The 91,156-nt window shown below is 63.5% G+C and carries 82 protein-coding genes and 2 pseudogenes; 45 read left to right on the top strand and 39 right to left on the bottom strand.

What is annotated here, in order from left to right:
* Positions 1-311 (bottom strand): annotated as a pseudogene (locus UP10_RS34115) (IS110 family transposase); the annotation flags it as partial.
* Positions 312-618: 307 nt separating this feature from the next.
* Between UP10_RS34115 and UP10_RS42320 the strand changes: the two are divergent.
* Positions 619-1,527, top strand: a complete 909-nt coding sequence (locus tag UP10_RS42320; RefSeq protein WP_050043930.1) for an AraC family transcriptional regulator — start codon at positions 619-621, stop codon at positions 1,525-1,527.
* A gap of 94 nt (positions 1,528-1,621) precedes the next feature.
* On the top strand, positions 1,622-2,407 hold the full coding sequence (locus tag UP10_RS34105; RefSeq protein WP_044591577.1) for an alpha/beta fold hydrolase: 786 nt from the start codon (positions 1,622-1,624) through the stop codon (positions 2,405-2,407).
* Between the two features lie 133 nt (positions 2,408-2,540).
* Here UP10_RS34105 and UP10_RS34100 read toward each other — a convergent pair whose 3' ends face one another.
* The 5 genes from UP10_RS34100 to UP10_RS34080 all read right to left on the bottom strand — a co-directional run bounded on the left by UP10_RS34100 (position 2,541) and on the right by UP10_RS34080 (position 9,608).
* A complete protein-coding gene (locus UP10_RS34100; RefSeq protein ID WP_156180522.1) occupies positions 2,541-4,082 on the bottom strand; it encodes a sugar ABC transporter ATP-binding protein in 1,542 nt (513 codons plus the stop codon).
* Entirely contained in the window at positions 4,079-5,200 is a 1,122-nt protein-coding gene (locus UP10_RS34095; RefSeq protein WP_050043929.1) for an SMP-30/gluconolactonase/LRE family protein, read from the bottom strand. The genes UP10_RS34100 and UP10_RS34095 overlap by 4 nt, the downstream gene beginning before the upstream one ends.
* The gene (locus UP10_RS34090) at positions 5,200-7,338 is read right to left on the bottom strand and encodes an ABC transporter permease (protein WP_044591576.1); all 2,139 of its coding nucleotides are present in this window, start codon (positions 7,336-7,338) and stop codon (positions 5,200-5,202) included. Before UP10_RS34090 ends, UP10_RS34095 begins: the two co-directional genes overlap by 1 nt.
* Before the next feature lie 167 nt (positions 7,339-7,505).
* Positions 7,506-8,525, bottom strand: coding sequence for a sugar ABC transporter substrate-binding protein (locus UP10_RS34085; RefSeq protein WP_044591575.1), 1,020 nt, complete (start codon positions 8,523-8,525; stop codon positions 7,506-7,508).
* Positions 8,526-8,582: 57 nt separating this feature from the next.
* A complete protein-coding gene (locus tag UP10_RS34080) occupies positions 8,583-9,608 on the bottom strand; it encodes an ABC transporter permease (protein ID WP_245322070.1) in 1,026 nt (341 codons plus the stop codon).
* Positions 9,609-9,727: 119 nt separating this feature from the next.
* On the opposite strand from UP10_RS34080, the gene UP10_RS34075 reads away from it, so the two are divergent.
* On the top strand, positions 9,728-10,711 hold the full coding sequence (locus UP10_RS34075) for a LysR family transcriptional regulator (protein WP_044591574.1): 984 nt from the start codon (positions 9,728-9,730) through the stop codon (positions 10,709-10,711).
* Positions 10,712-10,718: 7 nt separating this feature from the next.
* Here the strand turns inward: UP10_RS34075 and UP10_RS34070 are convergent, their stop codons facing one another.
* From UP10_RS34070 to UP10_RS34060, 3 genes are read right to left on the bottom strand one after another with little or no spacing between them, the layout of a single operon-like run.
* Positions 10,719-11,570, bottom strand: a complete 852-nt coding sequence (locus tag UP10_RS34070; RefSeq protein WP_044591573.1) for an SDR family NAD(P)-dependent oxidoreductase — start codon at positions 11,568-11,570, stop codon at positions 10,719-10,721.
* 1 nt (position 11,571) lies between these two features.
* Positions 11,572-12,132, bottom strand: a complete 561-nt coding sequence (locus tag UP10_RS34065) for a carboxymuconolactone decarboxylase family protein (RefSeq protein ID WP_044591572.1) — start codon at positions 12,130-12,132, stop codon at positions 11,572-11,574.
* Positions 12,110-12,814 carry a TetR/AcrR family transcriptional regulator gene (locus UP10_RS34060; protein ID WP_044591571.1) on the bottom strand — a complete coding sequence of 235 codons (705 nt, stop codon included), beginning with the start codon at positions 12,812-12,814 and terminating at the stop codon, positions 12,110-12,112. Before UP10_RS34060 ends, UP10_RS34065 begins: the two co-directional genes overlap by 23 nt.
* 118 nt (positions 12,815-12,932) lie before the next feature.
* Between UP10_RS34060 and UP10_RS34055 the strand changes: the two genes are divergently transcribed.
* The 3 genes from UP10_RS34055 to ilvD all read left to right on the top strand — a co-directional run bounded on the left by UP10_RS34055 (position 12,933) and on the right by ilvD (position 17,064).
* Positions 12,933-14,144, top strand: coding sequence for an ABC transporter substrate-binding protein (locus UP10_RS34055; RefSeq protein WP_044591570.1), 1,212 nt, complete (start codon positions 12,933-12,935; stop codon positions 14,142-14,144).
* A gap of 7 nt (positions 14,145-14,151) precedes the next feature.
* Positions 14,152-15,045 (top strand): MBL fold metallo-hydrolase, encoded by an 894-nt coding sequence (locus UP10_RS34050; RefSeq protein ID WP_044591569.1) that lies wholly within the window; start codon positions 14,152-14,154, stop codon positions 15,043-15,045.
* 174 nt (positions 15,046-15,219) lie between these two features.
* Positions 15,220-17,064 carry a dihydroxy-acid dehydratase gene (gene ilvD, locus UP10_RS34045; RefSeq protein WP_044591568.1) on the top strand — a complete coding sequence of 615 codons (1,845 nt, stop codon included), beginning with the start codon at positions 15,220-15,222 and terminating at the stop codon, positions 17,062-17,064.
* Positions 17,065-17,088: 24 nt separating this feature from the next.
* Here ilvD and UP10_RS34040 read toward each other — a convergent pair whose 3' ends face one another.
* The 3 genes from UP10_RS34040 to UP10_RS34030 form a co-directional block, all read right to left on the bottom strand.
* Positions 17,089-17,301 (bottom strand): hypothetical protein, encoded by a 213-nt coding sequence (locus tag UP10_RS34040; RefSeq protein WP_044591567.1) that lies wholly within the window; start codon positions 17,299-17,301, stop codon positions 17,089-17,091.
* Between the two features lie 656 nt (positions 17,302-17,957).
* Positions 17,958-19,007: a hydroxyacid dehydrogenase gene (locus UP10_RS34035; RefSeq protein WP_044591566.1), complete on the bottom strand. Its 1,050-nt coding sequence runs from the start codon at positions 19,005-19,007 to the stop codon at positions 17,958-17,960.
* 52 nt (positions 19,008-19,059) lie between these two features.
* Positions 19,060-20,025, bottom strand: coding sequence for a Bug family tripartite tricarboxylate transporter substrate binding protein (locus tag UP10_RS34030; protein ID WP_044591565.1), 966 nt, complete (start codon positions 20,023-20,025; stop codon positions 19,060-19,062).
* Positions 20,026-20,195: 170 nt separating this feature from the next.
* On the opposite strand from UP10_RS34030, the gene UP10_RS34025 reads away from it, so the two are divergent.
* The gene (locus UP10_RS34025; protein WP_044591564.1) at positions 20,196-20,744 is read left to right on the top strand and encodes a thiamine pyrophosphate-binding protein; all 549 of its coding nucleotides are present in this window, start codon (positions 20,196-20,198) and stop codon (positions 20,742-20,744) included.
* Between the two features lie 8 nt (positions 20,745-20,752).
* Complete coding sequence (locus tag UP10_RS34020; RefSeq protein ID WP_044591563.1) at positions 20,753-21,352, top strand: thiamine pyrophosphate-dependent enzyme; 600 nt, start codon at positions 20,753-20,755, stop codon at positions 21,350-21,352.
* Between the two features lie 14 nt (positions 21,353-21,366).
* Here UP10_RS34020 and UP10_RS34015 read toward each other — a convergent pair whose 3' ends face one another.
* The 3 genes and pseudogenes from UP10_RS34015 to gcl all read right to left on the bottom strand — a co-directional run bounded on the left by UP10_RS34015 (position 21,367) and on the right by gcl (position 24,871).
* Entirely contained in the window at positions 21,367-22,254 is an 888-nt protein-coding gene (locus UP10_RS34015; RefSeq protein WP_044591562.1) for a 2-hydroxy-3-oxopropionate reductase, read from the bottom strand.
* Between the two features lie 20 nt (positions 22,255-22,274).
* Positions 22,275-23,059, bottom strand: a pseudogene (gene otnI, locus UP10_RS34010) (2-oxo-tetronate isomerase).
* 18 nt (positions 23,060-23,077) lie between these two features.
* Positions 23,078-24,871, bottom strand: a complete 1,794-nt coding sequence (gene gcl / locus UP10_RS34005) for a glyoxylate carboligase (RefSeq protein WP_044591561.1) — start codon at positions 24,869-24,871, stop codon at positions 23,078-23,080.
* Between the two features lie 337 nt (positions 24,872-25,208).
* Here gcl and UP10_RS34000 point away from each other — a divergent pair, with 337 nt between their 5' ends.
* Positions 25,209-26,438 (top strand): metalloprotease, encoded by a 1,230-nt coding sequence (locus tag UP10_RS34000; RefSeq protein WP_044591560.1) that lies wholly within the window; start codon positions 25,209-25,211, stop codon positions 26,436-26,438.
* 12 nt (positions 26,439-26,450) lie between these two features.
* Here UP10_RS34000 and UP10_RS33995 read toward each other — a convergent pair whose 3' ends face one another.
* The 5 genes from UP10_RS33995 to UP10_RS33975 form a co-directional block, all read right to left on the bottom strand.
* Positions 26,451-27,512: a ketopantoate reductase family protein gene (locus UP10_RS33995; RefSeq protein WP_044591559.1), complete on the bottom strand. Its 1,062-nt coding sequence runs from the start codon at positions 27,510-27,512 to the stop codon at positions 26,451-26,453.
* Between the two features lie 131 nt (positions 27,513-27,643).
* Positions 27,644-28,426, bottom strand: coding sequence for an NYN domain-containing protein (locus UP10_RS33990; protein WP_044539879.1), 783 nt, complete (start codon positions 28,424-28,426; stop codon positions 27,644-27,646).
* A 131-nt stretch (positions 28,427-28,557) separates the two neighbouring features.
* Entirely contained in the window at positions 28,558-28,965 is a 408-nt protein-coding gene (locus tag UP10_RS33985; protein WP_044591558.1) for a hypothetical protein, read from the bottom strand.
* A gap of 104 nt (positions 28,966-29,069) precedes the next feature.
* A complete protein-coding gene (locus tag UP10_RS33980; protein ID WP_044591584.1) occupies positions 29,070-29,918 on the bottom strand; it encodes an IclR family transcriptional regulator in 849 nt (282 codons plus the stop codon).
* 114 nt (positions 29,919-30,032) lie between these two features.
* A complete protein-coding gene (locus UP10_RS33975; RefSeq protein WP_044591557.1) occupies positions 30,033-32,162 on the bottom strand; it encodes an acetate--CoA ligase family protein in 2,130 nt (709 codons plus the stop codon).
* A gap of 214 nt (positions 32,163-32,376) precedes the next feature.
* Between UP10_RS33975 and UP10_RS33970 the strand changes: the two genes are divergently transcribed.
* The 8 genes from UP10_RS33970 (at position 32,377) to UP10_RS33935 (ending at position 41,264) form a co-directional block, all read left to right on the top strand.
* Positions 32,377-33,069, top strand: coding sequence for a GntR family transcriptional regulator (locus UP10_RS33970; protein WP_044539882.1), 693 nt, complete (start codon positions 32,377-32,379; stop codon positions 33,067-33,069).
* Positions 33,070-33,132: 63 nt separating this feature from the next.
* Positions 33,133-34,866: an oxalyl-CoA decarboxylase gene (oxc, locus tag UP10_RS33965; protein ID WP_044591556.1), complete on the top strand. Its 1,734-nt coding sequence runs from the start codon at positions 33,133-33,135 to the stop codon at positions 34,864-34,866.
* Between the two features lie 64 nt (positions 34,867-34,930).
* The gene (frc, locus tag UP10_RS33960) at positions 34,931-36,208 is read left to right on the top strand and encodes a formyl-CoA transferase (RefSeq protein WP_044591555.1); all 1,278 of its coding nucleotides are present in this window, start codon (positions 34,931-34,933) and stop codon (positions 36,206-36,208) included.
* 443 nt (positions 36,209-36,651) lie between these two features.
* Positions 36,652-38,889 (top strand): tannase/feruloyl esterase family alpha/beta hydrolase, encoded by a 2,238-nt coding sequence (locus UP10_RS33955; protein WP_210167987.1) that lies wholly within the window; start codon positions 36,652-36,654, stop codon positions 38,887-38,889.
* 153 nt (positions 38,890-39,042) lie between these two features.
* On the top strand, positions 39,043-39,975 hold the full coding sequence (locus tag UP10_RS42315) for a helix-turn-helix domain-containing protein (protein ID WP_050043928.1): 933 nt from the start codon (positions 39,043-39,045) through the stop codon (positions 39,973-39,975).
* A gap of 435 nt (positions 39,976-40,410) precedes the next feature.
* A complete protein-coding gene (locus UP10_RS33945) occupies positions 40,411-40,749 on the top strand; it encodes a hypothetical protein (RefSeq protein ID WP_044591553.1) in 339 nt (112 codons plus the stop codon).
* 30 nt (positions 40,750-40,779) lie between these two features.
* Positions 40,780-40,971: a hypothetical protein gene (locus UP10_RS33940; protein ID WP_044591552.1), complete on the top strand. Its 192-nt coding sequence runs from the start codon at positions 40,780-40,782 to the stop codon at positions 40,969-40,971.
* 38 nt (positions 40,972-41,009) lie between these two features.
* Positions 41,010-41,264 carry a hypothetical protein gene (locus UP10_RS33935; RefSeq protein ID WP_156180518.1) on the top strand — a complete coding sequence of 85 codons (255 nt, stop codon included), beginning with the start codon at positions 41,010-41,012 and terminating at the stop codon, positions 41,262-41,264.
* Positions 41,265-41,323: 59 nt separating this feature from the next.
* On the opposite strand, the gene UP10_RS33930 is transcribed toward UP10_RS33935, so the two are convergent.
* From UP10_RS33930 to UP10_RS33910, 5 genes are all read right to left on the bottom strand, one after another.
* Positions 41,324-42,745: a lyase family protein gene (locus UP10_RS33930; RefSeq protein WP_044591550.1), complete on the bottom strand. Its 1,422-nt coding sequence runs from the start codon at positions 42,743-42,745 to the stop codon at positions 41,324-41,326.
* A 272-nt stretch (positions 42,746-43,017) separates the two neighbouring features.
* Positions 43,018-43,611 carry a TetR/AcrR family transcriptional regulator gene (locus tag UP10_RS33925; protein WP_044591549.1) on the bottom strand — a complete coding sequence of 198 codons (594 nt, stop codon included), beginning with the start codon at positions 43,609-43,611 and terminating at the stop codon, positions 43,018-43,020.
* 3 nt (positions 43,612-43,614) lie between these two features.
* Positions 43,615-44,736 carry an aminotransferase class V-fold PLP-dependent enzyme gene (locus tag UP10_RS33920; protein WP_156180516.1) on the bottom strand — a complete coding sequence of 374 codons (1,122 nt, stop codon included), beginning with the start codon at positions 44,734-44,736 and terminating at the stop codon, positions 43,615-43,617.
* Positions 44,737-44,895: 159 nt separating this feature from the next.
* Positions 44,896-46,041, bottom strand: coding sequence for a DSD1 family PLP-dependent enzyme (locus UP10_RS33915; RefSeq protein ID WP_044591548.1), 1,146 nt, complete (start codon positions 46,039-46,041; stop codon positions 44,896-44,898).
* Positions 46,038-46,751: a VC0807 family protein gene (locus UP10_RS33910; protein WP_044591547.1), complete on the bottom strand. Its 714-nt coding sequence runs from the start codon at positions 46,749-46,751 to the stop codon at positions 46,038-46,040. Before UP10_RS33910 ends, UP10_RS33915 begins: the two co-directional genes overlap by 4 nt.
* 289 nt (positions 46,752-47,040) lie before the next feature.
* Between UP10_RS33910 and UP10_RS45515 the strand changes: the two genes are divergently transcribed.
* The 9 genes from UP10_RS45515 (at position 47,041) to UP10_RS33870 (ending at position 56,360) form a co-directional block, all read left to right on the top strand.
* The gene (locus tag UP10_RS45515; RefSeq protein ID WP_197086965.1) at positions 47,041-47,178 is read left to right on the top strand and encodes a hypothetical protein; all 138 of its coding nucleotides are present in this window, start codon (positions 47,041-47,043) and stop codon (positions 47,176-47,178) included.
* Between the two features lie 339 nt (positions 47,179-47,517).
* On the top strand, positions 47,518-48,807 hold the full coding sequence (gene oxlT, locus UP10_RS33905) for an oxalate/formate MFS antiporter (protein WP_044591546.1): 1,290 nt from the start codon (positions 47,518-47,520) through the stop codon (positions 48,805-48,807).
* Positions 48,808-49,037: 230 nt separating this feature from the next.
* A complete protein-coding gene (gene oxlT, locus UP10_RS33900; RefSeq protein WP_044591545.1) occupies positions 49,038-50,354 on the top strand; it encodes an oxalate/formate MFS antiporter in 1,317 nt (438 codons plus the stop codon).
* A 255-nt stretch (positions 50,355-50,609) separates the two neighbouring features.
* Positions 50,610-51,041, top strand: a complete 432-nt coding sequence (locus UP10_RS33895; RefSeq protein ID WP_044591544.1) for a CBS domain-containing protein — start codon at positions 50,610-50,612, stop codon at positions 51,039-51,041.
* Positions 51,042-51,196: 155 nt separating this feature from the next.
* Positions 51,197-52,285, top strand: coding sequence for a ketopantoate reductase family protein (locus tag UP10_RS33890; protein ID WP_044591543.1), 1,089 nt, complete (start codon positions 51,197-51,199; stop codon positions 52,283-52,285).
* 151 nt (positions 52,286-52,436) lie between these two features.
* Positions 52,437-53,147, top strand: a complete 711-nt coding sequence (locus UP10_RS33885) for a hypothetical protein (RefSeq protein WP_044591542.1) — start codon at positions 52,437-52,439, stop codon at positions 53,145-53,147.
* Positions 53,148-53,286: 139 nt separating this feature from the next.
* Positions 53,287-54,282, top strand: a complete 996-nt coding sequence (locus UP10_RS33880) for an NAD(P)H-dependent flavin oxidoreductase (protein ID WP_044591541.1) — start codon at positions 53,287-53,289, stop codon at positions 54,280-54,282.
* 65 nt (positions 54,283-54,347) lie between these two features.
* The gene (locus tag UP10_RS33875; protein ID WP_044591540.1) at positions 54,348-55,346 is read left to right on the top strand and encodes an alpha/beta hydrolase family protein; all 999 of its coding nucleotides are present in this window, start codon (positions 54,348-54,350) and stop codon (positions 55,344-55,346) included.
* A gap of 45 nt (positions 55,347-55,391) precedes the next feature.
* Positions 55,392-56,360 (top strand): zinc-binding dehydrogenase, encoded by a 969-nt coding sequence (locus UP10_RS33870; RefSeq protein ID WP_044591539.1) that lies wholly within the window; start codon positions 55,392-55,394, stop codon positions 56,358-56,360.
* Positions 56,361-56,409: 49 nt separating this feature from the next.
* Here the strand turns inward: UP10_RS33870 and UP10_RS33865 are convergent, their stop codons facing one another.
* A complete protein-coding gene (locus tag UP10_RS33865) occupies positions 56,410-57,408 on the bottom strand; it encodes an aldo/keto reductase (protein WP_082077397.1) in 999 nt (332 codons plus the stop codon).
* A 190-nt stretch (positions 57,409-57,598) separates the two neighbouring features.
* Between UP10_RS33865 and UP10_RS33860 the strand changes: the two genes are divergently transcribed.
* The 7 genes from UP10_RS33860 to UP10_RS33830 all read left to right on the top strand — a co-directional run bounded on the left by UP10_RS33860 (position 57,599) and on the right by UP10_RS33830 (position 64,101).
* On the top strand, positions 57,599-57,955 hold the full coding sequence (locus UP10_RS33860; protein WP_044591537.1) for a hypothetical protein: 357 nt from the start codon (positions 57,599-57,601) through the stop codon (positions 57,953-57,955).
* Positions 57,956-58,003: 48 nt separating this feature from the next.
* Positions 58,004-59,380 (top strand): metallophosphoesterase family protein, encoded by a 1,377-nt coding sequence (locus UP10_RS33855; protein ID WP_082077396.1) that lies wholly within the window; start codon positions 58,004-58,006, stop codon positions 59,378-59,380.
* 59 nt (positions 59,381-59,439) lie between these two features.
* On the top strand, positions 59,440-59,712 hold the full coding sequence (locus tag UP10_RS46800) for a DUF6719 family protein (RefSeq protein ID WP_502692335.1): 273 nt from the start codon (positions 59,440-59,442) through the stop codon (positions 59,710-59,712).
* 225 nt (positions 59,713-59,937) lie between these two features.
* Positions 59,938-60,756, top strand: coding sequence for an N-acyl homoserine lactonase family protein (locus UP10_RS33845; RefSeq protein WP_050043926.1), 819 nt, complete (start codon positions 59,938-59,940; stop codon positions 60,754-60,756).
* Between the two features lie 300 nt (positions 60,757-61,056).
* The gene (locus tag UP10_RS33840) at positions 61,057-62,631 is read left to right on the top strand and encodes a L,D-transpeptidase (RefSeq protein WP_044591534.1); all 1,575 of its coding nucleotides are present in this window, start codon (positions 61,057-61,059) and stop codon (positions 62,629-62,631) included.
* A gap of 80 nt (positions 62,632-62,711) precedes the next feature.
* Complete coding sequence (locus UP10_RS45510; protein WP_197086964.1) at positions 62,712-63,266, top strand: glycine-rich domain-containing protein; 555 nt, start codon at positions 62,712-62,714, stop codon at positions 63,264-63,266.
* Between the two features lie 4 nt (positions 63,267-63,270).
* On the top strand, positions 63,271-64,101 hold the full coding sequence (locus UP10_RS33830; protein ID WP_044591581.1) for a TIGR04222 domain-containing membrane protein: 831 nt from the start codon (positions 63,271-63,273) through the stop codon (positions 64,099-64,101).
* A gap of 12 nt (positions 64,102-64,113) precedes the next feature.
* Here UP10_RS33830 and UP10_RS33825 read toward each other — a convergent pair whose 3' ends face one another.
* Positions 64,114-64,296 carry a hypothetical protein gene (locus UP10_RS33825; RefSeq protein ID WP_044591532.1) on the bottom strand — a complete coding sequence of 61 codons (183 nt, stop codon included), beginning with the start codon at positions 64,294-64,296 and terminating at the stop codon, positions 64,114-64,116.
* A gap of 120 nt (positions 64,297-64,416) precedes the next feature.
* Entirely contained in the window at positions 64,417-64,605 is a 189-nt protein-coding gene (locus UP10_RS33820; protein ID WP_044591531.1) for a hypothetical protein, read from the bottom strand.
* A gap of 512 nt (positions 64,606-65,117) precedes the next feature.
* On the opposite strand from UP10_RS33820, the gene UP10_RS43495 reads away from it, so the two are divergent.
* Complete coding sequence (locus tag UP10_RS43495; protein ID WP_082077399.1) at positions 65,118-65,312, top strand: hypothetical protein; 195 nt, start codon at positions 65,118-65,120, stop codon at positions 65,310-65,312.
* Positions 65,313-65,519: 207 nt separating this feature from the next.
* Here the strand turns inward: UP10_RS43495 and UP10_RS33815 are convergent, their stop codons facing one another.
* The gene (locus UP10_RS33815) at positions 65,520-65,816 is read right to left on the bottom strand and encodes an HU family DNA-binding protein (protein WP_044539907.1); all 297 of its coding nucleotides are present in this window, start codon (positions 65,814-65,816) and stop codon (positions 65,520-65,522) included.
* 181 nt (positions 65,817-65,997) lie between these two features.
* Here UP10_RS33815 and UP10_RS33810 point away from each other — a divergent pair, with 181 nt between their 5' ends.
* The 3 genes from UP10_RS33810 to UP10_RS33800 all read left to right on the top strand — a co-directional run bounded on the left by UP10_RS33810 (position 65,998) and on the right by UP10_RS33800 (position 67,635).
* Positions 65,998-66,210 carry a hypothetical protein gene (locus tag UP10_RS33810; RefSeq protein ID WP_156180512.1) on the top strand — a complete coding sequence of 71 codons (213 nt, stop codon included), beginning with the start codon at positions 65,998-66,000 and terminating at the stop codon, positions 66,208-66,210.
* A 49-nt stretch (positions 66,211-66,259) separates the two neighbouring features.
* Positions 66,260-66,943 (top strand): hypothetical protein, encoded by a 684-nt coding sequence (locus UP10_RS33805; RefSeq protein WP_156180510.1) that lies wholly within the window; start codon positions 66,260-66,262, stop codon positions 66,941-66,943.
* Between the two features lie 206 nt (positions 66,944-67,149).
* Entirely contained in the window at positions 67,150-67,635 is a 486-nt protein-coding gene (locus tag UP10_RS33800; protein ID WP_044591528.1) for a hypothetical protein, read from the top strand.
* A 234-nt stretch (positions 67,636-67,869) separates the two neighbouring features.
* On the opposite strand, the gene UP10_RS33795 is transcribed toward UP10_RS33800, so the two are convergent.
* The 3 genes from UP10_RS33795 to UP10_RS33785 form a co-directional block, all read right to left on the bottom strand.
* Entirely contained in the window at positions 67,870-69,027 is a 1,158-nt protein-coding gene (locus tag UP10_RS33795) for a diphosphate--fructose-6-phosphate 1-phosphotransferase (protein ID WP_044591527.1), read from the bottom strand.
* Positions 69,028-69,141: 114 nt separating this feature from the next.
* Complete coding sequence (locus tag UP10_RS33790; protein WP_044591526.1) at positions 69,142-70,149, bottom strand: glycosyltransferase family 4 protein; 1,008 nt, start codon at positions 70,147-70,149, stop codon at positions 69,142-69,144.
* A gap of 24 nt (positions 70,150-70,173) precedes the next feature.
* Positions 70,174-71,775 carry an alpha-amylase family glycosyl hydrolase gene (locus tag UP10_RS33785; protein WP_044591525.1) on the bottom strand — a complete coding sequence of 534 codons (1,602 nt, stop codon included), beginning with the start codon at positions 71,773-71,775 and terminating at the stop codon, positions 70,174-70,176.
* A 128-nt stretch (positions 71,776-71,903) separates the two neighbouring features.
* Here UP10_RS33785 and UP10_RS33780 point away from each other — a divergent pair, with 128 nt between their 5' ends.
* The 3 genes from UP10_RS33780 to UP10_RS33770 all read left to right on the top strand — a co-directional run bounded on the left by UP10_RS33780 (position 71,904) and on the right by UP10_RS33770 (position 77,288).
* The gene (locus UP10_RS33780; protein WP_245322069.1) at positions 71,904-72,452 is read left to right on the top strand and encodes a hypothetical protein; all 549 of its coding nucleotides are present in this window, start codon (positions 71,904-71,906) and stop codon (positions 72,450-72,452) included.
* A 933-nt stretch (positions 72,453-73,385) separates the two neighbouring features.
* The gene (locus UP10_RS33775) at positions 73,386-74,774 is read left to right on the top strand and encodes a cation-efflux pump (protein WP_502692332.1); all 1,389 of its coding nucleotides are present in this window, start codon (positions 73,386-73,388) and stop codon (positions 74,772-74,774) included.
* Between the two features lie 192 nt (positions 74,775-74,966).
* The gene (locus UP10_RS33770) at positions 74,967-77,288 is read left to right on the top strand and encodes a sensor histidine kinase (RefSeq protein ID WP_044591523.1); all 2,322 of its coding nucleotides are present in this window, start codon (positions 74,967-74,969) and stop codon (positions 77,286-77,288) included.
* Between the two features lie 13 nt (positions 77,289-77,301).
* On the opposite strand, the gene UP10_RS33765 is transcribed toward UP10_RS33770, so the two are convergent.
* From UP10_RS33765 to UP10_RS33740, 6 genes are all read right to left on the bottom strand, one after another.
* On the bottom strand, positions 77,302-78,084 hold the full coding sequence (locus UP10_RS33765; RefSeq protein ID WP_044591522.1) for an ABC transporter permease: 783 nt from the start codon (positions 78,082-78,084) through the stop codon (positions 77,302-77,304).
* On the bottom strand, positions 78,081-78,893 hold the full coding sequence (locus tag UP10_RS33760; protein ID WP_044591521.1) for an ABC transporter permease: 813 nt from the start codon (positions 78,891-78,893) through the stop codon (positions 78,081-78,083). Before UP10_RS33760 ends, UP10_RS33765 begins: the two co-directional genes overlap by 4 nt.
* 79 nt (positions 78,894-78,972) lie before the next feature.
* Positions 78,973-80,031, bottom strand: a complete 1,059-nt coding sequence (locus tag UP10_RS33755; RefSeq protein WP_044591579.1) for an ABC transporter substrate-binding protein — start codon at positions 80,029-80,031, stop codon at positions 78,973-78,975.
* A gap of 38 nt (positions 80,032-80,069) precedes the next feature.
* Positions 80,070-81,377: an NAD(P)/FAD-dependent oxidoreductase gene (locus UP10_RS33750; protein WP_044591520.1), complete on the bottom strand. Its 1,308-nt coding sequence runs from the start codon at positions 81,375-81,377 to the stop codon at positions 80,070-80,072.
* Between the two features lie 16 nt (positions 81,378-81,393).
* On the bottom strand, positions 81,394-82,092 hold the full coding sequence (locus UP10_RS33745) for an HAD-IA family hydrolase (RefSeq protein ID WP_044591578.1): 699 nt from the start codon (positions 82,090-82,092) through the stop codon (positions 81,394-81,396).
* Between the two features lie 32 nt (positions 82,093-82,124).
* A complete protein-coding gene (locus tag UP10_RS33740; RefSeq protein WP_044591519.1) occupies positions 82,125-83,207 on the bottom strand; it encodes an ABC transporter ATP-binding protein in 1,083 nt (360 codons plus the stop codon).
* A gap of 255 nt (positions 83,208-83,462) precedes the next feature.
* On the opposite strand from UP10_RS33740, the gene UP10_RS33735 reads away from it, so the two are divergent.
* A complete protein-coding gene (locus UP10_RS33735; RefSeq protein WP_044591518.1) occupies positions 83,463-84,410 on the top strand; it encodes a LysR family transcriptional regulator in 948 nt (315 codons plus the stop codon).
* On the opposite strand, the gene UP10_RS33730 is transcribed toward UP10_RS33735, so the two are convergent.
* The gene (locus UP10_RS33730; RefSeq protein ID WP_044591517.1) at positions 84,404-85,300 is read right to left on the bottom strand and encodes a LysR family transcriptional regulator; all 897 of its coding nucleotides are present in this window, start codon (positions 85,298-85,300) and stop codon (positions 84,404-84,406) included. The two genes, UP10_RS33735 and UP10_RS33730, sit on opposite strands and share 7 nt — an antisense overlap.
* A gap of 247 nt (positions 85,301-85,547) precedes the next feature.
* Between UP10_RS33730 and UP10_RS33725 the strand changes: the two genes are divergently transcribed.
* The 4 genes from UP10_RS33725 to fdhD all read left to right on the top strand — a co-directional run.
* A complete protein-coding gene (locus UP10_RS33725; protein ID WP_044591516.1) occupies positions 85,548-86,024 on the top strand; it encodes a formate dehydrogenase subunit gamma in 477 nt (158 codons plus the stop codon).
* The gene (locus tag UP10_RS33720) at positions 86,021-87,589 is read left to right on the top strand and encodes a formate dehydrogenase beta subunit (RefSeq protein ID WP_044591515.1); all 1,569 of its coding nucleotides are present in this window, start codon (positions 86,021-86,023) and stop codon (positions 87,587-87,589) included. The genes UP10_RS33725 and UP10_RS33720 overlap by 4 nt, the downstream gene beginning before the upstream one ends.
* A gap of 11 nt (positions 87,590-87,600) precedes the next feature.
* Complete coding sequence (gene fdhF / locus UP10_RS33715; RefSeq protein WP_044591514.1) at positions 87,601-90,492, top strand: formate dehydrogenase subunit alpha; 2,892 nt, start codon at positions 87,601-87,603, stop codon at positions 90,490-90,492.
* 2 nt (positions 90,493-90,494) lie between these two features.
* The coding region (gene fdhD, locus UP10_RS33710) for a formate dehydrogenase accessory sulfurtransferase FdhD (RefSeq protein WP_044591414.1) at positions 90,495-91,156 on the top strand (662 nt) is incomplete at its 3' end.

The raw sequence follows: 91,156 nt of genomic DNA, 5'->3' as shown, positions 1-91,156 counted from the left end.
GGCCGGCCCATCGCTTCACACAGCCCTTCCGCATCCCGCCCGTCGTTCTTGTTCCGCATCACGTAGGGCTTCACCAGCTGTGGGGCCATCAGCTTCACCTCATGGCCGAGCTTGCGGAGCTCCCGCGCCCAATATTGCGAAGCCCCGCAAGCCTCCATCCCGATCACGGTCGCCGGCAGTTTGCCGAAGAACTCCAACACCCGGTTGCGCGAAAGCTTCTTGCGCAGCACCGGCCGCTCCGACGCATCAACCCCATGCAGCACAAAAATATGCTTCGACGTATCCATTCCAATTCGGATAATCTCTCCCACGGACGGCTCCTTTGTCTGAGATTTGCAACAACCTCATTCTGGCACACTGATGCCGTAGGGGGCCGTCCACACCATCAACCACAGGATTGCGTTGTTGAAGTGAGCTGTGGCTCCAACGTCGCGCAACAATCGGCATTTGGGGTTATGGGTCCCGGGTCAAGCCCGGGACGACAATGAGTTTGTGGCGCGGTTTGCGAGTCAGACACCAGCGTTCTTAACGCCCGATGGTGCGGATGCGGCCCCTTGCCTCCGTCGCCGCCGCAAGCGAGAGTGCTGCCGCCGGGACGACCTTTGCGCAGAGACAACCATGACGGGACTGAGCTCGGGCGGAAGCCACCTGCTGAATCCGGAGCAGCGCATGGCGATGGTGCCGGTGACGTGCGCGGCGCATTCCGGCGGCTTCGGCTGGCGCGGCCTGCGTGTCGAGGACTATCCGGACCTGCCGCCGAGCGACATCAACTGCGCCGGCATGAACGCGCATCTTTTGGTCTATCACACCAGGGCGCTCGACGGTGAGTTTCATCACGAATGTGCTGACCGCACGACGCGGACGCGGTTGCGCACCGGCGAGCTCAGCTTCATTCCGGCACGTGCCGACAATCGCTGGCTGTTCGGCGAAGGCCGCCCCTGCGCGATCCATTTGATGATCGACGAGGACCTGTTCGCGCACAATGCCGGGCAGGACGGCGCGAATGCGCTGACAGCTCTGCGCGACGACTTTCAGTTCACCTCGCCCGAACTGCAGGCGCTGGTGCGCCTGTTCGCCCTCGAACTCGCCAATGGTGGCCTCAATGGCCCGCTCTATGTCGAGGCGCTGGGGACCGCGCTGTCACACTGGATCATGCGGGAATTCGGCGCGGCGCTGCCGCTGCCGGCCGCGACGAACCATCGTGGCCCCGCGCTCGACCGCGCGATCGACCTGATCCACCAGGAATATTACCGGACGATCGGGCTCGACGAACTGGCCGGCCTCACCGGCCTCAGCCGCGCGCAGTTCATCCGGCGTTTCCGTGCCGCGTTCGGCAAGGCGCCGCATGCCTATTTGATCGACTATCGCATCGCGATCGCCAAACAGCGGCTGAAGCTGCCAAGGCCCGTGAGCTTTGCCGACCTCGCGCTGGAACTCGGTTTCGCCGACCAGAGCCACTTCCACCGGCACTTTCGCGCGCTGACCGGGGCATCGCCGGCGGCCTTCCGGCGCAGCGTGTTGACGTGATCCGAACGTTCAATTCGCCTGCGCCGAAGCTGCAATACCAGATATCACCGACGATGGTAGTGACCTCTCGTTCATCCTTCGGGGAGAGGTCACCATGCTCGAGATTGCCGGCAACACGATCTTCCTGACCGACAGCGGCGGCGACCGTCCGGCGTTGCTGTTGGTTCATGGCATCATGATGAGCCACGAGGTCTGGCAGCATCAGGTCGCAGCCTTCGCGGGCGACTATCGCGTGGTGTGCGTGGACCTGCGCGGCTTTGGCCAATCCAGCGCACACACGCCGGACATCAGCTTTGAGGATCACGCCGCCGATCTCGCCCAACTCATCGCGCAACTCGGCCTGAAGAATGTCACGCTGGTCGGCTGGTCGATGGGCGGCGCCATCGCACAACTGTTCGCCGCGACATATCCGCAGACGCTCGCACGCCTGGTGCTGGTCGACACCACGCCGCAATTGCTGGCAAGCGAGAGTTTCCCGCACGCTTTGCCGGTCGAAGCGGCGATGCAACTCGGCCAGCTCCTGAGCGATTTCGCGCAAGGCTGCGCCGCCTTCTCAGGCATGATTGCCCCTGAAGATGCCGCGGCAACGCGCCTTATCACCGGGATCGCGGCGGCCACCTCGCCGGCGGTCGCGCTCGCCGCCTTTGCCAGTTCGGGACCGCGCAGCCTGATCGACCTGCTGCCCAAGATCACAACGCCGACGGCAGTGATCGCTGGCGCCGACGACGGCATATGCCTCCCGGCCGCCAGCACGTACCTCGCCGCGCACATCCCGGGCTGCACCCGCCCGGTGGCATGGATCGAGGGCGCGGGCCACGCGCCGTTCCTGACGCGCCCGGCGCAGTTCAACGCCGCGCTGCGGGCGGCGCTGGCGGATTGATCACCGGCGAGAAGTGCCTCAAGGCGACGGGCGCAGCGACAATCAGCGGCACAGGGCTATCCCCTCGTCATTCCGGGGCGCGCCACTTGGCGCGAGCCCGGAATGACGACAGGAGAGGCCGCGTCGTGCGACCTCAGTGCACCGCCGCGTACAGGATCTTATCCTGCGTCGCATCAGCGGCGTCGAATTCGGCGACGATGCGGCCGGTGCGGGCGACCAGGATGCGGTCGGACACCGCGAGGATTTCCGGCAAATAGGACGAGATCACCACCACGGCCTTGCCCTCGTCGGCGAGACGGCGGATCTCGCTGTGGATATGCGGGATGGTGCCGACATCGACGCCGCGCGTCGGCTCGTCGAAGATGATGATCGAGGGGTCCTGCACCAGCGTCTTCGCCAGCACCACCTTCTGCTGGTTGCCGCCGGACAATTCGACGATCCGCGCCTTGCGCTGCAGGGCGCTGATCTTGAGGCGCTCGACCCAGTAACTGGCGAGCTTGCTGCGCCGGGTGCGCGACAGCAAGAAACTCCAGCCCTTGCGGGTGGCGAGGCTGCCGATATAGACGTTGTCGTCGACCACCATGGTCTCGAAGAAGCCGTTGGCCTTGCGGTCCTCGGTGATGTAGGCGATGCCGTCATTGATCGCCTGCCGCGGCACGCGGTAGCGGATCGGTTTTCCCCGCAGCCGGATGGTGCCGCCATTGACCAGGTTACGCTTCAGCGCGCCGTAGATCACCTTGGCAATCTCGGTGCGGCCGGAGCCGATCAGGCCGGCGATGCCGACCACCTCGCCGGCATAGACCGAGAACGACATGTTCTTGACCGCCATGCCCATGGTGACGTTCTCGACCGTCAGCACCTTCTCGCGGCGCTGATGCGTCTTCTCTCTTCGCCCATAAACCGCTTGCGCCACCTCGCGGCCGACCATGTGCTGCACCAGCGCATCGCGCGTGAGCTGCTTGGCCGGCGCCGTGATCACCAGTCTGCCGTCGCGCAGCACGGTGATGCGGTCGGCGATCTGCAGCGATTCCTCCAGCGCATGCGAGATGTAGATGATCGAGACGCCGCGGGCGCGCAAATCGCGCACCAGATGGAAGAAGTGGACGATCTCCTCCGGCGTCAGGCTCGCGGTCGGCTCATCGAAGATAATGATGCGCGCCTTGTTGTAGATCGCGCGCGCGATCTCCACCATCTGCTTCTTGGCGGTTCCGAGCAGACCGACGGGAGTAGCCGGATCGACGTGGAAGTTGAGCGACTGCAGCAGCTGCTGGGCCTGGATGTTGAGGGTGCGGAAGCGCGTCAGCAGCTTTTCATTGCCGAGCTCGATGTTCTGCGCCGCCGTCATGGTCGGCACCAGGCTGGTCTCCTGATAGACCATGCAGATGCCGGCGTTGAGCGCGTCGCGCGGCTGCTCGAATTTGGCAGGTCTGCCGTCGAGCATGTAATCGCCGGAGGTGAGATTGATCGCGCCCGCGATCGCCTTGCACAGCGTCGACTTGCCGGCGCCATTCTCGCCGACCAGCGCATGGACCTCGCCGGGATAGAGATCGAAATTGACGCCCTCGATGGCGTGGACGCCGCCATAGATTTTCGAGCCGTTGGTGATCTGCAGCACCGGCTCGCGGGCCACCGCGGGCTGGACGCTTGAGGTCGCCTGCATCACGCCATCATTCATCGCAGGTCTCCCGAATAGAGCAGCAGGCGTCCGGCGCCGCGAGCCGCGATGACGACGCCACGGTCGGTGGCGCAGGCGGCGGTGATGCCATGGAAGCGGCCGCCGGCACGGCTGTGCAGACTGTCGGTCGCCTCGCCGTCGGCGTCGAGATGCACCAGCAGACCGTAGGAGCGCGGCGGCGCCCACGGCTTCTGGATGCCGAGCGCCTTGACCGCCCCGATCTGCATCGGCTCCAGGCAATCACTGCCGCCGATGAGCGCGGGTGCGACCCAGTGATCGGGCGGGATCGTCACCATCATCTCCTCGCGGAAATCGTCTTCCTTGAGCACGAACTCGATCAGATGGGTGCGGCGGGCGAATACGCCGAGCAACAGCCCGCCGTGGCCGTCCGGATGCAGCCGCGCCGGATAACACGGCATGTTGCCGGCGACGATCTCGCGCGCACCGAGGCCGCTGCCATCAAGCGCGAAGCGGCTCAGCCGATGCGCCCAGCTTTCCGACAGCCACAGGCCCTTGCCACCAGCGGCGACGGTCACGCCATAGGGATATGGCAGGTCACGCAGCAGCACCTGCGGATTGCCGAGATCAGCACCGCAGGCGATCAGGCGGCCGCTCGACCGCTTCTCCATCAGATCGTGGCGCCATTCGGCCGGGCGGCGGCCGGCGCTGCCTTCGACCGCATAGATGCGGCCATCAGGCGCCGCGGTCACCGATAGAAGTCCCGCGAGTGCGCTGCCGTCGGCAGCCTCGAGCCACTGAGGATTGGGCTTGGCCGGATCGATGGCAGCAAGGCCCCTGCCCGCGACGCAAACCAGCAGCCGGCCGTCCGGATGAAGCGCAAGCCCACCGGCGTCATCCTCAAGCTCGGCGACGATCGCGCGCGTCGAGAAATTGTCGCCGCTGAGTTTCAGCACGCGCCGTTCCGCCGAGACGTAAACCGCGCCGTCGCCGGCCGAGATCACGTCGTCCACACCGGGTAGCGGCTCGCCGATCGCAGTAGCCGTGTCGAGCCGGTCGTTCGGGCTCAGCGCGCCGTCGAGCGGCGGGATCGCGCTGTCGACGCCATCGCGATCGACGACGCTTCTGATGTCGCGCAACAGATGATCGAACAGTCCCATTACGTCGTCACCCTGCTTTTGGCGCCCCAATAGGCCTCGTATCCGCTCCAGCTGTCATCGACGCCGTCGAGCTTGATGCGGCCGATCCGGTTGTTCTCGAGACCGCCGAGATAGAGATAGCCCTCATGCTCGCGCATCGAGGTCAGCACTGAATGCGAGGTCCCGGTCGGGTCCCACCAGGATTCCAACGCCTCGCCCTTCTCGTTGAACTTCAGCACGCAGCCATGATTGAGCCCCGGCGCCAGCCACTCGTCGGCCGGCACCTGCTTCACCATGCGCAGCCGGAAGCCGGGCTTGCGCGCCGAGAGATCGAAGGTCGGCGTGCGGATGCCGACCAGCGCGAGCCAATAGGTGCCGTCGGAGGCCCGGTTGATGTTGTCGGGGTTACCCGGCAGCTCGTCGATCAGCACTTCAGTGCGGCCCTTGTTCGGCCCCGCGATCCAGTAGCGGAAGATCTTGCAGAGCGAGGTCGAGGCGATCAGCACCGACTGGCCGTCATGCGAGACGCAGACGCCGTTCGGGAAATAGAAATGGTTGATCACGGTGCGGGTCGTTTTCGTCTTGGGATCGTAGCAGACCAGGCGGCCGTTCGGCCGCGCCTCGAGAATGTCGAGGGTGTTGGTCGTCATCTCATAGCGCGTGGTGCAGTCGCTGAAATAGATCTTGCCGTCGGGCGCGATGTCGAGATCGTCGGCCATGCGCAGGCGGGAATCGTCGTTCAGCTTGTACCAGGTGCGGTTGGTCTCATCGGTGACCTTGAACACCTTGCCGTCGGGCGCGATGCCGTAGACACCCATGCCGGCGACGGCGACGATCAAATTCTCGTCGCGGTCGAACTGCATGCCGAGCGGCCGGCCACCGATATGGGCGAACACCTCGCGGGTCTCGAAGTTCGCGCCGGAGAAGCGGATCACATTGCCGTCGCGGGTCGAGCCGTAGACCCGGCCCTGGCGGTCGACGATGACGTCCTCGGGACCTTCGACCTGATCGATGCCGATCGCCTGCGCATTGATCAGCCGATCGTTCTGCGCATAGGCCGATCCGGAGCCGCGCTGCACTGATGGCGCCGCCGCCAGCGCCACATAGGCCGGGTTGACGTAGATCTTCTGGATCGCCTTGCCGCGGTTCTTCGACCATTTGACGTCGATGCCGACGGCCGCGAGCAGGATCATGCCCGTCACCGCCGAGGTGACATAGCCGGGGATGCCCATGCGGACGAGGCCGTTGATCAGCAGGAAGACGATCAGCGCGCCGATCATCGCCCGCCACACCGTGCCCTTGCCGCCGGCGAGCGAGACGCCGCCGAGCACCACCGCGGTGAGCGCCTGGAATTCCCAGCCGACGCCGGTGGTGGAATCCGTCGACGCCTGACGTGCAGCGTAGAAAATACCGCTCGCCGCGCACAGCGTGCCTGACAGCACATAGGTCATGAACAGCATCAGGCGGACGCGGATGCCGGCATGGCGCGCCGCCTTGCGGCTGGCGCCGATCGCGGTGAGATGCCAGCCATAGCGCGAGCGCGACAGGAAGATGTGACAGATCAGCAGCACGACAAAGAGAGTCGCCGCATTGATGGGGATGCCGAGCACGCTGCCGCCGCCGATGAAATCCCAGGCGTCGCTGTCGACCGAGTTGGTGGCGAACACCTGCGCATAGCTGGTGTTGAGCAGATTGACCGAGGCGCGCAGGATGATCAGCGTCACCAGCGTGGTCAGGAACGGCCGCGTCTTGAGGAATCCGATCAGGAAGCCGTTGATGCAGCCGAGCACGGCGCCGACCAGCAGCGTCGCCGGCACCACGAGGCCGACGGGCCATTCGCGGACCAGCAGGAAATACAGCGCGGCGAAATTGCACAGCGCAAAGATCGCACCGACGGAAAGATCGATGCCGCCGGTGACGAGACAGAACCCCATGGCGAGTGCGACGAAGCCGAATTCGGCGAACAGCCGCAGCAGCGACACCGTGTTCTGCACCGAGGCGTAGTCGGGAATGGTGAGCGCGAAATACGTCCACAGCCCGATCATCACCGTGAAGGGAACGACCGGCTCGAACCATTGCTTGAGCAGCAACTCCGACAGCAACAGCCGGGGTGAAAACCGCCGCACCGACGCGGCAAAGGAATCGACAGCCATCGACATCGCCAAGCACTCCCTCGATCATGAGGCGATTGCAGGCAATCGCATCACGATCTCGTCTTTTTATTTGAGCATAATCTTTTCGGAAAACCGGTTCCCACTTTTCCGGATCATGCTTTTGATCAGCCGGCGCGGGACGCTCGCGCCCCGCACCGGCTGCCGCGCCCTTGTTAGTTCTTCTTCAGCGCGAAGCAGTTGCCGCCCGAGGCGTTGGTCTTATCGAGCCAGATCGGCCGCGTGTAATAGGCGAGATTGCGGGTGCCGGGCTTGTCGGCGGAGGTCAGCAGGGTTTCGGCTGCGAACATCAGATCGTGGCCCTGCTCGGTCGCCTTGTAGCTCAGGAACTTGGCGAAGTTACCCGAATTGACCTGGTCGCAATCGAGCTGCGAGCCCTCGCCCGAGGCATACACTTTGACATCGTCGATCTTGCCGGCATTGCGAATGGCTTGCGCTGCGCCCGATTCCATGATGCCCCAGAAGCCGATCGAGGCGCAGAGGTCCGGATGCTGCTGGATCACGGTCGCGGTGACGTTGAGCGCGGTGTTGGCGTCCCAATTGGCGGCCTGGTTGGACACCACCTTGATGTTGGAGTCCTTGTTGAGGACCTCCATGATGCCGCCGACCTGGTCGACGCTGGCGGCCGCGGTCAATTCGCCCTGCACGATCTGGACCTTGCCAGACTTGCCGGAGGAGGTGCCGCAGGCCTTCACGACTTCGGTTGCGAGCATCTTGCCGATCTCGCGCCAGTCGGCACCGACGAAGGCGCCGGACTTGTAGTTCGAGGACATGTTGATCTGGATGACATGCGTACCCTGGCTCTCGGCGCGCTTGAGATCCTTCATCAACAGCGTGACGCTCGGATTCTGCACGATCAGCACGTCGGGCTTCTGGTCGACCAGCGCGGTCAACGCCTGCTGCATCGCCGACGGATTGTTGTTGGGATCGCGCACGATGTACTTCATGCCGCGCCACTCGGCCTCCTCCTGCACCACGCGGCCCCATTCGTCCGACAGCGGCACGCCGAGCGCGATCGGCAGATAGGCGATGGTCTTGCCCGCCAGCGCCTTGTCGTAGGAGGCGCGCAGCTCGCGCGCGGTCTTGGTGCCTTCCTCCTGCGCCGATGCCGCAATTGGCAACGCCGCCAGCGTTACGCCGGCCAGCAGGACAGTCCAGAGCTTCGTCGTCTTCATCGTTTCCTCCACAGATATTCTTGTTTGATTGATTCGTTTTGATTGTATCGATCTCGTTCAGTCGCCCTGGCGCGCGGTCTCCTCGTCACGGGGGTGCAGCCAGTTGTCGAGCACGATCGCGGCCAGCAGCACCACGCCCTTGACGATGTTCTGCACCTCGGTGTTGACGTCCATAATGGTGAAGGCGTTCAGCAGGGTGCCGATCAGAACGCAGCCGACCACGACGCTGAACACGCTGCCGCGGCCACCGATCAGGCTAATGCCGCCGATCACGACGACGAGCACGACGTCGAAGATCATGGTCCCTTGCGTGATCGCCATCTGCATGCTGCCAGTGGTGCCGACCCAGACGAAGCCGGCGACCCAGGCCAGCAGCGCCACGAGCACATGCTCGAGCACGATCAGCGGCCGCAGCGCGACACCGGACAACCGCGCGGCCTCCGGATTGTCGCCCTGCGCGTAGATGAAGCGGCCGATCGAGGTACGCGACAGAAACAGATGCATCGCGATGGCGCAGACCACGAACACCAGGATTGGAACCGGGATGCCGAACAGCCGCCCGGCACCGAGATACATCAGTCCCGGCGCGTCCTTGGGCGCATAGACGACCCAGGCCGGTGCGATCCAGAACGCCAGGCCATAGATGACGAAGCCGGCGGCCAACGTCACGAACAGCGCCGGCGCCTCAACGAAGGCGACCATCACGCCGTTGACGGTTCCGATCAGGATCGCAATCGCAAGCGCGAGCAGCACGGCCGAGAATGTCGACATGCCGTGCTGCATCTCGATCAGCGCAATCGACCACGCGCCCGCCATGATCGCGACCTCGGAGAGGTCGATACCGCGGCTGATCACGATCAGCCCCATGCCGAGGCCGAGCACGCCGAGGATGGAAATGCTGCGCAGCAAATTCAGCAGGTTGGAGACGGTGGCAAAGCCGTTCAGCGTCAGGCCGAACACGATCAGCAGCGCGATCGTGATCAGGAGCACGATCTGCTCCTGGCTCGGCTTGGCGAACATCGAGCTCGCGCGCGATGAAGCGGCCGGGACGGCAACGCCACGCGATGGCGACTGCACGCTCATCATTTCCTCCGGGTCTTCTTTTTTTGATGTCTTCTTTTGGGTCTTATTTTGCTTGAGACTTTAAGAGCCGCGCTTAGTATTCGTCAAATGCATTCGGCAGATACGGATTGATTAAGTTCATGCATGTACGTGACATCGATCTGAACCTGTTCGTCGTGTTCGACGCGATCTACTCCGAGGGCGGCGTCAGCCGTGCCTGTTTCCGCCTTAATCTGACCCAGCCTGCAGTGAGCCACGCGCTCGGGCGGCTGCGCGCCATGTTCAACGATCCCTTGTTCGTGCGGCGCCACCATGTGATGACGCCGACGCCGCTGGCACGCCAGATCATCACCACGGTTCGCCAGGCGATCAACGGCCTGGAGACGACGCTCACCCACACCGACCGGTTCGATCCCGCCAAAACGCCGAAACGTTTCGTGATCGGGCTGCGCAACAACCTCGAGGCGCCGATCCTGAGCGCGCTGGTCAACCGGATCAGCGCGGTTGCACCATTGGTCGAGATCGCAACCGTGCGCTGCGAGCGCAACAACCTGGAGCGTGAGCTGGCCGCCGGCACGCTGGATGTGGCGATCGATACGCTGTTGCCGCTCTCGGCAGAGGTGCGGCGCGCGCAGATCCTGACCGAGCGCATCGCGGTATTTGCCCGCCGCGACCATCCCGACCTCGGCGCGCGGCTCGACAAGAAGACCTATTTGCAGATGGAACATGTCTGCGTGACGTCGCGGCGCAGCGGATTGTCGTTTGAGGATTTCCAGTTCCAGCGCCTTGGCATCCAGCGCACTGTCCGCCTGTTATGCCAGAACTTCGCGACCGCCTGTCATGTCGTGAGCCGGAATAACATGCTGCTGACGGCGTCCGAAAGCGCGGCGTCCGTGCTGGAGCAGCCGGGACTATTGCGACAGTTCCCCTGCCCTTTCCCGATCAGCCCGCACATCAATTATCTGTACTGGCATGCAACCGCCGAGGGTGACACCACGAACCAGTGGCTGCGTGAACAGCTTTTGGCCGCCGCCGCGACGCTCGGACCAAGCGATGTCGGACGCAAGAGCGGTCGAGCCCAGAAGCGCCGGCCGCCGATCCCGGTCGGTCTCGCCGCGGAATGAGTTTTGATCACAGCCCGCTGAGGCCACTGTCGACCGCGAGCGTCTGCGCGGTGACATAGACACTCTCGTCCGACATGAAGAACAGCACGGCATAGGCGATCTCCCATGCCGTCGCCTGGCGGCCGAACGGAACCTGGCTCTTGCCGCGCGACGGACGGCCGGCGCCGGCTTCGCGGCCGTTCGGCGTGTCGACGAGGCCGGGATAGACCAGATTGGCGCGGATACCGCGCCGCGCGCCCGTGTGAGCGATGTTGCGCATGAGACCACCGAGCGCGGCCTTGGAGGAATCATAGACCGCCATCTGCGATCCCGCCTTCAGCGCGGCGATCGAGGAGATGAAGACGATCGAGCCGCCATTGTCGAACTTCGGCAAGGCGGCGCGGCAGCACAGCATCGGACCGCGGACATTGACGTCGTAAATCCTGTTCCACTCCTCCGTGCTGACATTGTCGAGCCCGGTCTTGCCGAAGGTGCCGATGTTCAAGACCATGCCGTCGAGCCCGCCCATGGTCTGGTGCGCCTCGCCGATCATCCTGACGACATCAGCCTCGGCGGTCACGTCGGCGGCGATCGCAAAGCCGCGGCCACCATCGGCCGTAATGCGCGCAACCGTGTCTTCGGCGGAGGCGCGGTTGAGATCGGCGACGGCGACCTGCGCGCCCTCGCGTGCGAACAGCAGGCTCATGGCGCGGCCATTGCCAATCGGATCGGTTGCGGCGTCGAACACGCGCTGGCCCCCGCCAACAACGAGGATGCGACGTCCCTCGAGGCGGCCCCGTCCCGGCGCGGTGCCTGACGATTCCGCGCTGAGGGGACGCACGTAACGTTCCGCCTTGGCGTCGAGCGAAGCTTCCGACATCTCAGTCGCTCCGCTTCTTGCCGCCGTCGAACACGGCCATGCCGGCCGCGGGATCGAGATCGGTCTCGGTCGCCTCGGTCAGGCGCGCCATCATCATGTAGAAGCCGAGCGCGACGATCGCCTCCACGATCTCCTGGTCGCTGAAATGCTGGCGCACGCCCGCAAAGGCGACATCGCCGACGCGAACGTTTTCGACGACCTCGCGGCCGAACACCAGCAGCGCGCGCTCCGCGCCATTCAATGCCGCGCCGCTGTAGTCGGCGCGCTCCACCGCATCGATCTGTGCTTGTGTCACGCCGACGCCGAGCGCGATCGGAACGTGTTGACGCCATTCGTAGGCACCGCCTTCGAGCTGCGCCGCCTGCAGGATCAGCAGCTCGCGATTGACCGCCGAGAGCTTCTGCTTGTGCAGGATCGAGTTGCCGAGCCGCATCGCCGGGATCATGTTGGCCTCGGCATGGGCCATCATGCGGAAAATGTTGAGCTTGACCGGCATGCGGTCGAACGAGGCGCGGATGTCTCCGCCCGTCGTCTCCGGATCAATCAGGGGCAACCTTGCCACGCGTCTCTCCCTTGGTTTTTCGTTGTTTCTTGTCTGAGGTGTCAGAATCCTTGGCCGCAATCAGCGACAGGAAGAAGGCGAGATAGCGCTCGATCGCCTCGATCACCAGCGGCCGCGGCGAAGCCTGCGCGCCCATCACATAGTGCTCAAGGCGGATATAGATCAGGCCGGCCGCGAACAGCCGCGCCGCCTCGCGCGGATCCGACGTGGAGATCAGACCGGCCAGCGCAAAACCGCGAAAATAGTCAGTCATCAAATTCTGCTCGCGCGCGTAGAAATGGTCGGCGAATTTGGCGCGGATGCCGGGCACGCGATTCCGCTCGGCAGTGATCACCTTCTGGAACTGATGCTCGCGCGGATCGGACCATTGCTCGACCAGATCGAGTGCGAACTGGCGGCAGAACGCCGCCGGCTGCCGCGCGAGTTGCCGATAGCGCGGCGCCTCGAGCCGGTCGGCCGAACTCGCCGGGCCGTGCTCGCTGACGATCGCCTCCAGGATCGCAGCCTTGCCGGGAAAATGGTTGTAGAGGCTGCTCTCGCGGATGCCGACGCGGCGCGCCAGTTCGCGCATCGAGGCGCCCCCATAGCCGCTTTGCGCAAACAGATGCAGCGCCTCGGTGAGGATGCGTTCGCGGGTGGATGATACGACCGCCCCGGCCGTGCTGGATGTGGAGACAGCCATGTAGCCTTGACTAACGAACGATCGTTCGCTAGTCAACCGTACGAACGATCGTTCGTCTGAGTTCTCGCGTTTCAACTCCGTCCCGAAGAGGCGGAGAGCAATTTGGGGAGATCATGTCATGGCGCGCTTCGTCCGCACTCATGTGCGCGCGGCCTGCATCCTGCTGCCGCTGCTCACTTCTGTCGCCGCACAGGCCGAGAGCGCCAAATACGATAGCGGCGCCGACGACAAGACGATCAAGATCGGCACAACAGCGCCGCTTTCCGGCCCGGTCTCGGCCTTCGCGCAAATCGCCAAATCGGCCGAAGCCTATTTCCGCAAGGTCAATGACGACGGCGGCGTCAATGGCCGGCGCATCCAGATGATCATCGCCGACGACGCCTACAGCCCGCCGAAGACGGTGGAACAGACGCGGCGTCTGGTCGAGAGCGATGAGGTGCTGCTGATCTTCGGCGGCGTCGGCACGCCGACCAACAGCGCCGTGCACAAATATCTCAACGACAAGAAGGTGCCGCAGCTCTACCTGGGCTCCGGTGCGGCGAAATGGGACGACCCGAAGAATTTCCCGTGGACGGTCGGCTGGCAGCCGACCTATCGCGACGAGGCGATCGCTTATGCCAAATATATCAAAGCGAGCCATCCCAACGCCAAGGTGGGGGTGCTCTATCAGAACGACGATCTCGGCAAGGACTATCTGAAGGCGATCGAGGAAGGTCTTGGCGGTGGCGAAGCGATCGTGGCGCAAGCGCCTTACGAGACATCAGCGCCCACCATTGATACGCAGATCCTGCTGTTGAAGAGCAGTGGCGCCGATGTGGTGCTGGTCGCGGCAACGCCGAAATTCGCGGCACAGGCGATCCGCAAGATCGGCGAGATCGGCTGGAAGCCTGTCACCATCATCTCCAACGTCTCGGCCTCGATCAGCGGCGTGCTCGAACCCGCTGGCAAGGACAATTCCACCGGCGTGATCTCAAGCCAGTATTTGAAGGACTCGACTGATCCATCGCTGAAGGACGATGCCGGCTATAAGGAATGGGTCGCCTTCATGGACAAGTACTTGCCCGACGGCAACAAGAGCGACTGGCTGAATGTCTACGGCTACACCATCGCGCAGACGCTGGTCGCGACACTGAAGGCGGCCGGCAACGACCTCACCCGCGCCAATGTGATGAAGCAGGCGACCAGCCTGAAGGATTTGCATCTGCCGATGCTGATCAACGGCACCGCCGTGAATAATTCGCCGGACCACTTTACGCCGATGACGAGCCTTCAGCTGATCCGTTTCGACGGCACGCGCTGGGTGCCGTTCGGCAACCTCATCAAGAACTGATCGTCGGATGCGGCAGATCACGATCGGCAACATGCGGATCGACCGTCTGGTCGAAATCCCCTCGCTTGCCTTCGACAAAAAATGGCTGTTCGCCAACGTCACCGACGAGGTGATTGCGGCCAATCGCTCCTGGCTCGATCACCGTTATATCGAGCCGGAAACCGGCCGCTTCATTCTCAGCCACCACTCCTACCTGGTGCGCACACCGCGCTGGACCGCTGTTGTCGACACCTGCTGCGGCAATCACAAGCCGCGGCCGCGCGTGCCGGCGTGGCACCAGCTCAACCAACCCTATCTGGAGAACATGGCCGCGCTCGGCGTGCGGCCCGAGGACGTCGACTTCGTGATGTGCACGCATCTCCATGTCGATCATGTCGGCTGGAACACACGACTGATCGAGGGACGTTGGGTACCGACCTTTCCGCGCGCGCGCTACCTGATGGGACGCGCCGAGTACCAGCACTGGGACGCCGCGCACAGGGCGACCCCAAAAACGCCGGTCAATCACGGCTCGTTCGAGGATTCCGTGCTGCCCGTCGTCGCGGCGGGACAGGCCGAGTTCGTCGAGACCGATCACCTCCTGTTCGACGACCGCGACGCGCGCTTGCGCTTCGCGCCTGCGCCGGGCCACACCGTCGGCAACATGCAGATACATCTCAACGGAGGCAATGATCACGCCGTGATGTCGGGCGACGTCATCCATCACCCGATCCAGTGCGCCGCGCCGTGGCTGTCGAACGCAGCGGACGCCGATCCCGCCGCGGCCGTGTCGACGCGCCTCGCGCTACTCGAGGAACTGGCGGACACGCCGAGCTACCTGCTGACCGGCCACTTCCCTGCCCCGACCGCCGGCCGCGTGGTCACCCATGGCGACGCGTTCCGCTTTCGGTTCGAGGATTAGTGCGCAGATCGTCGTTACGAAGGGATGCGCTCCCTCCAGGGATGCCGGGACCGAGGCCAAATAGCGCGGTCCAGCCATGCGGTTCCGCGCTTGAAACGGCGGGCCCGGGCGGGCATAAGGACGGCGTCTTCCCTAAAAAATGCCCATAGCCCAAGGATTTGAGAAGGATTTACGATGCCCGCCTATCGCTCCCGCACAACCACCCACGGCCGCAACATGGCGGGTGCACGCGGCCTCTGGCGCGCCACCGGCATGAAGAACGAGGATTTTGGCAAACCGATCATCGCGGTGGTCAATTCCTTCACGCAGTTCGTGCCGGGCCATGTGCATCTGCAAAACCTCGGGCAACTTGTCGCGCGCGAGATCGAGAAGGCCGGCGGCGTCGCAAAGGAGTTCAACACCATCGCCGTCGACGACGGCATCGCGATGGGCCATGACGGCATGCTCTACAGCCTGCCCTCGCGCGAGCTGATCGCCGACAGCGTCGAATACATGGTCAACGCGCATTGCGCCGACGCGATGGTCTGCATCTCCAACTGCGACAAGATCACGCCCGGCATGCTGATGGCGACGCTGCGGCTCAACATCCCGACCGTGTTCGTCTCGGGCGGCCCGATGGAGTCGGGCAAGATCGTGCTCAAGGGCAAGAAGCGCGCGGTCGACCTGATCGACGCCATGGTGGCAGCGGCCGATTCCAACGTCACGGACGAAGAAGTCGACATGATTGAGCGTTCGGCCTGTCCGACCTGCGGCTCCTGCTCGGGCATGTTCACGGCAAATTCGATGAACTGCCTGACCGAGGCGCTGGGCCTGGCGCTGCCCGGCAACGGTTCGGTGCTGGCAACCCATGCCGACCGCAAGAGCCTGTTCGTCGAGGCCGGTCATCTGATCGTCGACCTCGCCCGCCGCTATTACGAGCAGGACGACGCCAAGGTGCTGCCGCGTAACATCGCGAACTTCAAGTCGTTCGAGAACGCGATGACGCTCGACATCGCGATGGGCGGCTCGACCAACACCGTGCTGCATCTGCTCGCCGCCGCGCGCGAAGGCGAAGTGCCGTTCACGATGACCGACATCGATCGCCTGTCGCGCAAGGTCCCCGTGCTGTGCAAGGTCGCACCCTCGGTGCCTGATGTCCACATGGAAGACGTGCATCACGCCGGCGGCGTCATGGCGATCCTCGGCGAACTCGATCGCGCCAGGCTGCTCACGACCGATGGGCCGACGGTGCACACCGCGACCCTGGACGATGCGCTCAACCGCTGGGACATCGTGCGGACCACGAGCGAGAAGGTGCGCAATTTCTACATGGCAGCGCCAGGCGGCGTGCCGACCCAGGTAGCGTTCAGCCAGGATCAGCGCTTCGACGACGTCGATCTCGACCGCGCTACCGGCTGCATCCGCAACGCCGAGCACGCTCATTCCAGGGACGGCGGTCTCGCCGTGTTGTTCGGCAACCTCGCCGAGGACGGTTGCATCGTGAAGACCGCGGGTGTCGACCAGAGCATTTTGAAATTCTCAGGTCCGGCCCGCATCTTTGAGAGCCAGGACGCGTCAGTCGACGCCATCCTGGGCAACAAAGTGAAGGCCGGCGACGTCGTGCTGATCCGCTATGAGGGGCCGCGCGGCGGCCCGGGCATGCAGGAGATGCTCTATCCGACCAGCTATCTGAAATCGAAGGGGCTCGGCAAAGCCTGCGCACTGATCACCGATGGCCGCTTCTCCGGCGGATCGTCGGGTCTGTCGATCGGTCACGTCTCGCCGGAAGCCGCCGAAGGCGGTTTGATTGGCCTGGTCGAAGAAGGCGATGTGATCGAATTCGACATCCCCAACCGCAAGGTCAACCTCAAGGTCGCGGATGCCGAACTCAAGCGCCGCCGCGAGGCAATGGTCGCCAAGGGCAATGCCGCGTGGAAGCCGGCCGCACCGCGCAAGCGCGCCGTCTCGACCGCGCTGAAGGCCTATGCGGCGTTCGCCAGCAGCGCGGCAAAGGGCGCGGTGCGCATCCTGCCGGAGTGATCGGCGTTACTCTGTAACGACAGATCAGGCGTGAATGTCGGCCGCATCGATCCGGATGCGGTCGGCATGCAACGACCAGTCGCACAGCGCCTGCTGCTCGCAGAATTTGAGTTTTGCGATTTCCGTCGCCTGACCTTCGGACGGGGCGTCGATTTCAAGCGCCCCCTGGCAGACCTCGCGCTCGCGGCCGTTGCCGCCGAGCACGTCCTTCATGAACTGGACGACAAAGCGCGACATGGAATCCTCCCCGCTACGCCGTAGCATCGGACGACTCACATTAGCACTTGCGCCGGGATGGTTGGATTAAATCAGTGCGTCTGATGCGCGAGCGGCTCGGACAGCACGCCTGACTTTACGCGCCGGCCTGAGGCAGGCTGGCGGCGGCGATCGCGACGATCTGCGCAATGCGGCGGCGGATCCTGGCCGGAGCTGCGCGGAGAAATGTCTGGACCTGTCGCATGATCAAGTTCCTTCCGTACCCGGAAGCTGTCGGGCACAGAGCGAACATGGCGATATCAGGCTAAGTCGTCGATATCTCAGGGAAAATAACAACGGACGCGTTGTCGGGCGGGTGTTTGGCAGTGGGTTTGTTGCTGCAATTGGGCTCGTGACGAAGAAGATCTTCTCCAGGGTTTCTGAGCCACATGACGCAGTCGCGCGCGTTTGTGCTCGCGAGTCAGGGACGCGCCGATGGTAGGGTTCCCTCCCCCCTTGCGAGGGGCGGCTTCGCCTACGCTATTTCGGAATAATGGAAGAATGCCGCTGAGTTGCCCGTCGTGTCAAGCTGCCGTGACGAACGGGCAGCCGGTGGCTACTTTGCATGGGGTTGTTTTCGACATTTTGGCAGCGCGCCCCTGCGCCCGGGCTTGTCCCGGCTGATGAGCGCCTCCGCCCTACCCAGGCGCAAACCCAAACGCCTTCTCGAACCTCTTCGCGTACACCGGCCAGACCTCCGGATTGATAATGCGCGGCGGGCGCTTGCCGTCGAGGGCGTCCAAAATCTGTTCGGCGGCGATCTTGCCCATGTTTATCCGGGCCTCACGGGTGACGCCAGCGGTGTGCGGGCTCGCCAGCACATTGTCGAACTGCAGCAGCGGATGATCCGGCGGCGGCGGTTCCTTGTCCCAGACGTCGAGGCCGGCGCCGGCGATGCGTTTTGCGCGCAGTGCCTCTTCCAAAGCTTCCTCATCGTGGATGAAGCCGCGCGCGGTCGTGACGAAGTAAGCGTGCGGCTGCATCAGCGCGAACTCGCGGTTGCTGATCATGCCGCGGCTCTTGTTGTCCAGCGGGCAGGAGATCGAGACGAAATCGGCGCGACGCAGGAGATCGTCGAGCTCGACCTTCTCCCCGCCCCGCTTCGCCATCTCCTCAGTCGTCAGATACGGATCGTAGGCGATCACCTTCATTTGCAGCAGCCCCTTGCAGAGCTCGGCAATACGACGTCCGACATTGCCGAGACCGACGATGCCGACGGTCTTCTCCTTCAGCTCGTTGCCGATCAGGTCGTTGCGGTTGACGTTGGCCTCGCGCCGCAGACGACGGTCCGACTGGATGATCCGCTTCGACAGCGTCAGCATCATGCCGAGCGCGTGCTCGGCGACCGAATTGGCGTTGCCGCCGGACTGGTTGACGACAAGCACGCCCGCCGCGGTGCAGGCATCGACATCGACGGGATCGAAGCCCGCGCCGTTCGACGACACGATCAGCAAATTCGGCGCGCGCTTCAACAACTCGGCATGGGCATGGAAGTGCGGCGCTAGTTCGTCGCGCGCAGCACCAATCTGGTAAGCGTGCGCATCGGCGAGAACCGGCGCAAAGGCCGCCTCCGGCGTATCATTCTCGAGACGGTCGAGCCGGACGTCCGGCCTTTTCTTGAGGATGTCGACATAGATCTCGTGGGCGAGATATTTGACGTAGAACACGCGCTTGTTGTTGACGGTCATGTCTTCGGGCAACCTTCAGTGTGTGAAGCGATAGAGTTTTGCGGGATTCGGCTCATTCCGCCTTCATGCCGGCGGCCTTGATGATCGGCCCCCATTTGTCGTAGTCGGCGTGAATCTTGGCATCGAATTTGTCCGGCGTGCTGCCGATCGGGATCGCGCCAAGCTTGCCGAGCCGTTCCTTGACAGACTCGGTATTCAACGCTGCGACGAAATCGCGCGAAATTTTGGTGACGAGATCAGCGGGCATACCGCCAGGCCCGAGCAGGCCCCACCACACCTCGGTGTCGTAACCCGGCACGGTCTCGGACATGCTGGCAACATCGGGCAAGAAGGGCGCGCGCGAGGCCGTCGTCACCGCAAGTGCACGGACCGTGCCGGCCTGCAACTGCCCGATCGACTCCGGACCATTGTTGAACGACATCGGAATCTGTCCCCCGAGCAGATCGTTTATCGCGGGCATGCCGCCCTTGTAGGGGATCGCGCTCAGATCGATCTTCGCCAAATTGTTCAGAAGTTCGCCGGCGAGATGCGTCGATGTGCCGTTGCCGGCATGCGCATAGGTCAGGCTGCCCGGCTTCGCCTTGACCGCGGCGATGACGTCGCCGACCGACTTGAAGGGTGAATCGGCGCGCACCAGCAGCACGTTCGGCGACGATGCCAGCAGCGAGATCGGTGAAAAATCCTTGAACGTGTCGTAGGGCAGCTTTGGATACAGGAACGGATTGGTGGCGTGGCCGCTAGCCACCATGATCAGCGTGTAGCCATCGCCCGCCGAGGTCGCAATCGTCTGCGAGGCGATCACCCCGCCGGCGCCCGGCCGGTTCTCGACCACGATCGATTGCCCCCATGCCTTGGAAACCACGTCGGCGAGTGTGCGGGTGAGCACGTCGACGCCGCCGCCCGGCGGATAGGGGACGAGAATGTGAACGGATTTGGTGGGGAACGGCTGGGCGGATGCAACGCCGGCCGCGATCATCGCCGCCGCTGCAATGGCCGTCCGCCAGACCCACCCGGCCATGCACGCCTCCCACGCTTATTGTTACCGTCTGTATCGCACGCCGGATCGGCGGGTCGTATCGCCGAAATCCGCAGGTCGCGTTGCGGCCGGGGCATGTTGACAATCCCGCCCACGACGTCAAGTTTTGCCCCGCAAGCGGCCGTCTGCGTCGCGCGATCAGGGAGAACAGGATGGCGGCCGCCTCGCCCAAGGACACGACTCCCTCGCCGACCTGGCACGGCATCGTGCTTGAGACGCTGAAGCGCAACGAGATCCGGCTGGTGCCTTACGTGCCCGACCGGGTGCTGACCACGCTGATCAAGAACCTGCACGCCGATCCCTACTTTACCACCTTCCCGACCGCGCGCGAGGAAGAGGCTGCCGGCATCGTCTCCGGCGCCTGGATGGCCGGGATGCGCAGCGCGGTGCTGATGCAGACCTCAGGCTTCGCCACGCTCGCCAATGTGCTGGCGTCGCTGGCGGTGCCCTACCAGATCCCGCTGATCATGTTCGTCTCCGAGCGCGGCACGCTCGGCGAGTTCAACTACGGCCAGGCGTTGGTCTGCCGCACCATGCGGCCGGTGCTGGATTCGCTGGCGATGGAGCACCACACCATCACCCGGCTCGACGAGCTCGAATTCATCGCCGACCGTTCGATCAAGCAGGCTATCACCACCCAGGCGCCGGTGGCGCTGATCCTCTCGCCGCTGTTGACCGGCGGCAAAGTGTTCGACAAGTGAGATCAGCCATGACACACGCGCGCAACACCAAGGTGATGAACCGCTTCGATCTCACCCAGCGTCTCGTCGCAATGCTGAAGCATGAAGAGGCCGTGATCGGCGGCATCGGCAACACCAATTTCGATCTCTGGGCCGCCGGCCATCGCCCGCAGAACTTCTACATGCTGGGCAGCATGGGCCTCGCATTTCCGATCGCGCTCGGCGTCGCGCTGGCGCAGCCGAACCGGCGGGTGTTCGCGCTAGAGGGCGACGGTTCGCTGTTGATGCAGCTCGGCTGCCTCTCCACCATCGCGACGCTGGCCCCGAAGAATTTGACCATGGTGGTGATGGACAACGGCATCTACCAGATTACGGGCGCGCAGCCGACACCGGCAGCAGGCCATACCGACATCGTGGCAATCGCCGCCGCAAGCGGCCTTGCCAACAGCTCCTGGGCTGCCGACGAAGACGATTTCGAGCGGCTGATCGAGCAATCACTTTCGGCCTCGGGCCCGAGCCTGATCGGCGTGCGCATCGACGACAAGCCCGGCACCGGTGCCACCCGTCGCGACCCCGTGCAGATCCGTGAACGTTTCATGGCCGGCCTCGGCGTGCGCGAACTGCTGTAGGCCCCGTCACGCGTTCAGCCCGCCGCGATCGCGTGATCGGCCATCATCTCGAGCGCGCGTACCAGCGCCGAATGATCCCAGGCCTCGCCGCCATGCGCGGTGCAGGACGAGAACAATTGCTGCGCCAGCGCCGTGCCCGGCAGCGAAATACCGAGCGCACGCGCGCCCTCAAGCGCGAGGTTGAGATCTTTCTGATGCAGGGCGATGCGAAAACCAGGATTGAAATTGCGCGTCACCATGCGCTCGCCATGCACTTCGAGAATGCGCGACGCGGCAAAGCCGCCCATTAGCGCCTGGCGCACCAGCGCCGGGTCGGCACCTGCTTTCGATGCGAACAGCAGGGCTTCGCCGACCGCCTCGATGGTCAGCGCGACGATGATCTGGTTGGCGACCTTGGTGGTCTGGCCGTCGCCATTGCCGCCGACATGGGTGACGTTCTTGCCCATCCGCTCGAACACCGGCTTCATGGTGTTGAAGGCGCGCGCGGGACCACCGACCATGATGGTCAGGCTCGCCGCTTTGGCGCCGACCTCGCCGCCCGACACCGGCGCATCGAGATAATCGGCGCCGAGCGCTTCGATCTTCTTCGCGAAGACCTTGGTCGCCAGCGGCGAGATCGAGCTCATGTCGACGACGATCTTGCCTTTCGACAGCCCTTCCGCGACGCCATCCTTGCCGAACAGCACGGCTTCGACATGCGGCGTATCCGGCACCATGATGATGACGGCGTCTGCTTCCTGCGCGACCTCGCGGCCCGATTTGCAGGCCACGCCGCCACCGGCGAGCAATTCGGGGGCGACCGGCGCAACGTCATGCAGGAACAGGCGATGGCCGGCGGCCTGGAGATGCGCCGCCATGGGACGGCCCATGGTGCCGAGGCCGATGAAACCGATGTCGATCATTGATGATTGTCCCTGGTTGATCACGTCTCGAACGTCTGGGCGGCGTGCCAGCCAAGGCCTTCGACCGTCGAGGTGCGCGGCTTGTATTCGCAACCGATCCAGCCGCGATAACCGATGGCGTCGAGATGGCGGAACAGGAACGGATAATTGATCTCGCCGGTGCCGGGCTCGTTGCGGCCGGGATTGTCGGCGAGCTGCACATGCGCGATCTGCGGCAGGTGCCGCTGCAGGCGGCGCGCGATGTCGCCCTCCATCACCTGCATGTGGTAGATGTCGTACTGCACGAACAGGTTGCTCGAGCGCACGTCGGCGATGATCTGCACCGCCTGCTCGGTCCGGTTGAGGAAGAAGCCTGGGATGCGATGGTGTTGATCGGCTCGATCAGCAACCTGATCCGCTCGCGCGCCAGGGCATCGGCGGCGAAACGGAGATTGTCGAGCAACACCTCGTTCAGCTCAAAGATGTCGGCGTCGCGAGGGGCAACACCGACGAGGCAGTTGAGCTGCCGGCAATCCAGTGCCTTGGCGTAGTCGATCGCGCGCGCGACACCGTCACGGAATTCGTCGACGCGGTCGGGCAGGATCGCGATGCCGCGCTCGCCGGCCGCCCAATTGCCGGCCGGCAGATTGTGCAACACCTGCGTCAGGCCGTGCTCGTCGAGCTGCTCGCGCAGCTCGGCCTTTTCGAAATCGTAGGGGAACAGATATTCGACGCCGCCGAAGCCAGCGGCCTTGGCCGCGGCGAAGCGATCGACGAACGGCATCTCGCCAAATAGCATGGTGAGATTGGCGGCGAATTTCGGCATGGCGTGTCCCTCCCTGCGTCAAGCCGGCTGCAACACGCTGCCCTGGCGCGTTGTGACCGGCGTGTCGGCGAGCGGCAGGTCGAGCACCTCCTCGAATTCGACGATGTTGTCGATCTCGGTGCCCATCGCGATGTTGGTGACGCGCTCGAGGATGAACTCGACCACCACGGGCACCTGAAATTCCGCCATCAGCTCGCGCGCGGTCTGGAACGCCGCCGCGGCGTGATTGGGATCGGTGACGCGGATCGCCTTGCAGCCGAGGCCTTCGGCGACCGCGACGTGGTCGACGCCGTAGACGCCGAGCTCGGGCGCGTTGATGTTCTCGAAGGAGAGCTGGACATGATAGTCCATGTCGAAGCCGCGCTGCGCCTGGCGGATCAGCCCGAGATAGGAATTGTTCACGACGACGTGGATGTAGGGCAGCTTGAACTGCGCGCCGACCGCGAGCTCCTCGATCAGGAACTGAAAATCGTAATCGCCCGACAGCGCCACGATCTCGCGTGCGGGATCCGCCACGCGCACCCCGAGCGCCGCCGGCAAGGTCCAGCCGAGCGGCCCCGCCTGTCCGGCATTGATCCAATTGCGCGGCCCGTAGACGCCGAGGAATTGCGCGCCGGCGATCTGCGATAGGCCGATCACGCTGACGTAAGTCGTGTCGCGGCCGAAGGCGCGGTTCATCTCCTGATAGACCCGTTGCGGCTTGATCGGCATGTCGTCGAAATTGCTCTTGCGCAGCATGGTCCGCTTGCGGTCCTGGCACGCGGCAGGCCACGCTTGGCGCTCCCTGAGCTTGCCGTCCCGGCGCCATTCCTTTGCGACCGTGACGAACAGCTCGAGCGCGGCCTTGGCGTCGGAGACGATGCCGAGATCGGGATTGAACACGCGGCCGATCTGCGTTGGCTCGATGTCGACATGAATGAATTTGCGTCCCTTGGTGTAGGTCTCGATCGAGCCGGTGTGACGGTTGGCCCAGCGGTTGCCGATGCCGAGCACGACATCGGATTGCAGCATATTGGCGTTGCCGTAGCGGTGGCTGGTCTGCAGCCCCACCATGCCGGCCATCAGCACGTGATCGTCGGGGATCGCGCCCCACCCCATCAGCGTCGGCACGACGGGAATGTTGACGGCCTCGGCGAAGGCCACCAGCAGCTCGGAGGCATCGGCGTTGATGACGCCACCGCCGGCGACAATCAGCGGCCGCTCGGCCGCATTGAGCATCTCCAGCGCCTGCTCGATCTGGGCGCGGGTGGCCGACGGCTTGTAGACCGAGAGCGGCGCATACGTCGTGTCGTCGAACTCGATCTCGGCGAGTTGCACATCGAGCGGCAGGTCGATCAGCACCGGCCCGGGACGTCCCGAGCGCATGACGTGGAATGCCTGGCTGAACACCCGCGGCACCAGGCCAGGCTCGCGCACGGTCACCGCCCACTTTGTGACCGGCTTGGCGATCGACTCGATATCGATGGCCTGAAAGTCCTCCTTGTAGAGACGTGCGCGCGGCGCCTGACCGGTGATGCAGAGGATCGGAATCGAATCCGCGATCGCCGAATAGAGCCCGGTGATCATGTCGGTGCCGGCCGGGCCCGAGGTGCCGATGCAGACGCCGATATTGCCTGCCTTTGCGCGGGTGTAGCCTTCGGCCATGTGCGAGGCGCCCTCGACATGGCGCGCCAGGATGTGCCGGATCGATCCGCGCAGCTTCAGCGCCGAATACAGCGGATTGATTGCAGCCCCCGGCACGCCGAAGGCGCAAGTGATCCCTTCCTTTTCCAGGATCCGCACCGCCGCATCAATCGCTCGCATCTTCGCCATATCGCGCCTCGCTCAACTAGGTTGGCTCTGGCGCCATCATCACGGCCGCGAGGCGCGATCTCAACGAATCGGATTTTGTTTCCCGCTGGGTGGGAGGTGACTCGGAAACGCGCGCGAAATCAGCAGGTTGGTTCTGCTTTGCGGTGGAAAGTCTGACGATCGTATCCATCGTCGCGACCAGCGGTGAAAGCCGCATCGGAATTGTTAAGGACAACCGATACAGGTCGTTTGCTGGACAGCAACACATGCTAGCGTTGCAGCGGTGCAATCCAAAGATTTTGCGAATGCTTTTATTTGAACGTTCCCGGGCATTTCGAGCCTCACCTGAAAGCCGGTCATGCTCGGACTGCTGACGTTACCCATCGAATTGTTGCGCATCGCGTTCTATGCTCTGCAAGGGCTCGTCGACGCCGTGAGAGGACGCAAGCGGTTGCGCTTCGAGTTCACGGTCCTGATCAACGCGGCGCGCGAGGCCGTGTGGCGCTTCAGCACGGCCGATTACGTGGTGTTCGATGGACCGCCGGTCATGGAAGTATCGCGCGCACCGGTGCCCGATAGCAAAGGCCTCTGGCTGACACGTCTAAGTGTGAACGGCCAGTCCCGGGCGCAGAGCGTGACACTTGAACTCGAACACGACGAGAACAAGGGGATCATTCGCGCCCGCACGGTGGCGCACGCCCTGTCCGTGCCCCCGGAGGACGGCCGCGATATCGAATCGACGCTCATGGTCGCGGCGACACCCACGGGAACGGTGCTCACCATGTCCCACGAGTTGACCGTGCGCTCCTTGCGCGACCGCATCATTTATCCGATCGGCGTGCGCCGGATGGCCAACCTGATCAAGCAGCAGTGTGAAAAGGAAGCAGGAACCTACAATCGCCTTGCCGCCATAGGCAACACTGGGCTGCTGCTATCAGCCGTGGCCTTCCCGAGCTTCTGCTATCTGCTGGGCTGGAAGCTGGGACTGCTTCTGGCAGTGGTCATCGTCCTGCATGAGGCCGGACACGCCGCGGCGATGCTCATGATCGGCGTCGGTGTGCGCGGCATCTACCTCATTCCCTTCTTCGGTGGCGTGGCTGTTCCCAAGACCGCCTATCGGACCGAAGGCCGGCTCGGCTTCATTGCGCTGATGGGTCCCTGCCTGAGCCTCATTCCGACGCTCGGCCTGGTCGCGATCTACCAAGCAACCGGCCAAATCCATGCAGCACAGGCCGCGGAAATGTTCGCCGTCATCAATGCCGTCAATCTGCTACCGATCTATCCCCTCGATGGCGGGTTGATTCTCAACGCTCTGATCGGCTCCGTGAGCCGGAGGTCCGCGCTCGTCGCCGGCTGGATCGGCATCCTGGCCGGCCTGGGCCTTGCCATCTATGCGCAGTCGTTTCTGATCGGGGCTCCCTTCTTGCTATTTGCGTTGCAGCGCTACCTCACCGGCGGCCGAACCATGGAGCTCGAACGGTTATCGTTGACCAGCGGGATCGCCCTGGCACTCGCCTCGATCGCGACCTTCCTCCTCTACGTTTTCGTCCTCAGCACGACTTGGACGATTCCACCCGTCCGCATCTGACGTCGCAGTCGCTCAATTCATCCGCAGTTCCGTGATGTGCCGGGGATCCGGCGCGAGTTCGCCGCGCTCGACGCGCTTGACGATATCGGTCAGCGCAGCATTGGCGTTGCACGCCATGCCGAGCTTCTCGCCTTCGCGCACCACAAAGCCGTTGAGGAATTCGATCTCGGTGCGCCGGCCCTTCTGCATGTCCTGGCCCATCGAGGGGCGCTGCGCCGACGAGGTGCGCTTGGCATCCTTGAAGCGCTGCTCATCACAGGCCCGCGTCGCCGCCTCGTCGCCCTCCCCGGCCCGCGCGATGGTCTCGGGCGGCAGATGCAGGATCTCCTCGAGCTGATAGCCATGGGCCTGTCCGACACGGATGGCCTCGCTGCCGAGCCGGGTCGAAAAACGGCGCAGCGGTTCGCTCTGCAGGATCTCGCCGCCCGGCAAACCCGTACAGGCCGACAGCCCGTTGCCCATCACGTTGGCGACCAGTTTCGACCACCGTTCGCCCCAGAGATTGCCGGTTACCTTGGCGCTGTCGGAATAGCCAACCAGACGGCAAACCTCTTCGGCGCGCGGCGTGATCCGGCCGTGCACCTCGCCGGCGCGAAACACGGTATGATCAGCCCCGCCCTTGCCGGCGCCGCGGTGGATGTGACCGGGCTCAGGCAGGTTGACGGTGATGCTGCTGGCAATGCAGCCCAGCGTCTTGCCCCAGCCGACAATGCCGGCAATCGTCTCCTCGTTCATGCAGTTCTGCAGCGACACCACGTAACCATCCGGCGCCAGATATTGCTGGATCAGCATGGTGGCCCAGGCGGTGTCGTAGGACTTCATGCAGACAAAGGCGATATCGACAGGCATCTCCTTGGCGAGCTGCTGCGCATCCGTGACGTGGAGCGCGCGCACGGATACCGAGAATTCCGCGGCGTCCATCGCGTGGGTGACGCGCAAGCCGTGCGTTCGCATGTGCTCGACATGCTCGGGCCATGGATCGATGAAGGTGACGTCCTCGCCTGCCTGCACCATATGCGCGCCGGCATATCCGCCGACGGCGCCGGCTCCAAAGATCGCGATCTTCCGGCCCATGCTTTTGCTCCCGAGCGTTTCTTGGGAGGGCGCGCAAACCGCGTCCGTCCGTTGGCGGTTACTCTAGCTGATCGACGTTTAGCGCCAAGCGGTCTCCCCGTGCCAAAAGCGGGGCCGTGCCATGTCGGCACTTATGGACTGGTGGTGGGCGGCGCGGGTTTTCGGGAACGTCGCCGTCTGGGAGGCGCTTCGGTCGCTGGCTTGATGCGAATTCGCAGGGAGCCGCCTTTGGGCTCATCGATCTCGAAAGCATTCGTTTTGCGTACAAGATCGCTCAAGTTGCGGAATCCGTAGGTCCTTTGATCGAAATCTGAGGCAAGGTTGGCAAGCTGCCGTCCGACCTCGCCAAGCGTCACCCAGCCATCCTCGTTTGCCATCTGGCTGATGACCTTCTTGATGATGGGGGTAGCAGCCTCGAGAGGCTGAAGCGACTTCGGGCGCGCAGCTGCGTCCGGACTGGTGGTCACGCCACCACGCAGGTTCTCGGTATAGACGAACCGGCGGCAGGCCTGGCGAAAGCTCTCCGGCGTCTTCTGTTCGCCGAACCCGAACACGTCGACGCCATGCTCCCGGATGCGGGCGGCAAGACGGGTAAAATCGCTGTCCGACGACACCAGGCAGAAGCCGTCGAACCGGCCGCTATGCAGCAGGTCCATCGCATCGATGACGAGCGTGATGTCGGAGGCGTTCTTTCCGGTCGTATAGGCGAATTGCTGCTGCGGGATGATGGCGTGCTTCGACAGAATGTCGGCCCAGCCCTTGGAACGCGGATTGGAGAAGTCACCATAGATGCGGCGCACGCTGGCCTCGCCGATCTTGGCGATCTCCTCGAACAGCCCATCGGCGATCTTCGCGGACGCATTGTCGGCGTCGATCAGGACAGCAAGACGGGGCGAGCGGAGTTCGGACGGCATGGCGTTCCCCATCGTTGAATCGGGGGCAGATCGCCCTCGACGCCATCAGCTTGGACGGCGATGGATGGGTATACCGAGGTCGGGGCGCCCGCCGCCAGAGCTAATTTCCCGCGACGGACCGCAGGCGCGGATCAAATCACCTCGCCGGCGTCGATCGCCCGCTTGGCGAACTCGACAGCCTTCTCGGCCGTGATCGCATCGGTGACGGTCGTTACCTCGTCGCGCACCGCCGGCGGAGAGACAATCCGGATCTTCTTGCCGTTCGAGCGGCGGATCGTTGCGCGCCATCGGTCCGTATCGCGCCGGTAGGCGTCGATCACATAGTCCTTGTAGGCGACGCCGCTCATCGACGGTTGCTTCGACGACATGCCTGACGCGAGCGGTCCGCCTGCGACATCACGAACCAGCTCGGTGATCGCCTGGACGATCTCGTCCCGCGCGCTGCCGGTCGCGTCCTTGAGCAGATATCTCACCGCCGCGCCGATCTCCGCCCGGGCGCGATCGTCGTTTGCGAAACTTGAATCGACCTGAACCAACATGATGGGTAAACGCCTCCCCCGGACACAGCTGTGCCGCCGACGACACATAATCGGGTTCCCATTAAGGGCGGATTATCGGAGATGCCTCGATTTCATCGATGCCGTTAACCGGCCCTCAGTTCCGGCATCACGCCGCCCAGCGCGGCTGTCAGTTCCGCCGCGATCTCGCGCACGGTCTGTCCCAACGTCGGCAACCGGTCGTCGGTCAGTCGGCTGGTCATGCCGGAGACGGAAATCGCCGCCAGCGGCTCGGCGCAGTCGTTGTAAACGACGGCGGCGATGCAGCGCAGGCCCATGCAGGCCTCCTCGTCGTCGACTGCGTAGCCCTGGCGGCGGATTTTTTCGAGCTCCTTGAACAGGTCGCCCGGGCGCACGATCGACTTCTCGGTCATGCGCGGCATGCCGTGATGCTGGATGATGGCGCCGACGGCCTCATCAGAATAGGTCGCCAGCACGGCCTTGCCCACACCTGATGCGACCATCGCGGCACGGCCGCCGACCTTGGTCAGCGAGCGCATGATCTCGCGGCTTTCCATCCGGGTCAGCACGATGATGAATTCGTCGTCAACCACGGCGAGATTCGCGGTCTCCCGCGTCAAGTCGCGCAGCTTGCGCAAATATGGCACCGTCTGCGCCGAGAAATTGCGGCGGCGGGCGAAGGTCGCGCCGACGGTGAAGGCGCGCGAGCCGACATGCCATTTCAAATCGGCGCGATTGAACTGCACGAAGCGGCGGCTTTCCAGCGTCGCCAGCAGACGATGCACGGTCGAGGTCGACAATCCGGTGCGGACCGCAAGGTCGCTGAGGCGATAGCCCTGATCGTCCTCGGCCAGCGTCTCGATGATGGAGAGCGCGCGATCGACGGATTGCACGCCGCCGTCGCGCGGCTCGGCGTCATGGTCGGCGTTGGATTTCGGTTCGACGGCCCTGCGGCGGATCACGTTCTTCCTCATCGCGACCTGCATATCATCCTCAGTCAGACAATCGGCGCCTCAACCCCAAACTTTCCCGCATCGTGAGAAATGCCGCTCCGGACGATGCCCGAAGCGGCATTCGCTGTTGATCAATCAGAGCAGGCCCGCGCCGCGCGCCCATTTGTACTTGGCGCCGAGCACCTCGACCGGCAGTTCGGTCGAGTAGGCATAGGCCGGGATGCCGTTCTGGTAGAGATATTCGGCGGCCTCCTCGACCTCGACGTCGCCGGCGAGCGAGGCGACGATCGGCTTCACGAAGCCCTTGGCCTCCATCTCCTTCTTCACCTCGACCATATTGCGGGCAAACACCATCGGCGGGGTGACGATCGTGTGCCAATAGCCCAGGATCAGCGCGTGGATGCGCTCATCCGACAGGCCCAGCTTCACGGTGTTGACATAGGTGATCGGCGGCTCGCCGCCGGTGATGTCGACGGGATTGCCGGCCGCGCCGAACGGCGGAATGAACTTGCGGAAGGCCGCGTCGAGATCCGGCGGCATCGCCATCAGCGACATGCCGTTGTCGACGACGGAGTCCGACAGCAGCACGCCGGAGCCGCCGGCGCCGGTGATGATCAGGATGTTCTCGCCCTTCGGCGTCGGCAGCACCGGCACGCCACGGGCGAATTCGAGCAGTTGGCGCAGGGACCGGGCGCGGATCACGCCGGACTGCTTGAGGACGTCCTCGTAGATCTTGTCGTTGCCGGCGAGCGCGCCGGTGTGCGACGAGGCAGCTTTCGCGCCGGCCGAGGTGCGGCCGGCCTTAAGCACGATTACTGGCTTCTTCTTGGAGACGCGCTTGGCGGCTTCGGCGAAGGCGCGGCCGTCCTTCAGATCTTCGCAGTGCTGCGCGATCAGATTGGTGTTGGGGTCCTGCTCGAAGAAGGCAAGCAGATCGTCCTCATCAATATCGGACTTGTTGCCAAGGCCGACGATCGCCGACACGCCCATTTTCGCCGAGCGCGAGAAGCCGATGATCGCCATGCCGATGCCGCCCGACTGCGACGACAGCGCCGCATGGCCCTTGACGTCATAGGCGGTGCAGAAGGTCGCGCAGAGATTGGCCGGCGTATAATAGAAGCCGTAGATATTCGGCCCCATCAGGCGGACATTGTACTTCTTGCCGATTTCGACGATCTCGGCCTGCAGCTCAGGCGCGCCGGCTTCGGCGAAGCCGGACGGGATCAGCACTGCACCCGGGATTTTCTTCTCGCCGCATTCGACCAGTGCGCCGGCGACGAACTTCGCGGGAATCGCGAACACCGCCGTGTCGATCACGCCCGGCACATCCTTGACGCTCTTGTAGGCCTTGTAACCGAGGATCTCGGCTGCCTTCGGGTGGATCGGATAGATCTCGCCCTTGTAGCCGCCGTTGATCAGGTTCTTCATCACGGAGTTGCCGATCTTGCCGTCCTCGGCCGAGGCGCCGATCACCGCAACGCCCTGCGGCTGCATGATGCGGCTCATCGCGGCGACGATTTCCTCGGTCGGACGCGGCGCCGGGCGCGGCTTGTAATCGAAGTCGACGACGATGCGCACATCGGCCGCGATCGCGTCGGCCTTGGTCGCAAACACCGGGTTGAGGTCGAGTTCGATGATTTCGGGGAAATCGCTGACCAGCTGCGAAACCTTGACGATGATCTCGGCCAGCGCCTCGCGATTGACGGGATCGCCGCCGCGCACGCCTTTCAGCATCTCATGCGCCTGGATGCCGTCGAGCATCGAGAGCGCGTCCTGTTTGGTCGCAGGCGCGAGGCGGAAGGTGATGTCCTTGAGGATCTCGACCAGCACGCCGCCGAGGCCGAAGGCGACCAGCTTGCCGAACGAACCGTCGGTGATCGACCCGATGATGACCTCGGTGCCGCCGCCCAGCATCTGCTGCACCTGGATGCCCTCGATCTTGGCATCCGCCTTGTATTTCTTCGCGTTAGCCAGGATCGTCTCGTAGCTCTTTTCAGCCTCGGCCGCGCTCTTGACGCCGACCACGACGCCGCCGGCCTCGGTCTTGTGGAGGATATCCGGGGAGACGATCTTCATCACGACGGGGAAACCCATATCGGATGCGATGCGGATAGCCTCGGCCGCCGACTTGGCAACGCCCTCCTTCGGCACCGGAATGCCGTAGGCGTCGCAGACCAGCTTGCCTTCGGGCGCGGTCAGGCTCGTGCGCTTGTCGGCCTTGACCGCATCGAGAACCTTGCGAACCGCATCTTTTGAATTTGACATTGGCTTCCTCCCGGGACAGATTGATGGCATTTGGTATGCCAGAGAAGAAATTGTCAAGATGGCTGAACGTCCAAAAACGCCGAAAACTAGGGCATCTTGACATTCTGGTATTTGGCATGCCAAAAACTAAGGTAGTTTCTTCTGCTAAGAAGACGTCTCCAAGAGGAGGAGACGAGTCGTGCCCGAACCAAAACAGATCAAGGCGGCGCCTAACATGGCCGAGACAAATATCGCCATCGTCCGGATCGCGCCGGAGACGAGCTTCAAGAACAAGGCCTACGAGGCCTTGAAGGAAGCGATTCTCAAGATGGACATCTACGCGACGCCCGAGCAGGTGATGCTTGACGAGCGCGCATTGTCCGAGCGGCTGGGCGTCAGCCGCACGCCGATCCGCGAAGCCATCGCGATGCTGGAGCAGGACGGCTTCGTCAAAACCGTGCCACGCCGCGGCATCATCGTGGTCCGCCGTACCAAGACCGAGATCGTCGACATGATCCGCGCCTGGGCCGCGCTCGAGAGCATGGCCGCGCGCCTGATCACGGCCACGGCGCGCAAGAAGGACATCACGGCGCTGCGCGACTTCTTCAAGGACTTCAGCAACGACCGCCTGCCGCAGGATCACGTCGAGGAATACTCCAAGGCCAACATCGCCTTCCACCAGGCGCTGATCTCGCTCTCGGAATCACCTGTTCTGGTCGATCTGACCAACGACCTCCTGCTGCATGTGCGCGGCTATCGCCAGCTCACGATCGGACGCAAGGACCGCACCGCAACCTCGCTGCCCGAGCATCTCGGGATCATCGAGGCGCTCGAAGCGCGCGACACCGAGCTCGCCGAAAAGCGCGCACGCGATCACACACTCGGCCTTGCCGCCTATGTCGAGGCGCACGGTCAGGAACTGTTCTAAGCCCACTCACTTCAAACGACGATCAGATCGTCCGAACCAAGAACGATCAGGGAGACGAAGCCGATGCTGAATACCGCTGCGAAGTCCGAGGCACCGGACACCGAGCAAGAACTGACCGACGGCTTCCACCTCGTCATCGATGCGCTCAAGCTCAATGGCATCAACACCGTCTATGGTGTGCCGGGTATCCCGATCACGGATCTGGGTCGCATGGCCCAGGCGGCGGGCATTCGCGTGCTGTCGTTCCGCCACGAGCAGAACGCCGGCTATGCCGCCTCGATCGCGGGCTTCCTGACCAAGCGGCCCGGCGTCTGCCTCACGGTGTCGGCGCCCGGCTTCCTCAACGGCCTCACTGCGCTTGCCCACGCCACCACCAACTGCTTCCCGATGATCCTGATCTCGGGCTCCTCCGAGCGCGAGATCGTCGACCTGCAGCAGGGCGACTATGAGGAGATGGACCAGCTCGCCGTTGCAAAACCGCTGTGCAAGGCGGCGTTCCGCGTGCTGCACGCCCAGGACATCGGCATCGGTCTGGCGCGCGCGATCCGCGCCGCGGTGTCGGGCCGCCCGGGCGGCGTCTATCTCGATCTGCCGGCAAAGCTGTTCGGCCAGGTGATGAACGCCGATGCCGGCCAGAAGTCGCTGGTCAAGGTGATCGACGCAGCCCCGGCGCAGATCCCTGCCCCATCGGCGGTCAAGCGCGCGCTCGATGTGCTCAGAAGCGCAAAGCGCCCGCTGATCATCCTCGGCAAGGGCGCCGCCTACGCGCAGGCTGACGACGCTATCAAGACCCTGGTCGAAAAGAGTGGCGTGCCATTCCTTCCCATGAGCATGGCCAAAGGCCTGTTGTCCGACCTGCATCCGCAATGCGCAGGTGCTGCGCGTTCGACCGTGCTGAAGGACGCCGACGTCGTGATGCTGATCGGCGCCCGCCTCAACTGGCTGCTGTCGCACGGCAAGGGCAAGAGCTGGGGCGAAGCCCCGAAGAAATTCATCCAGGTCGACATCGAGCCGAAGGAAATGGATTCCAACGTAGAGATCGTGGCTCCCGTGGTTGGCGATATCGGCTCCTGCGTCGCCGCCTTCCTCGACGCAATGGGCGCGAACTGGCCTGCGGCGCCGGCCGAGTGGCTCGCCACCGTCGCCAAGAAGCGCGACGACAACGTCGCCAAGATGGCGCCGAAGCTGATGAGCAACGCCTCGCCGATGGATTACCACGGCGCGCTCGGCGCGCTGCGCACCATCATCACCGAGCGTCCGGACACCATCTTCGTCAACGAGGGCGCCAACACGCTCGACCTCGCCCGCGGCGTGGTCGACATGCACAAGCCGCGCAAGCGGCTCGACGTCGGCACCTGGGGCGTGATGGGCATCGGCATGGGCTACTCGATCGCGGCTGCGATCGAAACCGGCCACCCCGTGCTCGCGGTCGAAGGCGACAGCGCCTTTGGTTTTTCAGGCATGGAGGTCGAGACCATCTGCCGCTACAGACTGCCGATCTGCATCGTGATCTTCAACAATGACGGCATCTATCGCGGCACCGACGTCAACACCTCGAACGCCGATCCCGCGACCACCGTGTTCGTCAAGGGCTCGCGTTACGACAAGATGATGGAGGCCTTCGGCGGCGTCGGCGTCAACGCCACCTCGCCCGACGAGCTGAAGCGCGCGGTCAACGCGGCCATGGACTCCGGCAAGCCGACGCTCATTAACGCGGTGATCGACCCCGCCGCCGGCTCGGAGAGCGGCCGCATCGGCAACCTCAATCCGCAAAGCGTCCTGCAGAAGAAGAAGTAAGTCACCCCTTTCAACCCATCACTCCCTGCGGGTGCAGGGGAAGACAGAGTACGGAGCAGACGATATGACCAAGGCGCTCAAGGGCGTTCGCATTCTCGATTTCACCCACGTCCAGTCGGGTCCGACCTGCACGCAATTGCTGGCCTGGTTCGGCGCCGACGTGATCAAGGTCGAGCGTCCCGGCGTCGGCGACATCACGCGCGGCCAGCTGCAGGACATCCCGAACGTGGACAGCCTGTATTTCACCATGCTGAACCACAACAAGCGCTCGATCACGCTCGACACCAAGAACCCGAAGGGCAAGGACGTCCTGACCGCGCTGATCAAGAGCTGCGACGTGCTGGTGGAGAATTTCGGCCCCGGCGTGCTCGACCGCATGGGCTTTCCCTGGGAGAAGATCCACGCTCTCAACCCGAAGATGATCGTGGCCTCGATCAAGGGCTTTGGCCCCGGCCCCTATGAGGACTGCAAGGTCTACGAGAACGTCGCGCAGTGCACCGGCGGCGCTGCCTCGACCACCGGCTTCCGCGACGGCCTGCCGCTGGTCACCGGCGCGCAGATCGGCGACAGCGGCACCGGCCTGCATCTGGCGCTCGGCATCGTCACCGCGCTCTATCAGCGCACCATGACCGGCCAGGGCCAGAAGGTCACCGCCGCGATGCAGGACGGCGTGCTCAACCTCGCCCGCGTCAAACTGCGTGACCAGCAGCGTCTCGCGCATGGTCCGCTGAAGGAATACAGCCAGTTCGGCGAAGGCATCCCGTTTGGCGACGCCGTGCCGCGCGCCGGCAACGATTCCGGCGGCGGCCAGCCCGGCCGCATCCTGAAGTGCAAGGGCTGGGAGACCGATCCGAACGCCTACATCTACTTCATCACCCAGGCCCCGGTGTGGGAGAAGATATGCGACGTGATCGGCGAGCCGACCTGGAAGACCGACCCGAACTACGCCAAGCCACCGGCCCGCCTGCCGCGCCTCAACGAGATCTTCGCCCGCATCGAACAGTGGACGATGACCAAGACAAAATTCGAGGCGATGGAGATCCTCAACAAGGACGACATCCCCTGCGGCCCGATCCTGTCGATGAAGGAACTGGCCGTGGACCAGTCGCTGCGCGCGACCGGCACCGTGGTCGAGGTCGATCATCCGACCCGCGGCAAGTACATCTCGGTCGGCAACCCGATCAAGCTGTCGGACTCCCCGAGCGAGGTGACCCGCTCGCCGCTGCTCGGCGAGCACACCGACGAGATCCTGCGCCAGGTGCTCGGCTTCAGCGATCACCAGGTCGCCGAAATCCACGATTCCGGCGCGCTCGATCCGCCGCGCAAGCAGGCGGCCGAGTAAGGGCTCCGCTCTGAGTGAGACGAAAGGGCCGCCCGGCGAGGCGGCCCTTTCTGTATGAGAATGCCATGCTGTCGCAGGCTTTCACCCAAAAAATGAAAAACAACCCCATGCAAAGTAGCTAGGCTCTTGGCTCAAAAGGGGGGGCTGATGTTGCGAACTCCGCTGACGAACCCGCTTACTCAATTCCATTGATTTCTAAAATCGCCGTTACGTTTTACAAAATCGCACAAATCTTCGAGCGAGTCTGCCCCAAGAGTTGATTTCCGTTGCATGGGTCGGATGATCTCCTGCAAGCGTCCTGTTGTCGCTCGTACGTTTGTTTCACATGCCGGTACGGTGATAGCCGTGCACATCGTTAAGCCGACAATCCGAAGCGAAATTTTGTAGGGACGTTCTCGCACGCGCGCGCGGCAAGCCGATACATGTTCGTGCGCAAGCGCTGATTGCTCGACCAGATTCTACCAAACCAAGAAGAGAGGGAGGAGACCATGCAAAGACCAGCAGTGCTGCATTTCGCCGCGCTAATTGTTGCTTTGGCAACTATTATGCCCGCAAGCGCCAATCCGCCGGCACCCCCGCCATTGCCGACTTGCCTTGGCAATCTCGGTACCAAAGTGGCAGCGATCGTTCCGCACACGCTTCCGGGCGCAATCGTTCAGGGCGTCGTCACTCCAGGGACCAGCACCGTCACGGTTCCGTATGCCAGCATTGTACCCGCGGCACCGGAGCAACCGGCCGGTGGCTCCGGCTTCAACTTTCGGCCGACGCCGATAGGGCCGACGCCGGCCTTTTGTCAGGTTGCGTTGGTCTATTATCCCGGCGGCGAGGGTCCGAATAACGCCGGCCCCGGCTTGGATTCGCCGGGCGTCCCAAGGGGGCAGCCGGCCTACGATGCCGGTCAGAAACAGGCCATCGAGATCGTGATCTCGCTGCCGCTTAATTCAGCCGACCAGGGCCCCACCAACCTTGGCGCCGTCAATGGCGCCTGGACTGGTGGCATCATGACGATGGGTGCCCCCGGGCAGTCCGGAACGCTCAACCCCTCCGGTTTCGGCGAGGGTCTCGATGGTGCCAACAGCACCTACGCGATCCGTCAAGGCTTCGTCGCTTCGATCACCGACGCCGGTGAGCAATACGCCGGCTATTTCACGCAGGGTACCCCCGGCAACGCCAATTTCGCGATCGTCTCAACTCCTAACAGCCCGTACCGCAACAAGATTGCTTACGGGACGGTCGCTGACTGGATCTATCGCGGCACCTGGTATGGCAGGCAGTGGGCCGACGCCATCGCGAAGGCCTATTACGGCAAGGAGCCGAAGCTGCACTACTACAATGGCGGTTCCGGTGGCGGCAACATGGGCATGGGCCAGCTGCAGCACCATGGCGACGACTACGACGGCTTCCTGATCGGCGCGCCGGCCTATCGCTGGCAGCAGTTCCGGCTCGCGGACAGTTGGCCGGCCCTCGTCCTGCGCAAGCTGGTCCAGCTCGATGGGGCCGCGGCACTACCGACAAATGACCAACAGACCGCCCTCTACAATGCCATCGTCAAGGCATGCGACGTCGAAGGCACCGACACTGTCGCCGACGGCATCATCGCCGATCCGCGGGTCTGCACCATGCACTTCACTGCCGCGGCCAACATCTGCGGCGTAACGGGCGCGCCGCCACGGCCGCTTTGCCTCACTGCCAGGCAGGCCGCGGCATTCGATCGGATCTTTGACGGGCCGCGCAACAGCCACGGCGCGCGGATCTGGTATCCCTACGATATCAGCATCACCTTCCCGACAAACGCGTTGGGGACATTCCAGAGCACCTCGTACAATTCCACCACCTTGACGGCGAGCACGGTGGAGGTGGTGCAGTACGATCACGCCAACGCCGCATGGCCGGCGAATAACTGCCTGTTCGTCGATCAGGAGTCGCTCGAGTTGGGGGCCACCAATGCCACCGGGTGGGCGGCGTGTGCATCCCCCGGCGTTCCCACCACCTACGAGCGGGAAGCTGCGGTCGGTTCGCGGATCGGATCCGACCTTGGGGCGCCTCCGATCGATCTCTACACGGACAACCAGGATCCGGACCTAAAGGAGGCAATGAAACACGGCACCAAGGTGATTCAGCTCCACGGGAGTGCTGATCCGGCGATCCGCTGGCGGCATGACGTCGACTACTACGCCCGGGTGGCGACCGAATTGTACGGCGGCACCAAAGCAGCGGATTATGAGAAGTTGCAGTCCTGGTATCGTCTGTTTGTCGCCCCGATGACCGGACACATTGGTGGTGGATTCGGCCCGTACTGGTACGATCCGTTCGTCGTGCTCAGGAACTGGGTTGAGCACGACGTCGTACCGAAAACCATTCTCGGTGTGTCTGATTCACACGGCCTCGTTCCAGGCCGTACCCGGCCGATATGTCCGTTCCCGCAGACCGCGATCTATAGCGGCTTCGGCAGCAACAACGACGCCAACAGCTTTACATGCGGCGGCAACCTGCAAGCCGGCGTCATCAGAGACGGTTCGGGACGATCCATCCAGGGTCTTCCGGTTGCCTGCAACGATGTGAAAACGGTGTTCGGGCAAGAAGACACCGCCAACCTCGATTTCAAAAGCGTTGGCCTGACTGCAAGTGAATGCTCGGAGCATCTGCCGCCTCGACAAGGCGATTCTCTGACTAGACGTTAGAACTCTGCCTGCAGTAGGCTGACGTCGAACAAGGGGCGCGTGGGCCAATTCCACGCGCTCGAACGTTTGTGTGATTGCTGCTTGTGCGACTGTCGTGAGCAGGCTGCAGCGCAGACGCGGCAACACCGCTCGAGCGCCGTGGAGAACGAGCATATGGGCGATCACGGCTCCGAACCGAAATCAGCCTTTGATGCCTATCTCGGCAGCAACGCCGGTACGGGCCCGGACTATGCCGTTTCCGATGCGGATGGGTGCATGATCGCCGCCAAATGGCGGCGGCCCGCGACCCGTACGGGACTGAGAAAGCTCGGCCAGAACGTCCTGATGTACCACATCGGCGGTTCGACCTCGGTATCGATGTTCATCAAAGGAATCTGCCAGGGTACGGGGTCGCAACACGGCTCAGTCACGTTCCGTCCTCATGACCTGGAACTGGAGAGCGTGCGAAACGGCATATTCGAGATGCTTCACCTTTATCTGGATCAGGATCTGATCAACCTCTATGCCCAGCAGAACCTCGCCGGGACGACCACGGTCGATATCGATCCGCTGTTCGCCATGCGAGACCCGTGGCTACAGGGTTACTTTGCGATGCTCGTCGCCGAATTCGAGCTCTATGGGGGCATTGATAATCAAGCGCACTCGCTGCTGCTCGCTCAATCGCAACAGTTGCTGATTCGCCACCTGGTCCATTGGTATTCGAACGCGATGCTTCGCAGCCGCCAGGCAACGGAGAATCTCGGGTCGGCGCATCCACTGAGTCCACGTCGGCTACGCGTCGTCCTCGACTATGTCGAGGCCAATCTCACCTCGGAAATCAGTCTTGCCGACCTTGCGGCCTTGACCGGATTGTCGACCAATCACTTCATCCGCGCCTTTCGGGCTGCGACGCAACGGACGCCCTATGGCTATCTGGTCGAGCGCCGGCTGTTGCGGGCCAGAGAAGCCTTGCGGCGGGGTGACCTCTCGATTGCCGAAGTTGCGCTCGCCACCGGTTTCCGCAACCTCTCGACCTTGACCAACACGTTCAAACGTCATCATGGCGTGACGCCCAGCGCGTATCGCGCTCGACTGCGAGAGCGCTAGAATCAGAGGTGGGGGGCGAAGGTAGTCTGTCCTGGACAGCACACGACAGCCCGCACGAGTTGCGGTGACAGTGCTGGATCCACGATTCCGGCGCGCTCGACCCGCCGCGCAAGCAGGCCGCCGAGCAAGCGCGCGACATCCGAACTGCACGAAAGGCCGCCGGTTTCTGGCGGCCTTTTGTTCAAGGGATACGAAGCGAAATTGAATCCAAGGCGGATGCTCGCTGCCCCTCCACTCATCAGGGGACGCCAGACAGCGCGCGAACCGGCGTGTTCTGAAAGAACAAGATCGCCCATCGCTCGCCGAGATCCCCGCAAATGTAGCTCTGCGTGGCCTATGCCGCCGAGCTTGGCGGGACGTCTTTTTGGATACGCAAATGTTGCAGTACTCTCCCATTTTAGGGATGTTCCGATTCTCCGCCGACTGGAGAGCAAGATGAGCAAGCACATTCGGTTCGTGATTCCCGTCGCGGTCTTGTTGACCTTGTCGGCGTGCGGACAGCCGGTGCCGAGCGACAAGGCGGCCTATGTCGGTGAGTGGCGATCGCAAACGATGAGCCTGCTGCTCGCCCAGGACGGGTCCGTCCGCTACAAGCGCGTCAAGGGCAGCATCACGACGTCGATCAACGCCCCGCTGCGGAGGTTCGAGGGCGACAATTTTGTTGTCGGCATTCCATACTTCTCATCGACATTCGAGGTGTCGAAACCACCCTACCAAGCGGCAGGGACGTGGAAGATGGTGGTCGATGGCGTGGAACTGAGCCGGGTTCCGTAGCGATCGTTTCCTCCGCAAGCCGGCGAAGGGTTGCAGCGACCGCTGCGCAATTGGCAGCAGCCTCACCTCACCGGCACTGCCGTCGGCGTGGCAACGAGCAACGCCGACGATCTCAGCCCTCGCGCTTCGCCGTTTCAGGTCGCATCCATCACGATCCCGTCACGCGCCCGCGATGTAAAGTTTACCGAATTGGGGCTGAACTTTTTGCGCAAGGTGGCGTAGTCGTGCCGATGTTCAAAAACAAAAAACGGAGGACTACCATGCGACTTCTCATCCTCGCTTCCGCGGCCTCTCTCGTCGTCACCGGTGCTGCCATGGCAACCGAGTCGGTCCGCACCCCTCACCACGTCACGCACCACTACCACCACCACCTCGACACCAACGCGCCCGCTGCCGAGGGTGCTTTCCCCGCCGATGTCCTCAGTGCTCACGATTCGCACCTCGAGAACCTGCGCGAGTCCGGATACAATCCGTCCAAGGACTACGATGCCACTGGCAACATGAAGGCAAACTGATCCGACGCACCAAAGGAAAGCCGGGGTCGTAGCCCCGGTTTTCCTCGTTCGCGCGAGGCCTACCCCCCCTTGAGATAGGCCTCGGCACTCGCCGCGATCTCACGCGCCTTTGCTGCAGCGGCTCCAGTATACGTCTCCGGCTTGCCGAGCATGCTGATCGTCTCTGCCGGGATCTTGCTCCACACCTGATCCGCCGACTGCTGCGCAAGCGCCCATTGCGTCGCTTCAAGAAGCGAGACTCCTCCCTGTCCAGAACGTGGCATGGCGACGTGATTCACCAGCTCGTGAGCATCGCGTTCATAGCCGGCCATCTGGAGCGCGATGTAGATCGGCTCGGCCAGAATGGCATCGCCTTGGGCTGCGAAGTTTCGCTTGAGCGAGGCTTCGTCGACCGAGATCCGCGAGATGAACGGCTTGCCGCCGACTTCGCGCAGCAGGGTGTTGAGCTGATTGACCAGATTGACCACGATCGTCGGGAAATCCCGCGCGATCGGGCTGCCGACCAGGTCACGCTGGTGCTCACTGATCATCGTCGCCAGAACCTTGCCGAATTCGACTTGGTTCTTGATCCAGGTGCCCTCGAGGTTCTCGAAATTGATCGGGTTCCGCTTGTGAGCCATGGTTGACGATCCGACCTGTCCTTTCTCGAAGGGTTCGCCGAGTTCGGCAATCTCGGTCCGCATCAAATGCCGGCCGTCTCGACCAAACTGGCCGAAGGCGGCGGACAGCTTGACGCAGGCGAACAGGTAATCGGCCAGTGGCTCCGGCGAAAGGATCTGGGTGCTGATCGGCGCGGGTTTGAGACCGAGCTTTTCGAGCACACGCGCCTCAAAGGTCTTGTCGCCGCAGCGCGCCGCGATGCCCAGCCCCACTTGCGCGTTGTAGACGCCGACCGCGCCGGAGATTTTTCCCACCAGCTTGTCCGCGGCACTGTTGGCACTTTGGATGTTGGCGAGAATCCGGCTGAGGATCGTTGCAAGCCAGAAGCCGACCGTGATCGGCAACGCGTGCTGTCCGTGGGTTCGGCCGATCTGGGCGTGCTGCGCGAACAAATCGACCTGCTCGACGAAGTGACCGATCACCTTGTCGGTCAGCCGCTTGACCACCTCGTGTCCGCGCACGAACTGCAGAGCCCGGGCGGTGTCGAGCGCATCGTAGCTGGTGAGCGGAACATGTATCCAGCGCCGAAGTCCCGGGTCGACCTTGCTCTGGGCGATCCGGATCCAAGCGCGAATGTCGTGCTTGGTCACCGTGCGTTCCACATCATCCACTTCGCTTGTCGAAATGGCGAGCAGCTCCTGCTCAACAGCAGGCGTCAGTGATCCGATGTTGGCCTCGGGAATGATCCCGATGTCGGCCAACGTTTTCAACGTTGCGATTTCGACCTCGGCAATCGCCCGAAACAGATTGTCGTAGCCGAACACCGATTGCAGGTCCTTTGGCTGATACCGCGGGTTCCCGGGAAGTGAGAGATTTGCCATGACTTGCTCCTGGTCTGCATAAGGCAACGTCGCGCTGCGCGCCGCGATCGATCGCGCGTCGGATCAGCCCCCTCGCCGCTATCGGCGTTGCCATCTTCGCCTGCGACGTATTCCAGAATATCGCCCGCTGGGCAAACGCCGGATACCCGAAGGCGCGTGCCGGGAGCGCGTGCCCCAATGAGAAGGCGGCCATGAGCGACGAAAAGACGCCAGGTCACGCGAACTGCGCGACCAGCAGCCGCCCAGCCGCTCCTCCTCCCGTTGCGACTTCGCTAATCGGCTCGGGCTCGTTCATCATCAGCAATCAGGCTGAGAAAATGGCGCAACGCCTCGGTCGTTCGCTCGTGATCGCCGGTCGTCAGGAAATCCTGCAGCAGCCCCGCGATTGTTGCCCAGATCAGCGTCGTCCGCCCTGGCGGGTCGATCGAGGACCGGCCGGATAAAGCCTCCACGTTCCTGATCAGATTCAACCAGACCGACGTGCTCTCATTCCTCGCCTGAGTGGAAAAGCGCAGCTGGTCGTGCATCGCGAGGCCGTCGATCTCAAACAGAAGGCGGAAATATTTCTGATTGGGTTCGGCAGTCGCCCAACCCCAGAAGCGCGTCAGCGCAGCGTCAATGGAACGAGACGAGTCGGTTTGCGCCAACACTCTCAGTTCCCCGGCGATGCGGGCGCGCACCTGTGCCAGAGCTGCGGCCAGGAGATCTTCCTTGCTGCCGAAGTGGTAGATCAGGAGGCGAGCACTGGTGCCGACACGTTCCGCCAGCGGCCGCAGCGACAGGTCGGCGATCCCGTCCGCCAGAAGCACATCGACGATGGCCTCCAGGAGTTCCGTGCGCCGATCACCGGTTGGTTCGATGCTCATGTCTCAGCGCGGATCGCCCGCCCCTCGCTGTTGCCGCCCCATGGACGCGCAAAAATCGATGAGGCGATCGACCTCGGCTTCCAGGTTGAAATAGTGTGGCGACGCCCGCAGGAGATCGGGAAGCCCTCGGGCATCCGAATCGAGACGCGTGCTTGCGGGTGCTGAAGCGCCAATGACGATCTTCGCCTTCGCAGCCCCGTCCAGCACCTCGTGCACCGATCGACCTTCGATTGTGAAGCTGACGATGGCAGACTTGTCGGCGCCAAGATCATGCAGGGCGATCCCTTTCAGGCCGGATAGACCGACCCGCAGACGTTCGGCAAGCGTCCGGCAACGCATGGCGATCTCGTCGAGGCCGATCGCGAGCGCGTAGCGACAGGCCGCGCCCAACCCGATGCGGTCGACGTAATTGGCTTCCCAGGTCTCGAACCGACGCGCGTCCGGCCGCAGCGTATAGTCGCTCGTCGCAGTCCAGGGCGCGGCGAAGTGATCGATCATCGCGGGCTCGAGGCCGAGCGCCAGTTCGCGCCTGATATAGAGGAAGCCCGTCCCACGCGGTCCGCGCAGGAATTTTCGCCCGCTGGCGACCAGGATGTCGCACTGAATGGCCTTGACGTCGACCGGCATCTGCCCAACCGCCTGGCAGGCGTCCAGCAAATAAAGCACCCCTGCCTGACGCGCGATCCTTCCAATCGCCGCGGCGGGGTTGGTCAAGCCTCCATTGGTCGGGACCCAGGTGATCGCGATCAGCTTGACCCGCTCGTCGATCATGGCACGCAGCGCCTCGGGGTCGGTGGCCCCGAAAGCGTCGCTCGGAATGACCTCGACGACGACGCCACGACGCCTGCTCATCTGGAGGAACGCGACATAGTTGGCGGCATACTCGGCGCGGCCTGTCAGGATGCGGTCGCCGGGCTGCCAATCGAGCGCATAGAACGCTCGCTGCCAGCCGACGGTGGCGCTCTCCACAAGCGCGATCTCGTCCCGGTCGGCATTCACCAGCTCGGCAACGGTGGCGTAGACGCTGTCGATCCGCGCGTGTTCGCGATCAGCGGCCCCATACCCGCCGATCGCCTGCTCGAGGCGCAAATGTTCGACCATCGCATCCACGACGGGATCCGGCATCAATGATGCACCCGCGCTGAGCAAGAACGTTTGCCGCTCCAGCGCGGGCGTCTCCGCCTGATCCTATTGATGTCCATCACCCGGCTCGCTCGTTGACGTCGACGCTGTGCAGCTTGCGGATCCTACCATCGAGAACGGTGGGCCGCGAGCTAGAGCTAGCTAGCGAGACCGGCCCCGCGCGGCGACCGGCCACATCGCACACAAGGTGTCGGCTTCGACCACGTGATAGGTGTCGTAAAGGTTGACGGTGGGGTCGCAGTGCGGAACGCCGAAGGTGACCAGGCTTGAGAGCGGCAGGTTGACGCCTGAAGGGAGCAACAGGGCGCCGTGCTCGTCTCCCATGAAACGGTAGGTGGATCCCTTGGGTGCGCCGGCCAGGACAGACGGCGCGCCCGCGTCGGTCGAGAAGGCCTTGAAGCCGGCATCCACCGTGACCAATCCGGGGCTGTTGGCGCTGACCACGCGCGCGTCCACCATCAGCGACGTCTCGAACGGCGACGGTCCGCCGTCGCCTGCGAGGTCACAGTCCAGATATTCGCGATCCATGAACACGTAGGAACCAACCTGCAACTCGGTGAACAAGCCGAGCTCGGCATCGATGCGATGGGTCCCGGTGCCGCCGCCGGTGATCACGGACGGGCGGGCGTCGGCTGTGGCGAGCGTCTCGACGATCTCGGCGATGAATGCGTTGCGTTCGACGATGGCCTGACGGCGCGCTGCGAAGCTCTCGATGTGTTGCTGAGCGCCGCAGTAGCACTGCACGCCGGCGAAGCGCAGGAAAGGTTCGCGCCGGATCGCCTCCAGCAGCCGAAGCGCCGCCGCCGGGCTGCCGACGCCAGTGCGGCGAATGCCGGGATCGATATCGATCATCACGCCGAGCGGACGCCCGGACGCCCTTGCCGCCTCGCCGAGCGCCTCGACATTGGCTGGATGGTCGACGACACAGCTTAAATCCTCTGTGCGCAGGTTCAGGGCGACCAGCCGTTGCAGCGCCGGCAGCGGCACTACGGGCGAAGTGAGATGCAGACCACTGGTCAGGCCATGCTCCGCCATGACTTCGGCTTCGCCGATCTTGGCACAGCACAGTCCGATGGCACCTGCCTCGATCTGTAACCGCGCGATGTGTGGGCTCTTGTGCGTCTTGACGTGAGGACGCAGCGCCAGTCCGGAGGTGGCGGCGAATTCGGCCATACGTGCGATGTTTGTCTTCAGCGCGGCAAGGTCGAGGATCAGGGCCGGCGTATTCAGCACCTGGCGAGAGCCGGGCCGACCCATCAGCAGGCGATGCAACTCTTCGTCGGTCATGGCGCTACTCCGCTGTGGCTGATGAGTTCGACATCTTCGGCAGGCCGCTGCCGCAGTCGCGACCGCCCATAGAGCATGCTCCAGGTCACCAGCACACTGTCACTGGCGAGGTCCCAGAGTGGCGAGAGCAGCAGATAATCCTTGGTGGCGAAATTGGCGGCCAAGAGATAGGCCCCCGCCGCCTTGATCAGGAGTGCGAAGGTCCACCCCAGCGTGAGCGTCTGGTAGGTCTTCAGCGCAGCCGGACGGGTCGCAGCGGCATCGAAAGCATCGCGCTTGGCCGGATCGTTGCCAGTCTGCAATTGACGCGACATCTGCAGCACCAATGGTTTGGTAGTGGCCAGCGAGGCCAGGAACAGCGCCGCCAGGAACACATTCTCCATCGAACGCCCGATCAGAGCCTGTTGCTCGGAATGAGCCAGAGCCAGGGCGGCGATGCGGACGACCGTGTTCTCCGCTGCGAACAGCCCCAGAAAGTCGATCGCCCTGAGTTTGATGATGCCGTAGGCGAGCCAGATGATCGGCGGCGTACCCGACAGGGCCAGCGGCGCCAGACTCATGGCCGCAAAGTGCGGCGCCGCCACGCTGTAGATGACCGCGGGCGCGATCATGTTGATCACCACGCTCTTGAGCAGCGCCTTGATGGCGACACGGCTGGATAAAGCGTGCCCACCCTTGGCAGCCCCCTTGGCCGACGGAATAGATTGCATGACGAGCGCCTCCTGACGGCTCGCGGTATCGGCGCGAGCTGGTTATATGTAACACTTGTTACATGAAACGCTTGTTACACGCAAGTGCGATACGAACCGGCCGAGCTCTGCAGCGGTTCTACGGCGGAAACGAAGCCTTCTGGCATGCCAATCAGGTTCGATTGCTGCATTGCACTCTCGTTCATGCTGCCATGCAAACAAGCCCGTTGTTCGTGGCATCTGGTATACATAAATTGCCCCCAGATGATGAGCCGGCCCGTCGCCGGCCTCCAGGATAAGGGGACACCAAATGTCCAAGACCACCGCACTCGCGCTCGCTCCGTCGGCCACCCTGTTCGGCCGGCTGCTCGCCTCGATCGACCGCCTGCTGATGAAGAGCGCGGAGATCTCCAACCGCAACGGCGACCTGCCGCGCGTCGGCCTCTGACGTCACCAAGGCGCGAGCAATCATCGCGTTTCGTTTCCTGCCCGCGCGTGATGTCTGCGCCAACGCGCCCCACGGTTTTCCGGATCATGCCTTGAGAGTCTTGCGCGCTACAGCCGGGCTTTCGTTACGAAACACAATCTAAAATTGAACCTTCGACCAATGGCCCCGAATTTCCGGGGCCATTTTTTTCGCCTTGAACTAGTCTTCCGACGCGGCCGTCCAAGCTCTGCGGCAAAAACGCACGCGGCCCCGCGCCGCGTTGAATCTTGGCATATCGGATACCAACCTGACCGGCGCGCGCCAAAACAGAATGACGATAAGCGCGCGTTGGGAGGAGCAATGTCGGAAATGGTTCAGGCAAGTACGGCCGCTACAGCCGCACGTGTCAGCGACACCTATCGCTGGACACAACTTGCGATCGGCGTCGCCGCAATGGTGATGATCGCAAACTATCAATACGGCTGGACGTTCTTCGTCCCCGACATCCAGAAGACATTCGGATGGGATCGCGCCTCGATCCAGTGGGCCTTCACGCTGTTCGTGCTGTTCGAGACCTGGCTGGTGCCGGTCGAAGGCTGGTTCGTCGACAAATACGGCCCGCGCGTCGTCGTGCTAATCGGCGGCATCCTCTGCGCTGTCGGCTGGGCGATCAACGCCCAGGCGACCACGCTCAACGGCTACTATCTCGGCATGATCGTCGCAGGCATTGGCGCCGGCGGCGTCTACGGCACCTGCGTCGGCAATGCGCTGAAGTGGTTTCCCGACAAACGCGGTCTCGCCGCCGGGATCACCGCGGCCGGCTTCGGTGCGGGTTCGGCACTGACCGTCGCGCCGATCCAGGCGATGATCAAGGACTCCGGCTTCCAGGCCACCTTCCTTACCTTCGGTCTCGGCCAGGGCATCGTTATCGTGCTCCTCGCCTTCTTTCTGCTCGCGCCGAAAGCGGGACAGGTGCCGCAGATGGTGCAGAACCCCAATCTGGTCCAGACCCGGCGCAACTATCAGCCGACCGAAGTGCTGCGGCAGCCTATTTTCTGGCTGATGTACATCATGTTCGTGATCGTCGGCGCCGGCGGCCTGATGGTGACGGCAAACCTGAAGCCGATCGCCGTCGACTGGAAGGTCGACGCCATTCCGGTGACGCTGGTCGGCATCACCATGACGGCGGTGACGTTCGCCGCGACCATCGACCGGATCCTCAACGGCCTGACGCGTCCGTTCTTCGGCTGGATCTCCGACATGATCGGCCGCGAGAACACGATGTTCATCGCGTTCGGGATGGAGGGCCTCGGCATCTGGGCGCTCTACATGCTCGGCCACGATCCGGTATGGTTCGTGATCCTGTCCGGCTTCGTGTTCTTTGCCTGGGGCGAGATCTATTCGCTGTTCCCCTCGACCTGCACCGACACGTTCGGCGCCAAGTTCGCGACCACGAATGCGGGCCTGCTGTACACCGCGAAAGGCACCGCGGCGCTATTGGTGCCGATCGCGAACTACATGCAGCAGTCGTCGGGCCATTGGGACAACGTGTTCATCATCGCTGCCGGCGCCAACATCCTGGCCTCGGTGCTTGCCATCGCGGTGCTCAAACCCTGGCGAAAGATCGTGGTGGCGAAGTCGATGGCGTAAGCAATCGCCCAACCGTCCTGACGACGAAGCGCCCGGCTAACTGCCGGGCGTTTTGCTTTCCCGCATCGTGAGAAACAACGTCCTGGATGCCAATTATGCTGCAACGCAACCGAAGGATGGGCTTGCTTTCTGGAATAAAGTATACCAGCATCCAAACAATGGTTGTGATGATACGTCACACCAATTGCGTCACTCGGTCACAAGAGCAAGAACGCGTTCGGGAGGATTTGATGGTGTCCAGCAACGCTGCCGTCACACAAGCACAACCTTCGTCGAGTGGTTTCCGCTGGCTCCAGCTCGGGATGGGCATCGTCTGCATGGCGATGATCGCGAACCTGCAATACGGCTGGACGCTGTTCGTCGACCCGATCGACGGCGCGCATCACTGGGGCCGCGCCGCAATCCAGCTCGCCTTCACGATCTTTGTCGTGACCGAGACCTGGCTGGTGCCGGTCGAAGCCTGGTTCGTCGACAAATACGGCCCGCGCATCGTCATCATGTTCGGCGGCATCATGATCGCGCTGTCCTGGGTGCTGAACTCCTACGCCGACTCGCTGACCCTGCTCTACGTCGCTGCCGTGGTCGGCGGCATGGGTGCGGGTGCTGTGTACGGCACCTGTGTCGGCAATGCGCTGAAATGGTTTCCCGATCGCCGCGGCCTCGCCGCCGGCGCCACCGCGGCCGGCTTCGGCGCCGGCGCCGCGCTGACCGTGTGGCCGATCTCGATCATGATCGCTTCGAGCGGCTATCAGAGCGCATTCTTCGATTTCGGCATCGGCCAGGGCCTGATCGTGTTCCTGCTCGCCTTCTTCATCCAGAAGCCTGATGTCGCGATGCCGGCGAAGAAGAAGCAGCTCAATCTGCCGCAGACCAAGATCGACTTCACGCCGCCGCAGGTGCTGCGCAGCCCGATCTTCTGGACCATGTATCTGGTGTTCGTGATGGTCGCTGCCGGCGGCCTGATGACGGCGGCGCAGATCGCGCCGATCGCGCACGACTACAAGATCGCCAACACGCCGGTCTCGCTCGCCGGCTTCCAGATGGCGGCACTGACGTTTGCGATTTCGCTCGACCGCATCTTCGATGGCTTCGGACGTCCGTTCTTCGGCTGGGTCTCCGACCAGATCGGCCGCGAGCACACCATGTTCATCGCGTTCGGCACCGGTGCGCTGATGCTGCTGACGCTCTCGACCTGGGGCCATATTCCGCTGGTGTTCGTGCTCTCGACGGCGGTCTATTTCGGCGTCTTCGGCGAGATCTACTCGCTGTTTCCGGCGACCTGCGGCGACACCTTCGGGTCGAAGTACGCGACCACCAACAACGGCATGCTCTACACCGCGAAGGGCACCGCCTCGCTGCTGGTGCCGGCCGCCAGCATCGTCGCGGCCAGCTATGGCTGGCAGGCGGTGTTCGTGATCGCGGTCGCGCTAAATGCAACTGCGGCGCTGATGGCGCTGTTCGTGATCAAGCCGATGCGGCGCGCCTTCATCCTCGGCAGCGAGGCCGCCGCCGAAGCCGCAACTGCGACGAACGCCAAGACGGCCTGATCCCAATCCGTCTCGCTGGACCGCAAGAGGCGCACTTCGGTGCGCCTCTTCTTTTTGCCCCGCCACAGGCATGCCAGATACAAGAAGACAGACGACTGAGGCCCTCAGCACCGTGCCCCGCCTCCGGAGAGTCCATAAACATCAGTAATCCTGTCTATTTACAGCGATTATTTGGTCGTAACTTCGTCCGCGTCGTGTTGACAATTGGTATTATGTATACCAGACTAGCGCCACCAACAACCCAAGGAGGTCGCCATGCAAGTCGGAGATATCCTGCGCAAGAAAACCGCCCGCGTCGCAACCGTTCGCATGAACGAGACCGTGGCGATCGCCGCGCAACTGATGCGCTCGAGCAATATCAGCGCGCTCGTGGTCAAGGATGTCGTTCGCACCGAGGGCAACACCCCCGTCGGCATGTTCACCGAGCGCGACGTGGTGCGCGCGATCGCCCAGCACGGCGCGGCCGGCGCCAACATGCGGGTGTCGCAATTCGTATCCGTGCAGCAGCTGGTGTCCTGCAATTCGACCGACACGATCGAGCATATCCGTCATCTCATGAACAAGCACCACATCCGCCACGTGCCAGTGATCGACAATTACAGCCTGATCGGCGTCGTCAGCATGCGCGACATCTCGGCGGCGTTCGACGAGGAAGCAACCGGCTCCGCCACGGTGTTCGCAGCCTGACCGGCCACTTCTGATATCGCCGACAGCCCGGGAATTGCACGCCCGAGGACGCGGCGTCACACCGCAATGTCTGACTTAACGCCTGTCGCAAGACAGGCGATCGCAAATCTGCGCCGGGGTCGTGCGCGCCGGAAACATCATCTTTGGGAGGTCGCATGGCGCGGAACATTCTGATCCTTGGAGCCTCGTACGGCTCATTGCTGGCGACAAAGCTCTTGATGGCGGGTCACAACGCCACCCTGGTTTGCCGGAAGCAGACGGCAGACCTTATCAATCGCGACGGTACTGAAGTTCGTATCAAGCTGCGCGATGAGGCGACCCATCGGCCGATCTTCTCGCGCGACCTGCCCGGGATCCTGGACGCGGTCGAGCCCGCCGATGTCGATCCTTCGCGCTATGATCTGGTCGGCCTTGCGATGCAGGAACCGCAATACGCCGACCATGCGATCAAGGCCTTGATGAAAGAGATCGCCAAGGCGAAGCTGCCTTGCCTGTCGATCATGAACATGCCGCCTTTGCCCTATCTCAAGCGGATCCCCACGCTTGCGAAGATGGATCTGGAGGAGGCCTATACCAACGCCGCGGTATGGGAACGGTTCGAGCCGGGCCTGGTGTCGCTCTGCTCTCCTGATCCGCAGGCCTTCCGTCCACCTGAAGAGGCGGCGAACGTTCTTCATGTTGGCCTGCCGACAAATTTCAAAGCCGCGCCATTTGCGGACGCGAAACATAATCTACTGCTTCGGGAGCTCGAAGCCGACATCGATGCGGTGAAGCTGGATGGCCAGGACGTTCCGGTGAAGCTCAGGGTGTTCGATTCGATGTTCGTCCCGCTGGCCAAATGGTCGATGCTGCTGACGGGGAATTACCGCTGCATCACGCCGCGAGAGCCGCAATCGATCCGCGACGCAGTGCACGGCGATATCAATCTCTCGCAGTCGATCTACGGCCATGTCGACGCCATCGCCCAGCGTCTCGGCGCCGATCCCGCCGATCAGGTGCCGTTCGAGAAATACGCCAAAGCGGCGGAAAGCCTGCTCAAGCCCTCGTCGGCGGCCCGGGCGGTCGCGGGTGGCGCGCCGACCATCGAGCGCGTCGACCTGCTGGTGAAGCTGATCTCGCATCAGCTTGGTGTCCCCAACGCCGACATCGACCGTACGGTGCAGATCGTCAATCAGAAACTGAAGCAGAGCATCGTGGCGGACGTTTCAGGCGCGCCGGAAGGCGTTGCACTTGCAGCGACGTAGAGCCCGTCGATTCAGATTGAATCGGAGGGGAGCTCGCGTCTTCGTCGCGATCGATGGCAGCGGCGAACCATAGGCGTGAACTGGTTCTTGCCGTCGGCACCTGCTAGCTTGATGGCCAAGCGAATTCGCGCGGCTGGCATCACCCTGTTTCATGCGCATCATCCTCGGCCTTCTCTCCGGTCTGATCGGCATGCTGGCCGGCTGGTTCGGGCTTGCCTTTCTGGTGGTCGCGCTCGCGGGGCCGGACCGCGACGGCGGCACCGCCATGGGCGCCTTCTTCAATATCGGACCGATCGGCGCTGTGGTGGGCTTCATCGCCGGCGTGTGGCTATTCACTGGAATCGGCATCGTCAAAAGCGTGCCCTCCGCGGCGCCGTCCGGCAACGCCACCACGCCACCGACGCGCATCTCACGCCCCTTCGCGGTTGCGCTTCTTGTTCTCGCCGGAGGGCTCGGGTGGTGGGCGTGGTACGAGCTGATCCGCTCGCCCTACCTCACGCATGGCGACATGACGCTCGACCTGCAGTTCCGGCTGCCGCCGGACATGGCCCTGCCGCCTTCGAAAGAGGATGTGCATATCGATGTCACCGAAGGCGGCCGCAGATATGCGCCCATCAGCGTGAGCGATAGCTGGCACGGCCATGATGGCAACCGCCAGGTCGTCCTCGCGAAGGCGTCGTTGTCATACAAGGCGAGCCAACGCGTCGTCAGCCTGGCCCTGCCCGGCATCGACGAAGTCACCTGGCGGGTCGATCTCGGCAGCGATCCCGAACCCACGCAGGGCTACACGGCCTGGCGCCCGTCGAGCGGCAACTCCGCCTTGAAGATCGAGATGAACTTCCGCCTGCGCGCCGACCGCTGAAGATCCCCGCATTTCCGCATGGGCGCGCCGCCCCCGCAGGATAGACTTTTGCCGGCCCGAGCGGCATCCTCCGTGCGAACAGCAACCGTGCGCGGCTTGTCCCGCGACACGGAAAATTCGAGCGGGAACCGAGGGCAGAATGATCACAACACGCTTCACCGAGATGTTCGGCGTTGACCACCCGATCGTGCAGGGCGGCATGCAATGGGTTGGGCGCGCGGAGCTGGTCGCCGCCGTCGCCAATGCCGGTGCGCTCGGCATGATCACGGCGCTGACCCAGCCGACGCCGGATGATCTGCGCAAGGAGATCGCGCGCTGCCGCGACCTCACCGACAAGCCGTTCGGCGTCAACCTCACCATCCTGCCCTCGATCAAGCCGCCGCCTTACGCCGAATATCGCCAGGCCATCATCGAGAGCGGCATCAAGATCGTCGAGACCGCCGGCAACAAGCCGCAGGAGCATGTCGACGAGTTCAAGAAGAATGGCGTCAAGGTCGTGCATAAATGCACCAGCGTCCGCCACGCACTGTCAGCCGAGCGGATGGGCGTCGATGCGATCTCGATCGACGGCTTCGAATGCGCGGGACATCCAGGCGAGGACGACACGCCCGGTCTGATCCTGATCCCGGCCGCCGCCGACAAGGTGAAGATCCCGATGATTGCATCCGGCGGCTTCGGCGATGCCCGCGGCCTGGTCGCAGCGCTTGCGCTCGGCGCCGACGGCATCAACATGGGCACCCGCTTCATGTGCACCAGGGAAAGCCCGATCCATCAGCTCGTGAAGGAGAAGATCGTCGCCAATGACGAGCGCGAGACTGAATTGATCTTCCGCACCATGCGCAACACCTCGCGCGTCGCCAGGAATGCGATCTCGACCAAGGTCGTCCAGATGGAGAAGGAGGGCGCCAAGTTTGAGGACGTCCGCGAACTCGTCGCCGGCGCCCGCGGCAAGATGGTCTACGTATCAGGCGATGCCGACGAGGGCATCTGGTCGGCCGGTCAGGTGCAGGGCCTGATCCACGACATTCCGACCTGTGGCGAACTGATCTCGCGCATCATGCACGAGGCGGAGGCGATCATCCGCGAGCGGCTCGAAGGCATGATGTCGGGCGGCAAGCGCCAGGCCGCGGAATAGGCGGCCAGCGGCATCGCGGCGGCAGCCGGCCTCGCGATGCCGGCGATCCTCTGACGGGAGTTAGCATGCGTCTCTTCACGTCAGCCGTTGCGGCCGCGCTCTGTTTGTCGGCCACGTTGGCCCATGCAGCCGGCCTTCGGCTGATCAAGGTGCAGACCGAGGGAGCCCCGCCGCCGATGCAGATCGCGGTGTGGTCGCCCTGCGCTGCACCGGCAGGCGAGGTGCAACTGCGCACCTCGACCCTCCCCGGAACGACGGATTGCGCTGTCGTGGGCGAGAAGCTGCCGCTCATCGTGGTGTCGCATGGTTATGGCGGAAGCTTCACCGGGCATCACGACACCGCCGAGACGCTTGCGGATGCCGGCTTTGTCGTGGTCGCGGTCAATCATCCCGTCGATACCGGCGCCGGCGACATGACCCGGGCGGATACGCTTGCGGTGCTGGTCGAGCGCTCCGCCGACATCAAACGCGCGATCGACTACATGCTCGACGCATGGTCGGACCGCGCCAGGCTCGATCCCGACAAAATCGGCTTCTTCGGCTTCTCACGCGGCGGCTACACCGGCCTCGTCGTCGCCGGTGCCAATCCTGATATCAGCAAGGCCACCACGTTCTGCTCGGTGTTCGATCGCAAGCCGAGTTGCGGAGAACTGCAACGGAAGGAGATCCCGACCGGGACGCCCGTCCATGACCCTCGCGTCAAGGCCATGGTCATCGCCGATCCGGCGTTCGGTCCGTTGTTCGATCGGAACGGATTGAAGGATGTGAAGATACCGACCGAGCTCTGGGCCTCGGAACTCAGCGGCGAAGACGGAATCAGCGAGATCAATCCCGACCAGGTCGCGGCGATCTACAACGACCTACCGGTCAAGGCGGACATTCATATTGTCCGCAATGCCGGACATTTTGACTTCCTGTCGCCCTGCTCTGCGGATATGGCAAAGCGCCTGCCGAAATTTTGCACGGACCGGCCGGGCTTCGACCGCGTCGCTTTCCACAAGGAGTGGGACGCTGACATTCTGGCCTTCTTTCGCAAGCAGCTCGTGGACGCCCATCAGCCGTAACGTCCCGTCGAACACGCATCGGCCAACAAGAGTAGAGCAAAGCCTATGAAAGCTTACGTGTACGGAGCCAACGGCCCTGAAATCGCCGAGGTCGCAAAACCGCAGCCGAAGGGCACCCAGGTGCTGGTCAAGGTTCATGCCTGCGGGCTGAACCGCGCCGACCTCGGCATGACCAAGGGTCATGTCCACGGCGCGGCCGGCGGCGTCGGCACCGTGCTCGGCATGGAGTGGGCCGGCGAGGTTGCCGAGCTCGGCCCCGATGCCAAAGGTGTCAAGGTCGGTGACAAGATCATGGGCTCCGGCGGCGCGGCGTTTGCCGAGTACACGCTGGCCGATCACGGCCGATTGTTCCGCGCGCCCTCGAACATGAACTTCGACGAGGCCGCAACGCTTCCCGTCGCGCTCGCCACCATGCACAACGCCGTCGTCACCAATGGCGCGTTGCAGGCCGGCCAAACCGTGCTGGTCCAGGGCGCCAGCTCCGGCGTCGGCTTGATGGCGATGCAAATCGCAAAACTGAAGGGCGCAAAGCTCGTCATGGGGTCCTCGACGGATGCGATGCGCCGCGGACGGCTGACCGAGTTCGGTGCCGATCTCGCGGTCGACTCCTCCGATCCCGGCTGGGTCGATCAGGTGCTGAAGGCAACCGACGGCAAGGGCGTCGATTTGATCGTCGACCAGGTCTCCGGCAAGGTCGCCAACCAGAACCTGGCGGCGACAAAGGTCAAGGGCCGCATCGTCAATGTCGGCCGGCTCGGCGGCACCCATGCCGACTTCAATTTTGATCTCCACGCAGCGCGCCGGATTCAATATATCGGCGTCACCTTCCGCACTCGCTCGATCGAAGAGATCCGCGAGATCTTCGATGAGGTGCGGAAAGATATCTGGCCGGCGGTCGAAGCGCGAAAACTGCAGCTGCCGATCGACAAGGTCTACAAATTCGACGACATCGGCGCGGCGTTCGCGCACATGGAAGCCAACAAGCACCTGGGCAAGATCGTGGTGACGCTGTAACCGACGTCGTAGGGTGGGTGGAGCGTAGCGATACCCATCATTAGCGCGATCACCGCGCTTCGCCGGAGAATCCCTGCCCCAATGCAGACAGACGCTCGAGCGCGGCTTGCGGCAACGGGCCCTTCTCGACCGCGGCGAGCGCGTCGTCGAACTGCTGCGGCGTCGCCATGCCGACCAGGATCGTGCCCATCGCCGGGTGAGACAGCGCAAACCGCGTCGCGGCTTCGGTGAGGCTGCTCGCGAACCCCGCCTCGATCAACGGCATCAGACGGCGCGCGCGCTCGACATCGACCTCGTAGCTCTTTGCCGAACCGATCGGCTCGGGCGCCGGCCCCGCAATCGGATGACGCTCGGCCGTTCCCGACAGCGCGCCGCCGGCCAGCACGCGGATGCCCACGACACCAACGCCGGCAGCGTTGGTGTGATCGAACAATCGCCGATAATCCTGCGCCGGATAGTTTTGCGGCAATGCCTCCGCAGCGGATGGATTGAGCATGTTGTAGACGATTTGCGCGCTGTCGAAGACGCCGGCATCGATCACCTGCCGCAGTGCCGCCGTATCGCCGACACCAGTCATGCCGAGGAAACGAATCTTGCCCTGCTGACGCAGCCGTTCGAACGCCGGGACCACATCGTCCAGCACCTGCCGGACGCTCAGCGCCGATCCGCCGCCGTTTTCGGTGATCGGATTGTGCAGATGAAAGATATCGACCCGGTCGAGACCTAAACGCGCCAGGCTGCCTTCGAGTGAACTCGTCACGGTATCAGCAACGTTGCCAAACTCGCTCGGCGGCAAACGGACCTTGGTGCCGACGACCACATTGGCCGGCTTCAGCTTCTGCAAAACGCGGCCAAGGTTCCTTTCGGACTCGCCATTGCCGTACTGCACCGCGGTGTCGAAGTAGTTGACGCCGGCGGCGATCGCCCGCGCGATGGTGCGCTCCTGCTCGGCGGGATCGCCGCGCACCATGAATCCGCCCACCGCCCCGCAGCCGAAGCCGAGGACCGAGAGCTGCATTCCGGTGCGCCCAAAGACTCGCAGCTGCATCGCAGTTCCTCCGACCGACCGCGAGTATGCGCTACCAACTCGGCGCTCACCACCGATATCGGACGACGCCCTTGCCGGCGTAGCTCGACGCGATGCGTCCAACAAAGTCACAGGTAGTAATATTGTAATGGACAACCTTTGTGCGATCGTCTAGCTTTCCGTCCCCGCGGCTTCGTACTGGGCAGGGGTCATGCCATTCGGGTCAGAAGGCGTTGAAGCAGGGCTGGGGCTTGCGCTGTCGGGAGGCGGCTTCCGCGCCACCCTCTTCCACATCGGCTCGTGCTGGCGGCTGATCGAGTTGGGCATCGCAAAAGATCCAACCACGAAAAGCTATCAAGATCTCGTCGTCGCCCCTCTGCGGGAGTTCTGCGGCATGCATATCGGCACACTTCGCACGCGTCTGAATCCATTCGACGACACAGAACAGGAGCAGCTGATCAATTGGGGATGCGCGCTCTGCGACGCCGCCATACGAAAGCACGCGCGCCAAATCGTCAAGACGCAAGCCAAGCCAACATGGCCATGCCCGGGTCACCCGTTAGGATAACCGATACATTCATAGATATTTTCATTCATAGCATTGGGAGATTTTCAGATGGGTAAGAAAGCAATAGCACGCGCCCGCAAGACTCCTGTCCGCAAAACTCGGATCGCTCCGAGCCAGGCGCCCAGCACACGCCCGTTGGCTCCACCTATCGGCGGCGAGCCGGAATTTGCTCAGCCGGAGCCGACCTCGGCTCCCGGCAAATTTCGCACGCCCCATAAGTCCGACGCGGAAGCGTACAGCATCCTCGACGAGCTAAAGAAAAATCACGAGATCAAACCATCAGCTTTTCCGCGAGCTCGTGGCGGTGACGAGCCTGTCCTGACCTTGGAGCAGATCTGGGGATCGGAAGGAAAATCCCTCGCACGAAGGGTCATTCAAAGCCGTCAGATCATCTTTCACTCGGTCGGGGACACCGGAAATACCCGGAGCGTCAAGCCGCAAGAGGCGGTCGCGGACAAGATGGAAGCCGATTTCCTTGAGGAGCAAGTTGGCGACAAGCCAATTTTCTTCCTCCACCTCGGTGACGTGGTCTACAGTTTTGGCGAGAAAGAATACTACTACGATCAATTCTATGAACCGTACCGAAACTACCCGGCACCGATCATCGCAATCGCCGGAAACCACGACGGGATGGTTGCGCCCAATACAAATGCGATCACACTTGATGCCTTTCTGAGCAATTTTTGCACGCCCGGTTTCAAGAACGCTCTCGAAGCGGGTGGCCTCGACCGAACCACCATGATTCAGCCCGGCGTCTACTACACGTTCGAGGCGCCTTACGTGCGTATCCTCTGCCTCTACAGCAACACGCTCGAGGACCCCGGGATCATTTCGACGGAGGAGGGACATTTTCCGCAAGTCACGGACGTGCAGTTGACCTATCTGCGGGCCGCGCTGACCCGGATCAAATCCGAGAATTTCAAGGGAGCGGTCATTGTCGCAATCCATCATCCGATTTTCACACACGGATCGGGCCATGGTGGAAGTCCGAATGTCATGAAGCAGATGGACAAGATCTGCCAGGACGTCGGAATTTGGCCGCATGCCGTTCTCTCCGGGCACGCCCACAATTACCAGCGCTTTACCCGAAGGATGGCCGACCGGGAGATACCCTACATCATTGGCGGAAACGGCGGACACGCGACGTCGCGATTGCGTCGAAAGCAGGATGGCGGGGTCTTGCGCGTGCCAACGGAACTACCGCAACTGGCCCAGGGCCGAGATACGGTCGTTTTCGAAAATTACGATGACCAGAACTACGGCTATCTGCGCGTATTTGTGGATGAACAGCAGTTGCGGGTCGAGTACCATCCCGCATCGGACGGGCGACATGTGAAGGCCCCGGACGACCACGTGACGGTCGATCTCAGCTCTCACAAACTGGTTGCCTTCGACACTCCGCACGCCAGGCGCAGCCGCTCATAGCGGACTGCGACGAACCGGAGCAGGATACGATCTCCGAACCTCGCCATACAGGTGAGAACATGGGAATGCTTGCTACCGGGATCGTCGCTCTCGGTATTTCACTTGCTGCCGGCGGCGTCTGCCGTGCGCAATTTGAGGCTCCAGGCCGGCTCGGCCACGCTCCTGTTGTCAACGAGGAGCCTCCCGAAGGCAAGATGGCGCCGGGAATGGTGTTGCTGGTCGACGACGGCAGCTGCGGCAAAGGCAGGGTCAAGCAAGTGACCGGCGGTGAGATAGCCGGGTTCGACGCCAGACCGCGGACCAGAAGATGCATCCCGAGGCCCACGAGGTGACCGGCGGCCATCACCGTCGGCGACGTCTGGTTCAATCGACGGCGCCGATCGTGACATCGCGGTCCCGGGAATACGCAATGTCGAACGGTGTTACTTCATCCTGACGCACTTGTTACGAGGTGTCCGATCAACGGACATTCGCTCCCCTTCACGCCCGTGTATTCTGCGGGCGTTGCCCGTCGCCACACCGCGAAGCCAGCCACAGTGCAATTCAGGAACGAGAAAATGAATCGAGCAATGATGATACTTGCGGCCGGCGCCAGTCTGCTGGCCGGCATGGCAGCGCCTGCCAAAGCGGCGCCGGAGGTGTCGCTGGCCCGCATCGATTGCGGCACGCCACAGGCACCGACATCAGTCAATGAACGTTTCTCGGATACCTTTGCCTATGGTGATCTCAAGATTCAGTTCGTCTTCAGCTGCTACCTCATCAAACACGGCGACGACTACATGCTGTGGGATACCGGCCATGCGATGACGGCACCCAACGTCGCGCCGAAGGTGAGCCTGGTCGATACCCTCGCCAGGATCGACCTCAAACCCGATCAGATCAAATATGTCGGCATCAGCCACTATCATGCCGATCACACCGGCCAGATCGCCTCGTTTCCGAAGGCAACCCTGCTGATCGGCGCCAGGGAGTGGGACGCGATCTCCAGCCCCAAGCCGCCCGAAGGCGCGAACTTCAAGCCGTTCGAAAGCTGGATCAAGGGCGAGAGCAAGGTCGAGCCGGTCCCCACCGACAAGGACGTGTTCGGTGACGGCAGCGTGATCATGCTGCGCACGCCCGGCCACACGGCGGGCCATTCCAGCCTGCTGGTCAAACTGCCGCAGATGGGCCCTGTCATCATTACCGGCGACGCGGTCCACTTCCACGAGAACTGGGATTCCGACGGCGTGCCATGGTTCAACTACGATCGCGCCCAGACGGTGGCTTCGATCGAGCGCCTGAAGAAAATCGCGGCGAATCTGAAGGCGACGGTCATCATCCAGCACGATGCCCGCGACATCGACAAATTGCCGGTATTTCCTGCGTTCGCGAAATAGTGACTGCCGACCAAACGGGATGGCGCGGCCCGGTTTCGGGGCGGTGCTCAAGAACAGCCGGCGGGATGAACCCGCCGGCTGCTTCGCGCGACCGAAGCCTGGGGTCAGTTTCAGTCGCCCGCTGCTCTTCCTCCGGCGCGGGCTGTCGTATAATGAAAGAATCACTGCCGGAACGTGCCGATGGTTCCCTTTGGGAACGAATTGGCCGCGCCGATGGTAGTGGCGGTTCATTAATCCGAAAGCCGCAATCTGACACGTGATCGACGCAGGCGCGGACGGGCATTTCAACCGAGGCATGGCATGGCAATTCGATTGACGACGGCGCAATCCACCGTCGCGACGCGGCATTGGGGCTTTCCCACGGTTGTGACGCTGGCGGCGATGGCCGCGCTGACGGCGCTGGCCACCCCCGCCGCGGCGAAACAGCCCCGCCCCGCGGCCCCCGTCGAGGCGACGGCACCGCGCCAGGCCGGTGATCCGATCATGGCGATCGTGTCGATCAAGACCCAGCAGGTCACCTTCTACGACGCCGATGGCTGGATCCTGCGCGCGCCGGTGTCGACCGGCATCAAGGGACGCGAGACCCCGGCCGGGGTCTTTGCCCTCCTCGAGAAAGACAAGGACCACCACTCGACCCTCTATGATGATGCCTGGATGCCGAACATGCAGCGCATCACCTGGAACGGCGTCGCGCTGCATGGCGGGCCGCTGCCCGGATATGCGGCCTCGCATGGCTGCGTGCGGATGCCCTATGGTTTTGCCGAGAACCTGTTTGACAAGACTGCGATCGGGATGCGGGTGATCATCGCGCCTGGTGACGCGGCCCCGGTCGAGTTCTCCCACCCCGCGCTGTTCGTGCCGAACAAGGAGGCCATCGCGGCCGCGCCGGCCAAGGCCGAGACGCTGGCCCGCGAGGCGGCCGAGGCAGCCAAGGCGGTCGACGAGACCAAGAAAGCCGCAGCGACCACCGCGCGCGACACGGCATCGCTGACCGCGTCGCTGCGCAAGCTGAAGGCGCTCAAGACCCGCGCCGACGCCGAGCTCGCTTACGCCGACAAGGTGCTCACCGCCGCGAAGACGGACGAGGCCAAGGCGCGGGCCGATGACCTCAAGCAAAAGGCCGCCGCCAAGGCCGCGGACCTCGGGACCCAGCTCGACACCGCCGATGCGGACGCGAAATCCAAACTCGACGCCGCGGCGAGCGCCAAGGACGCCGCCAAGGCGGCCGCGACCAAGAAAACCGACACCGCCAAGGCGGCGAGCGAAGCCAAGCTCGCACTCGAGCCGGTCTCGGTTTACATCAGCCGGGCGACGCAGAAACTTTACGTCCGCCGCAACACCCATAAGCCGTGGCCTGATGGCGGCGAGGTGTTCGATGCGAGCATCGAGGTCCCGGTCACGATCCGTGATCCCGAGAAACCGATCGGCACGCACATCTTCACGGCGGTGGCGCGCAACGATTCGGGCCTGCGCTGGACCGCTGTCACGATCGACAGCGGCGACGACGCCAAGGACGCGCTCGACCGCATCACCATCCCGCAGGATCTGCTGGATCGGATCGCGCCGACCGCAGCGCCGCGATCCTCGATCGTCGTCTCGGACGAGCCGCTGAGCAGCGAGACCAACTATCGCACCGAGTTCGTCGCGGTCCTGAGCAACCAGCCCCAGGGCGGCTTCATCACGCGCAAGCCGACGCCACGTCCGGTCGACGAAGTCCCCGTTGCCAGCAACGACGGCTTCGGATTCGGCTTCTTCCATTTCCAGCCCGATCCGCCCCCCCAACCCGTCAACACGCGCCGGCGCGGCGGCCAGTACTATCAGCCGGCGCAACCGGCGCAGCAGGGCTGGCAACCGGCGCAGGGCTGGAACTGGTAAGACGCAAGGCGGGCCGCCGTGCGTGGCGGTCCTGCCGATCCCATGCTATCCTTGCTTCGAGCGATCCTTTGGAGCTTTCGTTGCAACGGGCGCAGTTCAAAATCGACGTCCAGTCGGATGACCCGATCTGGACACAGGCGCGGCAGGAGCTGTGGCGGCGCGTCGAGCAGCATGATTTCGAGCCCGACACACCGCTGAATTTTACCCGCCGACTCGCGCGCGACCATGGCTGGAGTCTCGAGGACGCCCGCGCCGCCGTCGATGCCTATCGCCGCTTCTGCTTTCTCGCAATCGTCTCGCCGACGCCGGTCACGCCAAGCGAGGTCGTCGACGAGGTCTGGCACCAGCATCTGATCTATTCACGCGACTATTGGCTGATCTGGTGCGGAGAGACCTTGCAGGCGCGGCTGCACCACGATCCCACACCCGGCGGCCCCGAGGCCCAGATGACCTATCGTCGGCAGTATGCCGAAACGCTGGCACTGCACGAGCGCGCCTTCGGGCCGCCGAGCCCGGAGCTCTGGCCGGCGACGCATCTGCGCTTCGCACGGCCGCGATATCACATCACGGACCGGAGCCGCTGGCTTGTCATGCCAAAGCCCATTGCATGGATCCGCAGTCGATTCAGGAGGTGAATTGATGCCATGGAATCCGCTCGACTGGACGGCCGGCCCCTTCCTTGCCCTCTATGTGACCATTGCAATCATCCTCTTCGCGTGGGGCTTCAGCTTGAGGTCGATGATCGGGCCGGCCGCGCAGGCGAGCCGCCGATTGAGCCCGTTGGAATTGGCTTACCTCGCCGGCGGTGAACGCCGCCTCGGCGACGCGGTCCTGCTCGGCCTTACATCGGGGCATGGCGCTACTATCAACCCGAGGGATCACGCGATCACCGTCACCGACCAATCGCCGCTGACGGCCCTGCTAGGCCGCTCGCCCGCTCTGTCGGTCTGGCCCAACATGACGCGACGGCAGTTCCAGACGGCAGTCAAGCCAATCGTCGGGCGGATTCACGGGCGCCTGCAAGAGTTGGGTTATTGCCCGACCGGTGCTCAGATGGCGGCCTTCCGCATGACCGTCCTGCCCTTCATCGGTCTCCTCCTGGGGCTTGGTATCACCAAGGCCATTGTCGGCGCAGAACGGCATCATCCAATCGAAATTCTGCTGGTCCTGCTCACCCTCACAACAATCGGCGGCATTGTCCTGGCGTGGCGTTGCAGGCGGACGCGTGCCGGCAACGACGTTCTGCGGTCGTCTCAGGCCTCCCATGCGCGGGCCTCGCGCGCGCCGCTCGATCACGAACTGCTGCTTGCCGTCGCGCTCTCAGGCGCGGTCGTCCTGTCCGGCACCGCCTACGTGTCGGTCTACGCCGCCTCGCGGACAATGAGCAGCTCTGGCGGCAGCGGTTGCGGTGCTGGCGGCGGCGGTTGCGGCGGTGGTGGTGGGGGCGGCGGTTGCGGCGGATGCAGCTGAAGGGGGCGCTTATTATTTCCGGCTGATCGAGAGCAGCGCGAACAGGGCCGAATCCCCCTCCGCTTGAGCGGCTTGCCGCGTCACCTCATAACCTGCCGCTATTTCGACGATCCCCTCCGAGACGTTCCATTTCCACCGGGCCTGACCGGATTGCGACACGGCGACTTCAAGAAGGCGGATCGCGGGCTCGGCCATGGCGGCTCCATGCTGCTGAATTTGCAGCTTAGCCACGAAACCCCGGCACCGGCGTTTCAGCGGCTGCTTCTCAAGACCCGTTCCGATGGAATCGGAACGGGGCTCTCGATTCGTCGTCGCTCAAGCGACCCGCTTCTTGACGGGTACTGGTGGTGGATTGATTTCGGCGATTTTGCGAAGGCAGTCGGTTTCGGAGTCATGCGGGCCGGAGACGAAGGTCCCGGAGACCTTGGTCGAGTACCAGCCGGAGATGACGCCAAGGCGGGATGCCTCTTCGGTCTTGACATGACGGGGCGACAGATTTTGCATCAGGTGCTTTCGGTTGGGCCGTTCCGATTCTGCGTCGAACCGGCCGGATGAAGTTCAGTCGTTCTGGCTACGCCGCTCCAGATCCGGCTTCGAAGCCCGACGTCGGCCCGCAGGCGACAGATATCGGTGGCGATTTGCGCGGCCATGGCCGGGACGCTTGTCGAGGTCGATCGGAGGGCCCTCAACGCGGTGCGGCGGCCGGAAGCTCGCGATCGATGCCCTCGATGCGGAACGGGTGTCTGAAATGTCCCGTGTCCCGTCGCGGGTGCATGGACAATCCGCAGCGCAACGCATCTGCGCGACAACCCATTAAATTGTCCGGCCATCGGCGCACCGTGCGCGCTTTCGCGGCAACTAGCTATGGTTTTCTCATGCGCATACGCATTTGATCAAGCAGGGCAGCCAAAGCCTTGTTTTCGGCGGCTTCGTAGCCACTTCCGAAACAGACCCGTTGCAGAATGCATGTCGACGAAGAATCGTCGCGGCTTCAAGATGTGGACGGAAATAGCCTCATGACCAATGATCCATCCCCGACCTTAAGTCCCAGTGAGTTTGATTCCCTGCGCGAGATCAGCAAGGGCGACGCGCAGCGCGAGATCCCGCAGGTTCACTGGGAACGACTTGTCGGCATGGGCTATGCCTTAAGACGGCTCGGCGAGCTTGGCTTGACCGCATCAGGAACACGTCGTCTCGCGGCGGGCAAATAGCCGCTCCCGCCTTTGCGTGCTCATGACGGCTTTGGGTCCAAGACGGAAGTCAACAACGTAGCCCGGATGCGCGGAGCAATATCCGGGAGCCTGTAGCCCGCATACCGCGGAGCCTGCCATCGGGCGCGCGTTCGCGCGCCCCGTTGGCTGATGCGGGCGACAAGCTCGCCGAATTATGTCCGGCTGACAGTTTGCACTTGCGCCTTATCAAACGGCGTCCTTGGCAACCTTCAACGGTGACGCCTTCACCGACTTGCTGGCCGGCTTGGCCGCGAACTCCATCGGCTCCTTCGTAAACGGGTTGACGCCGCTGCGGGCCTCGGTCGCGGGCTTGTTCACCACCGACATTTTGACGAAGCCGGGAATGACGAACTCGCCGGATTCATTCAGCTCCTTGTAGCCGACGATCGCCATCTGCTCGATGACGGTCTTTACGTCTCCCTTGGAAAGCTGCGTTGCTTCCGCGATTGCGTCAATCAACTGGTTCTTGGTCATCTTGGCCATGTTGGTTTCCTTATGTGAGCGAAGCGCACGGGCGGCGCCGGGTGTGACGCCCCGGTTCCAAATGCCACCGCGATGCGCGTCTCGTCCGTGTCGGATGATCCTGGGGTCACCGGGCTTAAAACCTATCGAGGCCAAAAGCGCAAGGATTAGCTCGATTCTGTGCATAACACCCGGGACACCATTGTCGACGCTGCCGGGCGCCTTTGTGGCCTTGTCCGCCACGATTCCGCCGGCCGACCCCGCCGTGCTTGCTCTCCGGTCGAAAACTCAAATCAGCGAAGATGAACAAGTGCGGCCAGTTTACATCAATCTAAAGGTGTATGAGAGGATTTTCGCCCGCGAAAATATTGACGAAGATTCTGCGCCGGATGCGAACTGCCTCACGTCGGAATGAGTGGACTAATGATTGGTTACTACCTTAGATTAATTAATGGAGAACCCACGTGGTAGATACTTCTCAGCTTTACAAGAACTTTGCTCATGTCAATTCACTCATCCATCAAACGCTGCCGGGCGGCTTCGGCATGGGCGGCAGCAGCCGGTATCAGCACGCCATCCAATCCTGGGCCGTCACCGGGAAATCAGCCGACGACATGTGGTACTCCTACTACATGGTCGAAATCGACAGCATCCTGTTCACGTCCGTGGACGGTACGTTCAAGCTGCACGAGTACAATTACGACTGCCGTCTCGTCGATGCCAATGGGCAGATCGTACCATTGACCGAACTGGTCGCGGTCACGCCCGATACCACGCAGGGGTCGACCTCGTACACCACGTCGATGAGCGAGTCGTTCTCGGCGAGCGGCGGCTTCTTCGGCGCTGACCCGACCGCGACCATCGGCGGGTCAGTGACGTTCGGACACAGCGTGACGCGGAGCGTGCCCGACATCGGCATCAATAACCGGAGCATCACCAGCGACGGGCAAAACGCGTCCTGGACGCTTCAGGTCGCGGGCGAGGCACCCGCCCAGCATGCGTCGATGGAGTTCACCGCGCAAATGTTGTTCCGCGTTCCGACCAAACCCGGCCCGCAACCCAACTATGGCGTGAAGCTCGAGTTCAATTCGCAGGTGTTCGACGACGACGAAACGGCACCGGCTATCACGACCGGACTTGCGCGTTGATGATGCCGCAGCTCGGGACCACCAAGCTGGTGGAATGGGGCGACCGCGGCATGTACTGCGTACTGAAGCCGGAAATCATCAAGCTGGTCACCCCGGTCGTGCCGTAACGCACGCGGTCGCCACAGCCGGCCTGCGCCGCCTCTCACGATTCCGCGCAGGCCCGGCCGGAGAACCCCGTAACCCGACAGCCATGGCAGGAGCCAGCAATGGAAACCGAAACCGAAAAAGCAATGAAGGAAATACTCGACTTTGTGAAAACGTCGCCTAACGAGATCGCCAAGATAGCACTCTTGTATCTCGAACCCAAAGAGCAAAACGTCATCCTCGCCGGGTTCGAACAGCTCGAGAAAGAGAGGGCACTAACAACCCAAGAACAATCGGCGAAGGGATTTTTGCGGGACAAGGTCCTGGAAGACGTCAGGAAGCTGGTCGCGGAGTTTGCGGCGGAACACGGTTTGAATATCGAGGCTCCGCTTCCCCCACTGATCGAAATTGACGCTTTGGGCCTCGGCGAAGAAATGAAAGCCGCGCTGGAGGCCAAACAGGACGACGACAATCCGCCCGACCTCGGAGATGGCGGCCATCAGAATGGCGACGGGCCGAACGGCGGCGACAACAATGCCGGCGATTTGAACGGTCCCGACGACGATCACAAGGAGGGGACGGACATGGCGGGAGCGCACGCCCGCTAGCGAAGGATAGACAGAGCATGGTCCGAGCGTCTGACGGCATGGCGGCCCGCGTCACTCTGACCCGACGAGCAACTCGGCAAACATTTCTAGCGCGTAGGATGGGTGGAGCGTAGCGATACCCATCGACTGCGTCTGAGCGGCGAGATGATGGGTTTCGCTTCCGCCTTCGCACTTCGAGCTGTCAACTACGAATTGCGGTGACAACGCACGTTGAGAATGCTCTATCCGGCAACGTCACACGAACGGCATGAAGATATCGGGCCGTTTGGGGAGAAGCCGCCGAAAATAGCGCCGTCCTTCATCCGAAACGGTGTTGCTGCCGGCAAAGAAGTCGTCCGGAATATGGCGTGTTTTGCCAGCCACACGCTCAAGCGGCACGAGCCGAGGTTCGATGCGGGTGCCGTCATAATGCAGCACCACCGAGCCACTCCCGGTCAACGCACTTTCCGCGGCAAAGGCGCCGGCGGCGAAAGCCTCCTTGCGGTCGGTGTCGTCGATCACGCCGACATATCCGCGTGGCAGATAGCCCAGCGTGTCGACGCGCGCCCTTGCCTTGGGAAAACGCGATTTCAGCGCTTTCTGGATCTCGATGCCGAGATCGCCGCCGGTCAATTGCAGATTGCCATGGGCGTCGCGCTCGACTGCCTCGCCCGCCAGCGCCTCGGCGAGAGGTCTTCCCATCTCGTCCTGCACGCCCTCGGACATCGAAACGATACAGCGGCCCAGGCGCGCATAAACCGCCCCCACCTCGTCGAGGAACTGGGCAACCGAGAACGGCTTTTCCGGAGTGTAGATCAAATGCGGGGCGTCGTCCGGCGATTGCTGCCAGCCCGCGGCGGCGGCGGTGAGGAAGCCGGCATGGCGGCCCATGACAATGGCCACATAGATGCCGGGCATGGCGCGAAAATCGAGATTGACGCTGACAAGGGCATTGGCGACGAAGGCAGCGGCCGAGATGAAGCCGGGGACGTGATCGTTCTCCATCAGGTCGTTATCGATGGTCTTGGGGGCATGCACGAAATGGCAGGGGCCACTTGACTGCTGCCGCAGCAGTTCGAGCGTTCCGGCGGTATCATTGCCGCCAATATAGACGAAGGCGCGGGCGTCCAGCCGCTCCAGAGCCGTCAGGATATCTGCGCACGCGCCAGAATTGGGTTTGTCGCGGGTCGAGCCGAGGGCCGAATTTGGCGTGTTGCCGAGGCGGCGGAGTTCGGCCTCGGGGACGGCGGTGAGATCGACGACGTTCCCCGCCGTGAGGCCTCGCACGCCATAGCGCGCGCCGAGAACCCGCAACGACGGATCATGCCTGCGCGCGGCAAGGATGGCGCCACACAGGGTCTGGTTGATCACAGCGGTGGGGCCGCCGCCCTGGGCGATGACGATCGATGGCATGGATCCTCCATAACTTGTTTCTTGCTATGCCGCCCGTGGACTGTGAGAGACGATTGAAGCGAAGATTGGCCAATCCCGCAACGTTGGCCGTAGATTTTTTGCAACCACCGATTCTTAGCCAAGGATCGATCGGTACAGGGCCAAATATCGATCGGCCATGAGATCGACCGTGAAGCGTGCCGATACCGCCGCATGGCACGCGGCGCGATCGATTTCGCCGATACGATTGATCGCATCGACCGCCGCATCGAGGCTGTCGACCAGGAAGCCGGTGACGCCATCTTCGATCAGCTCGGGCATCGATCCGCGGTTGCAGGCAATCACCGGCGTTCCGCAGGCGAGCGCTTCCACCACCGACAGGCCAAACGGCTCATCGAAATTGATCAGGTGGAGCAGCGCGCGCGCGGAGCCGAGCGTCCTTGCCCGTGCCGCACCGCCGACCGCACCAAGGTAGACGACGGACCGGCCGTCGAGCGCGGGCGCGACCTGCTCGTTGTGATAAGTCTGGTCCTGGACGATGCCGGCCATGATCAATTTCCGTCCGGATCGATGGGCTGCCGTGATCGCTTCAGCAGCCCCCTTGTCCGGATGAATGCGGCCGAAGAAAAGCAGATCGTCGCTGCCATGCGGGTCGAAGGGAAAATCCCCGAGCGGGATGCCATGATGGATCGTTGCGGCATAGCGCAGGTCTGGATCGCGGTCGGCCTGGCTGATGGCGACATAATGGACGCGATTTTCGTATTGCTTGTAGGCAGGTAGAATGCGCTCGGACGAGAAACCGTGGATCGTGGTCACGACAGGGGTCCCGACCAGCCGCGAGAAGGCGAGCGGGACGAAATCGGCCTGGTTGTGAATAAGATCGAACCGACCTGCCTGTTCAAAGACATGGGCGACGTGGAGCATCTCCCACACCTTGGCGTCGATCGCGGGGTCCTCCGAATAGGGCGCCGGGCAGACGCCATCGAGCCTGGCCGCGGTTTGGCTATCCATTGTGGCGAACAGGGTGACGTCAACGCCGCGCGCCACCAGCGCCTCGGTCAGGAGACTCGTCACCTGTTCCCAAGGACCGTAATGGCGCGGCGGTGTACGCCATGAGATCGGCGCCAGCATGGCGATACGCAAGCAACCCTCCTTCCCTGCCTGGTGCTATCCGGCCCGAAGCACGACACCTTCATTCGACCCTAGCAGGATGGCCCCACCTTCAACCAGCGTCGCATCGTCGAGCGTTGACAACAGCAACCGGCTGCCACGCGCCCAATCCGGCAATTGCAGTTGGTGCGGCGTCGCCCCGAAGTTGAGCGCCACGAGCAGCCGCTCCGAATCATGTCGGCGCTCGTAAGCAAGTATCTCGCCTTCCCCACTCAACAGTACGAAATCACCGGTCGACAAAGCCAGGCAATTCCGCCTGAGCGCAGTCAGCCGACGATAAAGTGTCAGGATCGATTGAGGATCTTCCGTCATGCGCGCCACGTTGCGCGTGGGCCAGTCGGCATTGAGCGGGAGCCACGGCTTGACCGTGCTGAAACCGGCATGTTCACTCTCATCCCATGGCATCGGCGTGCGCACGGGATCGCGGCCCAACGCCAAACCGGGCTCGCGCAACTCGCGCGGGTCCCGGACCTCGGATGGTTCGATCCCGACATCACTCAAACCGAGTTCGTCGCCATAGTAGAGCGTGGGTGTGCCGCGGAGCGTCAGCAACAGAACAGCTGCGACGCGGGCCTGAGCCTGCCCGCGCCTGGCGGCCACGCGCCGCCGGTCATGGTTGCCCAGCACCCAGTTTGGCCAGCCACCGGACGGTAGCGCTGCCTCATAGTTGACGATCAACGCCGCAAGCGAACGCGCGTCCCACGGCGCATCGATGAGCTGGAAATTGAACGGCAGGTGCACCTCAGGGCGCGTATCGCCGTAATATTGCATGAGACGATCGACCGGCAGGTAGACCTCACCGATCAGGACGCGCTCGCGCTGTCCCCCGGCGCCGTAGCTGTCCGCGATGTCACGCATCTCGGCGGCGATCCCGTGCACCTCGGGCTGGTCTGTCGAATGACGCTGCTGCAGCCGGTGCATTTCGCCCATCTCGGGCCGATAGGCCGGGTTGGGTGGATTGTCCGGGAAGTCTGCCGCCTTGAGCATGTGCCACAGCACGTCGATGCGGAAGCCATCGACGCCGCGGTCGAACCAGAAACGCATCACATCGTACATCGCCGCTTGCACGGCTGGATCACGCCAGTTGAGGTCTGGCTGCTCCTTCAGAAAGGCGTGGTAGTAATATTGTCCGGTCGCCTCGTCCCATTGCCAGGCCGAGCCGCCGAAATCGCTGATCCAGTTGTTGGGTGGTCCGCCGTCGGCGGCAGGATCGCGCCAGATGTACCAGTTTCTTCTCTCATTTTCTCGCGACGCGCGGCTCTCGACAAACCATCTGTGCTGGTCGGATGTGTGGTTAGGCACGAAGTCGAGCAAAACCTTGAGCCCCCGCCGATGGGCTTGCATCAGCAGATCGTCGAAGTCAGCCAGCGTGCCGAAGCGTGGATCGACGTCGCAATAGTCGGCGATGTCATAGCCGAAATCGACCATCGGCGACGGATAGACGGGAGAGATCCAGATCGCGTCGACCCCAAGGCTGACAAGATAGTCGAGCCGTCGCTCGATCCCCGTGAGGTCGCCGATGCCGTCGTCGTTGGTGTCCTGAAAGGAACGCGGGTAGATCTGATAGATCACACCCGCCTGCCACCAGAGTGCGGTCATCCAGAAGCCGGTTCGAGGGGTGAAACTTAACTCTCTACCTGTTGTGATCTGAAGTCGACGGTTATTCTCCAGATCTCGTACTTCGGATCGGTTGTCGGGATGTTCGCGGATCACTTTGGGGGCTTGCCATGACGCCGCATGCAACGCTGCTTGGAATCGTTGTCGCTCTATCGTGGCTCGGGCTGTCTGTGGCGTCGGCGGCCGACGGTCCATCGAAAGATGGCGGTCCATCAAAAGATACTTGGAAGGGCGCCTGGAAATTCGAGATCGACCGCCAGGATCGGCCGTGGCTCGGCTTTTACGACACCAGGGGCAAGACAGTATTTCGCATCGGCTGCGGCACGCATTTCGAGATCGATGCGGTCTATCCGGGGGAAGCACCGAAACAGGAACACACCAAGGCCTCGATTACGATCGCCAACGGCAAGACGCAGATGGATTTCGCCGGCTTCACCTACGCCGGGCCAGAGTCCTTCCCGGCGAACACCACGATGTTCAACCAGCCGGACCTCGGCTATCCCGAGCTTGACGAAGACAAATGGCGCGTGCTGGAAAATCGCGTCTTCGATCTTCTGAGCTCCGGGCAGCCGCTGACGGTCTCGTCCGATGGCAAAAGCTACGTGCTGCCGCCGGCCAAGGTGCCCCGCTGGCGGGCGCGCTTCCAGAAAATCTGCTGACGCGCCGACCGCAAGCAGACCACACGTCGGAGCGCGTCTCCTTCGCGGCGCCGGCTCCAGCGCGTAGGATGGGTGGAGCGGAGCGATACCGATCGACTGCGTCTGCGTGGCGAGACGATGGGTTTCGCTTCGCTCTACCCATCCTACGGCGCGGGTCGTCGCGGCAATGAGTGTTGCCCATTCGACACGACGGGCAACTCAGCAAAACCGGTCAAGCCTTCTCGTTAAAAATATTTCGGTTTATCGAAACGGTAAATTGGTGTATGAATCTCCCGCCTCATCCGATTGAAGGGCGTTCGCGATCGTCACGGGTGTTGCGGTGAGATGCGGTGGCCGCGGAATGTGCGACTGACGAGAGCGCATGATGCGGACGGTGAAGTCGTGTGGTCCCGAGCCCCAGTGGCAGGCTGAAAGTTCGTGAGGAGCAAACGCTCCCACGGGCGACGGTGACAAACAAGCCCGGTTTCGCCGGGGAGCACGTATAAGCCGTAAAACCATCGCGTAGGGAATGCCGGAGTGCCTCCGCTGAACCTGTATGCTCGTGTGCGTTTCTTGCTCTCACTGTGCACACGAGACCGCGGGTGCAGCGTGCACCCGGCATTCCCTGCGCCCTTGTGCTTCGAGGGCGAAAGATCTAGCAAAGCTCGGGCGAAATCGCGCCGCGAGAACGAGGATGTATGACTCGCGATGGCGCAACAAACTCGCCGTCGTCCCGGCGAAGGCCGGACCCATAATCCCAAATGCAAATGATTATGCGACGCTGGGGCCACAGCTCATTTCAACAATGCAACCCAGTGGTTATGGGTCCCGGCCTTCAGCCGGGACGACGTAAATTCGGAATAATTTGCAACACAGCTGCTGTTGCAAGTGAGTGGCGATTGCGCATTACGAACGACACTTGATGTTCATCGAGTCCCTGCTAAACCGCCGCCCATGACATCTTCCAACATCAATCCTTCCAACAGCAAAACATCGGTCGCCGCGATCTCGATCCTCGCTAGCGCAAGCATGGCCGCGGCAAAGTTCGCGGTCGGCATTGCGATTGGATCGCTGGCGCTGATCTCCGAAGCGCTGCACTCGACGATCGATCTGGTCGCCACCATCATCACCTGGGCGGTGGTGCGGGTGTCCGACCAACCGGCCGACGCCGAACATCACTACGGCCACGGCAAGTTCGAGAGCGTCTCCGCGCTCGGCATCATCGCCCTGCTCTATGTGCTGGCCGGCGGCATCCTGGTCCAGGCCTATAGCCACCTGCGCGAAGGAATGGCGCCGCCGGCGGTCTCGGCGATCCCGTTCGTCGTGCTCGTGATCGACATCGGCGTCAACCTGTGGCGCGCCCGTGCGCTGCACCGCGCGGCGCGCGACACCAAGAGCCAGGCGCTCGCCGCCGATGCGCTGCATTTCGCCTCCGACGTCATGGGCTCGGCGGCCGTCATCGTCGGCCTGATCCTGGCGGGGCTCGGCTTCTGGTGGGGCGATGCCGCGGCCGCAATCGCGGTCGCCGTCATGATTTCCCTCCTTGGCTTGCGGATGGCGCGGGAGACGGTTGAGACCCTGCTCGACCGCGCGCCCGAAGGCGCGCAGGAGAAGGCCACCGCCGCGATCAAGGCCGTATCAGGCGTGGTCGATGTCGAGCGCCTGCGCGTCCGCACTGTCGGGCCGACACATTTCATCGATGCGATCGTTGGCGTGCCGCGCACCTATCCGATCGACCGCGTCGAGGAGATCAAGCGCAAGGCGCAGGAGGCGGTGACCAAAACGTTCGGCGACGCCGATTTGACCTTCACGGCGGTCCCGGTCGCGCGCGACAATGAAAGCGTACGCGAGCGCATCATGGTGATCGCGCGCAATTCCGGCCTCGCCATCCACCACGTCACCGTGCACGATCTGGGCGGCAAGCTGACGGTCGCCATCGATCTCGAGGTCGACGCCGACATGGCGCTCGATGCGGCGCACGACATCGCCCACGACCTCGAGCGCGCGATCCGCGAGGATTTTGGCGAGGACGTCGAGGTCGACACCCATATCGAGCCGCTCGAGCCAGAACTGCCGTCCGGAACCGACGCCGCGCCGGACCGCGTCGAAAGCATCAAGGCGGCGTTGACGCGCTTCGCCGCCGAGGGTGCGATCCATGACATCCACAATGTGCGGGTCCGCAACACCGATGCCGGCGAGGTCGTCAACTTCCACTGCCGGGCCGCGCCCTCGATGAGCGTGATCAAGGTGCACGAAGCCGTCGACGAGATCGAACGCGCCCTGCGTCGCGCGTTCCCGACCATCAAGCGCGTGATCAGTCACGCCGAGCCGACGCGCGCGTAGTTCTACGGAGCCGTTCCTGTTTCGGACTCACTTTGCGGTAACCGATTCTCTATTGGGCAAGATTTATTTCGCATTAACGAATCGTTGACTCTCGACAGCCCCAGAAATCTGGATTCAAATCATCATGATTCGGATGCATCGTGGGGAGCGTCCGAACCGCGTGAAAAGCAGCTTGGAATGGGGGTCTACGGCATGGCGCGCGCGCATGCGGCGAACGCGTGTGTCCAATCCGATTCGATCAAGGGATTGGCACAATCGATCGCGAAACCGGCCTATCACAGGCTCCTGACGGCCGAGCCCGCATTGCGCCGCGCTGTGCCCACTCTCATCATCGCCTTCCTGATCACCATCTGCCTCGGCGCCTTCGTCCAGGTGATCGACCAGAGCCGGCAAAAACGCAGCGCGACGAAGCGCGACCTTGCCGCGCTCTCCGACATCCTCGCCGAGCGGCTCGACCGCCTGACCTCGGTGCGTCGCGACCGGGTCAGCAACATCGAGCACTTGCAGGAACTGCTGCCTGACCTGATTCCATCCTGGGGCATCGCGCTCGGCCGCCACGTCATCGTCACCGGCGCCGATCACCGCGTGCTGGCGCGGATGCCGATCGACGGCATCGGCGAGAGCGACCGCATCCTCGATGCCATCTCCACCGCGCAACTGCTGGCCGCGCCCGGCCAGCAGGGTGTGGTCAGCGACATGACGCTGCCCAACGGCACCGGCGCGCTGGCGATCTCGCAACTCGTCAAGTCGCTGCCGGGCCAGATCGTCGTCATCCAGGAGATGAACGAGCCGATCTGGGGATCGGACGCGGCGCTCGCGGTGACGCTGTCGGCGACCACGAGCTTCGTGGTGCTGATCCTCGGTTTCGCCTTCCACTGGCAGTCGACCCGCGCCCGTGAGGGCGATTTGATCAACGACGCCGTGCGCGGCCGCATCGACACCGCGCTCAACCGCGGCCGCTGCGGCCTCTGGGACTGGGACCTGTCGCGCGGCAGGATATTCTGGTCGCAGTCGATGTTCACCCTGCTCGGGCTCGACTCGCGCAACGACCTGCTCACCTTCGGCGAGGTCAACGCGCTGGTGAAATCCGACGACATCAACCTGTTCGACATCGCCGACCAGCTGATCTCCGGCAAGCTCAAGCACATCGACCAGAGCTTCCGCATGCAGCATGTCGGCGGTCACTGGATCTGGCTGCGCGTGCGCTGCGAGCTCAGCCAGGCGGCGGCCGACGGCGGGCTGCATCTGATCGGCATCGCCGTCGACATCACCGAGCAAAAGAGCCTCGCCGAGAAGTCGGTCGAAGCCGACCTTCGCCTGCGCGACGCGATCGAGACCATTCCGGAGGCCTTCGTGCTGTGGGATGCCGAGGACCGCCTCGTGCTCTGCAACTCGCATTTCCAGCGGCTGCACAAGCTGCCTGATACCGCCGTCTCGCCCGGCACCTCCTATGAGACCGTGATCGAAGTCGGCAGCATGCCGGAGGTCCGCACCCGCCTGCACGAAAGCGGCGCACCGGCGCCGGGCGCGCGCACCTTCGAGGCGCAGCTCGACGACGGCAGCTGGCTGCACATCAGCGAGCGCCGCACCAAGGACGGCGGCTACGTCTCGGTCGGTACCGATATCACCCGCATCAAGGCGCACGAGCAGAAGCTCGTCGACAACGATCTGCGGCTGCGCGCCTCGGTGATCGACCTCAAGCGCTCGCAGGGCGAACTGGAGCGGCAGGCCGTCGAGCTCGCCGACCTCGCCGAAAAATACTCGGAAGAAAAGACCCGCGCCGAGGACGCCAATGCGGCGAAGTCGAAATTCCTGGCCAATATGAGCCACGAGCTGCGCACGCCGCTCAACGCCATCATCGGCTTCTCCGAGATCATGGGCTCAGGCCTGTTCGGCACGCTCGGCTCCGACAAGTACCAGGAATATTGCCACGACATCTTGACATCGGGGAAATACCTGCTCGAGGTCATCAACGACATCCTCGACATGTCGAAGATCGAGGCCGGCCGCATGAAGTTCGACATGGAGCCGCTCGACCTCTCCGGCATCCTCGCGGAGTCGCTGCGGGTGGTCTCCGGCCGCGCCGAGGACAAGCACCTCACGCTGGAATCCGATATCCAGAGCACGATTTCGGCGGTCGCCGATCGCCGCGCCGTCAAGCAGATCATCGTCAACCTGCTCTCCAACGCGGTGAAGTTCACGCCCGACAACGGGCGCGTGCTGGTGCGTGGCCAGATGCTGGACGACTCTATCGTGCTGTTGATCGCCGACAGCGGCATCGGCATCGCCCCGGACTCGCTGCGGCGACTCGGAAAGCCGTTCGAGCAGGTCGAGAGCCAGCTCACCAAAAGCTACCAGGGTTCCGGCCTTGGGCTCGCGATCGCGCGTTCGCTCACCAGCCTGCACGGCGGCACGATGCGGCTCCGCTCGAAGCTCGGCGTCGGCACCGTCGTCCGCGTCACCCTGCCGCGCGATCCGCGCGTGCAACGGGCGAAGCTGCCGGTGGCTGCGTAGCAGCCGGTGCCGGTCAGCTATCCTTCCGCCGCGTCGTCGCGATCAGCACCAGCATGAAGGAGGCCGCGGTCATCAGCGTCGAGATCGCGGCGATGGTCGGATCGATCTCGTCGCGCAGCGCGGTGAACATCCGCTTGGTCAGCGGCTGATACTGGCCGCCGGAGATGAACAGCGCGACGATGGTCTCGTCCATCGCGGAGATGAACGCGAAGATGCCGCCCGCGATCACGCTCGCCTTGATCTGCGGCAGCGTCACCGCGAAGAAGCTGCGCAGCCGGTTCATGCCGAGGCTGCGCGCCACCATTTCCTGGGTGGCATCGAAGCTCTGCAATCCCGCCACCACCGAGATGATGACATAAGGCAGGCCGAGCATGACATTGGCGAGCACCAGCCCGGTCAGGCTCGCGACCAGGCCGACCTTGGCATAGACGAAGAAGATGCCGACCGCAGTGATGATGATCGGCACGACCAGCGGCAGCAGCAGCGTCATGTGGATCAGGCGCATGATGCGCCAGGTCGAGCGGCTCACGGCATAGGCCGCGGCGACGCCGAGCGGCGTGGCGATCACGACCGTCAGCACGGCGACCGTCAGCGTCACGCGGGTGGCCTGCATCCATGCGGCGTTGCTGACATATTCCTGGTACCAGCGCAGCGACAGCGACGGTGGCGGAAACGCGAGGTACCGCGCGCCGGAAAACGACATCGGCGCGATGATCAGGATCGGCAGGATCAGATAGAGCAGCACCAGCGCGCAAACCAGCACGAAAGCGACGCGATATGGGCGTGACATGTTCATCGCTGCCCCAGCACCCGATCGAGAGGGACGAACCGGCTGACCACGAAGAAGATCGCCGCCACCGCCAGCAGCAATACGACGCCGACGGCGCTTGCCGCGCCCCACTGGTCGTAGAGCTCGACATTGCGGCTCACCAGCATCGAGACCATCACGGTGCGGCCGCCGCCGAGCAGTTCCGGCGTGATGTAGAAGCCGAGGCTGAGCACGAACACCAGCGTGCAGCCGGCCAGCACGCCCGGCAGCGACAGCGGCAGGAAGATCTGCCAGAAGGTGAGGACCGGCCCCGCCCCGAGGCTCGCACCGGCCTGCAGCAGATCGTGGGGAATCTTCTGCATGGTGGCATAGAGCGGCAGCACCATGAACGGCAGCAGGATGTGCAGCGTCGCGACCACGGTGCCGAAGGTGTTGTGAACCAGCGCCAAGGGCGCGTCGATCAGGCCGAGCTGCCGCAACAGCTGGTTGATCACGCCGGTCCGCTGCAGCAGCGCCAACCAGGCATAGGCGCGCACCAGCACGCTGGTCCAGAACGGCAACACCACCAGCGCCAGGATGACGACGCTCCAGCCGCGCGAAGCGATGCTCGCCGCATAGGCGATGGGATAGCCGAGCAGCACCGCGAGCACCGTGACCGCCAAGCTGATCTCGAAGGTCAAGGCGAAGCTGCGCCAGTAGATGTCCTCAGCTAGGATGCGGCGATAATTCTCTAGCGTGAAGCCGTCGTGCCAGATCGACTGCCAGGCGAGCCATCCGACCGGCAGCACGACCAGCAGCAGGATCATCAGCAGCGCCGGGAACGCCAGCGCCAGCATCGTCAGCTGTTCGCGACGCTGATACTGACGCGAGATGTCGGGCGTTGGAGCTGGCACGGCGTTCGATCCTCCGAAGCGGCTACTTCTGCATGAACGAGACCCAGCGCTTCTCCGCCGCCTCGCCCGCCGGCGACGACCACCAGGCGTAGGACATCAGCGCCTGCTTCTCGGCATTCGCGGGCGCGCTCGGCAATTGGGCAGCGCGCGCGGGGCTGATCACGCCGGTGTCGAACGCCCTCGGGTTGGCCGGGCCGTAGTCGATATTGAGCGGCAGATTGGCCTGCTGCATCGGATCGACGGCCTCGTTGAGGAAGCGCGTCGCAGTCGCCAGGTTGGGAGCCCCCTTCAGGATACAGAGCGAGGTGCTCTGCAGGATACCCTGGTTGAAGGTGAAGCCGACCTTGGCGCCCTCGCTGGTCAGCGCGCTGACGCGGCCGTTCCAGGCCATCACCATGTCGACCTCGCCGTCATTGAGCAGCTGCGCCGACTGCGCCCCCGAGGTCCACCACACCGTGATATCAGGCTTGATCTGCTCAAGCTTCCGGAAGGCCCGGTCGACATCGAGCGGATAGAGCTTGTCGGGCGCGACGCCATCTGCCATCAGGGCCGCTTCCAGCGTCGCGAACGGGTGATTGCGCAGCGCGCGGCGGCCGGGGAATTTTTTCACGTCCCAGAAATCAGCCCAACTCGATGGCGCTGCGCCTGCGCTCGGAAACGTCTTCTGGCTGTAGGCGAGCACGCTGGAATAGAATTCGTAGGCGACCGAATAGGGCGAGCGATAGGCTTCGGGCATCGCCGCGCCGTTCGGCAGCTTGGAGAAGTCGAGCTTCTCGACCAGCCCCTGCTCGCCGCCACGCAGGCAATAGCCGGTCGGCACGTCGACCACGTCCCAGGTCGGCTTGCCGCTCGCGACCTGCGACTTGATCGCGGCCCAGGCGTCGGGAATGCTGTCCTGGTTGATGGTGATGCCGAGCTTTTTGGCTGAAGGATCGAGGATCGCAATCGTCTGCGCCTTCTGGTAGGCGCCGCCCTGCGAAACGAAGGTGATCTCGTCGGCGCTGGCCGGAAGGCCCGACAGCGCCGCTATCGCACCAAACGAGATACCGAGAATTGCGCGCCGGCTGGTCAATGCAATCATCATATTCAACCCTCTCGTTATGGCCGGACCAGCGATGGCTATCGGCCGGCCGCATCCAGAAACTGGTACCAGCCGGCCACCACACGGACGGCCGGCGCACGCAACGCATAGAACGGAATGATCTTGAGACTGTCAGCATCGAGCAGGCCGAGATCGACCGCCTCACCGCGCACCAGCGCCGCGAGATAGCGACCCATCAGGCTCGACATCGCAACCCCTGCGCCATTGTACCCGACCGCGTACAGGGTGCGATCGTCGAGGCGACCGACATGCGGCACGGAATCCAGCGTCATGGCGACCAGACCGGACCATTTGAACGCCAGCGGAATGTCGGCAAGCTCCGGAAAGATGCCAACCATCGCCTTGCGCAGCGCGTCGAATGCGCTGTCGGAATCCTGCTTGCCGAAGGCGCCGCGGCCGCCGAACACGACGCGGTCGTCGACCTTGCGGAACCAGCGCATCATCCGCTTGGTCTCGGTGTAGCTACGCCCCGTCGGCATCAGGCTGCCGGCCAGATTGGGCGATAGCTTCTCGGTCGCGATCAACGCGCTGCGGAACGGCACCAGCGTCCGCTGGACGCGCGCGGTGGCCGATGTCAGGTCGGAATAGCTGTTGGTGGCGATGATGGCGTGGCGTGCCCGCACGACGCCATCGGGTGTCTCCGCAATGACACCGGCGCCGTCGCGGCGGAGCGTGAGCACCGGGCTTTCCTGGAAGATCGGCACGCGGCGTTGCCTGAGGCCCCGGGCGAGGCCGCGCAAATAATTCAGCGGGTGGATCCCGCCGGAGCCGGGATTGAGAATGCCGCCGACAAAGACGCTTGAGCCGGTCTCGTCGCGCACCTGATGGGGATCCAGGATACTGACTTCGGTGTCGCGCATCTCGCGCGTCATCCATGCGGCCTCGTTGGTCGCGGCCCGCAGCGTCGCATCATTGTGCGCGGCCTTGACCTGCCCGGTCCGCGTCAGCCGAGCGCCGGTGATGCCGAATTCGGACACCAGCTCCTCGACCATGTCGACCGATTCATGCGCGATCTCATACATTCGTCGCGCCATGGCCCGGCCATGCGCGGCATCGATCTCGCGGAACGACAGCCGGAACTTGGCGGTGATGACGCCGCCATTACGGCCGCTTGCGCCCCAGCCGGGCTGATTGGCCTCGAGCACGATGGGCGCAAGGCCGCTCTTGGCAATGTGGTGCGCGGCTGACAGGCCGGTATAGCCGGCCCCGATGATCACGACGTCGGCCTGTTGCTCGCCCTTCAGCCGCGGAAAAGCCGACAGCGGCTCCGCGGTGTCGGCCCAGAGCGAAGCGGCCGGTGTCATCGGGGTCCAGGCGTTTGCCATCACCGCGCGCCTGCCCTCAGCTTCCGACCGCGGCGTCAGCGAACGCTTTCATCGAGGCGAAATGGAAATCCGGTTTGGTCAGCTCCGCCACTTCAGGCGTGCCGCCGAATCCCTTCAGGCCCTGGCGACGCTCGATCCAGCACACCTTGTAGCCGAGCTTCCGCGCGATCCCGATGTCGTGGTGCTGGCTCTGCGCGACATGCAGGATGTCGGACTGCTTGTAGCCGAACGCCGATTGCCGCCCCTTGTTGAAAGCGAAGAACTCGGGATTCGGCTTTGCGACGCCGGTATCGTCGGCACACACTGTGTCGTGGAAGGGATTGCCGAGCGCGTGCGCGTACGCCGATAGCGCGACGCGATCGGCATTGGTCATCGCGACCAGACGGAATTTGGTGCGCAGGCGCTTCAAAGCCTCGACGGAGTCCGCAAACGGTTGCCAGCGCAGCACCGCGAGCTGGAACGCATCGCAGGCATGGTCATCCGACGACAGGTCGAGTTCCTTCGCGAGATCGCGGTAGACATGGAACATGACCTCGCTCGACCGCTCCGGATGCGCGTCACGGCCGCGCTTGTAGGCGGCGAAGATCTGGTCGTCACCAAGCGACGCAGCTCTCGGGCCGCCGACCCGGCGCACCCCTTCCAGCGCACCGGTCTCAAAATCGATCAAGGTGCCGACGACGTCGAACGTGAGAACCTTGAAGCTATCGTAGGACATGGTCATCTCTGTTGTTGTTGAACGATGGAGGCTCACGGCCGCGCCTTCGGCACGACGATGGTGTCTTCGGGATGCAGCGTGACGGTGAGTTCGCCGCCGAGCGGCGGAATGCGGCGCGCGGCCTCAAAGTGGCTCGGCTGGCGCAGGCTCAAGCCCGTGCCGTCCGCAAGCTGCAGGAACACGCGCAGGCTTTCGCCCTGATAGACGACGTCGGTGACCTTGCCGGTCAGGCGGTTGCGCGCGGCATCGCCGGCACCGTCGTCGATCAGCAGCTTCTCGCTGTGGACGGCGAGCATCAATTCGTCGCCGTCCGGAATCGGACGCGTGCTGCGCAGGATCGCGGGACCGAGCACGACGCTGCAGGCATCGGCGCGGCGGACCGGCAGCAGGCTGGCCTCCCCGATGAAACTCGCCACGAAGGAATCGGCCGGGTGATCGTGTAGCCGTTGCGGCTTGTCGATCTGGACGAGCTTGCCATCCTTCAGGATCGCGACGCGGTCGCTCATGGTCAGCGCCTCGCGCTGGTCATGCGTGACATAGATGATGGTCGCGCCGATCCGCTTGTGGAGTTCGCGCAGTTCAATCTGCATCGCCTCGCGCAACTGCTTGTCGAGCGCCGACAGCGGCTCATCCATCAGGATCAACCGCGGCTCGAAGATCATGGCGCGTGCCAGCGCCACGCGCTGGCGCTGGCCGCCGGAGAGCTGGGAGATGCCGCGCGACTCGTAACCGGCAAGGCCGACCATCGCGAGCGCTGCGCGCACCTTGTCCGGCCAGTCGGCCTTCGGCAGCCGCCGTGCCCGCAACGGAAAGGCGACGTTCTCGCCGACACTCATATGGGGAAACAGCGCGTAGTTCTGGAACACCACACCGATGTCGCGCTTGTGCGGCGGCAGGAGCGTCACATCGCGGTCGCCGAAATGGATCGAGCCCGAAGACGACGGGATGAAGCCGCCGAGGATGCCGAGCAGCGTGGTCTTGCCGGAGCCGGATGGGCCGAGCAGCGAGACGAACTCGCGCGGCGCAACGTTGAGCGAGACGTTGTCGAGGGCGCGGACAGCATCGTAATGCTTGCTCGCAGACCTGATGTCGACGCTCTCTCCGCCCTTGTCCAAGAATCGACCCCGTTACGTTGCCGATGGTTGCGCCACGATGCGCGCCATCGCTGCCACCGGCGGTTTGCCGCCCGTGGCCGGTGAACCGGCATGATCTCGTCTTATAGACCCGCGTAGGTCGGCCAGCCTCTCGCGGCGGCCTTGCTGCGTTGGGTTTCACAACCGACCCGCATGATCGGGCCATTCCGACAATGCAAACAGACTTGCCGAGAACCGGCAATTGCCAAATTCTCACTGGAGGCATAAGCTCAAGTTATGTCAGAGCTCCGCCGGAAGCTGCCCTCTAGCAACGCCCTGTTCGTGTTCGACGCGGCGGCGCGCAATGGCAGCTTCACGGCGGCCGCCGCCGAACTCAACGTGACGCAGCCGGCGGTCAGCCGCATGCTCGGGCAGTTCGAGGACTATCTCGGCGTCCGCCTGTTCGAGCGCACAGCCGGCGGCGCGGTGTTGACCGAGGACGGCGAGATCCTTTACCGCCGTGTGTCCGACGGCTTCCGCAGCATCGAAAGCGGATTGATCGAGATCGACCGCCGTCGCAAGGGCATGGAGACGGTGACGCTGTCGGTGTCATCAGCTTTCACGACCCATTGGCTGATGCCGCGCATCGATAAGCTGCAGCGGCAGTTCCCGACCGTGGATCTGCGCTTCCAGCTGATCTCGGGTCCGCTGCGCGGGCCGGTCGACAATGTCGATCTCGGCATGCGCTTTCGCGATCGCTTCGATCCCGAACACAACGGCGCGCTTGTCATGAAGGAAGTGATGCTGCCGATCTGCAGTCCGGCCTATCGCGACGCCGCGCGCGCCGATGGGCCGATCGAGGCGAACACCATCATCCGCCTCGCCGAAACACCGGGCGACTGGGCTGCCCAGTATCAGACCTTCCTGACCAGACGCGCCGGGCCCGCAAAGTCGCTGAGCTTCTCGGACTATGCGGTGGTCGTACAGGCCGCCCTGCTCGGCCAGGGTATTGCGCTGGGCTGGCTCACGGTCGCAGCCCATTGGCTGCTGACCGGCGCACTGGTGCCGGCCTCGGAGACGCTCACCACCACACGGCGGCTGTGCGAACTGGTCTATCCGCCCGACCGCTCTGTGCGGCCTGTCGTCGCCGAGATCAGGGACTGGATCATCACGCAGATGCGCACCGACATGATTGCGATCGACAAGCTCTATCCGCGCCTGAAGCTGATCGCCGCGAGCTACTGAGCTTCCAGCGTCGGCGCGACCTCGCGCGCGACCTGGACGAGCGCCGCGATCAGCGGCGTCATCGGATCGCGCTGCGGGATCACCATGCCGATGCTGTAGTTCACGACGGGATCGACGATCGGGATGCTGCGAACGGCATCGGCGAGGCCAAGCGTCTCCGCAAGTTTCGCCGGCATCACGCTGGCCCAGCGACCGGTCTTCACATGGGTGTATAGCACCAGCAGCGAGTTCGAGGTCAGCGTCGGCTTGGCCTCCGCGCCGACCGAGGTCAGCGCGCGATCGATGATGCGGCGGTTCTGCATGTCGGGCGTGAGCAGGCAGAGCGGCACCTGCCCGACCTCCTTCCACGTCACCTGCTTGCGGTCGCCGAACATGCTGTCCGGCGCCGTCAGCAGACGATAGCTCTCGTTGTAGAGCGGGATGGTACGGACCTTGCCGATCGGCTCATTCTCGATATAGGTCAGCCCGGCATCGACCTCGAGATTTTCCAGCAGGCCGAGCACATCCGCCGACGTGCAGGACTGGATCTGGAAGCGTACCTCGGGATGCTTTGCCCGGAACGGCGTCGTCAGCGACGCCACCATGCCGAGCACGGTCGGGATTGCGGCGATCCGGATTTCGCCCGAAAGCTTGTCCTTGAGGCTGTTGATCTCCTGCTTCATGGCCCGTGTATCGCCGACGATGCGGCGCGCCCAGTCGAGCGTACGTTCGCCTTCCGGCGTGAAGCCCTGGAAGCGGGATCCGCGTTGGACCAGCATGACGCCGAGGATTTCCTCGAGCTGCTTGAGGCTGGTCGACATGGTCGGCTGGGTGACGCCGCAGGCCTCCGCCGCCCGGCCGAAATGCCGCTCCTTGGCCAGCGCCAGCAAAAGTTCCAGCTTGTCGATCAAGGACCAAACCCCATCAGAAAGCAGTGTCCCAGCACGGCTAACAGGTATCACGACCGTGGTGCGACCCCAAATTCCAAAAGCGCCCCGGAAGTCCGTGATTCCAGACCATTATTGCGATCCTAAATTACTCCATTCGGCAACGCTATTAATCGCTTTTCGCAATCGCCGCATGAGACAGCTTTATTGATATTTTGAGGGATTCCAATTCACATGTGAGGAGTAGAGAACTCTGATCGTGAGAGCGCGGATGGCATCGGGATACGAACCTTGGGACGCGGCGCGCGGCGCCGAAATCATCGCCGAACATGCCAAGCTCGAAGGCGCCACGCTGGTCATCCTGCATGCGCTGCAGGAGGCGTTCGGCTACGTGCCGGAGCCGGCGATCCCGATGGTCGCGGAGGCGCTCAGCCTCTCCCGCGCCGAGGTGCACGGCGTGTTCACCTTCTACCACGACTTCCGCAAACAGCCGGCCGGACGGCACGTTCTGAAACTCTGCCGCGCCGAGGCCTGCCAGGCCGCCGGCGGCGATGCGCTGGCCGCGCGCGCAGAGACGCAACTCGGCATTTCACTTGGAAACACCACGCCGGATCAGCGTGTGACGCTGGAGCCGATCTATTGCCTCGGCCTCTGCGCCACGGCGCCGTCGGCGATGCTTGACGGACGCGTGGTCGGCCGGCTCGACGCGGCGCGGATCGATGCGCTGGTCGCGGAGGCACAGCGATGACGATGCGGATTTTCGTTCCCCGCGATGCCGGTGCAGTCGCCGTCGGCGCCGACGACGTCGCACTCGCCTTCGCGCAGGCCGCCGCCGCGCGCAACGTCGGTGTCGAAATCGTCAGGACCGGTTCGCGCGGGCTCTACTGGCTGGAGCCGACGGTCGAGTTGGCGACGGCTCAAGGCCGCATCGCGTTCGGTCCGGTGACCACAGCGGATGTCCCTTCCCTGCTCGACGCAATGGCCGGCGACGGCCCGCATCCGCTGCGGCTTGGTGTCACAGACGAGATTCCCTGGCTGAAGCGCCAGACCCGCCTGACCTTTGCCCGCTGCGGCGTGATCGATCCGCGCTCGGTCGACGACTATCGCGCCCATGGCGGCTACAAGGGCCTGGAGCGGGCGCTAACGCTGACATCGGACCAGATCCTTGCCGACGTCACGACATCAGGCCTGCGCGGCCGGGGCGGCGCCGGCTTCCCCACCGGCATCAAGTGGAAGACGGTGGCGCAGGCCAGCGCCGACCGCAAATTCATCGTCTGCAACGCCGACGAAGGCGACAGCGGCACCTTTGCCGACCGCATGATCATGGAAGGTGACCCCTTCGTTGTGATCGAGGGCATGACGATCGCGGGTATCACGGTCGGCGCCACCAAGGGTTACATCTACATCCGCTCGGAGTATCCGCACGCGGTCGAGGCGATGAACGCGGCGATCGCGGCGGCCAAGAAGGCCGGCTATCTCGGCGCCAAGATCGGCGGCTCCGCGCACAGCTTCGATCTCGAGGTCCGGGTCGGCGCCGGCGCCTATGTCTGCGGAGAAGAGACCTCCCTGCTGGAAAGCCTCGAAGGCCGCCGCGGCATCGTGCGCGCCAAGCCGCCATTGCCCGCGCACAAGGGCCTGTTCGGCAAGCCGAGCGTGATCAACAACGTGCTGTCGTTCGCAGCGATCCCCTTCATCCTCGACAACGGCGCCAAGGCCTATGCCGATTTCGGCATGGGGCGCTCACGCGGCACGATGCCGATCCAGCTCGCCGGCAACATCAAATATGGCGGCCTGTTCGAGACCGCGTTCGGCGTCACGCTCGGCGAACTTATCGACGATATCGGTGGCGGCACCTTCACCAGACGCGAGGTGCGCGCGGTGCAGGTCGGCGGTCCGCTCGGCGCCTATTTCCCTCGCGCCCTGTTCGATACGCCTTTCGACTATGAATCCTTCGCCGCGCGTGACGGCCTGATCGGCCATGGCGGCGTGGTGGTGTTCGATGACAGCGTCGATATGGTCAAGCAGGCGCGCTTCGCGATGGAGTTCTGCGCCATCGAGTCCTGCGGCAAATGCACGCCGTGCCGGATCGGCTCGACCCGCGGCGTCGAGACCATCAACAAGATCATCAGGGGCGAGCGTGTGACCGAGAATCTCGCCGTGATCGAAGACCTCTGCAACACCATGAAATTCGGCTCGCTCTGCGCGCTCGGTGGCTTCACGCCCTACCCCGTACTGAGCGCACTGAAACATTTCCGGGAAGATTTTGGCGGAGATTTAGGTCTCGCCCCGGCCCGTCTGCAGGCTGCGGAATAAAGGAGATCACGATGTCGCTGATCCAGGAAATCGATTTCGGCACGCCCAAGTCCAAATCCGAGACGATGGTCACGCTGACCATCGACGGCAACACGATCACGGTGCCCGAGGGCACCTCGATCATGCGCGCGGCGATGGAGGCCGGCACCCAGATCCCGAAGCTGTGCGCGACCGACATGGTCGACGCCTTCGGCTCCTGCCGGCTCTGTCTGATCGAGATCGAGGGACGCGCCGGCACGCCCGCCTCCTGCACCACGCCTGCCATGAACGGCCTCGTGGTCCACACCCAGACCGAGCGGTTGAAGAAGCTGCGCAAGGGCGTGATGGAGCTCTACATCTCCGATCATCCGCTCGATTGCCTGACCTGCGCCGCGAATGGCGATTGCGAATTGCAGGACATGGCGGGGGCGGTCGGCCTGCGCGATGTCCGCTACGGCTATGAGGGCGAGAACCATGTGTTCGCCAAGTCTTCTAACAATATGTCGCATGGCTGCGATAACGACGCCTGGATGCCGAAGGATGAATCCAATCCCTATTTCACCTACGATCCCTCGAAGTGCATCGTCTGCTCGCGCTGCGTCCGCGCCTGCGAGGAGGTGCAAGGCACCTTCGCACTAACGATTTCCGGCCGCGGCTTCGAGAGCCGCGTCTCGCCCGGCATGAGCGAGAGCTTCCTTGGCTCCGAATGCGTCTCCTGCGGCGCCTGCGTGCAGGCCTGCCCGACCGCGACGCTGACGGAAAAATCCGTGATCGAGATCGGCCAGCCCGAACGTTCGGTGGTCACCACCTGCGCCTATTGCGGCGTCGGCTGCACCTTCAAGGCCGAGATGCGCGGCGAGGAAGTGGTGCGCATGGTGCCGTGGAAGGACGGCAAGGCCAATCGCGGCCATTCCTGCGTCAAGGGCCGCTTCGCCTGGGGCTACACCACCCACAAGGAACGCATCCTGAAGCCGATGATCCGCGAGCGGATCGAGGATCCCTGGCAGGAAGTGTCCTGGGACGAAGCGTTCAATTTCGCTGCCGCCAAGTTCAAGGGCATCCAGCAGAAGTATGGCCGTGACGCGGTCGGCGGCATTACGTCATCCCGCTGCACCAATGAAGAAACCTATCTGGTGCAGAAGCTGATCCGCGCCGGCTTCGGCAACAATAATGTCGACACCTGCGCCCGCGTCTGCCACTCCCCGACCGGCTACGGCCTGTCGCAGACCTTCGGCACCTCAGCCGGCACGCAGGATTTCGACTCGGTCGAGCACACCGACGTCGTGATGATCATCGGCGCCAATCCCGCGGCCGCCCATCCGGTGTTCGCCTCGCGGCTGAAGAAACGGCTGCGCCAGGGTGCAAAACTGATCGTTGTCGATCCGCGCCGCACTGAAATGGTGGAATCACCCCACGTCAAGGCGCTGCATCTGCCGCTGATGCCCGGCACCAACGTTGCCGTGGTGACAGCGCTGGCTCATGTCATCGTCACCGAAGGCCTCGCCGACGAAGCCTTCATCCGCGAGCGCTGCGACTGGAGCGAATTCGAGGACTGGGCGGCGTTCGTCTCCGATCCCAAGAATAGCCCGGAAGCCACCGCCATCATGACCGGCGTCGATCCCAAGGATCTGCGCGAGGCGGCGCGGATCTTCGCGACCGGCGGCAACGGCGCGATCTATTACGGGCTTGGCGTCACCGAGCACAGCCAGGGCTCGACCACCGTGATCGCGATCGCCAACCTCGCGATGGTCACCGGCAATATCGGCCGGCCCGGCGTCGGCGTGAACCCGTTGCGCGGCCAGAACAACGTGCAGGGCTCCTGCGACATGGGCTCGTTCCCGCACGAGCTGCCGGGCTATCGCCATATCTCGGGCGATGCCGTGCGCGAGCAGTTCGAGGCGATGTGGAACGTCAAGCTCAACAAGGAGCCGGGCCTGCGCATCCCCAACATGTTTGATGCCGCAATCGAAGGCACCTTCATGGGCCTCTACGTGCAGGGCGAGGACATCCTGCAGTCCGACCCGAACACCAAGCATGTGGTGGCGGCGCTGTCGTCGATGGAATGCGTCATCGTTCACGACCTCTTCCTGAACGAGACCGCAAATTATGCCCACGTCTTCCTGCCCGGCTCGACCTTCCTGGAAAAGGACGGTACCTTCACCAATGCCGAGCGCCGCATTCAGCGCGTGCGCAAGGTGATGACGCCGAAGAACGGCCTTGCCGACTGGGAGGTCACGATCGGCCTCGCCAAGGCGATGGGTTTTGAGATGCACTACAACCATCCGTCCGAGATCATGGATGAGATCGCGGCGCTGACGCCGACCTTTACCGGCGTTTCCTACGCCAAGCTTGAGGAACTCGGTTCAGTGCAGTGGCCCTGCAACGAGAAGGCGCCGGAAGGCACGCCGATCATGCATATCGGCGGCTTCGTCCGCGGCAAGGGTAAGTTCATCATCACCGAATATATCGCGACCGACGAGCGCACCGGTCCGCGCTTCCCGTTGCTGCTCACCACCGGCCGGATCCTCAGCCAGTACAATGTCGGCGCGCAGACCCGCCGCACCGAGAACGTGGTCTGGCACGCCGAGGACCGGCTGGAGATCCATCCGCACGATGCCGAGCAGCGCGGCGTGCGCGATGGCGACTGGGTGCGGCTGAAGAGCCGCGCCGGCGAAACCACGCTGCGCGCCCTGCTCACCGACCGCGTTGCACCGGGTGTGGTCTACACCACCTTCCACCACCCGGACACGCAGGCCAACGTCATCACGACCGAGTTCTCCGACTGGGCAACCAATTGTCCGGAGTACAAGGTCACCGCGGTGCAGATCTCACCGTCGAACGGTCCATCCGACTGGCAGAAGGCCTATGACGAGCAGGCCCGCCACTCCCGGCGCATCGCGCCGGTGGTGGAGGCCGCGGAGTAGCGATGCGCGATCCCGTCCACAAGGCAAACCGGAAGGTCTGGCGCAACGGCGCGTTCAGCGAGGGTGCGCGCCTGATCCCGGAGGAGACCGCGCTGGCGCTGACCTACAATGGCGGCACCTATGCCGTCATGATGGGTACGCCCGAGGACCTCGCCGATTTTGCCACAGGCTTCAGCCTGAGTGAGGGCATCGTGCAATCGGCCGACGAGATCGAGACGCTCGACATCGTTGAGCTCGATGACGGCATCGAGCTCAGGATGTGGCTCACACCGGAGAAGGCCACGCTGATCGCCCAGCGCCGGCGCAATATCGCCGGCCCGACCGGCTGCGGTCTCTGCGGCATCGACTCCATCACCGAAGCTATCCGGCCGGCCGCGATCGTGCCCGCGGGCCGGTCGTTCTCGCCGCGCGAGATCATGACCGCGGTGGCGGCCGTCGCCCCGCTGCAGGAAATCAATCACCAGACCCGCGCGGTGCATGCCGCGGCATTCTGGACGCCTGGGCGCGGCATCGTGGCGCTGCGCGAGGATGTCGGACGTCACAATGCGCTCGACAAGCTCGCCGGCGCGCTGGCGCGCGACAAGGTCGTGACCAACGAGGGCATGGTGGTGCTGACCAGCCGCGTGTCGGTCGAAATGGTGCAGAAGACCGCGGCGATCGGCGC

It is taken from the genome of Bradyrhizobium sp. LTSPM299 (assembly GCF_000938235.1).
Classification (GTDB): domain Bacteria; phylum Pseudomonadota; class Alphaproteobacteria; order Rhizobiales; family Xanthobacteraceae; genus Bradyrhizobium.
This window is presented reverse-complemented; position numbering and strand designations above follow the sequence as displayed.

Bases quoted from the DNA above. Each gene is read 5' to 3' on its own strand.
- UP10_RS33735 (WP_044591518.1), top strand. From the start codon at position 83,463: ATGTCAGAGCTCCGCCGGAAGCTGCCCTCTAGCAACGCCCTGTTCGTG.
- UP10_RS46800 (WP_502692335.1), top strand. From the start codon at position 59,440: ATGGGAATGCTTGCTACCGGGATCGTCGCTCTCGGTATTTCACTTGCT.
- UP10_RS33970 (WP_044539882.1), top strand. From the start codon at position 32,377: ATGGCCGAGACAAATATCGCCATCGTCCGGATCGCGCCGGAGACGAGC.
- oxlT (WP_044591545.1), top strand. From the start codon at position 49,038: ATGGTGTCCAGCAACGCTGCCGTCACACAAGCACAACCTTCGTCGAGT.
- UP10_RS34025 (WP_044591564.1), top strand. From the start codon at position 20,196: ATGGCGGCCGCCTCGCCCAAGGACACGACTCCCTCGCCGACCTGGCAC.
- UP10_RS34050 (WP_044591569.1), top strand. From the start codon at position 14,152: ATGCGGCAGATCACGATCGGCAACATGCGGATCGACCGTCTGGTCGAA.
- UP10_RS33860 (WP_044591537.1), top strand. From the start codon at position 57,599: ATGCCATTCGGGTCAGAAGGCGTTGAAGCAGGGCTGGGGCTTGCGCTG.
- UP10_RS43495 (WP_082077399.1), top strand. From the start codon at position 65,118: ATGACCAATGATCCATCCCCGACCTTAAGTCCCAGTGAGTTTGATTCC.
- UP10_RS34080 (WP_245322070.1), bottom strand. From the start codon at position 9,608: ATGAGCGTGCAGTCGCCATCGCGTGGCGTTGCCGTCCCGGCCGCTTCA.
- UP10_RS34030 (WP_044591565.1), bottom strand. From the start codon at position 20,025: ATGGCCGGGTGGGTCTGGCGGACGGCCATTGCAGCGGCGGCGATGATC.
- UP10_RS33925 (WP_044591549.1), bottom strand. From the start codon at position 43,611: ATGAGCATCGAACCAACCGGTGATCGGCGCACGGAACTCCTGGAGGCC.
- UP10_RS34040 (WP_044591567.1), bottom strand. From the start codon at position 17,301: ATGTCGCGCTTTGTCGTCCAGTTCATGAAGGACGTGCTCGGCGGCAAC.
- UP10_RS33750 (WP_044591520.1), bottom strand. From the start codon at position 81,377: ATGGCAAACGCCTGGACCCCGATGACACCGGCCGCTTCGCTCTGGGCC.
- UP10_RS34055 (WP_044591570.1), top strand. From the start codon at position 12,933: ATGGCGCGCTTCGTCCGCACTCATGTGCGCGCGGCCTGCATCCTGCTG.
- UP10_RS33760 (WP_044591521.1), bottom strand. From the start codon at position 78,893: ATGCTGGCGCTGGCGTTCCCGGCGCTGCTGATGATCCTGCTGCTGGTC.
- UP10_RS33775 (WP_502692332.1), top strand. From the start codon at position 73,386: ATGACATCTTCCAACATCAATCCTTCCAACAGCAAAACATCGGTCGCC.
- UP10_RS34100 (WP_156180522.1), bottom strand. From the start codon at position 4,082: ATGAATGATGGCGTGATGCAGGCGACCTCAAGCGTCCAGCCCGCGGTG.
- fdhF (WP_044591514.1), top strand. From the start codon at position 87,601: ATGTCGCTGATCCAGGAAATCGATTTCGGCACGCCCAAGTCCAAATCC.
- UP10_RS42315 (WP_050043928.1), top strand. From the start codon at position 39,043: ATGGGCGATCACGGCTCCGAACCGAAATCAGCCTTTGATGCCTATCTC.
- UP10_RS34105 (WP_044591577.1), top strand. From the start codon at position 1,622: ATGCTCGAGATTGCCGGCAACACGATCTTCCTGACCGACAGCGGCGGC.
- frc (WP_044591555.1), top strand. From the start codon at position 34,931: ATGACCAAGGCGCTCAAGGGCGTTCGCATTCTCGATTTCACCCACGTC.
- UP10_RS33945 (WP_044591553.1), top strand. From the start codon at position 40,411: ATGAGCAAGCACATTCGGTTCGTGATTCCCGTCGCGGTCTTGTTGACC.
- UP10_RS33865 (WP_082077397.1), bottom strand. From the start codon at position 57,408: ATGCAGCTGCGAGTCTTTGGGCGCACCGGAATGCAGCTCTCGGTCCTC.
- UP10_RS34085 (WP_044591575.1), bottom strand. From the start codon at position 8,525: ATGAAGACGACGAAGCTCTGGACTGTCCTGCTGGCCGGCGTAACGCTG.
- ilvD (WP_044591568.1), top strand. From the start codon at position 15,220: ATGCCCGCCTATCGCTCCCGCACAACCACCCACGGCCGCAACATGGCG.
- UP10_RS33910 (WP_044591547.1), bottom strand. From the start codon at position 46,751: ATGCAATCTATTCCGTCGGCCAAGGGGGCTGCCAAGGGTGGGCACGCT.
- UP10_RS33995 (WP_044591559.1), bottom strand. From the start codon at position 27,512: ATGGGCCGGAAGATCGCGATCTTTGGAGCCGGCGCCGTCGGCGGATAT.
- UP10_RS33975 (WP_044591557.1), bottom strand. From the start codon at position 32,162: ATGTCAAATTCAAAAGATGCGGTTCGCAAGGTTCTCGATGCGGTCAAG.
- UP10_RS33875 (WP_044591540.1), top strand. From the start codon at position 54,348: ATGCGTCTCTTCACGTCAGCCGTTGCGGCCGCGCTCTGTTTGTCGGCC.
- UP10_RS33985 (WP_044591558.1), bottom strand. From the start codon at position 28,965: ATGTTGGTTCAGGTCGATTCAAGTTTCGCAAACGACGATCGCGCCCGG.
- UP10_RS33990 (WP_044539879.1), bottom strand. From the start codon at position 28,426: ATGCCGTCCGAACTCCGCTCGCCCCGTCTTGCTGTCCTGATCGACGCC.
- UP10_RS33870 (WP_044591539.1), top strand. From the start codon at position 55,392: ATGAAAGCTTACGTGTACGGAGCCAACGGCCCTGAAATCGCCGAGGTC.
- UP10_RS33765 (WP_044591522.1), bottom strand. From the start codon at position 78,084: ATGAACATGTCACGCCCATATCGCGTCGCTTTCGTGCTGGTTTGCGCG.
- UP10_RS33800 (WP_044591528.1), top strand. From the start codon at position 67,150: ATGGAAACCGAAACCGAAAAAGCAATGAAGGAAATACTCGACTTTGTG.
- UP10_RS33770 (WP_044591523.1), top strand. From the start codon at position 74,967: ATGGCGCGCGCGCATGCGGCGAACGCGTGTGTCCAATCCGATTCGATC.
- gcl (WP_044591561.1), bottom strand. From the start codon at position 24,871: ATGGCGAAGATGCGAGCGATTGATGCGGCGGTGCGGATCCTGGAAAAG.
- UP10_RS34000 (WP_044591560.1), top strand. From the start codon at position 25,209: ATGCTCGGACTGCTGACGTTACCCATCGAATTGTTGCGCATCGCGTTC.
- UP10_RS33815 (WP_044539907.1), bottom strand. From the start codon at position 65,816: ATGGCCAAGATGACCAAGAACCAGTTGATTGACGCAATCGCGGAAGCA.
- UP10_RS33915 (WP_044591548.1), bottom strand. From the start codon at position 46,041: ATGACCGACGAAGAGTTGCATCGCCTGCTGATGGGTCGGCCCGGCTCT.
- UP10_RS34020 (WP_044591563.1), top strand. From the start codon at position 20,753: ATGACACACGCGCGCAACACCAAGGTGATGAACCGCTTCGATCTCACC.
- UP10_RS33830 (WP_044591581.1), top strand. From the start codon at position 63,271: ATGCCATGGAATCCGCTCGACTGGACGGCCGGCCCCTTCCTTGCCCTC.
- UP10_RS33780 (WP_245322069.1), top strand. From the start codon at position 71,904: ATGACGCCGCATGCAACGCTGCTTGGAATCGTTGTCGCTCTATCGTGG.
- UP10_RS33885 (WP_044591542.1), top strand. From the start codon at position 52,437: ATGCGCATCATCCTCGGCCTTCTCTCCGGTCTGATCGGCATGCTGGCC.
- oxc (WP_044591556.1), top strand. From the start codon at position 33,133: ATGCTGAATACCGCTGCGAAGTCCGAGGCACCGGACACCGAGCAAGAA.
- UP10_RS45515 (WP_197086965.1), top strand. From the start codon at position 47,041: ATGTCCAAGACCACCGCACTCGCGCTCGCTCCGTCGGCCACCCTGTTC.
- UP10_RS33840 (WP_044591534.1), top strand. From the start codon at position 61,057: ATGGCAATTCGATTGACGACGGCGCAATCCACCGTCGCGACGCGGCAT.
- UP10_RS33845 (WP_050043926.1), top strand. From the start codon at position 59,938: ATGAATCGAGCAATGATGATACTTGCGGCCGGCGCCAGTCTGCTGGCC.
- UP10_RS33720 (WP_044591515.1), top strand. From the start codon at position 86,021: ATGACGATGCGGATTTTCGTTCCCCGCGATGCCGGTGCAGTCGCCGTC.
- UP10_RS34090 (WP_044591576.1), bottom strand. From the start codon at position 7,338: ATGTCGATGGCTGTCGATTCCTTTGCCGCGTCGGTGCGGCGGTTTTCA.
- UP10_RS33755 (WP_044591579.1), bottom strand. From the start codon at position 80,031: ATGATTGCATTGACCAGCCGGCGCGCAATTCTCGGTATCTCGTTTGGT.
- UP10_RS33825 (WP_044591532.1), bottom strand. From the start codon at position 64,296: ATGGCCGAGCCCGCGATCCGCCTTCTTGAAGTCGCCGTGTCGCAATCC.
- UP10_RS33820 (WP_044591531.1), bottom strand. From the start codon at position 64,605: ATGCAAAATCTGTCGCCCCGTCATGTCAAGACCGAAGAGGCATCCCGC.
- UP10_RS34035 (WP_044591566.1), bottom strand. From the start codon at position 19,007: ATGACCGTCAACAACAAGCGCGTGTTCTACGTCAAATATCTCGCCCAC.
- UP10_RS33930 (WP_044591550.1), bottom strand. From the start codon at position 42,745: ATGGCAAATCTCTCACTTCCCGGGAACCCGCGGTATCAGCCAAAGGAC.
- UP10_RS33745 (WP_044591578.1), bottom strand. From the start codon at position 82,092: ATGTCCTACGATAGCTTCAAGGTTCTCACGTTCGACGTCGTCGGCACC.
- UP10_RS42320 (WP_050043930.1), top strand. From the start codon at position 619: ATGACGGGACTGAGCTCGGGCGGAAGCCACCTGCTGAATCCGGAGCAG.
- UP10_RS33725 (WP_044591516.1), top strand. From the start codon at position 85,548: ATGGCATCGGGATACGAACCTTGGGACGCGGCGCGCGGCGCCGAAATC.
- UP10_RS33855 (WP_082077396.1), top strand. From the start codon at position 58,004: ATGGGTAAGAAAGCAATAGCACGCGCCCGCAAGACTCCTGTCCGCAAA.
- UP10_RS34015 (WP_044591562.1), bottom strand. From the start codon at position 22,254: ATGATCGACATCGGTTTCATCGGCCTCGGCACCATGGGCCGTCCCATG.
- oxlT (WP_044591546.1), top strand. From the start codon at position 47,518: ATGTCGGAAATGGTTCAGGCAAGTACGGCCGCTACAGCCGCACGTGTC.
- UP10_RS34070 (WP_044591573.1), bottom strand. From the start codon at position 11,570: ATGTCGGAAGCTTCGCTCGACGCCAAGGCGGAACGTTACGTGCGTCCC.
- UP10_RS34075 (WP_044591574.1), top strand. From the start codon at position 9,728: ATGCATGTACGTGACATCGATCTGAACCTGTTCGTCGTGTTCGACGCG.
- UP10_RS33785 (WP_044591525.1), bottom strand. From the start codon at position 71,775: ATGACCGCACTCTGGTGGCAGGCGGGTGTGATCTATCAGATCTACCCG.
- UP10_RS33890 (WP_044591543.1), top strand. From the start codon at position 51,197: ATGGCGCGGAACATTCTGATCCTTGGAGCCTCGTACGGCTCATTGCTG.
- UP10_RS34095 (WP_050043929.1), bottom strand. From the start codon at position 5,200: ATGGGACTGTTCGATCATCTGTTGCGCGACATCAGAAGCGTCGTCGAT.
- UP10_RS34060 (WP_044591571.1), bottom strand. From the start codon at position 12,814: ATGGCTGTCTCCACATCCAGCACGGCCGGGGCGGTCGTATCATCCACC.
- UP10_RS33980 (WP_044591584.1), bottom strand. From the start codon at position 29,918: ATGAGGAAGAACGTGATCCGCCGCAGGGCCGTCGAACCGAAATCCAAC.
- UP10_RS33895 (WP_044591544.1), top strand. From the start codon at position 50,610: ATGCAAGTCGGAGATATCCTGCGCAAGAAAACCGCCCGCGTCGCAACC.
- UP10_RS33795 (WP_044591527.1), bottom strand. From the start codon at position 69,027: ATGCCATCGATCGTCATCGCCCAGGGCGGCGGCCCCACCGCTGTGATC.
- UP10_RS33880 (WP_044591541.1), top strand. From the start codon at position 53,287: ATGATCACAACACGCTTCACCGAGATGTTCGGCGTTGACCACCCGATC.
- UP10_RS33920 (WP_156180516.1), bottom strand. From the start codon at position 44,736: ATGCCGGATCCCGTCGTGGATGCGATGGTCGAACATTTGCGCCTCGAG.
- UP10_RS33935 (WP_156180518.1), top strand. From the start codon at position 41,010: ATGCGACTTCTCATCCTCGCTTCCGCGGCCTCTCTCGTCGTCACCGGT.